The organism is Actinoplanes sp. NPDC019969, from assembly GCF_055562375.1.
In genome coordinates this window covers 1-115,343 of sequence record NZ_JBVHFK010000006.1, presented here as the reverse complement: position 1 = coordinate 115,343, position 115,343 = coordinate 1, and the positions used below count along the sequence as shown (strand labels likewise).

The window sequence follows — 115,343 nt, the reverse complement described above, 5'->3', positions numbered from 1 at the left end:
GTAGACCGGCTTGCCGTCACTGCCCGTGCCCAGCGGCTCGGTCGTGATGTCGATGTCCATCGAGCCGGCCAGGGCGTACGCCACGACCAGCGGCGGGGACGCCAGGTAGTTCATCTTGACGTCCGGGTTGATCCGGCCCTCGAAGTTCCGGTTGCCGGAGAGGACGCTGACCGCGGTCAGGTCCGCCTCGTTGATGGCGGCCGAGACCTCCTCGGGCAGCGGGCCCGAGTTGCCGATGCACGTGGTGCAGCCGTAGCCGACCAGGTTGAACCCGATCTTGTCGAGGTACGGGGTGAGACCGGCCCGGTCGTAGTAGTCCGAGACGACCTTCGAGCCCGGGGCCAGGGTGGTCTTGACCCACGGCTTGCGGGTCAGGCCCTTCTCCACGGCCTTCTTGGCGAGCAGCGCGGCGCCGATCATGACCTGCGGGTTCGAGGTGTTCGTGCAGGAGGTGATCGCGGCGATGACGACGGCGCCGTGGTCCAGCTCGTACTCCACGCCGTCCTCGCCCTTGACCCGGGTGGGCTTGGAGGTGCGGCCGTTGGCGTTCGCCGCGGCGCTGAAGATCTGCGGCTTGTCGGCCTCGTCCTCGATGCCGTTGGCGGGCGAGTCGCTGGCCGGGAAGGACTCCTCGCTGGCCTCGTCGGCGTGGCCGTGCGGGGCGGCGTAGTTCGGCAGAGCGCCGCGGAACGCCGACTTGGCCTCGCTGAGCAGCACCCGGTCCTGCGGGCGCTTCGGGCCGGCCAGCGACGGGACGATCGTCGACAGGTCCAGCTCGAGCTTCTCGCTGTAGTCCGGCTCGGCGTTCGGGTCCAGCCACAGGCCCTGACGCTTGGCGTACGCCTCGACGAGCGCCACCTGCTCCTCGGTGCGGCCGGTCAGCTTCAGGTAGTCGATGGTCTGCTCGTCGATCGGGAAGATCGCGACGGTCGAGCCGTACTCCGGCGACATGTTGCCGATGGTCGCCCGGTTCGCCAGCGGGACCGCGCTCACGCCGGGGCCGTAGAACTCGACGAACTTGCTGACCACACCGTGCTTGCGCAGCATCTCGGTGATGGTGAGCACCAGGTCGGTGGCGGTGGTGCCGGCCGGCGCCTCGCCGGACAGCTTGAAGCCGACGACCCGCGGGATCAGCATGGAGACCGGCTGGCCCAGCATCGCGGCCTCGGCCTCGATGCCGCCGACGCCCCAGCCCAGCACGCCCAGGCCGTTGACCATGGTGGTGTGCGAGTCGGTGCCGACGACGGTATCCGGGTACGCCTGGCCGTTGCGCTCCATGATCGTGCGAGCCAGGTACTCGATGTTGACCTGGTGCACGATGCCGGTGCCGGGCGGGACGACCTTGAACTCGTTGAACGCGGTCTGGCCCCAGCGCAGGAACTGGTAGCGCTCGCGGTTGCGCTGGTACTCCAGCTCGACGTTGCGCTGGAAGGCGTCCTCGCGGCCGAACAGGTCGGCGATGACCGAGTGGTCGATGACCAGCTCGGCCGGAGCGAGCGGGTTGACCTTGGTGGGGTCGCCGCCCAGGTCCTTGACGGCCTCACGCATCGTGGCCAGGTCGACCACGCAGGGAACACCGGTGAAGTCCTGCATCAGCACCCGTGCCGGGGTGAACTGGATCTCGACACTCGGGTCGGCGTTCTGATCCCAGCTGCCGAGCGCGTTGATGTGGTCGGCGGTGATGTTCGCGCCGTCCTCAGTGCGCAGCAGGTTCTCCAGGAGGATCTTCAAGGAGTAGGGCAGTCGATCGTGCCCCTTCACCTTGTCGATCGTGAAAATCTCGTAGCTCGCGTCACCGACGCGCAGCTCGCTCTTCGCACCAAAGGTGTCGAGGCTGGCCACCGTCATCTCCTTCACACCCAGCGACTGGAAGTCAAGTCTTTCGCACCGAAAGGGCGACCTCTTGGTTAGGTATGCCTAACTCTCGGTTGCGCGTCTCCGGTAAACCGTACGTCCGTCTTGCTAGCGGTTGCAAGGCGGGTCCCACGCGACGATCCTCCCAGCCTGTCGTCGGGACACCCGGAAAATGTCGTATCCCGCTGCGATGATGTGCCGGTGACGACGGTCGAGATCACCGCTTCCGCCCCTCCGGCCGCCCTCGCTGACGTGCGGTGGCTGATCGTTCACTACCAGCGCGCCGACGGTGACTACGCCGACTGGGTCCTGCACGCCTGGGGCGACCTCGCTCCCGGCGCCGACCTGGTCTATCCCGACGGCGTCCCGTTCGCCGGCGAGGACGCGTGGGGCCGTTTCGCCTGGGTGCGGGTCCGCGAGGACGCGCAGGAGATCGGCTTCCTGGTGCTCAACCGGCAGGGCGCCAAGGACGTCGCGGTGGACCGGTGGGTCGATCTGCGCAAGACCGGCGAGATCTGGGTGACCGCCGGTGACCGCCGGGTCTCCACCACGCCGCCCGAGCTTCCCGAGCCACCGGCAGACACCGTCGTGATCCATTACCGCCGCCCGGACGGTGACTACGGTGGGTGGGGCCTGCACTGCTGGGAGGGCGTCCCGGTCACGGAGAAGACCCGCTGGGGTTCGCCGCACATGCCCACCCGTTTCGATGCCTTCGGGGCGATTTTCGAGGTACGCGTCCGGCCCGACGCCGTGGGCCTGCGCTATGTGCTGCACCGGGGCGAGGAGAAGGATCTGCCCGACGATCAGCGGCTCGATCTCACCGTGTGCCGTGAGGTGTGGCTGACGGCGGGATCGTGGGCGCCGGTCCTGCCGGATCTCGGGACGCTCGGGCCGGAGCTGGACCCCGCTCGTGCTCATGCCGTCTTCGTCGACCGGGGGACGATCGCCCTGCCCGAGTGGTTCGCCGCCCGCGCCGTCACCTTCGCCCTGGTCGCCTCCGAGGCGGGTGGGCTCCGGCGGTCCGGCCGAGAGCTGACCGGCGAGGGCGCCGAGCTGCCGCTGGTGCCGCGGCCCGGTGGCCTGTTCCAGGCGCAGAGCCGCCGCTTCCCGCACCTGCGCGCCTACCGGGCGTTCGCCGTGCGCGAGCTCGGCGACGCGGCGCTGGACGATCTGCTGCGCGGGCAACTGCTCGTCGCCGGGCGCAGCCCCGAGGGCGAGCTGGTCGCGCTCACCGCCGTTCAGCTCGCCGGCGTCCTCGACGACCGGTATGCGGACGCCGCCGACGCCGAGCTCGGCCCGGTCGTCGACGACAAGGACAAACCCCGGCTGTCGGTCTGGGCGCCGACCGCCCGCACTGTCGAGCTGGAGTTCTTCCGTGAGCCCGGCGAGGAGCCGCGCATCCTCCCGATGGAACGCGACGACGTCACCGGCGTCTGGTCGATCACCGGCAAGCGCAAGTGGCTCAACAAGTGGTACCGCTATCGCGTCGAGGTCTGGCAGCCCGCCGCCCAGCGGGTGGTGACCACCAGCGTGACCGACCCGTATTCGGTGTCGCTCGCCACCGACTCCACACACAGCCAGCTCGTCGACCTGTCCGACCCGGCGCTGCGCCCACCCGGCTGGGACGCCCTCGCCAAACCGCCGGTGGTCGGCCAGGCCCGGATGCAGATCACCGAGGTGTCGGTCCGGGACTTCTCGATCGCCGACGCCACGGTGCCGCCGGAGGAGCGGGGCACCTTCCTGGCCTTCGCCCGGCACAGCTCGGACGGGATGCGCCACCTGCGCTCGCTGGCCGACGCCGGGCTCACCCACGTGCACCTGCTGCCGGTCAACGACTTCGCCACGGTGCCGGACCGGCGGGCCGACCAGTCGGTGCCGGCCTGCGACCTGACGGCGTTCCCACCCGACTCGCCGGAGCAGCAGCGCGCCGTGATGGCGGTCGCCGACACCGACGGGTTCAACTGGGGTTACGACCCGTGGCACTGGACGGCGCCGGACGGCAGCTACGCCACCGACCCGGCCGGCTCCGCTCGGATCCTCCAGCTGCGCACGGCGGTGGCGGGACTCAACGCGGCCGGGCTGCGGGTCGTCCTCGACGTGGTCTACAACCACACGATGGGCGACGGGCTCGACCGGTTCAGCGTCCTCGACCGGATCGTCCCCGGCTATTACCACCGGCTGCTGGAGGACGGCAGCACCGCCGAGTCCAGCTGCTGCCCGAACACCGCGACCGAGCACGTGATGATGGGCCGCCTGGTCGTCGACTCGCTGGTCACCTGGGCCCGGGAGTACAAGATCGACGGCTTCCGGTTCGACCTGATGGGCCACCACCCGCGGGCCAACATCCTGTCGGCGCGGATCGCCCTGGACCGGATCGACCCCGACATCGCGCTGTACGGGGAGGGGTGGAACTTCGGCGAGGTGGCGTACGACGCCCGGTTCGCCCAGGCCACCCAGGTCAACATGGCCGGCACCGGCGTCGGCACGTTCAACGACCGGTTCCGCGACGCGATCCGCGGCGGCGGGGCGTTCGGTGACGACCCCGGCACCCGGGGCTTCGCGACCGGGCTCGGCTCGGCCGTCCCGCTCTGGCTGCACGACCGGATCAAGGTGGGCCTCGCCGGCGGCCTGGCCAACTACCGGTTCGTCTGCCACGACGGGGTCGAGCGCAGCGGCGCCCAGGTCGACTACAACGGCTCGCCCAGCGGTTACGCGCACGCCCCCGGCGAGACGGTGAACTATGTGGACGCCCACGACAACGAGATCCTGTACGACGCGATGGCGTTCAAGCTGCCCCGCGACCTGTCCCAGCTGGACCGGGCCCGGATGCAGGTGCTCGCCCTGGCGCTGGTGGTGCTGAGCCAGGGCGCCGGGTTCGCGGCCCTCGGCACCGAGCGGCTGCGCTCCAAGTCGCTGGACCGCAACTCGTTCAACTCCGGCGACTGGTTCAACCAGATCCGCTGGGATCCCGCTCTCGGCAACGGGTTCGGGCTGGGCCTGCCTCCGGAGTCCGACAACGGCGACAAGTGGGATTACGCGCGGCCGCTGCTCGGCGACCCGTCGCTGGTCCCCTCGCCGGACGTGATCACGCTCACCGCCGAGCGCTACCGGGAACTGCTGCGGATCCGCCGCTCCTCGCCGGTCTTCGGGCTGCCGGACGCCGAGGAGGTGCAGCGGCGGGTGTCGTTCCCGCTCGGCGGCCCCGGCGAACAGCCCGGTGTGATCGTGATGGACCTGGACGGCACCGGCCTGGACCCGCGCTGGGCCCGGATCGTGGTCGTCTTCAACGTCACCGAGTCGGCGGCCCGGCCCGCGCTGCCGGACCCGGCCCGGCTGCGCCCGCACCCGGAGCTGACCGCCTCCGCCGACCCGCTGCTGCGCGCCGCCACGCCGGGGGAGGTGCCGGCCCGCACCGTCGCGGTCTTCGTCACCGACCTGACCTGACCGTCCCGGGGTGCCGGGTGGGCGTGGTTGCGCTACATTGCGCCGCGACGGTGAGTGTGGAGCGGAGGTCGTGGTGCGGCTAGAGCGTGCCCTGTGCGCGTTGATCCTGATCGGGCTGGCCGGTGGGTGCACGTCCGGCGGCAAGGGCCCGGCGGTGGTGGATCCGGCGCCGACGAGTGACGCGTCCGCGCCGGCCTGGACCGAGCCGGCGAACTACAGCTTCGTGCTGACCCGGGGCTGTGACGCGGCCGCGCCGCTCGGGCGGTACCAGGCGACCGTGACGAACGGCGCGGTGACCGGGGCGACCCGGATCGGCGGCGCGGCGGCGCCGTCGGCGTCCGCCGAGGTGGACCTCGGGCCGGTGACCGGCGACGAGGGCGAGGAGATCGACGTGCCCACGCTCGGCGAGCTGGTCGCGATGGCCGAGACCGCCCACGAGGACGGCGCCGAGGTGGCCACCGAGTTCGACCGCGGCGACGGCCACCCGGCCAAGGTCACCATCAACGTGACCGACGGCCCGGACGGCGCCGAGTGCTGGATCATCAGCGACTACAAGGCGTGACCTTCCAGTGTGTGTATTTCGGGCGCGCATAGCGGCCGAAATACACACACTGGATTGTCAGTCCGTGACCGCGGCGATGGCGGTGCGGATCAGATCGGCGACCTCCCGCGGGTGCGACAGCATCACCAGGTGGGAGGAGTCGATCTCGGTGGTGCGGATGCCGGCGCGCTGGTAACCGAAGCGCTCGACGTCCGGGTTGATGGTGTGGTCCCCCGTGGCGACCACACCCCAGGCGGGCTTGGTGCGCCACGCCGCGGCCGTCGCCGGCTCACCGAACGCGGCCGCCGCCAGCGGGCGCTGCGACACCGCCAGCACGCGGGCCAGGTCCGGGTCCACGTCGTGGGCGAAGATCGCCGGGAACTTCGCCACGTCGACGGAGACGTCGGTGCCCGGCTCGGTGGAGCCCTCCACCGGGTACGGCGTGTAGCAGAGCGCCGCGGCCAGGTCCGAGTCCGGGAACCGGCCCTGCAGCTCGCCCAGGCTCTCGCCCTCCTCGAGCGCGTACCCGGCCAGGTAGACCAGGGCCTTCACGTTGTCGGCGACACCGGCGACGGTGATCACCGCGCCGCCGTACGAGTGCCCGGCCAGCACGACCGGGCCGTCGATCGCGGCGAGCACCGACGACAGGTACGCGGCATCGCCGGAGAGCGACCGGTTCGGCACCGGCGGGACCAGCACCTCGATGCCGTCGTCGAGCAGGTTCGCGACGACCGGGGCGAAGCTGGACGCGTCCGCGAACGCCCCGTGCACGAGCACCACGGTCGGCTTGCTCACGGGTGCAGCACCGTACGGAGGAACTCGCCGCCCTGCGCGACGGCGGCCTTCGCGGCGTGGGTGTCCTTGAGGGCGTTGAGCAGCACGAAGTCGTGGATGATGCCCTGGTAGCGGACGGCGGTCACGTCGACGCCGGCGGCGCGCAGCTTGGCCGCGTACGCCTCGCCCTCGTCCCGCAGCACGTCCGCCTCGGCCACGATGACCAGCGCCTGCGGCAGCCCGGCCAGCTCCTCGACGGTGGCCCGCAGCGGCGACGCGGTGATCTGCGCCCGCTCCGCCTCGTCGGTGGTGTACTGGTCCCAGAACCACTGCATGCCGTCACGGCGCAGGAAGTAGCCCTCGGCGAACTGGTGGTACGAGTCGGTGTCGAAGTTCGCGTCGGTCACCGGGTAGAACAGCAACTGGCCGGCGATCGCCGGGCCGCCCCGCTGCTTGGCCAGGATGGTCAGGGCGGCGGTCATGTTGCCGCCGACCGAGTCACCGGCGACCGCGATCCGGGTCGCGTCCAGGCCGTGCTCGGCGCCGTGCGTGGCGACCCACTCCAGGGTGGCGTAGACCTGCTCGACGGCGACCGGGTAGCGGCTCTCCGGGGAGCGGTCGTACTCGACGAAGACGGTGGCGGCGTTCGCCCGTACCGTCAGCTCCCGCACCAGGCGGTCGTGGGTGTTCGCGTCACCGAAGACCCAGCCGGCGCCGTGCGTGTAGATCAGCACCGGCAGCGGGCCGGTCACCCCGGCCGGCCGCAGCACACGGATCCTGACCTCGCCGGTCGGGCCGCCCGCGAAGGTCAGGTCCTGGACGTCGGCGGCGGGCACCTCCACACCGGTGCCGTCCTGCACCGACTCGACAGCCTTGCGGCCTTCCTGCGGGCCCAGGTCGAACAGGTACGGCGGGTTCGCGGTCGCCTCGACGAAGGCCTGGGCGGCGGGCTCGAGCACGGGCTTGGGGTAGCTCATCGGATCCTCCTGAAGATCAAGTCGAGGATCAGGCAACCGGAACCCAGTGCACGATCAGTGCATCGGCGGTGCACTGATCGCGGTGACCTTCGCCAGGTACTCGTCGACCTCCGCGTCGCCCCAGATGGCCCGGTAGTCGGCGCCGTGCCGCGCGGCGAACTCGTGGAAGCGGGCGGCCGCCGCGGTGGCCCGGGCGTGGTCGCCGACCTTGTGGGCGGCCTCGGCGAACAGCGCGTACGTGTGGAACAGCGGAAACGCGTCGACCGGGGACAGGTTGTCCACCGCGATCTCGATGTACCGCAGGGCCGTGTGCGGGTCGTCGAGCAGCAGGTGGATCTCGGCGAGCTTGGCCGGCGCCTCACAGCGCAGGTCGGTGATCCCGTGGGTGAAGACGAACCGGAACGCCTCCTCGCCGACCGCGGCGGCCTCTTCCAGGTCGCCGTCGTTGTGCAGCTCGCCGGCGAGCGCGGCCAGCCCGTACGTGACGATGCACGGGTCCAGGGAACGCCGGGCGAAGTCCAGGGTGAGCCGTGCCCGGCGGAGCCGTTCCACCGGATCCGTGACGCACGAGATCAGGTTGCGCCACACGTGCGACTGGCCGCCCGCGTCGCCGATCCCCTCGTAGATCGCCAGCGCCCGCCGCAGTCGCCATTCGGCGAGATCCGGGTCGGCGGCCCGGACGCCGAGCGTGGACTCCCGCAGCATGCCCGCCTCCAGCAGCGGATCGCCGAGCGTGTGCGACGCGAGCAGTGCCCGCTCGGACTGCTCCTGCGAGTCGCTCGGCGATTCCACCCGGCTGCTGCGCTGCGCCCGCAGGTCCAGGATGATCTGGATGGCCTCCCGGTGCCAGCCGCGGGCCAGCGCCAGGTCGATGACGGCCCGTAGCGCCGCCTTCTCCCGGATGTACCACTCCAGCGATGCCGTGAAATCGGCCGGCTCCTCGACCAGGACGCCCGGCGTGACGGGCCCGAGGTCGTTGAGCGGTGGCCTGCCGAACACCAGGTAGCCGTGCCGGGCACTGCGCATGTAGTGCTCGACGAGCCGCCGTTCCGCCTCCCGGCGTTCCGGCTCGCCGAGCAGTTCACCGGCGTAGGCGTGCAACAAGTCGTGGATCGTGTACCGCAGACGCCCCGCCTCGGTGATCATGTTGGCCGCGCTGAGCTCGATCAGCAGCCCGCGGGCGGCCTCACCGGCTCCGGCGATGCTGGCCGCTGCCGCCGCCGAGATCTCCGGTCCGGGGTGTACGGCGAGGAGCCGGAACATCCGGGCCGCCTCCGGGCTCAGCGCCTGGTACGACCAGGACAGCGCCGACCGTACGTCGTCGGACGTCTCCCCGGTGGCGAGCGCGTCCAGTTTCCGCGAGGACGACTCCAGCTCGTCGACGACGTCCTTGAGTTTCATGTCCGGCCGGACCGCCGCGTACGCCGCCGCGATCGCCAGCGCCAGCGGCAGCCCGGCGCAGAACCGGACCAGCTCGGCGGCGGCCTCCGGCTCGGCGCTCAGCCGGGGCGCGCCGATCCGTTTGGCCAGCAGCTCCAGCGCCGCCGCGTCGCCGAGCCGGCCCACCTGGACCGGACGGGCCCCCTCCCGCGCGACCAGCCCGGTCAGCCGGTTGCGGCTGGTCACGATCACCAGGCAGCCGGACACGCCGGGCAGCAGCGGCCGGACCTGCTCGGAGTCGCGGGCGTTGTCCAGCAGCAGGATCATCCGGCGGTCGGCGAGCGCGGACCGCAGCCGGGCCGCACGGGTGTCGACGTCCGCCCCGGCCAGCGCGGCGAGCGTCACCCCGAGCGATTCCAGCAACACGTCGATGGCGTCCGACGGCTCGACCAGCCGGCCGCTCGGGTCGAAGCCCCGCAAATTGACGTAGAGCTGGCCGTCCGGGTAGCGCGGCGCGAGCCGGTGCGCCCAGTCCACCGCGAGGGCGGTCTTGCCGATCCCGCCCATGCCGCTGAGCACCACGATGCCGGTGTCGCCGGCGGGCAGCTCACCGCGGGTCACGAAGCCGGACACCCGGCGCGGCAGCTGCACCGGCCGGTGCGTGGCGGGCGGCTCCGGGTCGTCGTCGGCCAGCGCCTGCAGGTGCGCGGACCGCAGCTCGGCGCCCGGGTCGGCGCCCAGCTCGTCGGCGAGCAGGCGCCGCACCTCGTCGAAGAGGATCAGCGCCTCGGCCCGGCGGCCGGTGAGCGTCAGCAGCCGGACCATCCGGGCCTGCAACGGCTCGTGCAGCGGCGCGGACACGGCGATCCGATGCAGGTGCGGCACGCAGCGCAGGGCGGCGGGTTCGATCAGGGCCAGGTCGGCGGCCTCGACGGCGATCTGGATGCGTTCCTGCTGCAGCGCCACGAAGGCCGGATGGTCGAGCACCTCGGGATCCAGGCCGGCGAAGACCGGCTCATGGGCGCGTTCGAGGGCTTGGGCGTACGCCTGGGAAGCCTCCCGTGGCAGCCCGGCGGCGGACGCGGCCCGCGCCGAGCCCAGGAACGAGCGCACCGCCAGCAGATCGCAGGACCGCTCGTCGGCGACCAGGCGGTAACCCTGGCCGGCGGGCTGCACCCAGCGGCCCGGCGCCCGGCTGGCCAGCTGCGGCTCGAACAGCCGGCGCACCTGCCCCACCAGCCGGTGCAGCTGGTTGACGGCGCTGGGCGACGGCTCGTCGCCCCAGATCAGGTCGATCAGGGTGTCCACCCCGACCACGCCGCCGCGGGCCGCGAGCAGGGTGGCGAGGAGGGTCCGCAGCCGGGGCGCCCCGATGTCGACCTCGACGCCGGAGCGCCACATCCGCAGCCCGCCGTAGGACCGCAGCCGTACGGCGGGCTCGATGTCGTTCATGGCGGAGATCCTGCCCGAGGGTCAGCCGGGCAGGCGAGGACCGGCCGCACGCTGCGACGCGAGCCACTTTTCCACCTCGGCGGAGGACCGCGGGAGGCCCGCCGACAGGTTGCGGCAGCCGTCCGCGGTGACCAGCACGTCGTCCTCGATCCGGACGCCGACGCCGCGCAGCTCCTCCGGGACCAGCTCGTCCTCGGGCTGGAAGTAGAGCCCCGGCTCGACGGTGAGCACGTAGCCCTCCTTGAGCGGGCCCTCCCGGTACGCCTCGTTGCGCGCCGCCGAGCAGTCGTGCACGTCGATGCCGAGCATGTGCCCGAAGCCGTGCAGCGTCCACCGCCGGTAGATCGTGCTGTCGTCGCTCATCGCCTGGTCCACGCTGACCGGCAGCAGGCCCAGGTCGTGCAGGCCCTCGGCGAGCACCCGCATGCAGACCTTGTGCACGTCCTTGAACACGACGCCGGGCTTGATCGCGTCCATGCCGGCCTGCTGGGAGGCGTGCACGATGTCGTACACCTGGCGCTGCAGCGGGGTGAACGTGCCGTTGACCGGGACGGTCCGGGTGACGTCGGCGGTGTAGAGGTTGTGCCCCTCCACGCCCATGTCCATCAGCAGCAGCTCGCCCGGCTTGGTCACGCCGGTGTTGCGCACCCAGTGCAGGATCGTCGCGTGCGGGCCGGCCCCGACGATCGAGGTGTACCCCACGTCGTTGCCGTCGTGCCGGGCCCGCAGCCCGAACACGCCCTCCAGCAGCCGCTCCTTGACGCTGCGGTCGGCCGGCAGGACCCGGGCGACGTCCTCGAAGCCGAGGACCGTCGCGTCGATCGCGTCCTGCAGCTGCGCGATCTCCCACTCGTCCTTGACCAGTTTCAGCTCGGAGATCACCCGGGCCAGCTCGCGGTCGCGGGGCCTGGACCGGTCCGGCTCGTAGGCGAGGACGGCCCGGTCCACGTTCGGGTCGAAGCCGCGCAGCACCCGGGTGCGGCCCGGCGCCGAACCGGCCAGAGCGGTGCCGAGCTCGCCCAGCGAGGCGGTGGACAGGCCCAGCTCCGCCGACTTCTCGGCGAGGGTGTGGGTCCGCCCGATCCACAGCTCGCCGTTGCGGTCACGGAAGAACCGGTCGGTGTCCTTGGAGTTGCGCTGCCGGGTGTAGAGCACGGCGTCGTGGCCGGAGCCGCTCGGGTGCAGGACCAGCACGCTGTCCGGGTCGCGGTCGCCGGTCAGGTAGAAGAAGTCGCTGCCGGGGCGGAAGGTGTAGTCGGTGTCGTTGGCCCGCACCTTCTCCACGCCGCTCGGGATGATCAGCGTCTCGCCGGGGAAGGCCTCGGACAGCGCGGAGCGGCGCTTCGCGTAGTTCGGCACCTCGGGCAGGGCGGTGACAGCGAGGGGATCCTCCCGCCAGCCCTGGCGCATGAAGCTCAGGAACGCCTCGGGAAAGTCCGGGTCGTGCGACTCGGTCTTCGGCGCGGGCTGCGTCTTGCCGCTGTTCTCGGCCATCGTGGGTGCCTCCGTCGTTCTCGGTGCCCCCGACGTTACCGCCTGATCCACGGGGCCCGGCAGGGCCGGGCCCGGTGGATTCCGGTGGCTCAGCCGCGGCCGGGCCGGCTCTGGTACGTGGTGTGGATCCCGTCCCGGGTCAGGCAGGCCAGGCGGGCGCCCGCGGTGCCGGCCTGGCCCGGGGCGGTGTGCGTGTGCTCGGCGTGCAGCACCAGCGACCATGGCGGCCGGGACTCGTCGAACGGCCACTGCTGGACGCTGACGGCCTTGCCGGTGCCGAACTCGTTGGTGGTGAAGTCGAGCCAGATCTCGTTGCGCGGGTTGGCGAACGCCGGGTCCACCGACGGCTGGCCGGGCGCGGCGGCGGGGTCAACGCTGTGCTGGTAGTGCGGCCCGGCGTCGGCCGGATCCGGGCCGCACCTACTGGTGTGCAGGTGGGCGCCGTACGCGTGCCGGGGGTTGAGCCCGGTGGCGAGCAGGCTCACCCGTACCCCGGTCTCGGTGGGGTGGACGGTGAGCCGGGCTCGCGCGCCTGCCGGAACCACCGCCTGGTCGTAGCTGAGGAACGGGCCCGCGGTGTCGGGCGCCGGGCCGGGCGCGGGGGCCGCTCCGGTGAGCAACAGCGGCGCCGCCAGGGCTAGCAGTCTCACATTCATCGCCTAATTATCCCAAATTCACCCATATTGACGCGTGAACCGGGGGAGCGTGGCCCCCGGGTGCCGCCGGATGCTTGGGGCCGGGCGGCGCCGGATGAAAGGCTGGTGCGGTGAGCTATGCGATGGTGATGGGCGAGGCGCTGATCGACCTGCTCGAAGCGGACGACGAGGTGTACCGGCAGGCGATCGGCGGCGCGCCGCTGAACGTCGCCGTCGGCGTGGCACGTCTCGGCGGCGACGCCCGCTACGCCGGATCCCTCGGCGCGGACGTCCTCGGCGACCGGATCGCCGCCTTCCTCCGCGATGCGGGCGTCGGCGATCGCGGGGTACGCCGGGTGCCCGTCCCCACCACCCTCGCCGTCACCACCTTCGACGGCGCCGAACCGACCTTCACCTTCTACGGCGAGCCGCCGTCCTACGCCCTGCTCGGCCCCGCCGACCTGGACCCCGCCGAGGTGGCCGGCGCGTCGGTCCTCTACACCGGGTCCATCTGCCTGCTGCGGGAGCCGTTCGTCAGCGCCGCCCGGCAGGCCTGGGCGACCGCCGGGCCGCTGCGCGTCTTCGACCCGAACGTGCGGCCCACCCTGCTGCCCGACCGGGCCGCCGTGGACGCCCTGCGCGCGCTCACCGAAGAGTTCTTCGCCGGCGCCGACCTGGTGAAACTCAGTTCGGCCGACGCGATCACGCTCTACGGCGAGCACGATCCGGCGGCGGCCGCGGAGCACATCCGCGGGCTCGGGGCGGCGGCGGTCGTGGTGACGTGCGGGGCTCGGGGAGCGCACGTGGCCACCGCCTCCGGGGCCGTCACGGTTCCGGCCCCGGAGGTGAACGCGATCGACGCCACCGGGGCGGGGGACTCGGTGATGGCCGCCCTGATCAGCCGCCTGCTGGTTGACGGTCGTCCTGGTGATTTGTCCGGCTGGTCGTCATACGTTCGGTTCGCCCTGTCGGTGGCCGGCCTGGTCTGCGAACGCCAGGGCGGCGCCACCGCCATGCCCACCCCCGGCGATCTCGCGGCCCGCTGGCCTTCTCTCACCCCCTGATCCGGTACGGGGCCGGTCCTCACGTCCCGGGCCGGCTCTCCGAGCAGCCGGGTTTGAGTTTCGTTCTCGGCTGGTCCTCATGACTGTCTCGGGGCGCCTGAGACAGCCATGAGAGCCGGCTGGGTTCGGGGTTCGTTTTCGGGACGGCCGGGTGACGGGGTCAGTCGCCGAAGGCACGGGCGATGAAGGTCTGCCGGTCGACGAGCGCGCGCTCGATCCGCACCTCCGCGACCAGGGTCTCGCCGTCGTGCACCGCCACGTCGAAGAACAGCTTCCGCCCGTCCGTCTTGGTCAGGGTGGCCTGCGCGGCGACCCGCCGGCCGAGCGGCGTGGGCGCCCGGTGCTCGATCTGCGCGCGGACGCCGACGGTGGTCAGGCCGCCGGGGATCTGCCGGGCGGTGGTGAGGACGGTCGCCGCCTCGGCGAGCGCGAGCAGCCGGGGCGTGGCCAGCACCGGCACGTCGCCGGATCCGAGGGACTGGGCGGTGTCGGCGTCGGTGACCGTCAATTCGACCCGGGCGCCGAGGCCGGGCGCGAACTCCGGAAGCTCCATCGTCAAAGCTTAAGACCGTGCGGGCGGTAGCGCTCAGGGCTGCGACGGCCGCTGCCAGAACGTCTGGTCCCCCGGCGGGGCAGTGGGGGGAGCGACGGGCGGGGGTGGGGTGGCGGTGCGGGCCTGGCGGGCGCGGGCGGCGAGCTGGTCGGCGAGGGCGTACGCCTCGGCGAGATCCCGGTCCCGGGCCGCCCCGGCGCGCCCGCCTGCGGTGTCGGCGTAGACGGTGGCCAGCCCGAGTCGTCGCTGCAACGGCCCCTGGACGACGCGGACGCTCTGCACTCGCGCGTACGGCACCAGGGTCATCTCCCGGGTGACCCGCCCGGACCGGCTCACGAAGACCTCCGCGGCCAGCCCGGCGCCGTGGAACCGCAGGCCGATCGGGTGCAGCCAGCGGGCCCGGTGCGGCGGCGGCGAGGTGGCGAGGGCGGTCAGGTCGACGCCGGGCAGGGCCGCGGCGACCAGGGCGCGGGCGGCGGCCAGGTCGCCGACCGGCATCAGGCGGTCGGAGCTCTTGTCGTCGCCGGCCTCCGGGCGGGACAGGCCGGCCACGTCCAGGCTGAGGTGCAGCCACCGTTTGGCCCGCCACAGGAACGGCCAGGTGACCCGGACCGCCTGCACCCGGTGCGGCGGCACCACCTGGCTGCGGGTCTCGACCAGGCCGTAGTGCAGGACCAGGCGTTCGCCGCGGATCAGCCGGAAGTTCCAGTCGCGCAGGACCCGCCGGATCGGCTGGAGGATGACGCCGGCCATCGCGGTCACCGTGCTGGCGATGCCGAGGAACGTCCACGACCCCTCCATCACGAACTGGGTGATCACCCAGGCCACGCCGAACGGCAGGAAGAACGCCTGCGGGGTGAGCAGCTGGCTGACCAGCAGGTCGGCGTTGCGGACCCGGTAGAGCGGGGATGGCTCGGCCGCCGGCGACGCGGGCGACACGGCGGCGGTCGCGTCCGCCTGGCCGGAGAGGGAGAGCAGGCGTTCCCGCAGCGCGCCGGCGCTCTGCACGGTCAGGTAGGCGAGCGGCGCCTCGGTCTTGCCGCCGCCGACCACTTCCAGGCGCAGTTCGGCGAGGCCGGTGAGCTGGGCCAGCAGCGGCCGGCGCACCTCGACGGCCTGCAGCCGGTCGAGCGGGATGGCCCGGTTGCGCCGCCAGATCAGGCCCTCGGTGATCCTCAACTCGCGTCCCACCACGTGGTAACCGGTGTTCCACCAGCCGATCGCCGAGAAGATCACCACGGCCACCGCCAGGCCCATCACGATCAGCGCGAAGTCGGTCGCGCCGACCTGCCCGAGGGTCTGCCAGGACAGCGCCGCGACGATCACGGCGATGCTCTTCGCGCCTTTGAGCAGCGGGCTCAGCGGGTTCAGCCGTTGCCGCGGCTCGTCGCCGGGCTGTTCGGCTTGCGGTCTCCCGGCTTCGCTCAGACCCGTGGGGTGTACGGCTGACGCGCCGTCCGGTTCCGCCCAGGAGACGGCAGCCGGCGGCTCGGGCGGGGGATGGGACGGCCCGGCGCTGGTCATAGTCCCTCGGCCCGGTCCTCGCCGAGGGCGGTCAGCCGGTCCCGCAGCCGCGAGGCCTCCTCCGGCGGCAGCCCGGGCACCCGCGCCTCACTGGCCGCCGCCGCGGTGTGCAACTGCACCGTGGCCAGGCCGAACGCGCGCTCCAGCGGGCCGGCGGTGACGTCCACGTACTGCATGCGCGCGTACGGCACGATGGACAGGTGCCGGACCAGCAGGCCGTGCCGGACGAGCAGGTCGTTGTCGCGTTCGGCGTACCCCCAGGCGCGGACCGCGCGGGCCGCGACCACCGCCCGCCAGACCGCCAGGACCAGCACCGCGGCCATGCCGAGCAGCCACCAGACGCTGGACCCGGTGATGACCAGCCCGGCGATCAGGCCACCGAGCAGCACCACGGTCCAGATGGCGATCCTGATCAGGTGGACGATGAAGAGCCGGCCGGAGACCGGCCGCCACACGACCGTTTCCGGCCAGGGTTCGAGGGCATCGACGGCGGTGGGCACGGACGGCTCGGTCACACCTGAAGACTAGGAGACAACCGCACCCTCCGACGAGGCGAAGGGTGTGACCTCACGCAGGAATCCGCGCGCGTCGAGGAACGCGCCGAGAGTGGGGCGGTGGTCGTCGCAGGCCAGCCAGGTCTTCCGGCGGTCCGGGGTGTGGATCTTCGGGTTGTTCCAGTGCAGCTGCCAGGCGGCAGTGGCACGGCAGCCCTTGGCGGAGCACTGGGGAGCGATTTCCTCGACCATGCCCTGAACCCTACGCATCTGCGGGGCGGGGATGGGAGTTTGAGCGCCGGGCGGCCACGGGGGAAGCCGCCCGGCGACGAGCCAAATGCTACACGCTTCACATGGTCGCGTATGCACCCGGTGACCTGCCCGATCCGGCGGATCGCGCAGAAAGATCAACACAGTTGGCCGATGGTGTCCCGGGCTGCTAAGACATCCGGATCCGGCGATGCTGACGGCCGGATGACGACACGGCTACCTATGCTGCGCAGTCAGCGGAAGCGGGCGGCTCGAAGGAACCTCCCAGCCGCATGGTGGGGTGAGTCGTGTAAGTCTTGAACGTCGGCGGGTGACCGCCGGCGAGGATCTCAACTGGAGGACCGGTGGCGCAGCCGAGCACGCCCGAGACCGAGACCAGCGCGGACAGCGGTGCGCCGGTGCCGCCCGCGCAGGACGCGTCCCAGCTCGAGCGGGCGATGTTCGAGGTCAAGCGGGTCATCGTGGGCCAGGACCGGATGGTCGAGCGGATGTTCGTGGCGCTGCTGGCCCGCGGGCACTGCCTGCTCGAGGGAGTGCCCGGCGTGGCCAAGACGCTCGCCGTGGAGACCCTGGCCAAGGTGGTCGGCGGCACGTTCTCCCGGGTGCAGTTCACCCCTGACCTGGTGCCCGCCGACATCGTGGGCACCCGGATCTACCGGCAGTCCAGTGAGCAGTTCGACGTGGAGCTCGGCCCCGTCTTCGTGAACTTCCTGCTCGCCGACGAGATCAACCGGGCCCCGGCCAAGGTGCAGTCGGCGCTGCTCGAGGTGATGGCCGAGCACCAGGTGTCGATCGGCGGCAAGAGCTACGACGTGCCGGACCCGTTCCTGGTCATGGCCACCCAGAACCCGATCGAGCAGGAGGGCGTCTACCCGCTGCCCGAGGCCCAGCGGGACCGGTTCCTCATGAAGATCATCGTGGGGTACCCGACCGACACCGAGGAACGCGAGATCGTCTACCGGATGGGCGTCAGCGCGCCGGAGCCGAAGCAGATCTTCACCCCGGAGGACCTGCTCGCCCTGCAGCGCCGCGCCGACCAGGTGTTCGTGCACAACGCGCTGGTCGACTACACGGTCCGCCTGGTCCTGGCGACCCGCGCGCCGGCCCAGCACGGCATGCCCGACGTGGCCCAGCTGATCCAGTACGGCGCCAGCCCGCGCGCCTCCCTCGGCATCGTCCGCGCCACCCGCGCGCTGGCCCTGCTCCGCGGCCGGGACTACGCGCTGCCCCAGGACGTGCAGGACATCGCGCCGGACATCCTGCGGCACCGCCTGGTGCTCAGCTACGACGCGCTGGCCGACGACATCCCGGCCGACCACATCGTGGCCCGGATCATGCAGACCGTCCCGCCGCCCCAGGTGTCGTCCCGGCAGGGCTCGCCGAACGGGCAGCCCCCGGCCGGCCAGCCCCAGGCCGGCCAGCCGCAGCCCGGCCAGCCCTCGTTCGGGCAGCCCCAGCCGGGGCAGTTCGGCCAGCCCGCCCCGCCCGGCCCGCTGACCCCGGTCGCCGCCGGCCCGCCCGCCGCGCAGTACGTCGCCGGCCCGGCCGGGATCCAGCCGACCAGCGGCGTGCCCGGCTTCGACAACCGGCCTCCGCAGGACGGCCCGCCGCCGCAGGGCAACGGCGCCTGGCCGACTCCCTCATGACCTCCCCGGGCGTCTCGATGCCCCTGGCGCCGGAGGAGGCGGCGCGGGCCGAGGCGGTTCTCGCCAAGCTGCAGCTGCTGGTCACGAGGAAACTGGACGGCCTGCTCCAGGGCGACTACGCGGGTCTGCTGCCGGGGCCCGGCAGCGAGGCGGGCGAGTCCCGGGAGTACCGGCCGGGCGACGACGTGCGCCGGATGGACTGGCCGGTGACGGCCCGGACCACCATGCCGCACGTGCGCCGCACGGTCGCCGACCGGGAGCTGGAGACCTGGCTCGCGGTGGACCTGTCGGCCAGCCTCGATTTCGGCACCGCCAAATGGCTCAAACGGGACCTGGTGGTGGCGGCCGCGACAGCGATGGCCCATCTGACGGTCCGGGGCGGCAACCGGATCGGGGCCGTGGTGGGCACCGGCTCCGGCGTACCGCAGCAAGAAGGCAACCGCGGCTGGTGGCGCCGCAAGGCGGAGGCGAAAGCCGAGCCACCGCCGGCCGCCCCGGTGTTGCGCCTGCCGGCCCGGCCCGGCCGCAAGGAGGCGCAGGCGCTGCTGCGGGCGATCGCCGGGATGCGGATCCGGCCCGGCCGCACCGACCTGGGCGCCCTGATCGACATGCTGAACCGGCCACCGCGGCGGCGTGGCGTGGCCGTGGTGATCTCCGACTTCCTGTCGCCGGTGGAGGGCTGGGCCCGGCCGGTGAAGAAGCTCGCGGTCCGGCACGACGTGCTCGCGATCGAGGTCGTCGACCCGCGTGAGCTGGAGCTGCCGGACGTCGGCGTGCTGACTCTGGCCGACCCGGAGTCCGGGATGCTGCACGAGGTGCAGACGTCCGACGCCGGGCTGCGGCAGCGGTACGCCGCGGCGGCGGGGGAGCAGCGCGCCGCCATCGCCCGTGCGCTGCGCGCCGCCGGGGCCGCCCACCTGCGGCTGCGCACCGACACCGACTGGCTGCTCGACATGGTCCGCTTCGTGGCCGCTCAGCGCCACGCCCGTACCCGAGGGACCACACGATGATCCGTTTCCTGGAGCCGTGGTGGCTGCTGACGCTGCTGCCCGTCCTGGCCCTGGCCGGGCTGTACGTCTGGCGGCAGTTCCGCAAGCGGCAGTACGCGATGAGGTTCACCAACGTCGACCTGCTGCGCACGCTCGCGCCGAAGGGCCTGGGCTGGCGCCGGCACGTGTCGGCGGCCGCGTTCCTGCTGATGCTCGGCGCGCTGGCGGCGGCGACCGCCCGCCCGTCGATCGACAAGGAGGAGCCGCTGGAGCGGGCGACCGTGATGCTGGCCATCGACGTGTCGCTGTCCATGCAGGCCGAGGACGTCGAGCCGAGCCGGATCGAGGCGGCGCAGGAGGCCGCGAAGCAGTTCGTCAACGAGCTGCCGCCGAGCTACAACCTGGGCCTGGTGTCCTTCGCGCAGGCGGCGAACGTGCTGGTCCCGCCGTCGAAGGACCGGTCCGCGGTGGTCGCCGCGATCGACGGGCTGACGCTGGCCGAGGCGACCGCCACCGGTGAGGCGGTCTTCACGTCGCTGGACGCGATCCGGTCGGTGCCCGCGGACGGGGCCGACGGCGCCCCGCCGGCCCGGGTGGTGCTGCTCTCCGACGGGTACCGCACGTCCGGGCGCTCCATCGAGGACGCGGCGGTCGCGGCGGCGCAGGCCAACGTGCCGGTCTCCACGATCGCGTTCGGCACCGACACCGGTGTCGTCGACATCCGCGGCGACATGAAGCTGGTGCCGGTCGACCGGCTGTCGCTGCAGCAGCTGGCCGAGCAGACCGACGGCTACTTCTACGAGGCGGCCACGGTCGGCGAGCTGAAGAACGTCTACAAGGACATGGGCAGCTCGATCGGCCACCGGATCGAGTCCCGCGAGGTCACTCAGCTGTACGCGGTGGCGGGCCTGTTCCTGGGCCTGATCGGCGCCGCGATGAGTCTGCTGTGGACGTCCCGCCTGCCCTGACCCGGGCCGGCGGGACGCGCCGGGTGGATCAGGCGAACACGAAGTCGACCGAGCTGATCTTGTTGTTGGCCCACGCGTGGCTGTTACGGAACTGGGTTCCGACCTGGGAGGCGAGGCTGATGGTCCGGCCCGAGCAGTTGGCGTTCTCGTACAGCACCAGCACGCCGTCACCGAACGTGTTGTTGAACGCCATGCTCGCCTTGTCGTTGAAGCTGCCCAGGTTGCGGCAGGTCGCGACCTGGGCGGTGGTCTGGCGCCAGACCGTGCCGCCGAAGTTCGGCGCGGTGTCGGAGAGGCACACCGTGCCGTGGTACGGGTAGCAGTCGGAGTCGGCTGCCATGGCCGGGGTCGCCGCGAAGACGCCGGCGACCAGGCCGATGCCGATCGCCGAAAGGCCGGCGATCCGAGATCGGTTGTTCATGTATTTCCCCCGATCGATGGAATGATCCGTGCAGTCTGGCACGATGATCCGCATCAATCCAGGGGTGATCGTCGATGTCTCAGGGCGTGTTGTGAGCGAGCACGAAGAGCACTACGACCCAGGCCGAGAGCAGGGTGAAACCGAGAGGCGCGACAAGCTTCTTCATGATGGAAACCGTCTTTCCGCTGGTGACTGAGCTGAGGCATGGTCACTTCGCGGCCGGAACCACCGCACGCCGCAGAACCGGCCTGATGAGGGCCGGCGGCGTGCGGGTGGGGAGTCTGGTCAGCGGTCAGAGGCGCTGACGAGCGTCCCGGCCACGACTAGGAGGATCGCTATCTCGCACAGCGATCACCTCCGTCACGTCGTCGGGCCTGGACCGTGGCAGCCTACTCCTTAAGCGCCACTTAAGAAAATCGACGTGTCCCTGAACGGGGTGTAAGTCAGTGGGCCCGTCCCTCGGCGGTGGTACGCCGGGCCGATAGTCTCCCATTTCAGAGGGGCCCTCGTGACCCACGGTGAGCCCCTGATGACCTGTCGATTGGAGTGTGTTGTGGCTCGCACCGTTCTGGTGACCGGAGGAAACCGCGGCATCGGCCTGGCCATCGCCCAGGCGTTCGCCAAACAGGGCGACCGGGTGGCGGTCACGCACCGCGGGTCCGGCGCGCCGGAAGGGCTGCTCGGGGTGCAGTGCGACATCACCGACTCGGCCGGTGTCGACGCCGCGTTCACCTACGTGGAGAACGAGCTCGGCCCGGTGGAGGTGCTCGTCGCCAACGCCGGCATCACCGACGACACCCTGCTCATGCGGATGAGCGACGAGCAGTTCGAGCGGGTCATCGACACCAACTTGACCGGCGCGTTCCGCTGCGCCAAGCGGGCCAGCTCCAAGATGCTGCGCGCCCGCTGGGGCCGGATCGTCTTCATCTCCTCCGTCGTCGGCCTGTACGGCGGACCCGGGCAGGTGAACTACGCGGCGAGCAAGGCCGGCCTGGTCGGCATGGCCCGTAGCATCACGCGTGAGCTGGGCGGCCGCAACATCACCGCGAACGTGGTGGCGCCCGGATTCATCGAGACCGAGATGACCGCGGTCTTGCCCGACTCGCGCAAGGCCGAGATCATCAAGGCCGTCCCGGCCGGTCGTCTCGCCAGTGCAGACGAGGTGGCGGCAGCCGTGACGTTCCTGGCCAGCGACAGTGCGGCGTACATCTCGGGCGCCGTGCTGCCGGTCGATGGTGGTCTCGGTATGGGCCACTGAAGTCCCGAGAATTTTTTCAGGAGAGTATTTCGTGTCTGGACTGCTGGCCGGTAAACGGCTGCTCGTCACCGGTGTGATCACCGACGCCTCGATCGCCTTCTCGGTGGCGAAGCTCGCTCAGGAAGCCGGCGCCACGGTGGTGCTGACCGGCTTCGGCCGCCTCTCGCTGGTGGAGCGCATCGCCAAGCGGCTGCCCCAGCCGGCGCCCGTCATCGAACTGGACGTCACCAACCAGGAACACCTGGACGGCCTGCCCGCCAAGGTGCGGGAGCACGTCGACGGGCTGGACGGCGTGGTCCACTCGATCGGCTTCGCCCCGCAGAGCGCCCTCGGCGGCACCTTCCTGGAGACGCCGTGGGAGGACGTGTCGCAGGCGCTGCACGTGTCGACGTTCTCGTACAAGTCCCTCGCCGTGGCCTGCCTGCCGCTGATGGACGCCGGCGGCTCGATCGTCGGCCTGACCTTCGACGCGACCAAGGCCTACCCGCTGTACGACTGGATGGGCGTCGCCAAGGCCGGCCTCGAGTCGGCGTCCCGTTACCTCGCCATGTACCTGGGCAAGCACGGCATCCGCAGCAACATGGTCGCGGCCGGCCCGCTGCGCACCATGGCCGCCAAGTCGATCCCCGGGTTCAGCAACTTCGAGGACGCCTACTCCCAGCACGCGCCGCTCGGCTGGGACCTCAACGACCCGGAGCCGACCGCCCGCGCGGTCTGCGCCCTGCTGTCCGACTGGTTCCCCGCCACCACCGGTGAGATGGTGCACGTCGACGGGGGCTACCACGCGCGAGCCGCCTGACGCGGTGGCAGGATGGGCGGGTGGTTTACGACGCGTTCGTCCTGCTCTCCTTCGGCGGGCCCGAGAAGCCCGATGACGTGATGCCGTTCCTGCGCAACGTGGTGCGCGGGCGCGGTGTCCCGGACGAGCGCCTCGCCGAGGTGGCCGAGCACTACATGCACTTCGGCGGGGTCTCCCCGATCAACCAGCAGAACCGGGACCTGCTCGCCGCGATCGGCACCGAGTTCGCGGCGCACGGGATCGACCTGCCCACCTACTGGGGCAACCGGAACTGGCATCCGATGCTCGCCGACACCGTCGCGCGGATGCGCGACGATGGCGTCGAGCACGCGCTCGGGTTCGCGACCAGCGCGTACGGCGGGTACTCCTCCTGCAAGCAGTACTGGGAGGACATCGCCGCGGCCCGCGCGCACGTCGGCCCGCGCGCCCCGAGGATCGCCAAACTGCGGCAGTTCCACGACCACCCGGGCTTCGTGAGCCCGCACGTGGAAGCCGTACAGGCAGCTCTCACGACCCTCGACCCGGCCCGCCGGGAGACCACCCGCGTGGTCTTCACCGCCCACTCCATCCCGGTCAGCATGGCCAAGACGGCCGGCCCCACCGGCGGGCGCTACAACGCCCAGTTGGAGGAGACCGCCCGGCTCGTGCACGCCGCGGCCGCCGCCGACCTCGGCTACGACCTGGTGTGGCAGAGCCGCTCCGGCCCACCCCAGGTCCCCTGGCTGGAACCGGACATCAACGACCACCTCGCGCTGCTCGCCGAGAAGGGCGTGACCGATGTGGTGGTCAGCCCGATCGGTTTCGTCTCCGACCACCTCGAGGTCATCTGGGACCTCGACAACGAGGCCAAGGAGACGGCGGCCGGGCTCGGCCTGGGCTATGCCCGGGCGGTGACCCCCGGTGTTCACCCGTCGTTCGTCGCGATGGTCCGCGAGTTGGTCCAGGAGCGGACCGATGATCAGAATCGGGCGGCACTCGGTACGCTCCCGACCTGGGACGTCTGCCCCGCGGACTGCTGCCCCCCACCCGCGCGACGAAAGGCACCCTGATGAAGGAGCGCAAGGCGATCGAGAGCTGGCTCACCGACATGGATGGCGTGCTCGTCCACGAGGGAGAGCCGGTGCCGGGCGCCCCGGAGTTCGTCAACCGGATGAAGGAGAGCGGCAAACCGTTCCTCATCCTGACGAACAACTCCATCTACACCCCGCGTGACCTGCAGGCCCGCCTCTACCGGATGGGCTTCGACGTGGACGAGGGCTCGATCTGGACGGCGGCGCTGGCCACCGCCCAGTTCCTCGCCGACCAGCGGCCCGGCGGCACCGCGTACGTGATCGGCGAAGCCGGCCTGACCACTGCCATGCACGCCGCCGGATACATCCTCACCGAGTTCGAACCGGACTACGTGGTGCTCGGCGAGACCCGCACCTACAGCTTCGAGGCGATCACCAAGGCGATCCGGCTGATCAGCGCCGGATCCCGGTTCATCTGCACCAACCCGGACGCCACCGGGCCGTCCAACGAGGGTCTGCTCCCGGCCGCCGGCTCGGTCGCGGCGATGATCTCCAAGGCGACCGGCGTCAAGCCCTACTTCGTCGGCAAGCCGAACCCGATGATGATGCGGTCGGCGCTCAACGCGATCGGCGCGCACAGCGAGACCACCGCGATGATCGGCGACCGGATGGACACCGACGTGCTGTGCGGTCTGGAGGCGGGGCTGGAGACCATCCTGGTGCTGACCGGCATCAGCAGCCGGATGGAGAGCGAGACGTACCCGTACCGGCCGTCCCGCATCATCAACTCCGTCGCCGACCTGATCGACGAGATCTGAGCCGTGCCGTGGGAGGAGTCGTACCTCGGCCGGTTGCGGGCGCTCACCGGTGACGAACCGGTCCTGATGACGATCGGGGCCCGGGCCGTCCTCCGGGACCCCGGCGGCCGGGTGCTGCTGATCCAGCGCAACGACAACGGCCGCTGGGCGCTGCCCGCCGGGACCATGGAGTTGCGGCAGACGCTGCGCGACTGCGCGATCCGGGAGGTGTACGAGGAGACCGGCCTGACCGCCCACACGGTCACGCCGTTCGCCCTGTACTCCGGCGAGCACCTGCACACCAACGCGTTCGGGGCCACGTACCAGCACGTGTCCCTGGCCGTCCGGGTCGACTCCTGGTCCGGTGACCTGGTCCGGGTCACCGACGAGACCCTCGACGCCGCGTTCTACGACCTCGGCGCGCTGCCGGAGGACCTCTCCGGCTCGGTCCGGCCCACCCTGGCCGACCTGGCACGCTTCGAGTCCGGCGACCCGTTCCGGCTGGCATGACAGCGCCCGCGCTGGTCGTCGCCGCGGCCTGGGTGTGCGTCCGGGACCGCCGGGTGCTGACCGTCCGGGCCACCGGCTCGGACGCGTTCTACCTGCCCGGCGGCAAACCCGAACCCGGCGAGACACACGCCGAGGCCGCGGCCCGGGAGGTACGGGAGGAGGTGGGGCTGCACGTCGACCCGGCCGGCCTCGACCCGTTCGTCACCATCGACGCCCCGGCCCACAACCGGCCGCCGGGGACCCGGGTCCAGCTGGTCTGCTTCACCGGCCCCGCCGCCGGCGAGCCCGCAGCCGCCGCCGAGATCGCCGAACTGGCCTGGTTCACCTCGGCGGACCGGGCCCGCTGCGCCCCCGCCATCCAGCTCCTCCTCGACGAGCTGATCTCCCGGCGCCTGATCGACTGACGGTCAGCCGGCGTGGATCCGGTCCAGCCCGACGAGTTGCACCGTGGGGTCGGTGGCGGCCGCCGTACGAAGCTCCTCGGTGAAACCCGAGCCGCTGAACAGCAGCAGGCGGCAGATCGCCGTGTCGACGCCGCGCCGCGTGCCGAGCAGTTCCCGGATGTGAGCCAGCCGCCGCAGGTGCGGCACGCCGACGGTCTCACCCCACTTCGCCTCGCCGAACCCCAGCAGGACCTCCCGGTCGTGCCCGTCCCTTCCGAAGACCGCCACGTCGACCTCGTGCGTGGTCCGTGCCCCCGGATCGGCCACGGTCCCGCCACACTGGGTGTTCCCGTCGGCGATCGCGGCGAGTAGAGCGCGGGATCCCTCAGGTCGGCCTCTTCCGCGAGGATGTACCGCGCCTCGCGGAACAGAGGGCGGTTGGGGTTGAGCGCGGTTCTCACCACCCAGGCCTCGAAGTCGTCCGGGCCGTCCGGTGTGTCGCCACGGACGAACTCGTTGCGGTAAGCGGGTGTGCCACCGTCTCCAGCCCTGGCGAGGAACGGGAACTCGTCGATCACCACGGGCATCGGGCCGTTGCCGGTCACGTCATCGTGTGGCTGATGGCCTCGTCCCGGTAGGCGAAGCGCAGCGGTGTATGCAGGTGGAGAAATTCGCTGAGAGCGTTGCCGTACTGGCGGAGGGCATCGATTCGGTCGCGGTGGACATGAAGCCACCGGACGCGCTCACCAGTGCGTCGAGGAGGAAGGTCTTGCCCTGTCGGCGGCGGCCGGAGACCACGCCGAGGGTCGCGCCATCGACGGGCGACGTCGCGTAGCGGACGAGTTCGGCCCATTCGATGTCGCGGTCGAAGATCTGTGGTGGCTTGTCGGTAAGCAAGCGAAAAGTGTAAGTACGGTTACGGTGACTGTGGTTACCTCTTCGAGGTGAACCAGTGGGTGGCGACTGCCGTGTGGATGCTGAAGCCCAGCTCGGTCGGGCCGTAGAGGACCTCGCGGCTCAACGTCTCGTCGGTGGCGGGCGGTGGCGGCAGCTGGGCCGGGCTCGACAGGGCCGGGAGCAGCCCGAAGACCAGGATCGTGCCGTCCGGGGCGCTGACCGTGTCGTAAAGGCGTACCTCAGCGGGGTCGCCTTTGACCCCGGTCTCCTCGAACAGCTCGCGGACCGTCGCCGCCTGCCACGTCTCGCCCACGTCGATGAAACCGCCGGGCAGCGCCAGCCGCCCGTGTGCCGGGGCGATGCCGCGGCGGACCGCGAGCAGGCCGGAACCGACCGGCTGGACCGCGACGGCGACCGGGCTCGGGTTCAGGTAACTGGTCTGGCCGCACGCGCCGCACCGGCGGGGCCACGGCTGGCCCAGGGTGAACCGGGCGCCGCAGAAACTGCAGTGCGCGTACCGGTCGGGGGCGGTCACGGCTGCAGCGGCGCGTTGCAGGCGGCGACGAGCGCCTGGCGGCAGGCGGCGGTGAGCGGGCGCAGCGCCTCGTCGCGTTGCTGGGCCTCGTGGCCGTTGACGGCGCCGCCGGGCGCGTTCGACCCGGCGAGGGCGAGCACCTGGTCGAGGATGCTGGCGCGGGCGAACAGCCGCCGCGACCGCGGGTCGAAGCCGGGTGGCAGGGTCTCGGTGCTCTCCGGGCGGCGCAGCGCCTGCAGCGCCCCGGCCAGCTCCGGTTTCCACTGCGCCACGTCGAGCCGGGTGAGCCGGGCGGTGGCCTCGCCGAGCGCGGCGGTCAGCTCGGCCTCGGCCTCGGCGGCGCCCATCTGGAAGACCGGCCGGTGCTCCGGCGCGGGCAGCACCCGCCACAGCACCGTCTCGAACTCCACACCGGAGCCGGAGGTGTGCCGCCGGACCTCCGGCACCACGCCGAACCCCGGTGTCATCACCGCCTCGCCGGCCAGCAGTGCCGCGCCGGTCAGATCGCTGGGGCCGGGCAGCCCGCGTGGATCGCCGGGAACGGGGAGGACCAGCCGGATCTCGTCGGGGCGCAGTTTCGCGAAGATCGGCAGGCCCTGGCTGAGCGGGACGTCGGTCCAGGTGCCCGGGGCGTCGGCGACGAGGTGCTCCTCGCCCGCGGCGATCTCGTCGGCCAGGTCGTCGAACGGGACGAGCCCGGCGCGCCAGGCGCGCACCCAGGCCACGAACCGGGTCGACCGGCGCGCGGCGCGGACGGCCGCATCGGCTGCGGAATGCATGCGAGCAAGGGTACGTGCCGGTACGGAGAGTTGTCTCGGCTCGGAGCGTCACCATCGGTGTGTCCGTGATCGCGGGTTACCGTGCGATCCATGTATGGGGAGGATGTGATGGCGGGCAACTGGCGCCGCCGCAAGGTGATACCGGAGGTGGAGGCCGAGACCGATCTGGTCGTCGAGGACGCCGACTCCGGGTTCTGTGGCGCGGTGGTCGGGTTCGAGCTGGGCGCGGTGGTCCTGGAGGACCGGTTCGGCAAACGCCGCAACTTCCCGCTGGCCCCGGCCGCGTTCCTCCTCGACGGGCGGACGGTCACGCTGGTGCGGCCGATTCCCGCGCAGAAGAAGGCAGTGCGGCGGGTGACGGCCTCCGGGTCGATCGCCGTCGACAACGTGAAGGCGCAGGTCGCGAAGGCCAGCCGGATCTGGGTGGAGGGCATCCACGACGCCGCCCTGGTCGAGCGGATCTGGGGCGACGACCTGCGGATCGAGGGCATCGTGGTGGAGCCCTTGGACGGCATCGACGACCTCGCGGGCGCGGTTCGTGCGTTCGGGCCTGCACCGAGCAGGCGCCTCGGGGTGCTGGTGGACCATCTCGTCGCCGGGTCCAAGGAGAGCCGGATCGTCGCCGCCGTCAAGGACCCGAACGTGCTGGTCACCGGCCATCCCTACGTGGACGTCTGGCAGGCGGTCAAACCCGAGCGGGTGGGTCTGCGGGCCTGGCCGGTCATCCCGCCGGGCCGACCGTGGAAGGAGGGCGTCTGCGAGGCCGTCGGCGTCCGCGAACCGGCCGACATGTGGCGGCGCATCCTCGCCTCGGTCAGCTCCTACAAGGACGTCGAGACCCCTCTGATCAACTCGATGGAACGGCTGATCGATTTCGTCACCGACGGCGTGTGAAGTTCGGGCGCGATAGACGGCCGAACTTCACACGCTGTCGGGGGTGAGGGCGCGGCCGATCCGGGCGGCGGCCTCGGCGAGGCGGTCCGGGGAGTGCGCGGCATACCCGATCACCAGGCCCGGCGGCCCGGTGCGGCGGCGATGCCAGGACAGCGGATGCACCAGCACACCCTCCGCCGCCACCCGTGCGGCCAGCAGCACGTCGTCGTCGGCGCCGGGCAGCGTCACCAGCAGATGCAGCCCGGCAGCGACGCCGGCGACGCGGGCCTGCGGCAGATGCGCGCGCAATCCGGTCAGCAGGGCGTCACGGCGAGACCTCTGCCGGGTACGTACGGCGCGCAGATGCCGCTCGTAATCCCCGGACGCCAGCAGCTCCGCCAGCACGAGTTGCGGGATCACCGGGTTGCCCAGGTCGCTGGCGTGCTTGACGGCCAGCAGCTCGGCCTGCATCGGCCGGGGCGCGATCAGCCAGCCGATCCGCATGCCGGGGGCGAGCGATTTGGAGATGCTGCCGAGGTACGCCACCCGGTCCGGCGCCGAGCCCTGCAGCGCGGCGACCGGCGCCCGGTCGTACCGGTGTTCCGCGTCGTAGTCGTCCTCGATCACGAGCCGGTCCTGGTCCGTCCAGGCGAGCAGCTCACGGCGGCGGCCGGGGGAGAGCACCACCCCGGTCGGGAACTGGTGCGCCGGTGTGAGCACCGCCGCCCGCACCCCCGTCGCGGCCAATGCGCCGACCCGCATGCCGTGCTCGTCGACCGGCACCTCGACCGGCCGCATCCCCCAGTACGTCATCTGGTCGAGCGCGCCCCGCGACCCCGGGTCCTCCACCGCCATCGCGTCGACGCCCCGGGCCCGCAACACGTGCGCGAGCAGGGCGAGGCCTTGCGCGACGCCCGCGGTGACGACGACGTCGTCCGCTTCGCACCGGACCCCTCGGGTACGGGCCAGCCAGCCCACCAACTCGGACCGCAGCCGGGGTGTGCCGCCCGGGTCGCCATACCGCAGATCGGCGGCGGTGATCCGGTCCAGCACCGCGCGTTCGGCCCGCAGCCACGCCGTCCGCGGGAACGCCGACAGATCCGGGATGCCCGGTGACATGTCCAGGTCGACGCCGTCCGGAGTGGAGATCGGCAGCCGCAGCTCGTCGAGGGTCCGCCGCCGGTCCACGGCCGGCCGCCCACCGGCCGGCACCCCGCGCCCGGTGACGACGGTGCCCGAGCCGGTCCGCGCCCCGGCCAGCCCTTCGTCGACGAGCCGCTGGTACGCCTGCACCACCACGCCCCGGGAGACACCCAGCTCAGCGGCGAGCAGCCGGGTCGCCGGCAGCCGGTCGCCGGGTGCCAGCCGCCCCGCCGTGATCGCCGCCCGCAGCCCTTCCGCCAGCCACGCGGTCAGCCCCTTCGCCGGCGCGTCCTCGGCCCGCAACTGCAGGAAATCCGATCCGCCGATGGTCCGCTCCCCTCGAATTGGTCCTGTCTACCGCGTACTGATTGGTCCTCGAACCGGACCATACCGCGGGCGAGCATCAAAGGCATGAAAGCACTCCCCGCCCTCGCCGGCGCCGCCGGAATGGTCTTCGTCGGCGGCAGCGTCGCCGTCTCCGGGCACCTGGCCGACGCCCCGATGTTCACCGTGCAGGCCGTCCGGTACGCCATCGCCTGCCTCCTCCTGCTGGCCTGGGCCCGCTGGACCCGGTCGCCGGTACGCGCGCCCCGCGGCCGGGACTGGCTCTGGCTCACCGGCGTCACCGTGACCGGCCTGGTGATCTTCAACGTGGCGCTGGTCCAGGGCTCCCGGCACGCCGAACCCGCCGTCATCGGCGTCGCCGTCGCCTGCGTCCCGATCATCCTGGCCGCCGCCGGCCCCCTGCTGGAGGGCCGCCGCCCCACCGCCCGGGTCCTGGCCGCCGCGGTCGTGGTGACCCTCGGCGCCGCCCTGGTGCAGGGGCTCGGCCGTACCGACGCGACCGGGCTGTTCTGGGCCTTCGTCACGTTCGCCTGCGAGGCCGCGTTCACCCTGCTCGCCGTACCCGTGCTGGGCCGCCACGGCCCGCTCGGCGTGTCCGTGCACGCCACCTGGCTGGGCGCCGCGATGTTCGCCGTGATCGGCGTCGTCGCCGAGGGCCCCACCGCCGTGACCCGCCTGCACGCCGGAGACCTGCTCGCCGGCGCGTACCTGGCAGTCCTGGTCACCGCCGTCGCGTTCGTCCTCTGGTACACCTGCGTCGCCCGCATCGGCTCCGGCCGCGCCGGCCTCCTGACCGGCGTCGCCCCGATCGCCGCCGCGGCCGCCGGCGTCGCCCTCGGCGGCCCGTTCCCAGCCCCCGCGGTATGGCTCGGCATCGCCACCGTCACCACCGGCCTCGCCCTCGGCCTGACCTTCACCCGCACCCCTGCCCCCACGCCAACCCCGATCCTCGCCTGACAGCCGCCCCCGCCCGCCGGACACCCGAGTTCGCGAGCCGTCGCTCAGGCCGGTTCCGCGCTGTCGCAGCGCTGCCTGGGCGACGGCCGGCGCATTCGGCCGTCGTTCACGCCGGTCAAGGGTCGGCCGTGACCGGCGTGGGCGACGGCTGGCGTACTCGGCCGTCGTTGCGGCCGGTTGAGGGCGGGCCGTGACCGGCGTGGGCGACGGCTGGCGGACGTGACTGCGGGCTGGGGGACCGCCGGGCACGGTGGGGTGGGGGTGACCGGGACCACCGCATCAGCCCGCAAGGGGCGCTGCGGTCGTGAGCGGGCAGCACCTCGCCGGGGACGGGCACGGGACGGATCGATTGCGGTCGGGGAGGTGTGGCCCGTACCGGAGCAGGGTCTTGATCGTGATCTAGGCGAGGTGCCCGGGGTCGCGGCTGAAGACGAACGTCGCGATGTCGAGGTGGGTGGGGAGACCGTCGGGGGAGCGGAGGATGCGCAGGACCTCGCCCTCGTTGGGGCCGGAGAGGCCGCGCCACCGGTCCGGGGCCTCGCGGGCGAAGCGGGTCGGCCGGCCGGGACCGCTCATGATCAGGGTGTCGCCGTCGGGGGTGATCGCGTGTTCGCGGCCCATCCACCACCAGCGGCCGCAGATCTCGGCGGCCTCGCCCTCGGGAGCGGCGGGCGGGCGCCAGGGCGTGATCGGGTCCGGTTCGCTGTCCAGGGTCGCGGTCAGCGCGGACAGGCTGACCTGCTGGATCGTGGTGCCGTCGAGGCCATAGGCGTTGGCGAAGACGATGACCCCGAAACGGCTGCGGCGATGTACGGCGACATGGGCGAGATATCCGGGCATGGAACCGCCGTGGCCGACGTAGACGCGTTCGCCGACCCGGAACAGCTGCGGGCCCAGGCCGTGGCCGGCGGTCCAGGACTCCAGGTCGCTGATCACGACCGGCGCGCACATCTCGTCGACGGTCTCCCGGGACAGCACCGCGGGCGCCGGATCGGCCAGGAAACCGGCCCATTTCGCCATGTCGGTGACCGTGGACCAGAGCTGGCCGGCGGGCGCCATCGCGCCGGTGCCGGGCCGGGGCTCCTCGTGCAGGGCGCCGGTGAGGGCGTGCACGACGTACCCGCGGGCGTACGGCTCGACCGGCGCGAAGGTGGTGCGCTTCATGCCGAGCGGGTCGAGGACGCGTTTGCCGACGAGTTCCGCCCAGCCCATCCCGGTGACCTTCTCCACGACGGCGCCGAGCAGGCCGTACGCGAGGTTGGAGTACCGGTAGCGCCGGTACGGCGGCCCGGCCAGCTTCTCGTAGGTCAGCCCGGCCAGCAGCTGGTCCACGTCCCCGCCGGGGCTGCGTTCCCACCACGGGCCGTCCGGCTCGCGTTGCAGCCCGGACACGTGCCCGAGCAGCTGCCGCAGCGTCACCCCGCCGATCGGGGTGCCCGGCAGGTGCCGGTAGAGCAGGTCGTCGAGGGCGAAGAACCCCTCGTCACGCAGCTGCATGACCAGCGTCGCGGTGATCGTCTTGGTGATCGAGCCGAGCCGGTACTGCGTCTTCGGGTCCGGGCGCGGCTGCTCCCCGGCGGCCGCGAAGTGCAGCACCGCCCGGTCCCGGACGACGGCGAGGGCGAGCGACGGCACCCGGCCGTCGGCCTGTGCCCGGGCGGCGATCTCATCGATCCGGCGGACGGTCTCCGGAAGCAACGACACGATGGTCCCTCTCCTCGTACGGACTCATGGGTCTAACTGTTTCGAGCGGGTCCGGCTACTGCCAGTACGTGCGTGGCCGTGCCACGATCGAGGGGTGGAAGCCGTTCTCTGGATCGTCCTCGCCATCGCGCTGGCCATCGGTGAGGCCTTCACCGCGACGATTCTGGTCATCTTCTTCGCCGCGGGCGCCCTGGCCGCGGCGGGAGCCGCCGCGCTCGGCGCCGATCTACTGGTGCAGGTGATCGTCTTCGCCGTCGTCTCCGGCGTCTCGGTGGCGGCGGTCCGGCCGATCATCATGCGGCACGCCCGGTCGGCGCTCGAGACTGGGGAGACCGCGTTCGGCATCGAGGCGATCGAGAATTCCCGTGGCACGGTGGTTGACGCGGTGGACAGCGACCACGGCATGATCAAGATCGACGGGGAGTTGTGGCAGGCCCGGTCGTTCGACAGCAACGAGACCTTCGCACCCGGCGAGCACGTCCGCGTCGTCAAACTGCGCGGCGCGACCGTCCTGGTGTGGCACGACGATTCGCCCCACATCTAGGGAGTGGCGTCATGGAGTTCCTGATTCCCCTGCTCGGTCTAGTGATTCTGCTCTTCGCGGTGACGACGCTCGTGAAATCGGTCCGGATCGTCCCGCAACAGCGGATGGACGTGATCGAACGGCTCGGCAAGTACAAGCGCACCCTCTCGCCCGGTCTCAACCTGCTGGTGCCGTTCATCGACGCGGTCCGGACCAAGGTCGACATGCGCGAGCAGGTCGTCTCGTTCCCGCCGCAGCCGGTGATCACCTCGGACAACCTGGTCGTCTCGATCGACACGGTGCTCTACTTCAAGGTCGTCGACCCGGTGCGGGCGACGTACGAGATCTCGCACTTCCTGCAGGCCATCGAGCAGCTCACCGTCACCACGCTGCGCAACGTGATCGGCTCGCTGGACCTGGAGCGGGCGTTGACCAGCCGCGATCAGATCAACAAGCACCTGTCGAGCGTGCTCGACGAGACCACCGGCCGCTGGGGCATCAAGGTCACCCGGGTGGAGATCAAGGCCATCGAGCCGCCGCCCAGCATCCGCGACTCGATGGAGAAGCAGATGCGCGCCGAGCGGGAGCGCCGCGCCACCATTCTCAACGCCGAGGGCCACAAGCAGGCCGCGATCCTCACCGCCGAGGGTGAGAAGCAGTCCCAGGTGCTCCGCGCCGACGGTGACCGGCAGGCCCGGATCCTGCAGGCCGAGGGCCAGGCCAAGGCGATCCGCACCGTCTTCGACGCGATCCACCAGGCCAACCCGTCGCAGAAGGTGCTCGCCTACCAATATCTGCAGTCGCTGCCGCAGATCGCCAACGGCACCGCCAACAAGGTGTGGATCCTGCCGACCGAGCTGACCAAGGCCCTGGAGGGGCTCGGCGGCGCGCTCGGCGGCCTCGGCAACATGGTCGGTGACCAGCCGCGCAGCGGTCTCGACGCGGAGGCGGTCGAGCGTGAGGCGGCGGCCGCGGCCGAGGCGGCGGCCGCCGAGGCGCAGCGGGCCGACGACGAGGTGCGGCAGGCCGAGTCGGAGGTGAGCGGTCAGCCGGGCCTTCCCGCCCCGGACGTGATCCCGCCGGCCGCCGCCCTCGGCGGAGCCGACTACGACGGGTCGGCGCACGTGGAGAAACGCTGATTTTGTGAGATCGGCCGCATCGTCGTGTGACTTTTTGGCATGCTTCGCAGCAGGATTCCCGACCGGTGCCCCCGGCCGCTCGGCTTGTTGCCCCTGCTACTGAGGCGGAGCCATGAGCATCAGCCCTCGTCAGACGGCGAGCGGCCGACCCTTGCGGGTCGCACCCGCGTGGGTCGGCGCCCCGACCCCCGTCGAACCCGACGGACACCTGTTACCGGTGCGCGACGCGATCTGGATCTGGTCGGTCCGCCGATACGCGCGGCTGGCGCTGTGGGCGCTGCCGGCCGCGGCGATGCTCTACGGCTGGCTGACCCTCGGCGTGCAGGGCCCGCCCGGCCCGCTCGCCGTCGGGCTGCTCGCCGGATGGCTCGCCACCATCGCCCTGATCGCCCTGGCCGGGTTGCTGGCCGGCTCCCGGACCCGGGTGTGCGCCCTGGCCGGGCTGCTCGTCACGCTGGCCGGCGCCACCATGCTGGTGCCGCTGGCCGCCCTGCCCGAGGACGCGGTGGTGGCGAGCGCCCCGATGGCCGCCGGGCACGTCCCCGACCTGCTCACCGCCGCCGTGGCGATCGCCGCGGCCGGGTTGCTGCTGCTGGGCTGGGCGGTGTTCCGGTCGAAGCTGGTCAACCCGGCCGACGGGGTGCTGCTGATGCTCGCCGCGGTGGCGATGGGCGCCGGCACCACGATGTCCCAGCCGGTGCCCACCGTCGGGGCGCTACTGCTGCTGGCCGCCGGGATGGGGCTGGCCTGGACCGGCGGGCGCCTGGTCCCCCTGCACTAACTCGTAGAAGGCGATCGCCGCAGCCGTCGCCACGTTCAGCGAGTCGACGTCGTTGTACATCGGGATCACCACCCGGGCGTCTGCGGCCTCCAACGCGGTCCGGGTCAGCCCTGGGCCCTCCGCGCCGAGCAGCAGGGCGGGCCGCTTGCGCTGCTCCTCGCTGAGGCTTCGCAACGCGACCGCGCCCTCGCCCGGGGTGAGCGCGAGCAGGGCGAACCCGGCGTCCCGGATGGCCTGGAGCGTGCCGGGCCAGTCGTCGGACTTGGCGTACGGGATGGCGAACACCTCGCCCATGCTGACCCGTACGGCCCGGCGGTAGAGGGGGTCCGCGCAGTTCGGCGACAGTATGACGGCGTCGATGCCGAGGGCCGCCGCGCTCCGGAACAGCGCCCCGAGGTTGGTGTGCGTGTTGAGCCCTTCCAGCACCGCGAGCGTCCGCGCCTGTGCCAATATCTCCGACATATCGGGAAGCTCCCGGCGGTGGAACGATGCCAGGATGCCCCGGTGCACGTGGAACCCGGTGATCGTCTCCAGGACCGCGGGCGGCGCGCAGTACAGCGGCGCGTCCCCGGGCAGCCCGGTCAGCTGCTCGACCCGCTTCTCGTCGACCAGCGCCGACCTCATCCGGTACCCCGCGCGCAGCGCCCGCTGGATGACCAGCTCCCCTTCGGCGATGAACAGGCCGTTCGGCGGCTCCCACCGGGTCCGCAGTTCGACGTCGGTGAGGGCGCGGTAGTCGCCGATCCGCGGATCGTCCGGGTCGGTGATGGTCAGAGCTGGCACACCGGCATTCTGCCGTGTCCCGGTTTCCGCCGTCCCGCCGAGCCGCCGCGGGTAGGGTCGAGGCTGTCGAGACCGCCGGGGGTGTCAGTGTCGTCTGGTTCGGGACCGGGATCTGACCCGCATCTGCTCAGCCTGCTGCGTGCCATCCGGTTGCGCCAGAACGCGCCCGATGCCGCCGCCGCGGGCGAGGCCGACACCGCTGCCGCCCTCTCCGAGCTGGCCGGCAAGAAGAAGGAGGAGCCGTCTCCTCCGGCTCCGCCCGCCACCGACCCGGTGACGCCACCGTATTTCTCCGGGCGGCGCATCTCCGACCAGGAGCGGGTCGCCGCCGAGAACGCGCGCTCCGCCGCCCAGGAGTCCTCGGTCTGGCGCGGTGACCCCGGCGCCACCCTGGGCCGCGCCGGCCTGCAACCACGGGCCGCCGCCCGCCATCCGGTGCCCCCGGTCGGCGGGATCAACCCGTCCGGCCCGACCACCCCGGTGCCGAACGTGCCCCCGGTCTCCGCGATCCGCCCACCCGCCCCGCCCGGCACCGACCTCCCGCCCCCCGCCGTGTCGGGGAACTTCGTGCGGGGCGGCGGTTCCGCCCGGCGCGGCGGTCTCGGCGGCGACGGCATGGACCCGGCCGACGACGCCGCGCTGCTCGCCACCCAGCGCCTGCTCAGCACCAGCATCACGTTCGCCGGCGGCGTCGACGACGTCGCCGAGCGGCTGTGGCAGGCGCTGCGCCAGGCCCAGCCCGAACTGCTCGTCTCCCTGCCCGGCACCCCACCGACCCAGCGCCGGCACCTGGCCGCCGCGCTCACCTGGCTGGTCCACCACATGGCGGACCCGCCGGCCCTGGTCAGCGGCTGCGGCAGGCTCGGCGCCGTCCTCGCCGTCTGCGGCGTCCAGTGGAAACAGCTGCAACTCGTCGGCGCCGCGCTGGCCGAGTCGCTGCGGGCCGGGATGTCCCCGGGCAACTGGCGGCAGGACTTCGACCACGCCTGGCGGTGGACCTGGCAGCACACCTACGAGTGGATCGTGCACGGCGGGACGCTCGCCGCGTACCAGCCGACCGTCTGGGACGCCGAGGTCATCGCCCACGAACGCCGCCGCAACGACCTCGCGGTCCTGCGGATCCGCCCGTTCCTGCCGATGCCGTTCCGTCCTGGGCAGTTCGCCCGCTTCGAGGTCCCCGGCGTGCCCGGCGTCTGGCGGCCGTACTCGCTGGCCGGCGCCCCGCACCGCGACTCCGTGATCGAGCTGCACGTCCGCGCCAAGAGCGAGAACGGTGTCAGTGGCGCCCTGGTCCACCGGTTCCGCCGCGGCGACCGCCTCCGGCTCACCGGCGCCGAGGGCGAGATGGGCCTGCCCGAGACCCCCGGCCGCGGCATCCTGATGATCGCCGGCGACACCGGCGTGGCCCCGATGAAAGCGATGCTCGCCGAACTCGCCGCCACCGAGGACACCCGGCCCGCCGTGCTGTTCTGGGGCGTCCGCGACCTGGACGAGCTCTACGACATCGACGACCTCACCGACCTCACCGGCCGGATCCCGCGCGCCACCGTGGTCCCGGTGATCGCCGAGGGGGACTCCGGGCCGTACCTGTCCGGCCTGGTCACCGATGCCGTCGCCGCCTACGGCGAATGGTCACGGCACGAGGTCTACCTGGCCGGCCCGCCGCTGATGCTGGCGAACACCAGCGCCTCACTGATCCGCCTGGGCGTCAAACCCGCCCAGATCCACCACGATCCCCCGGAGTAGCCGCGGTCCGGTCGCGGTGATCCCGACCGGCTTCTGGATGCTCCGAAAGGGCTGTCCCGTGGCTGCCGCGCGAGGCAGGCGGAGGTGCTGCCGCCGGGCCGAGTGCGATGGTCACCGCTACCCCGGCGAGGTTCGCGAGCCGTAGGGCAGGCCGGTTTTGCGGGGGTGTTGGGGTGTCTGGGGTACGGCTGGGGCCGTGCGCGACGTCCACCCCGGGGCGGGCGCGGGCGTGGCGCACGGCAGGCCTCAGCGGGTGGCGCGGAGGACCGCGTCGATGAGGTCGGCGTTCTCGGGCGCGGCGCCGCCGGGGAAGCCGAAACGGCGGCGGGTGTAGGCGTACGCGATACCGCGCGACGGGTCGGCGAGCGCGTGGTGCCCGCCGCTCCGCTGTGGCCGAAGGCGGACTCGCTCAGGCCGGGATAGCGCGGGTGTTGCGCCTCGAAGCCGAGACCGAAGTGGCTGTCCTCGCCGGTGACCCGGTCAGTGCCGGGTGACGAGACGGCGGCGAACTCGTCGATGGTGGCCCGGTCGAGCAGGGGACCGGTGCCGTCGGCGCCCCCGAGTGCGGCGGCGTACATCCGGGCCAGGCCGCGGGCGCTCGCCACCCCACCGGCGGAGGCCTGACCTTGGGCCCGCACCGACGGGGTGTTGATCCACGCGACGAGGTCGGTGGGCGGGTCGGCGTTGAGGTTGAAGGCGATCCCGATGAGGCTGAGCGGCGGAATGTCCGGTTTCTGGGGCGCCGGCAGCACCGGCAGGTACCGGTCGGCGGGAACGGGGTCGCCGAGGAAGACGTCGACGCCGTACGGGGTCCGGATCAGTGAGCGGAACAACTCCTGGACGGTCTGCCCGGTGGCGCGTTCGGCGACCGCGCCGAGCAGGGCGCCGATCACGAAGGCGTGGTAGCCGTAGGCGCGGCCGGGCGCCCAGTACGGCTCCTGGCGTACCAGCCGTTCGGCGATGATCCGGTCGTCGGCGAGTTCGGCGTTTCGGAAGCCGCCGTCGACGCCGATCAGGCCGCTGCGGTGGGCGAGCAGGTCCCGCAGGGTCAGGTCGTCCCGGCCCTGCCCGGCGAACTCCGGCCACCAGGCGGTGACCCGGCGGTCCAGGTCGAGCACCCGCTCCTGGACGAGGCGGGCGATGACCAGGTGCGCGGCGCCCTTGGTGGCGGAGAAGACGCCGGTGAGGGTGTCCGGGCCGGCGGCCTGAGCCGTCCAGAGGTCGACGACGAGCCGCCCGTTCACGTGCACGGCCAGTTGCGCGGCCGGGTCCTCGGTGACGACTGTGGCGAACACGTCGCGGACCTCGGCGTACGCGTCATCGGTGGTGCCGTTCACGGTGTCCATGACCGAGGAAACTATAGTCACCTCAATTGATAGTCAATAAAGGTGACTATCAACAACTGTTACCATCTCGCGAATGCGGCGCAGTGAACGCAAACAGCGGGAGCCGGACCTCGGCGTGCTCGCCAGCCGGCTGCTCTTCGGGGTGCAGCACGAGCTGTTCGCCACCCTGGCCGGGCAGGGGCATGCCGGGCTGCGCCCGCAGCACGGCGCGGTGCTCGCGCACCTGGACGTGGAGGGCAGCCGGGCGACCGACCTGGCCCGGCACTCCGGCCAGCACAAACAGGTCGTCGGCAAGCTGATCGACGAGCTGGAGCAGCTCGGTTACGTGGAGCGCCGGCCGGATCCCACCGACCGGCGCGCGAAACTGATCGTCCCGACCGCGCGGGGTCTCGACCAGATGGAACGTTCCGACGCCATCGTGGCGGGCATCGAGGAGCGCGCGGCCGCCGCGGTGGGCGTGGAGGCGTACGCGGCCTTCAAAGATCTTCTGCAGCGGGTGAGCACTCACCAGCGCGGCGTGTGAGGTTCGGGCGCGTATCGCGCCCGAACTCGACACACCGGAAGGGGCTCAGGCGACCGCCTCGTCGAGGAGCTTGCGATAGGTGGCGGGGATGTGGTGCGGGCCGCCCGGGGTGAAGACGTTGGAGTGCGAGGCGTCGGCCCACGCCGCATCCGGGACGGCGGCGCGCAGCGCGACCAGCACCGGCGCGTCGTCGGTCAGCAGCGAGAGCGCGACCAGGCACTCCTCGGCCTCCCCGACGCACTCGAACGGCTTGTGCGCGTCGACGCCGAGCAGCTCCAGGAAGCCGGGCGTCTGGGCCGGGTCGGCGAACAGGTCGTGGCCGAAGATGTGCGCCAGCCGCTCCCGGGACATGTGCGGGGCCATCGCCAGGAAGACGAAGCGGCACTTCGGACAGTCACCGCACCACCGTGCCGTCGGGTCGTGCAGCTTGAACGCTTTGTTACAGCTGGTGACGACGTCATCGTACGCGGTGTGACCGGCGAAGAGCTGGGCGATGTGCAGCTCGGACAGCGGGCGGAGCAGGGAGAAGTACGGGTCGGTCAGCCCGGTGTACGCCGCGACCGCCGTCCGCAGCAGCCCCTCCGCCTCGACCCCCTTGGACCACTGGTGGTTGACCTCGTGACCGTTCCAGATCAGGTTCGGGTCGGAGGCGGACCGCTCGTTGGACATCACCACCGGGCCCAGGCCGTGCCAGACCGCGGTGGCCACGGCGATCAGCGAGTTGATCGCCGTCACCGGGATGTGCCCGTTCAGGGCGCCGGCCTTGTTCAGCTCGAACAGCCGCGGGTCGAGCTTGCGGCGGGCCGCCAGGGCGGGCAGGCCGGAGGCGGCGTTCACGTTCTCGATCACCGGGTTCGGGTTGACCGAGAACGGCACCGGGTCGAGACCGGCGGCACGCAGGATCTCCAGGGTGACGATCGAGTCCTTGCCGCCGCCGACGGCGGAGAGCGGCCGGCCGGTGGCCGCCTCGATCGGCGTGGCGGCGGGGACCGTGCCGGGCGCCTCGACGGTCAGCTCCAGCACGTGCGGCAGCTGGTTGCGGTACGCGTACTCCGCCATGCCCTTGGTGTAGACGGCGGTGAAGAAGTCGGTGACCTGCGGCGGGACGGGTTTCGGCGCGACCACCCGGGCCGGCGCGCCGACCTTGAAATAGCTCACCCCGGCCACCACGTGCAGCAGGTCGAGCACCCGGTGGAAAGCCTCCGGGACATCCCTGCCGTCCGGCGCCGGGAACGTGATCGTCTCGGTGAAGCGCAGCGGCTCCGGACCGTCGAGCAGGTAGTCGAACGTCGCCACCCCCGTCGCCGGATCGAAGGCGTACGAAGGGAAGCGCATGACGTCGAACTGCACCCGGGAACTCCTGTCATCTGGCCGACGGGCAATATTAGTTCGTCCGGCGGAACAGCGCCGGGGACGGGACTCACCGGAGGAGACGACGTGCGCCTGGCAGATCTGCGTGGCCGCTCGGTGGCGGTCTGGGGGACCGGCCGGGAGGGCCGGGCCGCGGTGACCGCGATCGCCCGGCACGAGCCGTCCCGGCTGATCGCCGTCGACGACAGCGCCAATTACCTGTCCGTCGACTGGACCGGCGAGCTGGCGGAGCTCGCGCCGCTGGCCGGGGGGGAACACGCCTTCGCGGCCCTGGCCAGCGCGGACGTGGTGGTGCGGTCGCCGGGGGTGCCGTCCACCCACCCGTACATGATCCAGCTCCGCGAGCGCGGGATCACCGTGACCGGCGGCAGCGCGCTGTGGATGGCCGACAACGCCGCCCGGACCGTCGGGGTGACCGGCAGCAAGGGCAAGAGCACCACGTCCAGCCTGATCAGTCACCTGCTGGCGGCGGTCGGGAAGCCGAACGCGTACGGCGGGAACATCGGGGTGCCGCTGCTCGACATGCCCGAGGCCGAGCTTTACGTGCTCGAGCTGTCCAGTTACCAGTGCGCCGACCTGACCGATTCGCCCCGGGTGGCGGTCGTCACGTCGCTGTTCCCCGAGCACCTCGACGCGCACGGTGGCGAGCGTGAATATTATCGGGACAAACTAAATCTTCTGGCGTACGGGCCCGAGCTGATCGTGGTCAACGGCACCGACAAACGGCTGCGCGACGAGATCCGCGGCGTCACCGACGCGAACCGTTTCCCGCCCGTCCCGGCAGCCGCGGAGGACTCCCGGTTCCGGGTCGAGGACGGCCTGGTGTGGTGCAGTGACGAGGCCCTGTTCAGCCGGGACGCGCTCGCGCTGAAGGGCCGGCACAACGAGGGCAACCTGTGCGTCGCGCTGGCCGTGCTGGACGGCATGGGCGTCGACGTGCCGGGGGAGCGGGCGGCTCTGGAGGCGGCGGTCCGGTCGTTCCGGGGGCTGCCGCACCGGCTCGCCGAGATCGAGGACCCGTCCGGCCTGACGTTCGTCGACGACACCCTGTCGACCAGCCCGTACGCGGCCATGCACGCCATCGAGGCCTACGAGAACCGGCCACTCACCGTGTTGGTCGGCGGCAGTGATCGCGGGCTCGACTACTCACCGTTACGAGAGTTCCTCGCCGCCCGCGAACTCACCGTGATCGGACTGCCGGACAGCGGGCCCCGGATCCTGGAGGCCCTCGCCCGGCTGCCGCGGGTCCGCACCGAACCGGCCGAGGACCTGGTCGACGCGGTCCGCCTGGCCCGCGAGATCACGCCGGCCGGCGGGGTGGTGCTGTTGTCGCCGGCCGCCCCGAGTTACGGCCGTTTCCGCAACTTCGAGCACCGCTCCGAGGTCTTCGCCCAGGCCGTCCACGACACCGCCCCCTGACCGCGCAGCGGACCGGGGTGACCTCAGTCCGGGATCAGCGGGCCGGTTCGGGTCTCCATCAGGTCGCGGCTCACGTCGCCTGATTTCACGGTCAGCGTCAGCGTGGTCGTCGTCGACACGACGACCGCGGAGCTGACCATGCCCGGGGGAGCGGGTACGGCTTTGCCGGTTCCCCCGCGCGGCGGGACTGTCCCGGCGGCGGCGGGGGGCGGCGTGGTGGGGCAGGGGTGGCCCGGGGTCGGTGGGGCGGTGGTGCCGGAGATGCCCGCGTCGGGGCCGGTGAGACGGATCGCGCGGATCTCGCCCTTCGGGCCGTGGTCGATCGTCCGGGTCAGGAACTCGGTGGCGAACTGGCGGGCGTGCACGCTCCGCACCGGCGGGGTGCCGGACGGGCCGCAGACGACCGCGTAGACGTCCTGGATCAGCGTGCCCTTGGTGAACTTCAGGTCCGCCGCCCGGGCCCGCAGCGTCGGCTCGTCCCACCCGAGGCTCTGCCGGAGGTCCACGGCGTCCACCGAGCCGGTGCCGTCGGCGAAGTCGAACCGGACCGCGGCGTGTGCGGGAGCGGCTGTCGAAGCGGCCGTGAGGGCCGTGATCAGGACGGAAGTGATGACCGGGCGCATGCCTTTTCTCCTGGATTGCGGTGCAATCATCCTGATGTTTCCACGGCACTCCGAAAATGCTCAGCAAAGGGAAGAATTCCGGCCATAAGGATGACGCATCCGGTCGCCGCCGGGGGTGGCCGCGCGCTCGCGGATCCGGATGTGGCGTGCATGGGTGGTCGCCGGCGGCGTGCGAGCCCGTACCGGAAATTATTTTGATCTTGTTTCTCGAGTAACGGCTACATTTCGCCGCGTGACGGAGATTGCCTGATCGGCCTACCTCGCGTAGCCCTGGCGGTCGAGTCGAGGTCACCCGAACGGACCCGGTGGAAATCGGTCTTAAGCCGGACATGTGATGGCGGTCACGTCGTAACGGCTATTTAGGGATCGATGACAGTCATCCGGCCGCCCGAAACCGGCCCGCGGCGGTAACGATCTGAAAACTTCCTTCACAGCCTTGACAGGAAGGGGCCCTTAGTAAGAACTTTTACCGCGACAGTAAACAGTCCTTCCTGAAAGGGTGTCCGATGGCTGAGCCGGAGATGGACGGCGCCGCGTCGACCGCGGTGACCACCTCCCTGGTTCGCGACCAGGCTGCCCGTAACGGGAGCGATCAGGCCGCGATCGGGGGTGAGCGAATCGCTGACGGCGTCCTCGCTCACGTGCGGTCCCTTCTGCCGGATTTCACCGGGGCGCTGCAGCGGGTGGCCGAGCAGGTGCTCGCCGACCCCGCCGCGGCCTCCCGGGCCACCATCGTCGAACTCGCCGAGCGCAGCGGAACCTCGCCGGCGACGATCACCCGGTTCTGCCGGGCGGTCGGGTTCGACGGGTACGCGGACCTTCGCCTCGGCATCGCGGCGGAGACCGGCCGGGCCCGCTCGGCCGGCTGGACCGTGGACATCGGCCGCGAGATCCAGCCGAGCGACCCCCTCGAGCGGGTCCTCGGGCAGATCATGGCGTCCGACACCCGGGCCATGCACGACACCGCCACGCTGCTCGACCTGGGCGAGGTGGAGCGGGCCGCGGTGGCGATCGCCGCCGCGTCGCGAGTGAACATCTTCGGCGCCAGCGGAAGCGCGCTGGTCGGCGAGGAGATGCAGTTCAGTCTGCACCGCATCGGCATCCCGGTGTGGGCCTGGACCGACGTGCACAACGGTCTGGCCAGCGCCGCCCTGTCGAGGCCCGGCGACGTCGCGCTCAGCATCTCGCATAGTGGCGAGACCGGCGAGACGATCGAGCTGCTCGCGGAGGCGAGCAGCCGGGGCGCCACCACCATCGCGCTCACCAGCTTCCCCCGTTCCCCGCTGGCCGAGTTGGCGGACATCGTCCTGCTCACCGCTACCCAGGCGACGACCTTCCGGCCGGACGCGCTCAGCGCACGGCACCCGCAGCTGGTCGTGCTCGACCTGCTGTACGTCGCCGTCGCACAACGCACCCACGAACGTTCGCACGCCGCGTTCCAGCGCACCGCCCAGGCGGTCCACGGGCACAAGGCCGCGAAAGACAGCTGAACCCCTTTCTCAAAGATTGAAAATCCCTCGGGAGGAACTGTGAAGCGCAAGATTGCGATCGCGGCGGCGCTCGCCGCCTCGCTGCTCGGCACCGCCGCGTGCGGCTCCAGCGGTGACAACAGCGGTGGCACCGTCTCGGCCGACGGCAAGGTCGACGGCAAGGGCAAGACCATCAAGGTCTGGCTGATGGTCGACGCCCAGAGCGGCTGGAAGAGCGTCGTCGACGACGCCAGCAAGCGGTTCACCGACGCCACCGGCGCCAACGTGACCGTCGAGTACCAGCAGTGGGCGAACGTGCTCACCAAGCTGGACGCGTCGCTGGCCGGCTCGGACGTCCCGGACGTGGTCGAGCTCGGCAACACCCAGTTCCCGAAGTACGTCGACGCGGAGGCGTTCGCCGAGGTCAAGAAGGACACCTTCGAGAACTCCGCGACCTGGCTGCCGGGCCTCTCCGGCGCTTGCGAGAAGGACGGCAAGACCTTCTGCGTGCCGTACTACGCCGGCGCCCGCGTGCTGATCTACCGCACCGACCTGTTCAAGGCGGCCGGCGTCGAGGCCCCGAAGACCTACGAGGACTTCGTCGCGGGCGCCGAGAAGGTGCAGGCCGCGAACAAGGACCCGAAGTTCGGCGCCGTCTACATGCCGGGCCGCTACTGGTACGCCGCGATGTCCTGGGTCAAGGCCAACGGTGGCGACATCGCCAAGAAGGAGGGCGACAAGTGGGCCGGCCAGCTCTCCACGCCGGCCTCGCAGGAGGGCCTGAACAAGTGGATCGACCTGGTCAAGAAGTACTCGAAGGCTGACGTCACCAAGGATGAGGCGGACCAGTACCTGGTGTTCAGCCAGGGTAAGGCCGGCATGTTCTACGGCAGCGGCTGGGAGCAGGGATCGGCCGAGCAGGTCCGCAAGGACCCGAACGACGCCAACTCCCCGCTGGTCGACACCCCGGTCAAGGGCAAGCTGGCCGCCGCGCCGATGCCGGGCATCCCGTCGCTGCTCGGTGGCTCCAACGTCGGTGTGCCGCTGAAGAGCCAGAACCAGGAGCTCGCCGCGCAGTGGATCAAGTACTTCACCGACAGCACCTCGATGAAGGGCCTGATCAAGGCGAACGCGCTGCCGAACGCCACCGCGATGCTCGACCAGGCCGTCACCGACAACCCGGCGCTGAAGGTCGGCGCCGAGGCCGCCAAGAACAGCTGGGCGGTGCCGAACTCCGGCAAGTGGGCCGACGTGGAGAAGGCCAACGTGCTGCAGAACATGCTGTCGGACATCCTGACCGGCAAGAAGTCGGTCGCGGACGCCTCCGCCGCCGCTGACGAGCAGATCGCCAAGATCCTCAACGGCTGATCCGGGTCCTGCCCGCCCGCCTCGACGCCGAGGCGGGCGGGTGGGCCTCTCGAGGAGAGGAAGAACAGATGTACGCCGTGGAGACTCCGCCGGCTCCCGTACAGGAGAGCCCGCGCCCGCCGGCCACCCGGAGGCGACGGCGCGGAACCGGCAAGGGCCTGCCCTGGCTGCTGGCCGGCCCGGCGCTGGCGCTGCTGGCCGCGCTGCTGGCCTACCCGATGGGCCGGATGATCGTGCTCTCCTTCCAGGAGTACGGGCTCAAGCAGCTCTGGACCGGCGCCACGGCGCCGTTCGCCGGCCTGGACAACTACCTGGATGTGCTGACCGACTCGGCGTTCTGGGCGGTCGTGCGGCGTACGATCCTCTTCACCGCCGTCTCGGTGCTGCTCACCGTGCTGATCGGCCTGGGCGTCGCGCTGCTGATGCGCCGGGTCAGCAAGACGGTCCGGCTCATGATGATCGTCGCGATGATGTTCGTCTGGGCGCTGCCGGCGCTGGTGCAGGCGCAGGTGTTCAAGATGATGACGGACTCCGATGTCGGCGTCCTCAACTACCTGATCGACAAGCTGCCGGGCGTCGACTTCCAGAACCACTCCTGGTTCTTCACCCCCACCCAGGGCTGGATCGTGATCACCTCCTGCGTGGTCTGGGCGGGTGTCCCGTTCCTGGCGATCACCCTGAACGCCGGCCTCACCCAGGTGCCGAAGGAGTTGCTGGAGGCGGCGACCGTGGACGGCGCCAACGCCTGGCAGTCGTTCAAGGCGATCATCGTGCCGATCCTCAAGCCGCTGCTGGTGATCGTGACGACCCTGTCGGTGATCTGGAACTTCGGGCTGTTCACCCAGAACTGGGTGATGCGCGACGGTAAACCGGAGCCGGAGTTCCAGACGCTCGCCACGTACTCGTACGTCCAGGCGTTCGCGCAGAACAAGTACGGCCTCGGCTCGGCGATCTCGGTGATCACCGTGCTTCTGCTGCTGGGCGCGATGGCGGTCTACATCCGCCAGATGTTCAAGATCGGAGAGGTGGACTGATGGCCGCCGACCAGGGCACTCTCAGCGTCGGGCGCAGCCCGATCGGCACCTTCTTCGCCAACTTCGGCGGCGTGGTCTTCTCCATCGTGATGTTCTTCCCGGTCTACTGGGTGCTCGTCACGTCGTTCAAGCCGCAGACCGAGTGGTCCAGCTTCACCCCGACCTTCATCCCGGAAGCCCCCACTCTGGACAACTTCACCTCCGCGTTCAACGCGCCGAACTTCAAGGCGTCGCTGGTCAACGGGATCGTCGTGACCGCCGTGGCGGTGCTGTTCTCGCTGATCATCGGCTTCCTGGCGGCGCTCGCGGTGGCCCGGTTCCGGTTCTACGGCAGGCGGGCGATCATCCTGGTGGTCCTGGCGGTGCAGTTGGTACCGTTCGTCGCCCTGCTGATCCCGATCTTCCTGATGCTGCAGAGCGCGGAACTGACCGGTGACAGCATCATCGGCGTGACGCTGGTCTACGTGGTGCTGCTGCTGCCGTACACGGTGTGGACGCTGCGCGGCTTCATCGCCGGCATCCCCCGGGAGCTCGACGAGGCCGCGATGATCGACGGCTGCACCCGGGCCCAGGTGTTCTGGCGGGTCATTCTGCCGCTCACCGGGCCGGGCCTGGTCGCCACCTCGGTCTACGGCTTCATCCAGGCCTGGAACGAGTTCATCATCATCAACACGCTCAACGATCCCGAGCACCAGAACCTGATGGCCTGGCTGATGCAGAACCAGACGAGCCGGGGCACCTACTGGGGTCCGCTGATGGCGGGCGCGATCATCACCTCCATCCCTGTCGTGATCTTCTTCCTCGCCGTCCAGCGCAACATCGCCTCCGGTCTCACCGCCGGCGCGGTCAAGGGCTGACGTTCACAACCCGAAAGGACATCGATGTCTGAGATAACGAAATCCGAGCTCGACCGCCGTACCGTGCTGCGTCGTGCCGCCGCGGTCGGCCTGGCGGCGACCCCGGCGGCCGGCCTGCTCGGCGCCTGCGTCGGCGGTGGCGCCGAGGAGCCCACCACCCAGGCGACCGGCACCAAGTCGGCGGACAACCCGCTCGGCATCGACCCGAAGCTGCCGGTCGAGATCGTCATCTTCGACGGCGGTCTGGGCACCAAGTACGCCACCGACGTCGACACCCCGATGTACAAGAAGAAGTGGCCGGAGTCCGAGGTCAAGTACTCGGCGACGCAGGAGATCGCGACCACGGTCCAGCCGCGGCTCAACGCCGGCGACGCCCCCGACATGATCAACAACTCGGGCGCGAAGATGATGGACTTCGGCGCGATCGTCGCCGCGGGCCAGGCCCAGGACCTCACCGAGCTGTACGCCGCCCCGTCCTTCGACGTCGCCGGCAAGACCGTGGCCGAGACCCTGGTCCCCGGCACGCTGGAGTGGGGCAGCTACAACGGCAAGCCGTACGCGGTGAACTACTCGTACACCGTCTTCGGCATGTGGTACAACGCCGAGCTGTTCAAGAAGAACAACTGGGCGATCCCGGCCACCTGGGCCGACTTCACCGCCCTGTGCGACAAGATCAAGGCCGCGGGCATCGTCCCGTTCGGCTACGCCGGCGCGAACGCGGCGTACTACATGGTCCGGGCCCTGCTCACCAGCGCCGGCAAGATCGGCACCGAGCAGGTCCTGAAGGACATCGACAACCTGAAGGCCGGCGCGTGGACCGCCCCGGCCGTCCTGGAGGCCGCGAAGGCCTGGGGCGAGATCGGCAACAAGTACCTGGACAAGTCGTTCCTCGGCCTCAAGCACACCGAGGTCCAGCTGCGCCAGAACCAGGACAAGGTCGCCTTCTACCCGTGCGGCTCCTGGCTGGAGAACGAGCAGTCCAAGGACACCCCGCCGGGCTTCAAGTACGCGGTGGCGCCGTACCCGAGCGTCACCTCGTCCGACCAGCTTCCGGCGGCCGCCCTGAACGCCGCGGCCGGCGAGATCTACTTCGCCTCGTCCAAGGGCAAGAACCCCCGTGGCGGCATGGAGTACCTGCGGGTCATGCTGTCGAAGGCGGCCGCGACCGAGTTCACCAAGCTCACCAAGTCGCTGACCGTGGTGACCGGCGCCGCCGACGGCGTCGAGCTGTCCCCCGGCCTGACCAGCGCCAACGAGGCGCTCGGCAAGGCCGGCAAGGACGTCTTCATGGGTTACCTGTTCGACACCTGGTACAAGAAGCTCAACGACGAGTCGCTGAGCGCGGTCAACGACCTGATGTTCAAGGGCGGCGACGCGCAGAAGTTCTGCGACCGGATGGAGGCGGCCTCCCAGGCGGTGGCCAAGGACTCCGCGGTCCAGAAGCAGACCCGTAGCTAGTAGAGGACGAAGGTAGAGCGCCATGCGGCACGGTAAGTATCCCTTCATCATCGGCTTCCTCGCCGTGCCCGTGGCGCTCTACGCCATCTTCGTGGTGGCGGCGTACATCCAGACCTTCCAGCTGGCGTTCACCAGCTGGTCCGGTTTCGGCCCGATCAAGTACGTCGGGTTCGACAACTTCGCCAAGCTCGTCGACGACCCGCTGTTCACCAAGTCCCTGCTGCACAACGGCTACCTGCTGATCCTGCTGCCGATCGTGACGATCGCGCTGGCCCTGGTCTTCGCGTTCCTGCTGAACGTCGGCGGCGGCTCCAAGGGCGGCATGACCCGCGGTGTGTGGGGCTCCAAGTTCTACCGGGTGATCTTCTTCTTCCCGCAGCTGATGGCCCTCGCCATCGTCGCGGTGATCTTCGGCCGGGTGTTCGCCTCGGACAAGAGCGGCATGCTCAACGGTCTCTTCCCGGACTCGTGGTCGCCGTGGCTGTTCCTGGCCGACGAGCGCTGGGCGCTGACCTGCATCCTCGCCGTCCTGGTCTGGCAGGCCGTCGGCTTCTACGTGGTGCTGTTCTCGGCCGGGATGGGCTCGATCGAACACGAGGTGTACGAGGCCGCCGCGCTGGACGGCGCCACCCGCGTCACCCTCTTCTTCCGGATCACCGTGCCGCTGCTCTGGAACACCATCCAGACCGGCTGGATCTACCTCGGGATCGCCGCGTTCGACGCGTTCGCCCTGGTCAACATCATGACCGTGGACCGCGGCGGGCCGGACGGCGCGACCTCGGTGCTGGCCATGATGATCTACCGCAACACCTTCGAGTACTCCCAGGTCGGCTATGCCTCCGCCCTCGGCGTGGTGCTGTTCTTCCTGACCCTGACCTTCGCCGCGCTGACCCTGCGCGTCACCCGCCGCGAAGCCGTCTGAGAGGCCCGCACATGACGACTCTGACCGCGGCCCCCTCCTCGACGGCCGCCGCGAAGAAATCGGACACCCACCGCGAGGTCCGCGCCTTCAACGGCCTCGCCCACGTCGCCCTGATCTTCTGGGCGCTGGTCACCGCCGGCCCGCTGATCTGGGTGGTGCTGGCCTCGTTCAAGAGCAACACCGAGATCTTCCTGGGCGAGCCGTTCGCGCTGCCGGCCACCTTCTCGCTGGAGACCTACATCTCCGCGTGGAACCAGGCGCACATCGGCCAGTACTTCCTGAACAGCGTGTTCGTGGTGCTCGTGGCCACCGCGGGGACCATGCTGTTCGGGGCGATGGCCGCGTACGTGCTGGCCCGGTACACGTTCTTCGGCAACCGGGTCATCTACTACCTGTTCGTGTCCGGGCTGGCGTTCCCGACGTTCATGGCGCTGGCGCCGCTGTTCCACATCCTCAAGAACATGGGGCTGCTGAACTCGTACGTCGGCCTGATCCTGGTCTACATCGCCTACTCGCTGCCGTTCACGGTGTTCTTCCTGGCCGCCTTCTTCAAGACGCTGCCGCACGAGATCGACGAGGCCGCGACCATGGACGGCGCCTCGCACACCCGCAAGTTCTTCCAGATCATGATGCCGATGGCGAAGTCCGGCCTGGTCAGCATCACGATCTTCAACATCGTCGGGCAGTGGAACCAGTACCTCCTGCCGCTGGTGATCATGCAGGGGCAGGGCGCGGAGGAGAAGTGGGTGCTCACCCAGGGCATCGCCAACATCTCCACCCAGGCGGGTTATCACGCGGAGTGGTCGACGCTGTTCGCCGCCCTGACCCTGAGCATCATCCCGATGATCATCGTCTATGCGATCTTCCAGCGTCAGATCCAGGCGGGCCTCACGGCGGGGGCAGTGAAGTAGGACGGCATCGGCGAGCGTAGCGAGTTGATGCCGGACCCGCTGTTGCTCTTGATCGTGGCCCATAAGTAAGTGTCATACCCCCGGGTGACAATGACCTGGTGCTGATCGCTGTGGTGCCGGATCCGGACGGTCGTGGTGGCCGTCTGGCCCGGCACGCCGGCGATCAGTGGCACGTCGCCGACCTGGCCGCCGAGATCACCGAGCGGGAGGCGGCCGAGCAGCCCCGCTGGCTCTGGGCCGCCACCGCCGACGTCTATCCGGCACTGCTGCGCGCCGGGGTCCGGGTCGCCCGCTGTCACGATCTGGAGCTGACCGAGGCGCTGCTGCTGGGTCACGCCGGTCACTGGGGCGCGCCGCGCGGGCTCGCCGCCGCCCTCGCCCGGCTTCGCGGGCTTCCGGTTCCCGCGGACCGGCTCCGGCCGGAGGCCGAGCCGCCGGGCTTCGCGCAGGCGGCCCTCTTCGACGCGGTCCCCGCTCAGCAGGCCGAGATCAAAGACCTCCTTGCGGTGTACGAGGACCAGACCCGCCGCCTCCACGAGACCGGCCGTCCCGGCCGTTTCCGGATGCTCGTCGCCGCCGAGTCGGCCGGCGCCCTGATCGCCGCCGAGATGGGCCACACCGGCCTGCCCTGGCGCGCCGACATCCACGACGAGCTGCTGCGCGAGCTGCTCGGAGCGCCGCAGCCGGTCGGCCCGCCCCGCCGCCTGGCCGAGCTGACCGCCGCGATCAACGCCGCGTTCGGCACCCGTGACCTGCACCCCGACTCGCCCGCCGAGGTGGTCCGCGCGTTCCACCGGGCGGGCGTCGACGTGCCGAACACCCGCCGCTGGGTGCTGCGCGGGGTGGATCATCCGGCCGTCGCCCCGTTGCTGGAGTTCAAGGAGCTCTACCGGATCTGGACGGCGCACGGCTGGTCGTGGTGCGACGCGTGGGTGCGTGACGGCCGGTTCCGCCCGGAGTACGTGCCCGGTGGCGTGGTCTCCGGCCGCTGGGCGACCCGGGGCGGCGGCGCCCTGCAGGTGCCCAAGGTGGTCCGCCGCGCCGTGATCGCCGATCCGGGCTGGCGGTTCGTGGTCGCCGACGCCGGCCAGCTGGAGCCGCGGGTGCTGGCCGCGGTCTCCGGTGACGCCAGGCTGGCCCGGGCCGCCGCCGCGGGTGACCTCTACGCCGCCCTGGCCGCCGACGCGTTCGACGGCGACCGGGCCAAGGCCAAGCTGGCCCTGCTCGGCGCGATGTACGGGCAGACCGGCGGCGACGCGGTCCCGGCCCTGGCGGTGCTGCGCCGGCACTACCCGACCGCTTTTGAATACGTGGAGGCAGCCGCCCGGACCGGCGAGGCCGGTGGCCTGGTCCGGTCCTGGCTGGGCCGCACCTGCCCACCCGCGTCCGGCGCGGGACAGGCCGACGGTCTGGAGCCGCCGGAGGAGGTGGCGCCGCCACCCGGCCGGGCGCGGGGACGGTTCACCCGTAACTTCGTCATCCAGGCGACCGCCGCCGAATGGGCTCTTGTGTTGCTCGCCACACTCCGGACCGCGCTGCGCGGCACCGCCGCCGAACTGGTGCTGTTCGTGCACGACGAGGTGGTGGTGCACTGCCCCGCCGACCAGGCCGAGGACGTGGCCGCGGCGGTCCGGGAGAGCGGGCTGGCCGCGGGCCGCCTGCTGTTCGGCGCGACCACGGTCCGTTTCCCTCTGGACGTCTCAGTGGTTGGTGCCTACGCGGACGCGAAGTGAAAGAGTCGGTATCGTGGGTTCTCCGGCCGAGAGGCGCTGCAGCGGGCCCTCCCGTCACGCTCGGCCGGTGAACCACCCGAAACAAGGGCGCCTCCGACTCATCTCGGAGGTGTTGCGTTGACTGGAACGGTTTCTGAACTGCGCGGACTGCTCGCCGAGCGGATCCTGGTGCTCGACGGAGCCTGGGGCACCATGCTGCAGGGCGCGAAACTCGCCCCGGAGGACTACCGCAGCGACCTGATCCCGGCGGACCACCCGAAAGACGTCACCGGCGACCCGGACCTGCTGATCCTGACCCGCCCCGACGTGATCCTCGACGTCCACCGGCAATACCTGGCGGCCGGCGCCGACATCACCACCACCAACACGTTCACGGCGACCAGCATCGCCCAGGCCGACTACGGCCTGGAGCACCTGGTGCGGGAGATGAACGTGCAGGGCGCCCGGCTCGCCCGGCAGGCGGTGAACGAGGCCGTCGAACGGGACGGCCGCCCGCGGTTCGTGGCCGGGTCGGTGGGCCCGCTCAACGTGACGCTCTCGATCTCGCCGAAGGTCGACGACCCGGCCTACCGCGCGGTCACGTTCGACCAGGTCAAGGCGGCCTATGTGGAGCAGCTCTCGGCGCTGGCCGAGGGCGGCGTCGACCTCTTCCTGATCGAGACGATCTTCGACACGCTGAACGCGAAGGCAGCGATCGCGGCGGCCCGCGAGGTGGCGCCGGAGATCCCGCTGTGGATCTCACTGTTCCTCGACATCTCCGGCCGTACCCTCTCCGGACAGACCGTGGAGGCGTTCTGGCGCACCATCGAGCGGGCGCAGCCGCTGGTCGTCGGGGTGAACTGCTCGCTCGGCGCCGCTGAGATGCGGCCGCACGTCGCCGACCTGGCCCGGGTCGCTGACGTCTTCGTCGCCTCGCACCCGAACGCCGGCCTGCCGAACGCGTTCGGCGGCTACGACCAGCAGCCCGCCGAGACCGGTGAGCTGCTCGCCGGATTCGCCACGGACGGCCTGGTCAACATCGTCGGCGGCTGCTGCGGCACCACCCCGGCGCACATCGCGGCGATCGCCTCCTCGGTGGCCGGCGCCACCCCGCGGGTCATCGACCCGCTCGCGCCGACCACCCGGTTCAGCGGTCTGGAGCCGTTCGCGATCGGCCCGGACACCGGGTTCGTGATGATCGGCGAGCGGACCAACGTCACCGGCTCGGCCAAGTTCCGCCGGCTCATCGAGGCCGACGACTACCAGGCCGCCGTCGACGTGGCCCTGGAGCAGGTGCGCGGCGGCGCCAACCTGCTCGACGTGAACATGGACGCCGACCTGCTCGACAGCGAGCGGGCCATGGTCACCTTCCTGAACCTGATCGCGACCGAGCCCGAGGTGGCCCGGATCCCGATCATGGTCGACAGCTCGAAGTTCTCGGTGCTCGAGGCCGGCCTCAAGTGCGTGCAGGGCAAGGGCGTCGTCAACTCGATCAGCCTCAAGGAGGGTGAGGGTCCCTTCCTCGACCAGGCCCGCCGGATCCGCGACTTCGGCGCCGGCGTGGTGGTGATGGCCTTCGACGAGCAGGGCCAGGCCGACACCACCGAGCGCAAGGTCGAGATCTGCGCCCGCGCCTACGACCTGCTGGTCGGGGACGGGTTCGACCCGACCGACATCATCTTCGACCCGAACGTGCTCGCGGTCGCGACCGGCATCGCCGAGCACAACGGGTACGCGAAGAACTTCATCGAGGCGCTCCCGCTGATCAAGGAGAGGTGCCCCGGAGCCCGTACGTCCGGCGGCATCTCGAACCTGTCCTTCGCCTTCCGCGGCAACGACATCGTGCGGGAGGCGATGCACTCGGCGTTCCTGTTCCACGCCGTCAAGGCGGGGCTGGACATGGGCATCGTCAACGCCGGCCAGCTCGCCGTCTACCAGGACATCCCCGCCGACCTGCTGGAACTCGTCGAGGACGTGATCTTCGACCGCCGCCCGGACGCCACCGACCGGCTGGTCACGTTCGCCTCGACGGTCACCGGCTCCGCCGCCAAGCGCGAGGTCGACCTGTCCTGGCGCGAGGCTCCCGTCGAGGAACGGCTCAGCCACGCCCTCGTGCACGGCATCGTCGACTTCATCGAGGCCGACACCGAGGAGGCCCGGCTCAAGCTGCCCCGGCCGCTCGATGTCATCGAAGGCCCCCTGATGAACGGCATGGGCATCGTCGGTGACCTGTTCGGCTCCGGCAAGATGTTCCTGCCGCAGGTGGTCAAGAGCGCCCGCGTGATGAAACGGTCCGTCGCCTACCTGCTGCCGTTCATGGAGGACGAGAAGGAGGAAGGCGCCCGCGGCCAGGGCAAGGTCGTCCTCGCCACGGTCAAGGGCGACGTCCACGACATCGGCAAGAACATCGTCGGCGTGGTCCTCGGCTGCAACAACTACGACGTGATCGACCTCGGCGTGATGGTCCCGGCCGCCAAGATCCTGGACACCGCGGTGGCCGAGGGCGCCGACGTGATCGGCCTGTCCGGCCTGATCACGCCGTCGCTGGACGAGATGGTCGCGGTCGGCGCCGAGATGCAGCGGCGCGGCCTCAAGATGCCGCTGCTGATCGGCGGGGCGACCACGTCCAAGCAGCACACGGCGGTGCGGATCGCTCCGGCGTACGAGGCGCCGACCGTACACGTGCTCGATGCCTCCCGGGTCGTCGGCGTCGTCTCCGACCTGCTCGACCCGGCCCGCGCGCAGAAACTCGACGAGGCCAACCGCACCGAGCAGGAACGCCTGCGGGTCCAGCACGAGCAGCGCCACTCCCAGCCGCTGCTCACCCTCGCCCAGGCCCGCGCCAACCAGGAGAAGATCGACTTCGAGGACCTGCCCACCCCGAAGTTCACCGGGGTACGCGAGGTCGCGCCCACCATCGCCGAACTGCGCACCCTGATCGACTGGCAGTTCCTGTTCCTGGCCTGGGAACTCAAGGGCAAGTACCCGGCGATCCTGCAACAGCCGGTCGCCAAGGAACTGTTCGACGACGCCAACACGCTGCTCGACCAGATCATCGCCGAGGGCTCGTTCCAGGCCCGCGGCCTCTACGGGTTCTGGCCCGCGCACGCCGACGGCGACGACATCAAACTGGCGAACGGGGCGTCGTTCCCGATGCTGCGCCAGCAGACCGAGAAGCCGGCCGGCCGTGCCAACCGCTGCCTCGCCGACTACATCGCCCCCGCCGGGGACCACCTGGGCGGGTTCGCGGTCGCCATCCACGGCGCCGAGAAACTGGCGGCTCGTTACGAGGCCGAACACGACGACTACCGGGCCATCATGGTCAAGGCCCTGGCCGACCGGCTGGCCGAGGCGTTCGCCGAATACCTGCACCTCAAGGCCCGCCGCGACTGGTTCGAGCCGGACGCCCAGCCGGTCATCGAGGACCTGCACGCCGAACGGTTCCGGGGCATCCGGCCGGCCCTCGGCTACCCCGCCTGCCCGGACCACAGCGAGAAGAAGGACCTCTTCGAGCTGCTCGGCACCTCCGCGATCGGGGTGGGCCTGACCGAGTCGTTCGCGATGACCCCCGCCGCCGCCGTCAGCGGCCTGATCTTCGCCCACCCCGACGCGAAGTATTTCACCGTCGGCCGCCTCGGCAAGGACCAGATCGAGGACTACGCGGCCCGCCGTGGCGTTCCGGTGGGCGAGGTCGAGCGCTGGCTGCGCCCCAACCTCGCCTACTCCATCGACTGACGACCTTCGCGCTCCACCGTCACCGTCCGCCGTCTGCTCCACCGCCACCACCCACCGCCCACCGGCGCGTTCCATCAGCGCCTGCCGCCCACCGACTCCGCCCGTCTACCGCCACCACCTCCGTCGGCCTCGCGCTGACGAGGTGGTGGCGGTGTGTGAGAGTAGGCCGGTGATGGAGCCGGGTGAGGCGTTGCGGCGCCTCCATGAGCACGCCGAACACCTTGCCGTCGATCGGGACACCGTCGCTCTCGTCGTCGGCACGGTGACCGCTGCCGCCGCCGACGTCCTGCCGGGTGTGCTGCGGCAGCGGCTGGCCGAGTTCGTCAGCCGGGGCGACGCGGACGGCCGCGACCTGACCGCCCTCCTGCTCGCCGACGTGGCCGGAACGGTCGTTCTGCCCGATCTGGTCGCGGCGGCCGAGATCGATCTGGGTGACCAGTACCTGCTGAACGAGACCATCGACGACCTGATCGGAGCCGATCCCGGCACGGCCCGGCGGCTGCTCACCGACATGATCAGCAACGAGGCGTCCGGGGAGCGCGCCGCCGCACTGCGCCTGATCCGGCCGGTTGCCGAGCCGGACGACGTCTCGCTGCTCGGCGGGGTCGCCTCCGACCCGGATCCGGGGATCCGGGTGCTGGCGCTCGAGGCCCTCGCGGACCTTCCGGACGCCTTCACCCTGCTGGTCAGCGGTTTGCAGGACCAGGATCCGGCGGTACGGGCCGCCACGATCACCCTGCTCACCCACCAGGGCGACCGCGCGGCCGTCGCACCGCTCAGCCCTTTGGTCACCGATCCCGAGCCGGGGATCCGGCGGCGGCTGGCGTACGCCCTGGGCCGCCTCGGCCGTGGCGAGAATGACGACGACGGCCCGGCGCAGGCGACGTTGCGGATGATGCTGCGCGACGACGACCCGGCGGTCCGTGACCGGGCCCAGGCAGCGCTCGGTGAGATCGGCGGCGAGCAGGCAGCCCGTGTCCTGCTGACGGAGGCCGCCTCGGAGGACCCGCGGCGGCGCGCCCAGGCCGCGAAAGCCCTGGCCAAGCTGGTCGACCAGAACCCGCGGGCGGAGGCGCGGATCCGGTCGCTGGCCGAGGACCCGGACCCGGGTGTGCGGGCTGCCGTCCTGAGCGGGCTGGCTACCGCCGGTGACATCACCGGGCGGTGGGAGTCGCTGGTCGCCGCCCGGGCCGTCGATGCCGACGTGACGGTCCGGCATCGGGTGGCGGGGACGGCGGTACATCTCGTCCCGTACCCCGACAAGGTCCTGACCCTGCTCCTCGCCGACCCGAGCGGCTTCGTCCGTGAGGCCGCGGCCCTCGCGTTGAGCCGGCGACAGCACTGAGCCCACCTTTTCCGGATTTATCTCCGTGAACCGCAATATAAGAGAGAACCCGATCGGCGGAGAAGCGGAGATGGATCCCGGAGGCTTTGTGATCGGCTGGAGACGCTGTCCAGCCGGCTCTCGGAGGCAGCGAAAGCAGCAGGCTGACGCGAATGCTCATCCCCGCAGCCGCCGGGCCGCCCACCGCGCAGCCGCCCGTTCCGCAGCAACCTGCCGATGGGCGGCGGTGCGGCGGGATCGACGGATGGAGATCGTGGGCCGCTGTTCACGATCTCCGGGCGCATGAGGATTGGAACGGGTTCCATCGGGCAAGCCCGAAGTATGCGAGCACTGACCTGGCAGGGCACCGGAAAGGTGTCCGTGGAGAACGTTCCCGACCCGAAGATCGAAGAGCCGACGGACGCCATCATCCGGGTCACGTCGACCGCGATCTGCGGTTCCGACCTGCATCTGTACGACGTCCTGGGGATGTACCTCGACAAGGGCGACGTCCTCGGCCACGAGCCGATGGGCATCGTCGAGGAGGTCGGCCCCGAGGTGACCCACATCCGGCCGGGCGACCGGGTGGTGATCCCGTTCAACATCTCCTGCGGGCACTGCTGGATGTGCTCCCGCGGCTTCTTCGCCCAGTGCGAGACCACGCAGGTCCGTGACCAGGGCAAGGGCGCCGCCCTGTTCGGGTACACCAAGCTGTACGGCCAGGTCCCCGGCGGCCAGGCCGAGTACCTCCGGGTGCCGCAGGCCCACTTCGGCCCGATCAAGGTGCCGGACGGCCACCCCGACGAGCGTTACCTGTTCCTGTCCGACGTGCTGACCACCTCCTGGCAGGCCGCGAAGTACGCCGATGTCGAACCCGGTGACACCATCCTGGTCACCGGCCTGGGGCCGATCGGGCAGATGTCCGCCCGGATCGCCCGGCACCTCGGCGCCGAGCGGGTCATCGCGGTGGACAGTGTCCCGGAGCGTCTCGCCATGGCCGAGCGCAACGGCATCGAGACCATCGACATGAACAAGGTCGACGACATCGGTGACGCGGTCCGGCAGCTCACCGGCGGCCGTGGCGCCGACGGCGTGATCGAGGCCGTCGGCATGGAGGCGCACGGTTCGCCGTTCCAGTCGGCGGCGATGAAGGCCGCGGGCGCCCTGCCCGATCCGATCGCCCGCAAGGCCACCGAGGCCCTCGGCGTGGACCGGATGGCCGCTCTGCGCACCGCGTTCGACGCGGTCCGCCGGGCCGGCACCATCTCGATCATCGGCGTGTACGGCGGCAACGCCGACCCGTTCCCGATGATGGACCTGTTCGACAAGGGTGTGACCATGCGGATGGGCCAGGCGCACGTCAAGCGCTGGGTCGACGACCTGATGCCGCTGCTCACCGGCGTCGACGACCCGCTGGGCGTGGACGACCTGGTCACCCACCGGCTGCCGCTGTCGGAGGCGCCGCAGGCCTACGACACCTTCAAGAAGAAGGAGGACGGCTGTATCAAGGTCGTCCTGAAGCCGTAGACCCGGTCGCTACTTACTGGCCCAGATGTCGAGGTTGAACCGCTCCAGCACGCCCGGGACGAACAACCCGGCGATGGACAGCAGCGAGATCACGGTGAACGCGGTCCGCAGGATGACGACCTCGACCTTGCCGCCGACCTTGACGGCCATGCTGTTCGGGATCCCGACCATCATCCACATGCGGCGCTTGATCGGGATCGGCCAGAGGATCGGCACCCCGTTCTTGGTGATCATGTCGCCGAGGATGTGCACGAAACAACCGACGCCGACCGCCAGGCCCAGCAACGGATAACCTCTGTCGCTGGGCAGGTTGGCGGCGGTGAACCAGGCGATCACGCCCGACGCCAGGGTGACGATCACCCAGCCGGCCCGCTCCGCCCACTCGTCGAAGAGTCCGCGCAGCGCCAGGCCGCTCATGAAGAAGACGATCCCGATCACCGCCCAATAGCCGTAGCTGTCGGCCAGGGCGGTCGTGCCCCAGCCGATCAGGGCGCAGAACGGCAGGGTGTGCGTGAAGGTGCGGTGCCCGTTGTTGCGCCGCGGGTCCCGGCTCAGCTTCGTCGCGGTGTAGACGCCGAGCGAGAACTTCTCCACGACCTCGGCCACGAACAGCGACGCCACCCCGAAGGTGCGGGCCACCGTCGCCCCACCCTGGTTGCGGGTCACCTTGCCGGAGAGATCCAGGTCGGGCACGAGTGCGCCACCCGCGCAGATCGCCGTGCCGACCGCGACCTCCAACGGTGACTGGCTCACGTTGGCGAACTGATCGAGCGCCCAACTGCCGGCCAGCCAGGCGGCCGCGCCGGAAAGCGCGTGCGACGGACCCATCATCTGCGTTGTCCCTCCCCGAACAAAACTCGGCCACTGTGGCAGAGGGAACGAGGAAGATCAACGACTGTCCGAGCGTGTCGCGCGTGGGGTCGGCCACCCGACAGCGGGCCATCAGTGCCGGACCCAGTGCCCGAACGAGTACTCCGGGTGCCAGCGGCCGTAACGGGCATGCTTGAACAGGCCGATCACCAGGAAGATCAGGGGGATCATCGGCCAGAAGAAGTCCGCGCCGGACAGCATCCACAGGCCGGTGAGGACACCGGCGGCGATCAGGATGAAGCTGGCGTGCCGGCGCAGTGACCGGCGTGTCGCGGCGCGGGCGCCCGGGGAGCGGGCCAGCGCCTGCCGGCCCCCGTCCGGGAGATCCGCGGTCAGCGGCCGGAGCTCGTCACGGAACCGGGCGGCGTACGCGGCGGCGAGGCGCTCCTCGCCCTCGGTCAGGTCGAGGCGGCCCTCGGCCATCGCGGCGCGCAGGATCTCGGCGATCTGCTCACGCTCGACGTCCGAGCTGCGTACCCGTGTCGTGGTCGATCCGTGGGGCTGCATGGTCGGTCTCCTTCTGGAAGGGCTCGTCGTCCTGCCCTCCAGAGTCCGCGTTCCGGAGGCCGGCGGCGTCGGACCAGGGATGCATCTGTGCGGCGCAGATCGGACCGTGGTCCGAGCCCGCGCGTACGACCCTGGGCGTAGAGCCGCCCCTGTCGTAAGACCCTGGTCGTAGCAGCGCCCGGGACCGTGGTCCGATGTCCGCGGCCGATGGTTGACGTAGGTTCGGCGCATGAGACCTCCGCCTGTTCCGGACGTGCGGCATCAGGGCCGCGCGCCATGGCGGCGCCTTCTCCAGGAGGCCCGCGCGCCGTGGCGGCCGCAGGCGCTCGAGCCGGGCGGATGCGACCAGCCGGAGCCGGCCCTGCCGCCGGTCCGCAGGCGCGACCGGCCCCCGTGGCAGAGCCGGCGACGGCACGCCGACTGGCCGCCCGGCGCGGCGATGGCGGCGTCGATCTTCCACCTCGCCGGGACCGGTGGCCTCGCTGAGGAAGGCCACGTCCACCTCGCGCCCGGACCGCTCTATTTCGCGTTGCTGCTGGCCGGTCCCCTCGCGCTGGTGTGGCGGCGGCGATTCCCGATCGGGGTCCTTGCGGTCTCCGCGGCCGCTTCCATCGCGTTCGCGACCTTCGCCGAGCCCTACTGGATGTACGCGGTGGCCCCCGCGATCGCCCTGTTCAACATCGCCAAGCTCGGCCGCGCGACCGCCGCCGCGATCGCCGCGGCCCTCGCCTGGGCCGGATACCTGCTGGTCACCGTGGTCCTGGCCGACCCGCTCGGCCTGCCCGGCGACGTGCCACCCGACGTGCGGGAAGCGGCGATCGCCGCCGCCGGGCTCGCCGGGTCGGTCCTCCTCGGATCGGCGTCGCGGGTCCGCGCGGCGCAGATGGCCGCCCTGGCGCACGCCCACGAGCAGCGGGAACGCGCCCGCGAGGAACAGCAGCGCCGCCAGACCTCGGAGGAGAGGCTGCGGATCGCGCGGGAGTTGCACGATGTGCTCGGACACCACCTGTCGCTGATCAATGTCCAGGCGGGCGTGGGGCTGCACCTCATGGACGATCGGCCGGAGCAGGCCCGCGAGGCGCTCAGCGCGATCAAGACAGCGAGCGCGGAGGCGTTGCGCGAGGTGCGGTCGGTGCTGGGCTTCCTGCGTACGAAGGGGGAGGAGGCGCCGCGGCAACCGGCGCCGGGCCTGAGCCGGCTCGCCGACCTGACCGCCGGCGCGGGTTTCCCCCTGCGCACCTGGATCAGCGGCACGCCCCGGGTGCTGCCGGCCGAGGTGGACCGGGCCGCCTACCGCATCGTGCAGGAGGCGCTCACCAACATCCGCCGGCACGCCGGTCCGGATCCCCGGGCGCTGATCGAGATCGACTACGACACTGCCCAGCTCCGTCTGACGATCACCAACACCACCCACGCGCCCGCCCGCACCGATCACCCGGGCGGCGGCCTGACCGGGATGCGGGCCCGCGCCGAGAGCCTGGGAGGCTGGGTCCATGCCCGAGCCGACGAGACGGACGGCTTCCAGATCCACGCCGCCCTGGCCGCCGAACCGCTGCCCGGCGCCGTCCCCGACCCCGCGGAGCCACTGCCTGTGATGAACGGACCCCTGCCTTCTCCCTTCGCGAACATCCAGCGCCCCGCGGAGCGCGTCACCCATGACCCGGCGGGCGTGCGATTCCCCACCCCATCGTCACCACCGGAGTGGTGGGGCCGGCTCCACGGAATCGCCGGTGAAGCGGGTCTGCCGGCGAAGGTGTGGGAACACGGCGAACGACGCGAGATCCCGGCCGACGCCGGCGAGACAGTGCTCCGGATCGTCCGGGAGGCGCTCGCCAACGCCCGGCGGCATGCCGGTCCGGACGCCACCGCCGTGGTCGACGCCTCCTACTGGGACGACTCCGTGCACGTGGCGGTCGTCAACTCCGGGAACGTTCCGGCGCACTGGCCACCCGCCGCCTCCACGAGCGGCGGCATCGCGGGCATGCGGGCGTCGGCCGAGGCCCTCGGCGGGCATCTTCTCGCCGGCCCGGGTCCCTACGGCGGTTTCGCGGTCTCCGTGGTGCTGCCGACGGGGCCGCAGCCGGGCCGCGTCCCGCCGTACGGTCCGCCCTCGTTCGCCACGCCCCCTGCCGAGTGGCCGGTCTCGCCGATCAGGCCGTTCAACGACTCGCCGTTCATCGCGCAGCCGGGCGTGTGGCCGGACAACGCGCGGACCGACTCACCGTTCGGGCCGCCCTCGGCATGGCCGCGCTTCTGCTACCCCCACTTCCTCAACCTCGTCCCACCACTCCAGTCCGACCCGCCACCGCCACCGCCGGTGCATCCCGCCCTGCTCGGAAGCGGTGTCCAGGCTCCACCCCCGCCCACCGGCGTTCCCTCCGCGCCTCCACCGGGCGGCGCGGCGACTCCGCAGCCCGGCGGTCTGCCGCACCCGCAGCAGGCCGGACCTTCCCGGCCGTCCGTGGCGCCGCCGCGACGGGACGACGGCGATCGGGGCGAGGGGTGGCCCGGCGACGGAGGGCCGAAACCGTGGGACGGCCCGGGGCTGGAGCAGAGCCGGTGATCTCCGTGGTGCTCGCCGACGATCAGGCCCTGGTGCGGGCCGGGTTCCGGGCGCTGCTCGACGCCGAGCCGGGCATCGCGGTGGTGGGCGAGGCGGCGGACGGTCTCCGGGCGGTCGAGGTGGTGGCGGCGCAGCGGCCGGACGTCGTGCTGATGGACATCCGGATGCCCGGCGTCGACGGCCTCGAAGCCACCCGGCGCATCGCCGCCGACCCGGCGCTGGCCGGCACCCGAGTGGTGATCCTGACGACGTTCGAGCTGGACGAGTACGTGTTCGAGGCCCTGCGCGCCGGCGCCTCCGGTTTCCTCGTCAAGGACACCGAGCCGGTGGACCTGCTCCGGGGGATACGCGCGGTGGCAGCCGGCGACGCCCTGCTGTCACCGAGCGTGACCCGGAGGGTGATCGGCTCGTTCGTGTGCCCACCCGCCGGGGACCGGACGCCCGAGCCACCCCGGGAACTCGGCCAGCTCACCGACCGGGAGCGTGAGGTGCTGGTCCTGGTCGCCGAGGGTCTCTCCAACGACGAGATCGCCGCCCGCCTGGTGATCAGCCCGGCCACCGCCAAGACCCACGTGAGCCGCACGATGATCAAGCTGGCTGCCCGGGACCGGGCCCAGCTCGTCGTCTACGCCTACGAGGCCGGGCTGATCCGCCCCGGCTGGCTGGCCTGATCAGCGGAAGCGGACACGGTCCGTCTCGTACGCCCACATGGCGATCTCCACCCGGTTCCGGGCTCCGAGTTTCGCCATCAGGCTGGCGATGTGCGTCTTCACCGTGCTGAGACTGATGTGGAACTCGGCGCCGATCTCGGTGTTGGTGCGGCCCCGGGCGACCGCCCCCAGCACCTCTTCCTCCCGGTCGGTCAGCGGGTCGACCGGCTGGCGTGCCGGAGCCGCGGGTCCCGCCCCGGCGAACGCCTTCAGCAGCCGGGTGGTGACGTTCGGGGCGATCAGCGCGTCACCGGCCGCGGCGGCGTGCACCGCCTGGACGAGCAGCGCCGATCCGGCATCCTTGAGCAGGAAACCGCGGGCGCCGGCCCGCAGCGCGGCGTAGACATACTCGTCCAGGTCGAACGTGGTGATCACCACCACCGCGAGGGGATCGGCGACGGCCGGGCCGGCGAGCCTGCGGGTGGCTTCGATGCCGTCGACACCGGGCATCCGGATGTCGAAGAGGCACACGTCCGGGCGTAGCCGCCGGGCCAGCTCGACCGCCCGCAGACCGTCCCCGGCCTGCCCGACGACCTCGATGTCCGGTTCGGCGTTGAGGATCATCGTCAGCCCGGTCCGGACGATCTCCTGATCGTCGGCGACGACCACCCGGACGCTCATGCGGCACCGGTGGGCAGGGTGGCGGTCACGGTCCAGCCCCGTCCCGCGCTCGGGCCGGCCTCGCAGGCGCCGCCGAGCAGGATCGCCCGTTCCCGCATGCCGACCAGCCCGTAGCCGCCTGATCCGGGGGAGCCGCCCTCGCCGTCGTCGGTGACCCGCAGCCGGACCGTGCCGTCGGAGGCGGTGACCCGGACGAGGATGCGGGTGGCGTTCCGGGCGTGCCGGCGCGCGTTGGTCACCGACTCCTGGGCAAGCCGGTAGACGGCGGTGGCAACAGCCGCCGGAACACCGTCGATGTCGCCGGTCAGCTCGACCTCCACCGGCGGGCTCTCCGGCGTGGAGCCGGTGGCGAGAGCCTCTGCCGACGGTTTCTCCGGCGTGGGGCCGGTGGCGAGAGCATCTGCCGACGGTTTCTCCGGCGTGGGGCCGGTGGCGGAGGCGTCCGCCGGCGGTGGCGGGCCGGCGAGCCCGGCGACATCCGCCAGGGACGGGCTCGGCGCCAGCTCGGCCGGCCCCGTACCCCGCAAGGTCTTGACCATCGCCCGCATCTCGCCGAGCGCACGGGCCGCCTCGCCCTCGATGACGCGCAGCGCGTCGACCGCGCCGTCCGGATCGGTCCGGGACACGGCGATGCCCGCCTGCGCCCGGATCGCCATCGCCGACACGTGATGCGCCACGGTGTCGTGCAGGTCCCGGGCCAGCCGCTCCCGTTCGAGAAGTTTCGCCTGGTCCAGCTCCCGCGCCCGGAGCCGGGACCGGTAGCGGGCCGCCGCCGCGACGGCCGCCACCGCGAACATCACCACGAAGCCGGCGATGATGTCGGTGGGACCGATCGACCAGCTCAGCCCGAACGCCCCGGCGAGCCCCGACAGACCGATCTTGGCGAGGACCAGCGCCGCGCCGGCCAGAATCTCCCGGCCGGAACCCCACCGGACCAGCGCGTACGCCAGCAGCAGCAGGAAAGCGCCGGAGACCAGCTCCGGCTGGCGGCCGGTGAACAACGGCGCCACGAAGGCCGTCCCGAAGACGACCGTCACCACGAGCAGCGGGCGTTGCCGGCGCCACAGCAGGGCCGGAACCACGGCCAGGGTCACGACGAGGGTGACGGCGCGGTCCGGAATGCCGGGTCTGAGCAGTCCTTCGGTGAGCACCGCCAGCAGGGCCACGCCGGCCAGCGCCCAGTCCCGCGGGCCCCGCTCCGGGGGATCCGGTGGGCGGGGCTCGGCGATCAGCGACCGGAGGGGTTCAAGCACGACCCGATCGTACGCAGCGCCGCCGCTCCCCGGATTGGCCTGAAGTACGGGAGCCGTCCCGCACTTTCGGCCGGTACGGTCCGGGCTCGCGCTCCGATGAGACCCGACCCTGCCGACGGCCACGATCGACGTCATGAAGTCCTCATCGAACTGGCTGATCCCGGCAGGCCTCCTGGTGCTCACTCTGGTCCCGTCGGTCGCCGGTGGGCTCCGGCTCTCCGAGATGGCCGGTGGCGCCGTGACGCTGCCCGACGGCGACCGTGTCACGCAGGCGCCGGTCGCCCTGGTGGCGCACATCGTCACCGTCACCGTCTTCGGGATCCTCGGCGCCTTCCAGTTCGCGCCGGGCGTACGCCGCCGTCACCGCCGCTGGCACCGCGTCGCCGGGCGGATCGTCTTCGGCGCCGGGCTGGTCGCCGCGGTCAGCGGCCTGTGGCTGACCGTCATGCTGCCGCCGGCCGCGGTCGACAGCGTGGTGCTCCTGGGCGTCCGGGTCGTGGTGGTCGCGTGGATGCTGCTCTCGCTGATCCTCGGGTTCGCCGCCGTGCTGCGCCGTGACTTCACCGGCCACCGGGCGTGGATGATCCGTGGCTACGCGATCGGCATGGGCGCCGGCACACAGTTCTTCACGCAGGCCGCGTGGCTTCTGGCGGTCGGCCCGGTCACGGTGGCGGGCCGCACCGGCACGATGACCGCCGCCTGGGCGATCAACGTGCTGGTCGCAGAGTGGATCATCCGCCGGTCGGCGCGCACGCCGTCGCCGCGTCTGGTACGGACGCGGTGAACGGGGACTACCAGCCGGGGATCATCTCGTCGCCGGGCTGGGCGAACCAGGCGGCGCCCTCCTCGGCGAGCGAGGTGCGGATGCGGTGGCGGGCGTACGGGGTGAGCTCCGGCAGTTCGTCCAGCGCGAACCAGCCGACCGCCAGCGACTCGCTGTCGTTGACGTGGGCCTCGCCGCCGGCCGCCCGGCACCGGAACCAGGTGTTGAGCATCTGGCACTCGTCGCCGTTCGGGTAGGTGACGTCGTGCAGAGCCACACCGGCCAGCCGCTCGATCTCCACCTTGATCGAAGTCTCCTCCTCGACCTCACGGACCAGGGCGTCGGCCGGTTGCTCGCCGGGGTCCATGATCCCGGCGATCAGCGTCCACTGGGCGGTGTCGCTGCGCTGGTGCAGCAGGATCTCGCCCCGATCGTTGAAGATCACCGCGGTCACCGACGGAAACATGATCAATCCGGAGCCGACCTTGGCCCGCAGGCCCCGCACATATTCGGAAGCTGGCACGCCGCCGACCCTAAGCGACGTGCTCCCACCCCCGCGCCGCCGACGTTGCCTTTTCCCTCCCACGCCGCGGACCGGTCACGACCCGGCTGGTCCTCACGGCTGTCTCCGGTGGCTTGGGACAGCCGTGAGAACCAGCCGCACAAGATCCACCGGACAGGCACCGCGGTGGTTGCGGCGGGCGAGCCGTCGTTGAGGCAGGTTTTGGGTGGCCGTTAGGGAGTCTGGGGTACGGCTGGCGGTGGTTGCGGTCGGTGGGCCGTCGTTGAGGCCTGTCTCCGGCGGGCGTTAGACGGCTTGGGGTACGGCTGGCGGTGGTCGCGGTGGGTCGGCCGTCGTTGGGGCCTGTTTTGGGAGGGTGTCAAGGCGGCTGGGGGTGAGCGGGCGTCGCCGGGGGCCGGGAGGCGCCGGCGGGGCTGGGGAGATGGCTGGGTCAGGCGGCCTGGGGGGATGTGGTGGCCGGGTCGGCGAGGATGGAGCGGTTGCGGCCGGCCGCCTTGGCGGCGTAGAGGGCCTGGTCGGCGGACCGCAACAGGGACTCCGGGCCGGGGGTGCCGTCGGCGGCGGCGCCGATGGAGACGGTCACGGACAGGAGGTCGCCGCCGATGTCGACGGGGAGGCCGGCGATCTCGGAGCGGAGCCGTTCGGCGAGTGCGTGCAGTTCGGTGCGGCTGGTCTGCGGGGCGAGCAGGATGAACTCCTCGCCGCCGTAGCGGGCGACGACGGCGCCGGCCCGGGTGGCGGTGGCGAGGCGGCGGGCCACCTCGACCAGGACACGGTCGCCGGCGGGGTGGCCGTAGGTGTCGTTGACCTGTTTGAAATGGTCGACGTCGATCATGAGGAGGCCGACGTCCTGGCCGGTGCGGGCGGCGCGGCGGCATTCCAGGTCGAGGGCCTCGGTGAAGTGCCGCCGGGTGTGCAGACCGGTCAGCGAGTCGGTGACGGCGGCCCGCCGCTGGGCCGCGACGAGACCGGCCATCCGGGCCATCACCAGCAGGAACATGATGGCGCAGGTGCCGCTGATCAGCGGGATGTTGAGCGGCCAGCCGAGCAGCCAGACGAGGACCTGGACGCCGGGCGCCATCAGGACGGCGACGGTGAGGACCCCGAGGCGTACCGGTGACGAGTCCGGCACGGCGGTGCTGCTGCGCTGGTCGAAATGCCGGATGCCGGGGTGCAGCGCGGCGAGGCCGAGCAGCGCGAGCGAGGTCATCCAGGCGGCGTCGAGGTACGTCTCGGACACCCCGCCGCCGTCCATGATGCCCTGCACCAGGTAGACGGTGTCCACGCCGAGCATCGTGACGAGGCTGCCGAGAAGCAGGTACAGGACCGGGCCGCGGGTGCCGGTGCCCATCGCGAGGCGGACCGCGAGGATCAGGAGCATCAGATCCAGGACGGGGTACGCCGTCTGCGTGAGCTTGGCGCCCAACGGCAGTTCGGAGTCGCCGGTCAGCGGCTGCAGCACGAAGACCCACGTGATCAGGCCGGCGCTGACCGCCACGACGAGCGCGTCGATCATGCTGGGCAGGTCCCACCCGGGGCTGCGGCGGCGGATGAACAGCAGTACCGCGGCGGCGATGAGCAGGTAGTAGGTGAAGTAGAGCAGGTCCGCCGGGGTGGGTTCGAGGTACTCGCCGGAGAGGTATTCGTCGACCACCGAGGCGGTGTCCGCGGCGGCGTAGAACACCTGGGCCGCCACCAGCAGGATCCAGCCGGCCAGGTGCGGGGGCCGGTGCCGGAGCGCGCCGAGCAGGATCACGGCCGGGGTGGCGAAGGCGACGATCATGTACGGCGCCACCGTGACCAGATATGTGTTGCCGGCGGCGTCGAGGGCCACCCGCAGCACGATGCAGATCGCCAGCACGCTCAGCCAGGCGATTCCGGTCCACCGATCTTGTCGCACCCCCCGAGCATCCCGGTGCCGGGTTGCCGTACGGGTGCGAATCCGGGGCTGCCAGGTTCCGAACGTTCAGAGCCGCCGGGCGCGGAGGTGTTCGGCGACGGACCAGGCCTGGAAGGGACAGCCGGTGGCACGGTGCGGGGCGTCCCCGTCGGCGGTCTCGGAGATCGAGCCGAGGCCGTGTTCGGACAGGTGGGCCTCGATGTCGTCGAGGACGTCCCGGGTGTCGACGCCGGCCCGGTGACAGGCTGTCGCCCACGGGCCGGTGAGCCACGGCCAGACGGTCCCGGTGTGGTAGGCCCGGTCCCGTTCGGCGGGGCCGCCCCGGTGCCGCCCGGCGTACCCCTGTTCCCCCGGCGCCAGGCTCCGCGGCCCGAGCGGGGTGAGCAGGGCCGCGCCGAGGCGCCGTAGCGCCGCCGGGTCCGGTGTCGCCGGCGCGTGCGGCAGCGACCAGGCCAGCAGCTGGTTGGGCCGCAGCACCGGATCGGCACCGGAGCCGTCGACGACGTCGTGGAGCAGCCCGCCGGGCGCCGGGAAGCGCCGGGCGAAACCGTCCCGGGCCTGGGCGAGGGCGTGTTCGGCGGGGCCGGGCGGGATCCCGGTCCGCGCGGACATCTCCAGGATCGTCGCCAGCCCGTTGATCCACAGCGCGTTCACCTCGACCGCTTTCCCGGCCCGCGCGGTCACCGGGGTCCCCTCCACCCGGGCATCCATCCAGGTCAATGCGAGGCCGGGAATGGGACGACAAGGGCGCGGGGAGGAGGCGGTGACGCCGGCGAGGAGGAGGCCGTCGGACGGGTCGGCGCGGATGCCGTAGCGGGTGCCGGACAGGTGGTGGGTGACGACGTCCCGCAGGGCCGGCAGCAGCGCCGCCGCCAGGTCGTCGTCGCCGGTACCGGCCACGTGCCGGCCGGCCGCGTGCAGGAACCACAGCGTGCCGTCGACGGTGTTGTACTCCACGCCGCCGGTGTCCGCGGTGTTGGCGAGCATCCCCTCGGACAGCCGGGCCGCGTACCCCAGAAGCAGTTCCCGCCCCTCCTCGGCCCGGTTCGTGGCGAGGAACAGCCCCTCGTACGAGATCATCGTGTCCCGCGACCACGCCCCGAACCACGGGTACCCGGCGACCACGTCCGGCCCGCCGGCGGTGGAGACCACGAACGCGTCGGCCGCGAGGGCCAGGGCGGCCTGCGTCTCGTCGGCGGGCGCGGCGGCCGCGACGACGTCCCGGTTCCGGGCCCGGGCGGCGGCCACGGACAGCCCGGCCGGGGGCGGCGCCGAGCCGAGATCGCCCGCCCAGGCCGACACCTCGGCGGTGTCCCCGGGCCGGTCGAGGGTGGCATGGAAGCTTCCCGCGTACCAGAGGTCCTCCGTCGACGTGAGCCCTCGCTCGTCCTCCGTGCGGTGCCGGACCTGCCGGAACCACTCGCCGCCCGGTGCGAAGCCCGGGCCGCTGATCCGGTAGGCGCCCTCCACCTCGCACCCGCCGGCGGTCGCCGTGACGGCAGGCGGCGGGCCGGCCGCGGTCCGTTCGCCGTGGGCGTCCCGCCAGGTGCAGAGGGCCTCCAGCCGGAGTTCGACCGGACCGCCGGAGATAAGCCGGTGCACGACGGCGACGGCGGGCCTGCCGTGCACTGTCGCGATCTCCCGTTCGATCACGACGTCGCCGAGCCGCCACCGCCATCGCGGGATCCCGTCGATCAGCGTGAACCCGGCGAGCAGCCGGTGCCCGGCGGGGGCGATCGCGCCGTCGGCCCACTCGTGCACGCCGAGCCGGACGATCGCGCCGGAGGGGAGCGTGACCACCGGATCGAGGGACGCCAGTCCCAATGATCGGGATGCCGGGGTGTGATCCGCGACAACCAGCAGTCCGTGGTACCTGCGGGTTCGTAATCCGCTGACGGTTCCCATGGCATAACCGCCCCGACCGTCGGGTAGGAGCCATTCCCGTGCGGCGCCCTCGGTGAGGCGGGCGCAGACCTGTGGGCCGAACGCGATCGGCCGGACCGTGGACATCAGGAACCCCCCGAACCGGCATCGCTTGACACATTGGCGTGACAACCTCAGTGTGATCGACTCCGGGCTGAATCGCGGGTAGTGGGGGATTTCGGGTTGTGGGGGTGAGAACGGACGTGTCGTCGGAACGCGCGCGCCTGGCCGAGGCCGACTCTCGCGAGCAGCCGTGGCGGGCGTGGGGCCCGTACCTGGCCGAACGCGCCTGGGGCACGGTCCGGGAGGACTACAGCGAGCACGGCACGGCCTGGGACTACTTCCCGCACGACCACGCCCGCTCCCGGGCGTACCGCTGGAACGAGGACGGCATGGCCGGCCTCTGCGACGACCGGCAGAACTTCGCCTTCGCCCTGGCGCTCTGGAACGGGAAGGACCCGATCCTGAAGGAGCGGATGTTCGGGCTCGGCGGCGACGGCGGCAACCACGGCGAGGACGCCAAGGAGTACTGGTGGTACCAGGACTCCACGCCCACCCACTCGTGGATGCGCTGGCGGTACCACTATCCGCAGGCCGAGTTCCCGTACGACCAGCTGGTCCGGGTCAACGGGCAGCGCTCCCGCAACGAGGGCGAGTACGAGCTGGTCGACACCGGCATCTTCGACCAGGACCGGTTCTGGGCGGTGACCGTCGACTATGCCAAGGCCGGCCCGCACGACGTCTGCATCGCGATCACCGTCAGCAACCGCGGCCCGGATCCGGCGATCCTGCACGTGCTGCCGACGCTCTGGTTCCGTAACACCTGGTCGTGGGGTTATCCGGGGCGGCACACCCCGGTGCTCACCGGCACCCCGGGCAAGCTCGCCGGCGAGCACCGGTCGCTGGGCCACATCACCCTGGAGGGGCAGGGCGCGCCGGTCGCGCTGATGTGCGACAACGAGACGAACGCGCAGCGCCTGTGGGGTCTGCCGGGCCGCAGCCCGTACCCGAAGGACGGCATCAACGACCACCTGATCCACCACGCGCCGACGGTGAACCCGGCCGGGACCGGCACCAAGGGCGCGCTGCACTACCGGCTGTGGATGGGGGCGGGCGAGACCCGTACCCTCCGGTTGCGGTTGACCCGCAGCGAGGCCCCGCTGCCGCCCGCCGACCTGGGGGACGGCTGGGCCGCGGTGATGCGGGACCGGCTGGCCGAGGCCGACGAGTTCTTCGGCGAGGTGCTGCCGGAGGCGGCGAGCGACGAGGAGAAGTCGGTCGCCCGGCAGGCCATCGCCGGGCTGATGTGGGGCAAGCAGTTCTACCACTTCGACGTGAAGCAGTGGCTGGTCGGCGACCCGGGGAACGCGCCACCGCCGCCGGGACGGCGCTTCGGCCGCAACAACGGCTGGTGGCACATGAACAGCTTCGACGTCATCAGCATGCCCGACCCGTGGGAGTACCCCTGGTACGCCGCGTGGGACCTGGCGTTCCACTGTGTCAGCATCGCGCGGGTCGACCCGGGGTTCGCCAAGTCGCAGCTCCTGCTGCTGCTCCGGGAGTGGTACATGCACCCCAACGGGCAGATCCCGGCGTACGAGTGGTCGTTCTCCGACGTGAACCCGCCGGTGCACGCCTGGGCGGCGCTGCAGGTGTTCCACATCGACGGCGGCCGGGACTTCGACTTCCTGTCCCGGGTGATGCACAAGCTGCTGCTGAACTTCACCTGGTGGGTGAACCGCAAGGACGTCGGCGGCAACAACGTGTTCGAGGGCGGCTTTCTCGGGCTGGACAACGTCGGCCCGTTCGACAGGTCGGCGGCGCTGCCGGTGGCCGGGGTGCTGGAGCAGTCCGACGGCACCGGCTGGATGGCCATGTACGCGCTCAACCTGCTCGACATGGCGATCATCCTGGCCCTGCACGACGCCGCCTACGAGGACATGGCCACCAAGTTCTTCGAGCACTTCACGTACATCGCGGAGGCGGCGTACCGGCAGGGGCTGTGGGACGAGGAGGACAGCTTCTTCTACGACGTGCTGCGGCTGCCGGACGGGCACAAGGTGCCGCTGAAGGTGCGGTCCATCGTCGGCCTGCTGCCCCTGGCCGCGACCACCCGGCTCACCTCGCAGACCCTCGCCCGGCTGCCGGAGATCAACGCCCGGGTCCGCTGGATGCTGCACCACCAGGGCGACTTCGGCGACATGATCAGCCCGCGGCGCCTGGGCGGCGCCGACCGCCGCCAGCAGCGCCTGCTCAGCATGGTCGGCCAGGACCAGTTGCTGCGGATCCTGGCCCGGCTGCTCGACCCCGAGGAGTTCCTGTCCGAGTACGGGCTCCGCACCCTCTCCCGGGCCCACCTGGAGAAGCCGTTCACCGTGTCGCTCGGCGGCTCCGACTTCACTGTCGGTTACGAGCCGGCCGAGAGCACCAGCGGCCTGTTCGGCGGCAACTCCAACTGGCGCGGCCCGATCTGGATGCCGGTCAACTATCTGCTGATCCAGGCGCTGCGGGAGTTCGCCGAGTTCTACGGCGAGGACCTGAAGGCGGAATATCCCACCGGGTCGCAGTGCAAGGCCGGTCTGGGGGAGATCGCCGACGACCTGTCCCGGCGTCTGATCAGCATGTTCGTGCCGGATGCCGGAGGGCGGCGGCCGATCTATGGTGCGACCCGGCTCTTTCACGAGCACCCGGACTGGAAGGATCTGGTGGCGTTCCCGGAGTACTTCCACGGGGACAACGGGGCCGGGCTGGGCGCCTGGCATCAGACCGGATGGTCCGCGCTCGTGCTGGATCTCATTTTCAATCTGCACGGCCGTCACGGAAAGTGAGCGAATACCCCAACGGAGTGTGATCGACGTCTGTCGCTAAAGTCCCTGGTTTGTGCCCGGTCCACCCCCGGCCGGGCCCGAAACGGGGAGGGCAACGTGAACAGGCGAACCATGCTGCGAGGCGGCGCGTCCTTGATGCTGGCGGCGACGCTCGCGCTGGCCGGATGCGGTTCCAGCGACAACGGCGGCGGCGGTGGGCTGCTCGGCGGCGGCAAGAAGGACGCCCCGGCCGCGCTGACCGACGCCGCGAAGAAGATGCAGGACACGTCGTACAAGATGTCGATGGACATGGGCGCTTTCGGCACCATGACCGGTGTCAGCGACGGCAAGAAGAAGGTCCACGAGTTCGTCATGGACATGAACGCGCAGGGTCAGAAGTTGACCACGACGATGCGGGTCATCGACGGCGTGACCTACACGAAGACCAAGATGGGCGGGGCGACCACCCTGCCCGGCTACGACGGCAAGACCTGGCGCAAGACCGAGGCGGGCGCCGCCGGCGGTTTCGGCAGCTTCGACGCCTCGCAGATGACCAAGAGCCTGGAGTCGTCGGTCGACGCCAAGTGGGAGGGCGACGACACCATCAAGGGCAGCATCGACATGTCGAAGTCGGCCGAGGCGCTGGGGGTCGGCGGCCAGGCGGCGGCCCAGTTCGCCGGCAAGTCGGTGCCGTTCACGGCCAAGCTCGACGGTGAGGGCCGGCTGGTCAAGTACCAGCTCGACCTGGCGTCGCTGGGCTCGACCGACGGCGTCTCGAAGTACGACATCACGTACTCCGACTACGGCACCCCGGTCGACGTGCAGGTGCCGCCGGCCTCGGAGATCACCAAGTAGCAGCACGGGACGCGCCGCGTGCCCGGTTCCCGTGTGGGGCCGGGCACGACGCGTTCCACGGGTCAGTGGGCGTGGGAGACGATCTCCTCGGCCACGTGGCGCAGCTGGTGCTGGTCGGGGTGGAACCCGGCGGCGATGTCAGGGTGCAGACCGGCCTTGGCCTGCTCCAGGAGCATGCTGGTGATCTGGTCGACGCTCTCGCCGGCGTACCGCTGCCTGATCTTGACAGTTGCGGCCTGGAGGGCGGAGCTGAGCTGGTCCTCCAACGGGCCGCGCAGCTTCTCCTCCACCGGGTTGAGCGAGTGCGGGTCGAGTGTCACGTGCGGCTCGGCCAAGGTTTCCCTCCGGAGGTCATCGGTGCCAGCCCGATACCCGTACCTCCGCCGACGGTAAACCCCCCGGGGTCTGTCGTGCCCGGGTTTCACCTCGAAGAAGTAGTACCCCGGGTAAGTGCCCCGCGGGCTGTACCGTGGGAGCCCGGAACCACTCGGCCGCCCCCGGACGATCATCGATACCGCCCTGTGACGGGAGTGATTCATGGAATCAGCCGAGCTGACCACACCACGGGGGAGCGCCTACGCGGAGCTCTCCCGGATGATCAAGAGAGCCGGTCTGCTCGACCGGCGCCCCCGGTGGTACGCGGTGCACGCCGGCCTGCTCGGCGCCGCCTGCGTGGCGAGCGTCGTGACGCTGGTGCTGATCGGCGACTCGTGGTGGGCGCTCGCCGTGGCGGTCGTGTTCGCGGTGCTCTCCACCCAACTCGGCTTCCTCGGCCACGACGCCGGGCACCGGCAGATCCTCGCCTCCGGCCGGGCGAACCGGACCGTCGGCACGCTGCTGGCCAACTTCGGGGTCGCCTTCAGCTACGAGTGGTGGGTCGACAAGCACAACCGGCACCACGCGCACCCCAACGACGAGGAGAAGGACCCCGACGTCGGCGTCGCCGGCCCGCTCGCCTTCACCGCCGGGCAGGTGCGGGCGGCCGGCCCGGTCGCTCGGTTCTTCCACCGCATCCAGGCCTGGCTGTTCTTCCCGGCGCTGCTGCTGGAGGCGCTCAACCTGCGGTATTCCAGCGTGCGGTTCCTGCTGGCCGAACGCAGCCGGCGCGGTTACCAGGAGCTGTTCGGCATCACGGCGCATCTGGCCGCGTACGCCGCACTGGTCTTCGGAGTGTTGCCGCCGGTCAAGGCGGTGGTCTTCATCCTGGTGCACCAGGGGCTGTTCGGGATCTATCTGGGCTGCGCGTTCGCGCCGAACCACAAGGGCATGCCCGCGCTGAGCCCGGCCCAGGCGGCGGACTTCCTGCTCCGGCAGGTGCTCACCTCCCGCAACGTGCGCGGGCACTGGGCCACCGACGTGCTGCTCGGCGGGCTGAACTACCAGATCGAGCACCACCTGTTCCCGTCGATGCCGCGGCCGAGCCTGCGGCGGGCCCAGCCGATCGTCGAGCAGTACTGCCGTGATCGCGGCATCTCCTACCTGGAGACGGGGCTCGTCGCGTCGTACGCGCAGGCGCTGCGCCACCTCGACGAGGTCGGTCACACCGTCTAGCAGCGTGTTGAGTTCGGGCGCGCATAGCGGCCGAACTCGACACGCTCGCGGAACGGGGTCGGTGGTCCAAGGAGAGGCTCTCGATCTCCCTGGACCACCGACACTGTCTCGCTACCCGCTAATCGCGGGACTAATCACGCCGGACAGCAACGGCGGAAGAAGCTCGCGGAGAATGTCGACGCCGTCGCGGCTCAGCACCGACTCCGGGTGGAACTGGACGCCGGCGAAACGGTCGCCGCGCAGCCCGTGCACGGTGTCGTCGGCCGGGTCCACGGCCAGCTCGACCGGGCCGTACGGGCTGGTCACGGCGGTGACCGGGGAGACCGCCGAGAAACTGGAGTAGAAACCGACCCGGCGCACCGTGCCGAACAGGTCGATCTCCTTGGCCAGCCCCTGGTACGGCGCGTCCCGCCGGGCCAGCTCCAGCCCCAGCCGTGCGGCCAGGATCTGCTGGCCGAGGCAGACGGCGAACAGTGGCCGCCGGGCATCGAGCAGCGACGTCGCCAGCCGGTGCAGCGTGGCCATCTTCTGGTCCGACAGGTCGGCCGGGTCGCCGGGGCCGGGGCCCAGCACCACCAGGTCGGCCTCCGGGAACGAGGCGCTGTCCCACGGGCGGGTGGTGACGGTGAGGCCGAGCGCCTTGAGCTGGTGGGCCAGCATCGCGGTGAACGTGTCCTCGGCGTCGACGATCAGGACCTCGCGGCCGGCCAGGGCGGGGACGGTCAGCGCGCCCGGCTCGCGGGAGTCGATCCAGAACCGGGCCAGCTCGTCGTTGCGGGCGGCCAGCATGGCCTGGATCTCGGGGGTGAGGGCGGTTCCCCGTACCGCGGCGGGCCTGGCCGGAACCGCACCCAGCGCGGACAGCACCCCGGCCGCCTTCGTGTGGGTCTCGGCCACCTCGCCCGCCGCCGTGGAGTGCCGCACCAGCGTCGCGCCGACCGGGACCCGCAGCGTGCCGTCCGGGCTGATCTCCGCGGTGCGGATCAGGATCGGCGCGTCCAGGGTCTGCCGGCCCTCGTCGTCGTGGTCGAGCAGGGCGAGCACCCCGGCGTAGTAGCGGCGGCCACGGCGCTCGTGCCGGGCGATCACCCGGCAGGCGTTCTCGATCGGGCTGCCGGTCACCGTCGGCGCGAACATGGTCTCCCGCAGCACCTCCCGGACGTCCAGGGAACCCCGCCCGGCCAGCAGATACTCGGTGTGGGTGAGGTGCGCCATCTCCTTGAGGTACGGCCCGGCGACCTGCCCGCCGTGCTCGGCCACCGTGGCCATCATCTTGAGTTCCTCGTCGAGGACCATGTACAGCTCCTCGATCTCCTTCTCGTCGCGCAGGAAGTCGGCGAGATCCCCGGAGCCGTTGCGGAACGTGCCGCTGATCGGGTTCATCATGGTGATCCCGTCCTGGACGCTGACGTGCCGTTCCGGTGTCGCCCCGACCAGGATGCGGTTGCCGGTGTCGACCAGGAACGTCCAGTAGGTGCCCTGCTCCCCGGCGAGCAGCCGGCCGAACGCGGCCCGCGCCGCCTCGAGGGGGTCGCCCTCCACCGACGCCTGATAGACCCGGTGGATCACGAAGTTGGCGCCCGCCCCGTGGCCGATCTCGTCGCGGAGCACCTCCTCGACGATGCTGCCGTACTCGTCGTCGGACAGGTCGAAACCGCCGTCGCGCAGGGTCAGCGGTCTCGGGGGGAAAGCGGTCAGGGGTTCCCGGGAGATCGACCGGACCAGCAGGCATTCGAGCGGGGCGCCGTCGTCCACGCACTCGAAACCACGTTCGGTGATCTGCCGGTACGGGATCACGGCGAGCACCGGGGCGCCGGGCCGCAGCGGGATGTCAGCGAGCGTGGGGACGGTGATCACGTCTCCGGTCAGCACCTCGACGTGGTCGGCGCCGTCGCGGTGCAGCAGGGCGAATGGCATGGAAGGCTCCTCGGTGACGAGGGCCGCCGCGCCGAGACCGGCCGGAAACGCGGAACGGCCGCCTCGGGAGAGGCGGCCGCGGTGGTCATGCGCGGGTGGGGCCGCCGGTCAGGCGGGCCACCACATGGTCGAGTGCGTGCGCATGCCGACGAGCCTACGGTGATCCGGTGCTCCGGGCCAACCGGAGTCTCATAGTGCGAACGCGGACCGGACCGCGTTGCGGGCCCAGATCATCCGGCCGAGCGCGCAGTCCGGGTGCTCGCCGAACTCCTGGGCGACCAGCTCGGCGCACCCGGTCGCGCCGAGGCGCTCGACCATCGAGGTGACCGCGGTGCGGATCAGCTCCGCCGTCGGCTGCTCGGAGCGCTGCACGTCGGAGGCGAAGAGGGCTTCGCTGCGTACGTCGTCCATCAAGGCGTTCATCGGATCCTCCCGGCCCTTGTCGTTGCGCGGTGGGTGTCTGGCATCCAGAACACCCGCCGCCTGCTGCAACCAGGGCTCAGCCGGGTTGCGGACGGGTTGCGGACCACTTTCCCGAGAGGCACCCGCATACCGCCTATAACGGGATATGGTCCGAACACCTAGTGCAACGGATCGGGGGAAGCCGCGTGACGACCGTCCTGGTGGCCGACGACGACGCCGACATCCGCGACCTGGTGGCCTTCAAGCTGGAGCAGGCCGGGCTGGAAGTGCTGGCGGTCGGCGACGGTCAGACCGCGGTCGAGACGGCGCGGACACGCCTGCCCCGGCTCGCGGTGCTGGACGTGTCGATGCCGGGGCTCTCGGGTATCGACGTGTGCCGGGCGCTGCGATCCGACCCCGCCACCGCCGGGATGCTGATCATCATGCTCACCGCGCGGGTGCAGGAGCAGGACGTCGAGGGTGGGTTCAGCGCGGGGGCCGACGACTACGTGACGAAGCCGTTCAGCCCCCGCGAGCTGGTCTCCCGGATCCAGGCCCTGCTGACCCGCGCCAGCGCCTAGCCGCGTCTTCCAGCGTGTTGAGTTCGGGCGCGAATAGCGGCCCAGCTCAACACACACGGTCTGCCGTTTTCAGCGTGTTGAGTGGGGGCGCGGATAGCGGCTCAACTCAACACGCTAATTGGCGGCCTCGACCAGCTTGTCCAGGTCGGCGGCGTTCAGCGGGCTGCCCGGGAAGGTCGCCATCCGGCTCAGCGGCAGACTCCCCAGCATCATCAGCATCTCCGGGTTCGCGGTCATCGCCGACATGATCCCCTCCGCCTCACCGGCCCCCGCCGCGAACGCCGCCCCCAGCACCTCGGCCCCGCGCGGGTCGGCGAACCACTCCCCGACGCTGGACTCGGCGGTCAGCGGCACCCGGGCCGGGTCGCCGGCCACGTGCACGGTCACCGTGGCCCGGATGTCCCGGGACGAGGAGCCGACCTCGAGGACGTACTCGCCGCCCTCGACGATCCACTGACCGAGCCGGGTGTCCCAGTACGCGAGATCCTCCCGCTCGATCGTCAGCCGCGCCTCCACCGTCTCGCCCACGCCCACCGGCACGCTGGCGAACGCCTTCAGCTCCCGCGGCGCGCGGCGCACCCGCGAACCGGGCAGGCTCACGTACACCTGGACCACCTCCCGGCCGTCCCGGCCGCCGGTGTTGGTGACCGGCACCCGTACCTCGACACCGCCCTCGGCAGCCGCGGCGCGGGCCGCCCCGTACCCGAACGTGGTGTAGGACAGGCCGAACCCGAACGGGTACGCCACGTCCTGGCCGCGCGCGTCGAAACCGCGGTAGCCGACGTGCAGGCCCTCGCCGTACCGGACATGGCCGTGCTCGCCGGGGAAGTCCAGGTACGACGGGTGGTCGGCGAGCTTCACCGGGATCGTCTCGGCCAGCCGCCCGGACGGGTTGACCCGGCCGAACAGCACGTCGGCGATCGCGCTGCCGCCGGCCTGCCCGAGCAGCCAGCCCTCGACCAGCGCCGGAACCTTCTCGTCCCACGGCTTCGTCGCGATCACCGCGCCGTTGGAGAGCACCACGATCGTGTTCGGGTTGGCGGCGGCGACCCGCTCGATCAGCGCGAGCTGCGCCGCGGGCAGGTCGATCGACTCGCGGTCGGCGCCCTCGGTCTCGTGCAGGCTGCCCACGAAGACGATCGCGACATCTTTCTGGGCGGCGACCGCGACGGCTTCCGCCAGCAGATTCTCCTCGGGCTCGGCGCCCGCATAACCGGGCGCAAAGCGGACATCCGCTGCAAGGGCGGCGATTTCGGTGAGCGCGTCGTCCAGCTTCGTCGGCGTGATCTGCGAGCTGCCGCCGCCCTGGTAGCGGGGGGTACGGGCGAACTCGCCGATCACCGCGACGCTGCGGCCGCCGTCCAGGGGCAGCAGGCCGCCGTCGTTCTTGAGCAGAACGATCGCCCTCTGGGCGATCTCCCGGGCGAGCGCGTGGTGCGCTTCGGCGTCATAGGTCCCGGCCGGCCGCTCCCCGGCTTTCCGGACCATCTCCTGTACGCGTTCCGCGCTCGTGCGCAGCGTCCCCGCGGCGAGCCGCCCCTCCGCCACGGCCTCCACCAGGGCCCGGTCGCCCGCCGCGTCCGGCCCCGGCATGGTCAGGTCGAGGCCGGCCTCGACCGCCTTCACCCGGTCCACGACCGCGCCCCAGTCCGAGACGACCAGGCCCGCGAAGCCCCACTCGCCGCGGAGCACCTCGGTGAGCAGCCAGTGGTGCTCGCTGGCGTACACCCCGTTGATCTTGTTGTAGGCGCACATCACCGTCCACGGCTGCGCCCGGGTGACCACTTTGTGGAACGCGCGCAGGTACATCTCGCGGAGCGTGCGCTCGTCGACGTCGGCGCTGATCCGCATCCGGTCGGTCTCCTGGCTGTTCACCGCGAAGTGCTTGAGCGACGCCCCGACACCCTTGCTCTGCAGGCCGCGCACCCACGCGGTGGCCAGCAGGCCGGTGAGCAGCGGGTCCTCGGAGAAGTACTCGAAGTTGCGCCCGCCGAGCGGGCTGCGCTTGAGGTTGACGCCCGGGCCGAGCAGCACCGCGACGTCCTGCGCGCGGCACTCGTCGCCGAGCGCCTCACCCATCCGGCGCAGCAGGTCCTCATCCCAGGTCGAGGCGCCGGCCACGGCAGGCGGGAAGCACGTCGCCGGCACGCCGGCCAGCAGGTCGCCCTCGCCGGCCTGCAGGCGAACCCCGTGCGGCCCGTCGGTCACGGTGACCGGCGGGATGTCCGCGGACTCGACGCCCTCGGTGTGCCAGAAGTCCTTGCCGCTGGTGATCGCCGCCTGTTCCGAGGCGCTGAGTGCCATGGGTGCCCGCCCTTACTGAGTACCTACTAGGTATTAACTGCTCCGTAACATAGCCAGGTCAGAGCGGGTCCGGCAAGAGGGTGCTGGTAGGAAAGAGCTGTGCAGACCTCCCCTCCGTTCCGCCGCGACCGCGCTCGGTTACCGGCTGCCGAACGCCGCCGGCAGATCCTCGAGATGACCACCAAACTGATCGCCGAACGCGGCTTCTGGGGCCTGTCGATGCAGGACGTCGCGGACGGGTGCGGCCTCACCGTCCCCGGCATGCTGCACCACGTCGGCTCCAAGGACAGCCTGCTCGTCGCCGTCCTGGAATACCGCGACGAACAGGACGCCAGATCCCTCGCCTCGATGCTGGGCCGGCCGGTGCACCAGCTGTGGACCGACGGGCCGAGCCTGCCGGAGGTCTGCGCCGCCCTGGTCCGGCGCAACGCCGAACAACCCGAGATCGTGCGCCTGTTCGCCGTCCTGGAAGCGGAGTCCCTCGCCCCCGGGCATCCCGCCCACGACTACTTCAAGGCCCGCCAGCAGCGCACCCTCGACGAGCTCAGCTCCCTGGCCGCCGGCGCCGTCGCCAACCCGCGCGAACTCGCCGCCCAGGTGATGGCCATGATGGACGGCCTGCAGATCCAATGGCTGCGCGACCCGGAGACGTACGACCTGGTCCGCTCCTGGGAAGCCGCCGCCACCCGCCTCTTCCCGACCTGATCTCTTCCGCCATGATCCGTATCCTCGGGATCCTCGTCGAAGGGAAGCGGAACATGGGCCACCGGCTGCGGACCACCTGGCACGACGACGAACTCGACAGCGACCCGGACGGTCTCTACCAGCTCCTCGACGGCCTGATCCCCGGCGCCAACCCGGTGGCCCTCCTGATCCCGGCCGTCGAGGACGGCTCGTTCGTCGAGGTGACCGCCGGCCGGGACGGCCCGTTCCAGATCCGGTTCGCCCCGCCGGACGTCGCACCGCGGACCGTCACCGGCGCCGACATCCTGGCAGCCCACCGAGCCCTTCTGCGGTTCGTGCTGGCCGATCCCGAGTGGACCGCCGCCGCCGAGGCCGCCGAAGGGACGGCGCCCGGTCCTGCTGCGGCCTCGATCGACTACCGTGAGACCGGCCTCACCATCGCCACCGCGATGCTCGACGCGGCGAAACGCCGCCGCCGGCAGGGTCTGCCGCCGGTCGTGGCGCCGGTGATCCGGTGGGGCGCGCACGAGGTCCTCACCGGCGACGTCTGGTCCGAGATCCCGGAGTCCGGCGAGCTGGTGATCCGGGTGTCCGCCGTCGATCCGGCCCGCGACAACGGCATCGCCGTCTCCGCGATGGGCGGCACCCTGCGCCTCGGCGGCGAGCCGCCCGCCACCGAGCTGATCCTGTGGCCGTCCGCCGGCGCGCGTGAGTTCACCATCGGGTTCACCACCCCGCGGCGAACCCTCGGCATCTGCAACGTCTACACCCTTCCGGGGCCGGCCGGTCCGCGCGTCGAACGCTGGCAGCAGAACGCCGGAATGCTTCGAACGTTGCGTTCCGGTTCCGAGCGCGCGTACGACTGCAATCACGCCTTGGCCAGCCCGCCCGCCTTCACCGACCTGTCCTTCTCCGCCTCTCTGACCGGCTGATTCGCGTTCCCCGGGCGGGGTCGTTTCCGATCTTGTGGATGTGGCGTCGGAGTGAGCTGCACAAGATCGACAGCGTGTCCGAAGTTGTGCGCCTCACTCCGGAAATCCGGCCTCCCGACTCCAAGATCGCGAGTCTTTCCGATCTTGGGTCGGAGAGGCTGGCGCGCACTGCCCAAGATCGCGGGCGGCGGGTTGCGAAGGTTCACTGCCCAAGATCGCGGGCGGCGGGTTGCGAAGGTCCACTGCCGAGGGTCGCGGGTGGCGGCCGGTTGCGGTGGTGCACTGCTGAAGGTCGCGGGTGGCGGCGGGTTGCGGTGGCGGCGCACTCATCACGGGCATGGGTTGCGGTGGTGCAGTGATGGAGGGCGTGGGTTGCGGTGGTGGGGGTGGTCTGCTGCTCAAGGTCGCGGGCGGTGGCCGGTTGAGGTGGTCTGTTGCTCGAGATCGCGGATGCCCCGCCGCGGGGTTGTGGTTGTGGGCGTCGCTGGCTGGAAAGAACGTTCGTTCTAAGAATGACGCGCACACGAATCGGGCCGAACGTCGATCTTGTGCGCGTTGCTCCGGTGCCGGCTCCCCAAGATCTGAGGGCAGCGGTCGCCCGCGAGCGGCATGGCCCGCACCGGCCGGAGGCGTGACTGGCCGGTGCGGCGCCGGCCGGGTCAGGCTTTGGGGTCGAGGGCGCCGAGCCACGCACGGACCTGGGCGCACTCGTCCTCGGTGAGGGCGATGGCCGCCGCGTCCGCGCGGTTCAGGACGTTGTCGGCGAAAGCGGCGGCGATCTCGTCGGCGTCCGGTGGCGGCTGGCGGTACAGGGGCGCGCCCCCGAACGCCGTGCCGCGGGTGACGAAGGCGATGGCGGAGCGGCTCACGTCGACGCCCTCCTCGGCCAGCTTGTCGCGGGCCCACCGGGTCGCCTCGGTGAGGTTGAAGTGGTGGGAGGCGGCGTACTCGGCGAGGGCGCGGTACACCGGCGGCCACATCTCGCGCGGCAGGCGTGGGAGGCCGAGTGGGGCGCTCAGGCGCATCACCGGTTCCGGGGCGGGGCCGGTGGTGCCGGGCGCTTCCGGGGGACCGTGGCGGCTGTCGTCCCAGACGAAATGGTTCGAGAATTTGGCGTACGGGAGACGCAGGCTCTCCAGGGCCCGGACGAAGCCGCCGAAACCGAACCAGTTCGACTCGTCGACGCCGCTGCCGAGCTGGCGGCGCAGGTCGTGCGCGAGGGACGCCAGGTTGAGCGGGCCCGGGGCGGCCGTGTAGCGCCAGGTGACCAGGTCACGGAACTGGTCGTAGGAGGCCTCGGCGGCCGGCTCGCCGGGCGGGGTGACGACCGGGTCCTCCTCGCCCTCGACCGGTTCGCCCTGGACCAGTTCGAGCAGCTCCTGGCTGACGATCAGACGGTCGGCGACCGAGGTGAACGCGAGCGCGGCGTCGGCGGGGGAGACGATCGTGGTGCGGCGGTCGGCTCTGCGGAGGCGTACCAGAAGAGGGGTCATGTCCGAGTCGCCGGAGGCGATGACGAACTCGTCGTAGGTGACCTGGTCGGCGAGCGCGTCGACCGCGTCGAGGACCATCCGGATGTCGGCGGCGTTCTTGGTGTGGGTCAGCCGCGGGCAGTCGATCACCTCGAACCCGGCGTTGACGAACGACGGCCGGAACCGGGAGTAGTAGAGCCGCTGCTGGCCGCCCGCCGGATCCGGGTGCGGCACCCAGCCGCCCGGGTTCATGTAGCACCGCAGGATCAGCCACCGCCGGGGGCCGTCGACGGTCAGCGACGTGGTGAGCCGGGACAACCAGGCGCCCGGCTCCTCGGCGAACTGGATCGCGACATCCGGGTCCTGCCTGATGAGGGCACTGAACACGTTGTCGAAGTCCAGGAACAGTGCGGCGCGTACACGAGCCATGACCGAAACCTACCGTGCGTCGCACAGCGCGGGTGTCAGGCACACGCTGTTTGCCGTTTCACTGCTGGTGGTATCAGCGACGAATCGGAGCCCCTCGGTGCAGCTCGGCCAGGTCCTGGACGTGATGGAGACGCTGCTCACGGCGGCGGCGCATCCGGAGATCGAGGCGGTGGAACGCTTCGGCACGGACGCCGCGCCGGGTGGGCCGTCGCCGGCGGGAGTGCGGGTGCGGTACGTCGACGGCGCTCTCGCGTACCTCTGGGGTGGGGTCTGGACCGGCGAGACGGACCTCCCGACGCCCGAGAGCCTGCCGCCACCCGCCGGCCGCCGCCCGGATCGGCTCGCGGTCCTGGCCGTGTGGCTGCTCGATGCCGCCCGCCCGGCGGCGCTGACGTCCTGGCAGCTCGTCGCGCTGCCGGACCTGGGGCCGACCGCCGAGCGCGGCAAGGCGCCCCGCGGCATCCGGATCGTCGGCGCCGACGGCACGTCGCTGCTGCTGCGGGTGACGGCGGCGGGTGGGCCCGACCGCGCCCCCGAGCAGGAGCCGTTCCCGGAATGGCGGGTGCCGGAAGGACTCGGCGCAGGCCTCAGCGCAGGCTGAAAACCGGGCCGCGCGGGGTGAACGGCAGGCGTGCGCCGCGCGGCATCAGGAAGGCGTGCTCGCGGCGGATCCGCAGCACATCGCATGCCCCGTCGGTGATCACCAGGATCGGGCCGCCCGACGGGAAGTCCGGCGCGCGTTCCAGGAGGTCGACGGCGGGCTGCAGGACGGTGCCGCCGCGGCCGCGCACCCGGACCCGCCCGGCGATCTGGTCGACCGGCAGATAGCCGGCGTCGTAGGCGGCGGCGTCGCAGAACACCACCCGCGCGGCCGGCACGTTCCGGGCGGTGGCGTACGACGCGATCGCGCCCAGCGCCTTGCCCATCACGCTCGCGCTCATCGAACCGGACGTGTCCACGACGACGCCGAACGTGCCGCGCGGCACCGCCTCCCGCGGAAGGTGGCGGCCGGGCCGCGGGATGTCCGGGGTGGCGGCCTGCCTGCGGGAGGGGCGGGCGTACGACCGGACCGGCTCCGTCATCGGCACGTGCTCGTCGAACCACCGCGCGAGCCGCACGTCCCACGGCAGCGGTGGCTGCTCCAGCACCCGGATCTCGGCGACCAGCCCGGACGGCAGATCGCCCCGGCCGCTGCTCTGGTGGTACGCGAACCCGGTCAGCAGCGCCCGCCGGCAGTACTCGTCCAGGTCCACGCCACCGGCGCGCCGGCCGGCCCACGGCAGCGGCTCGCCGAGCATGTCGCCGGCGCCCTGACCGCGCAGGGTGGCCAGTTTCCGCATCCGGCGCAGGTCACCGGCGATCCGGTCGTACACCTGCTCGGCCGAGCAGCCGGCGAACTCCGGATCGTGGAGAACGCCGTCCGGCAGCACGCCCACCCCCATCTCCACCAGCCAGCCGTTGATCACAAAATCACAGGCGACGTTCCAGAGGTACGGGTCCCGCGCCCCGCCCCGGTCGGCGTGCCGCAGCGCGACGTGCAGCAGCTCGTGCGCCAGCACGAACCGCCACTCGTCGGTGCTCAGCGACCGCCACGGGTTCACGTAGATCTCGCCGGCCTCGGCCGACACCGCCGCGATCGACACACCCCACGCGCGGGCCAGCGGGCCGTCGGCGACCAGGGTGAACCCGGCCGCGATACCGCCGAGCAGCGGGTACGACCCGATGAACCAGCCCATCGCCAGGTCCCACGGCGGGCGTTCCGGCCGGGACCCGACGCTCGTCCGCGCGCCGCCGGCCACCTCGACCCCGGCGACCGCGGCCGCGGACAGACCCTGGGCGAACCGGTCCGGCCACCGCGGTTCACGGCCGGCCTCGAAGCGGATCGGCCGGACATCCAGATCGGACATGCCGGTGAACTCCGGCGGCACGCCCTCGCGCCGCCAACGTGCGGCCAGGGTGGCCTCGTCGGCGCCGGGCAGGACCTCCGGCAGCGGGTCCGGCTCGCGGCCCAGCTTGACCGCGCGCTGGAAACGGGACACCGCGACACAGGCCGCCGCACGGAACGCCGCATCGGGATCCGGCTCGTCGAAGTGCCCGAACCCCAGATGGAGCAGGCAGTGCGCGAGCACCCAGCGCCACTCCTCCTTGTCCAGCCGGCGGGACCGGCCGACCACGATCCGGCCGGCGGCGGTGACCCGGGCCAGGCCGGGACGGCCGTCCATCTCGGCGGTCGCGTGCGGCCGGGTCCAGTCGTGGCCGGCCATCGGCTCGAACAGCGGATGCCCGGCCAGAGCGGACCAGGCGTTCTCGAACGCCAGGGTGTTCGGGTCGGTCTCCAGGACGCGGGCCATCTCAGGCCCGGGCCGCGACCAGGCGCGGCAGGTCACGGCTCACCTCGACGAGGAACCAGGCGGGCAGCACCGGGCTGCCGTCGGTGTCCGGGGCGATCACCAGGCGGCCGCACTCCAGGGAGATCTCGGCCAGCTCGACGAGCATCGCCTTGGCACGGTGGGCGAACTGGCGCAGCCCGGCCGAGGCGTGGCTCTTGCCGGCCGGCAGGTCCTTGACCAGCCGGGCGCGGAACGCCTCGGCCAGGAAGTAGAGCAGGTCACGGTCGCCGGGGGCGGACGGCCAGCCGGCGTCGCCACGGACGATCGCGTCGAGCCCGTACCGATGCCGCACGATCTTGACGTACCCGCCGAAGGCGGTCGCGTGGGCCGGGCCGAGCGTGCCCGCGGCGAGCAGGCCGAGCGTCTCCTCGTCGAGGCCGTCACCGTAGGAGTGCAGCGCGTCGGAGAGCATGTGCCAGCTGCGCGGGGTGGAGAACGCCTCCTCGACCTTCGGCGGCTCGGACCACAGGTGATCCGGGCGCTCGGTGAGGTAACCGATCACCCAGCGGTGGATGCCGGCGCCCTCCGCCCACTCCCGCCAGTCCGCCCAGGACGCCCGCAGATGCACGTGGATCAAACGGTTGACCAGCGCGGACGCCATCGGCCGGGCGAGCGCGTTGTCGCTGGACCGGTTGCCGGCGCCGATCACGATGGACCCGGCGGGCAACTCGTACGCCCCGATCCGGCGGTCCAGGATCAGCGAGTAGAACGCCTTCTGCACGTCCGGGCTCGACGAGTTCAGTTCGTCGAGGAAGAGACAGTACGGCTCGTCGCGCGCGATCGACTCCGGTGGCGCGAACCGGCTCCTGCCGTCCCGCAGCTCCGGCACCCCGATCAGGTCCTCGGCGGCGAGCTGGGTGCCGACCAGGGTCACGCACTCCAGCCCGAGCGATGCCGCGAAGTCACGGACCAGCGAGCTCTTGCCGATGCCGGGCGCACCCCACAGGAACACCGGCCGCACGACCGCCACGTGGAGCAGCAGGTCGGGCAGCCGGGCCGGGGTCACCGTGATCGCGGAGTGCACGCCGGACAGTGTGGCTCGTCATCCGCCGGCGGGCATCCGGATTACATCGAGGCGCCCATGCCGTTGGTGGTCCGCAGGTAGATCGTGCCGGGCAGGGCACCCTGGGCGGCCCGGGCGCCCTCGGCCACCGCCGCGTCGACCGAACGCAGATCCGCCTCGGTGAAGTCGTCGAGCTGCCAGCTGTTGCCGTTCGCCTTCCCGGCCGGGGCGAGCCCCACCTCGCCGCGGGTGTTGCCGAGCGCCACATTGGAACGCAGCACGGCCGGGGCGGTGGTCATCGCGAAACCGAGGCCGGTGTTCCGGTACGCGGTGTTGTTGCCCAGTTCGATCGCGCCGGTGTTGTCCTCGTCGACGAAACCGTGCCCGTCGTTGCCCCAGGCCGCGTTGTGCCGGACGGCGTGCGGCGCGTTCACCGCCGGGTCGCCGCCGCCGAGCGCGAAACCGTTCGCGCCGTTGCGGTACGCCCAGTTGTACTGCACCGTGACCCGGCTGCGGAACGAACCCAGGTCGATGCCGTCCAGGCTGTTGCCGAAGGCCCGGTTGCCGCGCAGCAGGTTGCCGTCGCCGGCGCCGAACTGCACCGACAGGCCGGAGCCCCGGTTGTCGTGGAAGTCGCTGTTCAGCACCTGGTTGCCGGACGTGCCGTCGTCGCGCAGCATCAGCCCGACACCCGCGTTGCCGTGCACGGACAGCCGCTCGAAGACGTCGTTCGTGCAGGACAGGCAGGTCCAGGTGGCGTTGCGGGCACCGGTGACGGTCAGGTCGCGGACGGTCCAGAAGGATCCCCGCTGGGTGATCGCCCACTGGTCGGCGGGGATGCCGGAGGCGTCGATCACGGCGCGCTCGGTCCCGTACGAGCTGAGCGTGATCCGCTGCGCGGCGGTCCCGCTCGTACTGATCGAAATCGGACTGGTCGGGCGGTGGGTCCCCCCGCGCAGCGCGATCGTCTGCCCCGGCTTCACCACCGAGAGAGCTTTCGCGATCGAGGCGTACGGCCGGGCCAGGGTCCCGTCCCCGTCGTCCGAGCCGCCCGGCGCCACCACGATGTCCGCCCTGCCCGGCCCGGTGACCGGCCGGGTCGTCGGCGTGGCCGTGGGGCTCGCGCTCGCCGTCGCCGGCGGCTGCTGCTGCGCCGGCGGCGTCGTGGCGGTCGCGATGACCGGCGGCGCGACCGCCACCGGCTGCTCCCGGTCACCGGGGGCGTAGTTGACCGCGTAGGTGAGCCCGCCACCCACCGCGACCGTCGCCGTCACCGCCGCCACCATCGTCTTGTGCTGCAGCAACGACTGCGCGTGGGCGACCAGCGAGGTGCCGCCGAGCACGGCGGGCGCGGCGCCGGCCTGGATCGCCGACTGGATCCCGGCCCACAGCGCGACCGGCACCGGCAGCGCCGCGACGCCGAGCAGCAGCCGCTCCGGCGAGATGGTCCCGGCCTGGTGCAGGCGACACTTCGGGCAGTCCCGGACGTGCCGGGCCAGCCGCTTGCGCCACACCGAGTCGGCGGCGCCGTCCCAGAACCGGATCGTGCTCGCCAGCTCCGGGCACATCGGCTTGGCCCGCAGCGCCCGCACCACCCCGCGGGACAGCTCCAGCTGCGCCTTCATCCGCTGCACCTTGACCGCGGCGTGCTTCGCGCTGACGTCCAGGGCCTCGGCCAGCTCGGCCCGGGTCAGATCGCCGCGGGCCTCCTGCCACCACAGCCCGAGCAGCTCCCGGTCGGCGTCCTCCATCCAGCGGGTCGCCTCGGCCAGCTCCCGGCGCTGCTCGGCGACGACCAGCTCGGCGGTGGCCCGCTCGGCGAAGTCGCCGCCCGGGTCCGGCACGTCCACCGGCTCCGGGTGGTGCCGCATCACTGTCATCTTGCGGCTGCGCAGGTGCATCTGGACCCGGCGGTACGCGATGGCGACCAACCATGATCGGAAACGGTCGGGTTCGCGTACCGAGCCGAGTTTGTTGATCGCCTGGAGCATGGTGTCCTGCACCAGGTCGTCGACATCCGGATGGCCGTTCAGCGCCCGCCCGATGATGTTGTAGATCAGCGAGAGGTGCCCGGAGATCAACTGGTCCCGTGCGCGCACGTCCCCGCGCTGGGCGTCCCGAACCAGGTCCGGCACGTTACGCGCGGTAGCGGTCTGGCTGTCCGTCACGGTCCCGTTCTCCTCGTCGACGTGGGCACCCCGTCGATCTCCCGTTGCCTGCCTCATCCAGGGGTTGTGCCCACTAGCTGCGAAAATGTCCGTCTACTCGTGATCGGCCCGTATCGTGGCACAGCTTTCGGAGAACTGTAAAGCGCGGCCTCCGCGCTCTTTCCCAAGTTTTTGTTATCGCTCCCAGGGCGCGTGCATCTACTCTCCGCCACCTTCCCCGAGAGGATTCCCATGCCCGAGAAGATCTTGCATCCGGCCGCCCTCGGTTGCCGGGACCCGCTCGGCTGAGAGCTCCGGTCCCGCCGGCCTCCCCTTCCACCGGGGCCGGCGGGACCGGTTCCCGTCGTGCGGTTTTCTGTCGTACCCGGGGCATAGGCTGCGGGTCGTGAGGAGGGAAGCGAGCATTCTGCACGTCGATCTCGACGCGATGTTCGCCGCTGTCGAGCAGCGCGACAAGCCGTCGCTGCGCGGCAAACCGGTGATCGTCGGCGGGGTCGCCGGTCGTGGCGTGGTCGCCACGGCGTCGTACGAGGCGCGGGCCTTCGGGGCCCACTCGGCGATGCCGATGGCCCAGGCCCGCCGCCGCTGCCCGCCGAACACGGCGTACCTGTCACCCCGGTTCCAGGCCTACCAGCGCACCAGCGCGGTCGTCATGGAGCTGCTGGCCGGCGTGTCACCGCTGGTCGAGCAGGTGTCCATCGACGAGGCGTACGTCGATCTCGCCGCCACCGGCCGGGACCTCAGCGTCGCCGCGGTCACCGACCTGGCGTACGAGTTGAAGGCCCGGATCGCCGTGGCCACCGGCGGCGTCACCGGCTCGATCGGCGCCGCCTCCAGCAAACTCCTCGCCAAGATCGGTTCCGACCTGCACAAACCCGACGGCCTCACGGTCGTCCCGCCCGGCCAGGAGCTCGCCGTCCTGCACCCGCTGCCGGTCCGCCGGCTCGGCGGGGTCGGCCCCGCCACCGAGCAGCGCCTGCACCGCTCCGGCATCCGCACCGTCGGCGACCTGGCCGCCGTCGACCTCGACGACCTGGTCGACTGGTTCGGCACCGCCCACGGCCAGGGCCTCCACCGGCTGGCCCGGGCCGAGGACAACCGCACCGTCGTCAGCGAACGCGAGGCCAAATCGGTGTCCGCCGAGGAGACCTTCGACGTCGACCTCACCGACCCCGTCCGCCTCAACCGGGAACTCGACCTGCTCTCCGCCCGCGTCGCCGGCCGCCTGCGCAAATCCGGCCTCTCCGGCCGCACCGTCAACATCAAGGTCCGCCACCCCGACTTCACCACGGTGACCCGCGCCGTGACCCGCGACCAGCCCACCGACGACGGCCAGCTGGTCGCCCGCCTGGCCCGCCGCCTCCTCGCCGAGGTCAACACGTCCGGCGGGGTGCGCCTGCTCGGCGTCGGCGTGTCGACGCTGTACGACTTCGCCCAGGACGACCTCTTCTCCACCCTCGGCGAGGACCCACCCGACTTCTCACCTCCCCCTTCCCGGAAAACCTCGTACGAGCCGGTCGACGCCGGCTTCTCCGACGGCGCGGCTTCGGTGGCGTCGGCGCTCTCCACCCCGGCGCCACCCACTCCCGGCGGCTCTGGTCCCGGTCCGGCCGGCGCGCCAGCATCGGCTCCTCCCTCCGCCGAACCTCCTGCCACCACCACCGCCGATCCGGCCCACGCCGCTGCCTCACCGGCGGCCGTAGCTGCCGGTTCCTCTTCCGTCCCGCTTTCCATTCCGCCGCCCGCCGCCTTGCCGTCCGGTTCGCCGCCCGCCGCCTTGCCGTCCGGTTCGCCGGCCGCCGCCTCGCCGTCCGGGTCGCCGGCCGCCGGTTCGGTGTCCGGTTCGCCAGCCGCTGTCCGGCCGTCCGCCTCGCTGGCTGCCGTCTCGCTTTCCGATTCGCCGGTCGCCGCCTTGCTGTTCGGTTCACCGGATGCCGCCTCGCCGTCGTCGCCCCCTCCTTCGTCGAGCCAGCCGTCGGAGGCATGGGATCCCGGCGTCCCGAAGCCGGGTGTGCCGGCTGGCGTCCCGGACCGAGCAGTGCCGGCCGTCGTCCCGGAGCCGGGCGCGCCGGTGGACGTCCCGGTTTGGCGGCCGGGGCAGGACGTGCTGCATGACGAGCACGGCCCGGGCTGGGTCCAGGGAAGCGGCGTCGGCCGCGTCACGGTCCGCTTCGAGGGACCGCTCACCCCACGCGGCCCGATACGGACTTTCCTGGTCAGCGATCCACACCTGCACCCCACCGACCCACCCGACTGGAGGCCGGCCCCCTCCAACGAGCCGTCGCCATGACCATGCGTTCCGCCCGAAGCTGTCGGACCAGCGGTAGATCTTGTGCGGCTGGCTCTCCTGGCTGTCTCGACGGCTGGTTGTCAGTGCTGTCTCGACGGCTTCGAGGCAGCACTGGCGACCAGCTGGACACCGGCATCTGCTGGAGGAGTTCCTGCGGGTGGCGCCGCGGGAGGCCCGGCGCCCGGCAGCCACGCCGCTGACCGGCCGGGAGCTGGAGGTGCTCGCTCTGCTGGCCCGGGGTCGCAGCAACGCCGAGATCGCCGCCGATCTCACCGTCAGCGAGCACACGGTGAAGACGCACGTCGCAGCATCCTGGCCAAGCTGGGGCTGCGGGACCGGGTCCAGGCCGTCGTCCACGCCTACGAGGAGGGCATCGTCACGCCTAGACGGGCGCCTAGCGCGAAAGGACCAGGCGACGGACCGCTCTTCGCGGCGATGTGAGGGCGCACCGCGCCAGGTCCGCTGGCGGGACTGCTGGCGATCGTGCTCGGGCTGCTCTGCCCGACCGGGCCGGACGGCAGGCGGCCGGGTCCGGCGCGGGCCGGGATCCTCGTCGGCGCGGCCGGTTTCCTGCTGTTCGCCACGTTCTGCATCGTCTATTCGGCGTCCTCGGGTACCCGCTTCCGCGGATCGAGCGGTACCACCCCGAACTGGGGTAGCCGCTTGCCGTGAGGGGCGCAAGCCGGTCGGCGTGGTTGTGCTGATGGTGCATTTCCGCGGGTGAAGGGCGCGCGGGCCGCCGTGGCACGGTACGACGGTCCTGGGAGGACTTTCGATGACCGCTGTGACCCCTCGTCCCGTACAGCCCCGGCAGTGGCCCGTGCGGCGTCAGGTCAGAGGTTCCTGGCTGGCCCGGACGCTGCGCACCACGGACGCGAAGCAGATCGGGATCATGTATCTGGCGACCGCGTTCGCGTGGTTCGTGCTGGGTGGCCTGATGGCGCTGGTGATGCGGGCCGAGCTGGGCCGGCCGGGCATGCAGCTGCTGTCGCCGGAGCAGTACAACCAGTTGTTCACCATGCACGGCACGATCATGCTGCTGTTCTTCGCGACGCCGATCGTGTTCGCGTTCGCCAACTTCGTGGTGCCGATCCAGATCGGGGCGCCGGACGTGGCGTTCCCGCGGCTCAACGCGTTCGCGTACTGGCTGTACTTCTTCGGTGGCCTGATCGCGTTCGGCGGGTTCCTGGTGCCGGGTGGGGCGGCGGACTTCGGCTGGACCGCGTACACGCCGCTGAGCACCTGGCAGCACTCGCCGGGTTACGGCGGGAACATGTGGATCGTCGGTCTCGCGATCTCCGGTGTCGGCACGATCCTCGGCGCGGTCAACATGATCACCACGATCCTGTGCCTGCGGGCGCCCGGGATGACCATGTTCCGGATGCCGATCATGACGTGGAACATCCTGCTCACCAGTGTGCTGGTGGTGCTGGTCTTCCCGTTCCTGGCGGCGGCGCTGTTCGCCCTGGCGGCCGACCGGGTGCTCGGCGCGCAGGTGTTCAACACCGAGACCGGCGGGCCGATGCTGTGGCAGCACCTGTTCTGGTTCTTCGGCCATCCCGAGGTCTACATCATCGCGCTGCCGTTCTTCGGGATCATCACCGAGGTCGTCCCGGTGTTCAGCCGCAAGCCGGTCTTCGGCTACAAGACCCTGGTCGCCGCGACGGTCCTGATCACCATGCTGTCGATGAGCGTGTGGGCGCACCACATGTTCGCCACCGGCCAGGTGCTGCTGCCGTTCTTCAGCCTGCTCAGCTATCTGATCGCGATCCCGACCGGGATGAAGTTCTTCGTCTGGATCGGGACCATGTGGCGCGGGCAGCTGACGTTCGAGTCGCCGATGCTGTTCGCTGTCGGGTTCATGGTGACGTTCCTGCTCGGCGGGCTGACCGGGGTGCTGCTGGCCTCGCCGCCGGTGGACTTCCACGTGACCGACAGCTATTTCGTGGTGGCGCACTTCCACTACGTGCTGTTCGGGACGATCGTGTTCGCGGTGTTCTCCGGCATCTACTTCTGGTTCCCGAAGATGTTCGGGCGGATGCTCGACGAACGCCTCGCCAAGGTGCACTTCTGGCTGACGTTCATCGGATTCCACGCGACGTTCCTGGTGCAGCACTGGGTCGGCAACGAGGGCATGCCCCGGCGGTACGCGGACTACCTGCCGGGCGACGGGTTCACCGTGCTGAACATGATCTCGACGGTGGGCGCGTTCGTGCTGGGGGCGGCGACGCTACCGTTCCTCTACAACGTGTGGAAGTCGTACCGGGCGGGGCAGCCGGTGACCGAGGACGACCCGTGGGGGCACGGGAACTCCCTGGAGTGGGCGACGTCCAGTCCGCCGCCGCTGCGCAATTTCGACAAGATGCCGCGGGTGCGGTCCGAGCGCCCCGCCTTCGACCTGAAGTTCCCGCAGCTCGCGGCCGGTGGGCAGTCCGAGGCGGGACCGCCGGAGGGTGGGGCGCGGCCGCTCACCGAGGAATCCACCGGCGGCGCCAGCTATCCGGAGGACCGTACCGATCGTTGAGGTATGCGGCCAACGAGCGATCTGTCGGATTTGGAACGAAAGTCGATAGATGCTCATCGCGCGAACTGCCGGGCGGCACCGTAGCTCCCCCACTGCACACAACGATGAGAGATCGGACAACTCCCCCGCCCGGAAGGGACCTCATGCCGATCGCATCGCCGCGCCACGGCCTCATCCTCGGAATCGTGGCCGCGCTCGCCGTCCCGGCCACGCCCACCAGCGCGGCCGCGGTTGCCGACCGGGACTGCGCCGGTGACTTCACGGCCCACTCCCAGGCCGACCTCGCCAAGATCACGGTGCTCGACCCGGGACCGCTCGCCCGGGGCCTGCCGGCGCTCGCCGACGTCCGGCTCGCCTCGGCGAAGGGCGTCGCGGACAGCAGGAGCCGCCCGTTCCGGACCGTCGCCAGCGGGCAGCACGCCGACGCCAGGATCCTCGGGCTGCCCGCGGGCGGGGCCGGCGCCCGGCACGCGGCGCCCGGCCGGGGCGCACCGTCCGGGATGGACCTCGTCACGTTCCAGGCCGCCGGCCTCGCCACCGCCCGTCTCGGGAAGTCGACCGCCCACGCCACCTGGGACGACGCGTACCGGTGCGGCAAGACCGGCCCGCTGACCCGAGCGGCGACCATGCTCGGCGGGCTGTCCGTGCTGGACGGCAGCGGTCCCGCCCCGGCGATGCTCGCGGGCGCCCGCCGGACCAGCCTGCTCCGGATCGGCCCGGCCGGCTCGGCACAGAGCGCCACCGACCTGGTGCGGTTGCCGGACCGGAGCGTCGGCGTACGATCCGCGGCAGGCATCGCCGTCGGAGACCTCAGCCTCTTCGCCGGCACCCCGCAGGAGATCTCCGTCAAGGTGATCACCCAGCCGACGCTGGAGGTCGTGGCGGGAGGAGACCGGGCGACGTCGAAGGTCACCTACCAGCCGGCGGTGCTGCGGGTGACGACGGCCGGCAAACCCGTGCAGGTGCTCAAGGACTCCGGCGCCACCGTCTCGCTCGGCCTGCTCGGCGGCGTCGAACAGGGCAGCCCGGCGGCACTCGAGGTGCGGGTGTCGCTCGGCGAGGTCCGGCAGTCGTACCGGGGCCGGCAGCTCCGGGCGGAGGCGGCGACGGTGCGTGTCGAGGTGAAGGCCGGGATGGCGCACCTGCTCGACGTGGCCCTCGGCCATCTGTCGGTGGCGGCGTGCGCCCCGGTCACGGCCCCGCCCTCGGTCTCGTCCGGGCAGCCCCGCCCGCGCCAGGGCAAGCCGGTCCCGTCCCCGGTCGGGCACCGTGACATGGTCCCGGCCGTACGGGTCCCGGCGCCCGCACCGTCGGCGCCGGTCTCACCGGCCCCCACCTATGTCGATCAGCCCGCTGTCGCCGCCCCCTCGGATGGTGGCGATCTCGCCCTGACCGGCTCCGACGTGACCGTCTTCGGCTTCGCCGGGGCCGGCCTGGTGATGGCCGGCCTGATCTCCCTGGTCCTGACCCGGCGCCGCCCGACCCGCAAATAACCGGCTGGTCGTGGGTGCTGTCTCGTGTGGCCGGAGACTGCACCCACGACCAGCCAGTGGCAACTCGCGTCGCCCGCACCCGGGGACGATCGTCAGGGAACGCCTGCCGCAGCCGCCGCGAGGCACGGAACCTTGCGTGGCCGGTACCGGAGAAGCTCTTAAAGGGTTGTCAGGTAGTCGGTGAGCGTGCGGCGGGGGATCCAGCCCTGGGCGCGGGCGCGGGCGGTGTCGAGGACGACGGTGCCGGTGAGCTGCTCCACGGCGTACCGCGAAAGGACCGGCGGACGGCCCGTCAGCCGCGAGGCCGCCGTCACCACCGCGGCGGCCGCGCGGACCAGCGGAATCGGCACATGCGTGACCGGCACGCCGCAGACCGCCGCGACCACCTCGTCCCGCCGGTAGACGTCGGCGTCCGCGATGTTGTACGCGCCCGGCGGCCACCGCAGCGCCGCCAGACAGGCGTCCGCGAGGTTCTCCACCGCGGTCAGGCTCAGCGGGACGTCCGGCCCGGGCAGCAGCGCCCGGCCGCCGCGCACCACCCGCCGCAGCCGGGGCAGCAGATGCGGATCGCCCGGCCCGTAGACGGCACGCGGCCGCAGCACCACCGCCCCCGCTTCGAGGGCGAGCCGTTCCCCTGCCGCCTTGGTCCTGCCGTAGGCGGTCAGCCCGCCGAGCGGATGGTCCTCGGTAATCCTTTTCGGACTTGACGGGGCATAGACGCTCGCACTGCTCACCCATACCACCGGGCGGTCGCCGGCGGCTTCCAGCAGGCGGGCGGTGCCGTCCACGTTCACCGCACGGAAGGCGGCCTCCGGCGCACGCCCGGGCGGCGGGTCACCGACGGCGGCGGCGAGATGCAGGACGGCGTCGGTTCCGGTCAGGTCGGGTGGGGTACGGGTGGCGTCCCAGAACCGGTGCTCCCCGGTCGGTCCCGGTCGCCGCCCGAGGCAGACGACCTCCATCCCGGCGCCGGCGGTGGCCCGTGCCACCGCGCTCCCGCAGAACCCACTGCCCCCGGTCACGGCTATCCGCATCGGCTGCCTGTCCCACCCGGTGTCCCGTTCGCCATGATCAGGGTCTTCCAGCCGGGGAGGGCGCTGTGCCGGTCGGGCCGGGCGGAACGGACGACCGGGCGGTAGCGGGCCAGCGCCGTCAAGGCGTCGGTGAGCTGGAGACGGGCCAGACGGGCGCCGGGACACGCGTGCGGGCCGGTGCCGAAGACGAGCTGGGCGGTCCGGGGCGCGACCGGGTCGGCCGGGTCCGGATCCCGGCGGTGGGCGCCGACGGCGTGCCGGGCGATCAGAATCAGTCGGTCACCCGCCCGTACCGGATGCCCGTCGACTCTCCCCGCCGCCGCGGCGACGCGGGGGAGCAGCGGTGTCGGGGCGGTGACCCGGAGCAGCTCATCGGCCAGCGCGCCCGGATCGGTGCCGGCGAAATCCCACAGGCCGGCATCGGCGCACCAGGCAGCGGCCCGCGGCAGCCCGGCGACCGTCGTGTTGATCGCGGCGACCGCCAGCATCGCCGCCAGCCCGTCCCCGCCGTCGTTACTGTCCGACAGCAGGTGGTTCAGGCGCTCCGCGGCGCGGCGAGCGGCCCGGCGGCGCCCGGGGAACGGCAGGCCGGGCAGATGTTCCCGGGCTCCGGCGGCAGCGGCGGCACGGGCCGCTGACGCGAGTTCGCGCGGATCGACGGACACGCCGAGGAGCGCGGCGGCGGTCGCCCCGGACAGTTCCGCCGCCACGTCCACCAGGTCGATCGGACGGCCGTCAGCGAGCGGGGCAAGCCGCCGCTTCAGAACCTCCGTCCACACCGGACGCAACCGCCGCACCCCGCCGGCTCCCAGCGAATCCGCGAGCTGCCGGCGCGTACCCCGATGGTCGTCGCCCTCCTGATCGAAGAGCAGTCCGCCACCCGCGAGCCGCCCGGCCGCGGCGCCGGTGGTGCCCTCCGCCGTCCGGTCCAGGGGGATCCGGGTCAGCGCGTCGACGTACGCCTCCCGCGAATGCGCGATCACCGTGCCGCCGATCCGGACCGCGGAACGATGCCGCGTCGCCGCCAGCAACGCGAACAGCACCGGATGACTGCGCAGGTAGACCCGCCGGTCCCGGCGCCGCGCCACCCCATCCCGCTTCGTCACCGCAAGACTGTCGCACACCGGCGGATTCAGCGGACGTGGACCTGCGGGGACGCCGGTGGACGCCACCGGCGGTCCCAGTACCAGAGCAGCGTCCGCCGGGCGCCCCACGCCCGCAACCGGCGCAGGCTGGCCTCGACCACGACATCCTCGGCACGCACGATCCGCGACGTGACCCGGCGGGCACGGTTCAGCATCGTCACGTCCTCGGAACCGTCCTCCAGGGCTTCCCGGGCGGTGCCGCCACAACGCTGGTAGAGATCGGCGGTCAGCGCCACGTTGTGCCCGTGGACCAGCACGAACGGGCTGCGGAACTCCGGCCGGCGATGCGCCCGCCGGTACCTCCCGTAGAGCGCCGCCAGCCGCACCACCCGCGGGAAGACGTTCCGCTCCGCCCACGACGGCTGTTCGTCACGGCGCGGCACACTGCGGCCGCAGACCATGTCGACCCCGCTTGCGAGGTACGCCCGAAGCGTCGCCACCCACTCGGGCGCCGGCAGGCAGTCCGCGTCGGTCCGGGCCAGCACCGTCGCCCCGGCCGCGATCGCATGCCGGAACCCGGTGTCCGCCGCCGTTCCCGCCCCGGGTTCCGCCTCGCTGATCACCTCGACCGGAAACGGGGCCGTGGCGGCGAAGCGGCGCACCACGCCCGCGGTGTCGTCAGTGGACGCGTTGTCCACCACGACCAGCCGGAAGTCCCGATCCGTCTGCCCGGCCAGCGCCGCGAGGGCCGCCCCGATCGATTCCGCTTCGTTGTACGCCGGCACCACCACCGCAAGCCCCACCCCACCACTCTCCCCGATCGTCAGTGCCGTCTCACCGCGGTGTCCCCGGTCGCCACCCCTCGGCTGGTTCTCAGGGCTGTCTCAACGTGGTGGAGACAGCCCTGAGAACAGCCGCACAGAAGGAGGTCAACGGGGGGTTCGTTGGTGGGGGATTCGGGCGGCCAGTGCGGCGGCGGCGAGGCGGTCGGGTTTGCGGGAGCGGCCGGACAGCGGGACCGGGGCGAACATCACCCGGTCCGGGCGGGCCGAGCCCATCCGGTGCAGCGGTTCCCGCAGAGCCGCGGAGACCGCGGCCCGGTCGGCGCCCGGGGCGGTCTCGATCAGGGCGACCACCTGTTCGTCGCCGTCGCCGGCGGGCACGCCGACCAGCACGGCGAGGGCGACGCCGGGCACGTGCAGGGTGGGCTCGTACAGGCCGGGATAGATGTTCTCGGCGTTGCGCAGGATCATGTCCTTGCACCGGCCGGCGAGGACGACCCGGCGCCCGGAGAGGGTGGCCATGTCGCCGGTGGCGACCCATTCGTGCGGGTCGGAGCCGAGGTACCGATCGCAGACACCGGAACCGGCGAGCAGCAACTGGCCCTGGTCGTCGAGGGTGGCGCGGACCCCGGGGAGCAGTTCGCCGGCCAGGTCGCCGGCACCGGTGAACGCCGACTTGTCGCGGGACTCGACGGCGGCGGCGGGGAACACCTCGGTGAGCGCGTACACCCCCCAGGCCTCGTCGGCGCCGGCGGCCCGCACCCGGTCGAGCAGGTGCGCCGAGACCGGCGCGGAACCACTGTAGACCCGGCCGGTGAACGGGACATCCGCGTCGAGAGCGGCCCTGATCTGCGGCGGGGTCAGATAGGTGGCCTGCGGGCGGAGCCCGGTGACCTGGCGGGCGAGCGTACGGGGCCGCCGGGCGGGCGTGGCGACCGGCGCCCCGGCGGCCAGCGACGGGACCATGACGAAGAAGGTGCCACCCAGGACGGGTACGCCGGGACGCGGCTGGACCAGGCCGGCGACCGCCCGGAGGCCGGCGTCGAGACCGGCGCGGGTGTGGACGACGGCCCGGGGGCTGCTGGTGGTTCCGGAGGTGAAGATGACGACCGCGTCGCCGTCACCGTCGAAGGCGGGTGGCGCCGGCCCGTCCGGGAGCCGCAGGGCGGGCGCGTTGCCGGGCAGCCGGACCCCGACGGTCGCCGTGGGCGACATCGCGGAGAAGTCGGGCAGGGCCAGGCCGGCGTGGCGGGCCAGGGGCGCGGCCCACCCGGCCACGGCCTGTGCCGCGGCGTCGGCGACGATCAGCGCGGGACGGGCCACGGAGAGCCGGGCGGTGAGCACGTCGGGACCGGCGGTCGGATCGAGCAGCGCGACCCGGACGCCGAGCCGGTAGGCGGCGAGGACCATGGCCAGCGCTCTCGGCCCGGGACGGATCGCCAGGCCGAGGGTGTCGCGGGGGCGCAGGCCGTGGGCGTGCAGGGCGGTCGCGTACCGGTTGCGGAGGCCGGCCAGTTCCCCACGGGTCACGGTGTGCCGCCCACGGATCAGGGCGGGCCGGTCGTCGCCGGGGCGCAGGCCGGTGTTCAGCGCGTTCAGCAACGGCGCTCCTCAGCGAGGGTCGGGGGAGAGGTGGTCGCTGCCGCGGTCCAGGTACCAGCGGGCAGTCCGCAGCACCCCGTACGCGCGCAGCCGCCGGGTCGAGTTCTCCACCACCATCGACCGGCTGCGGGCGATCTTTGAGGTGGTACGGCGTACCCGGTTGAGAAACAGCCGATCGGTCGGTGACGGCCGCCGTGGCATCCCGCCGCAGGCCTCGTACAGCTCAGCGGTGATCGCCATGTTGTTGCCGGCGTGCATCCGGTAGGGCGCCAGATTCCCGCTGCCCCGGTGCGCCGGCCGCAGCCGCCCGAACGTCGCCGCCAGCCCGACCAGCACCGCGAACACCGCCCGCCCGGCCGGCCCGTGCTCGTCGCGCCGGGCGGTGATCCGGCCGCACACCATGCCCGCGCCGCCGTCGAGCGCGGCCCGGGCCGCCGCCACCCAGCCGGGCCGGGGGATGCAGTCCGCGTCGGTACGGGCGATCTTCGTCGCCCCCGCCGCGATGGCGTGCCGGAACCCGGTGTCGACGGCGCAGCCCACCCCCTTCTCCGGTTCGACGAGCACGTGCACCGGGAACGGCGCGCACGCCACGAACGCCCGTACCGCCTCGACCGTGCTGTCGGTCGATCCGTTGTCGACCACGAGCAGGGTGAACTCGGTGTCGGTCTGGGCGCCGAGCGCGTACAGGGTGGCGCTGATCCGGGCCGCCTCGTTGTACGCCGGCACCACGACCCACAGGTCCGTCACGACCGCTCCCACACCATCGTCATGATGCTGACCCCACCGCCGAGGCCCATGAACAGCACCCGGTCCCCCACCGACAAATCCGGAAATATGCGGGCGAGCTGGACGCCGAGCGTGGCGCTCGCCATGTTCCCCAGCGACGTGACAGTGATCTCGAGCCGGTCCCGTGGCACCCCGGTCACCTCGAGGAACCGTTCCAGGTACGGCAGCGTCACCTGATGCACCAGGATGCGCCGGTACGCCGTGAGGGGCAGCCCGGTGCGTGCCTGCACCCGGTCCAGGATGCTCGCCCCGACCTTCTCGAACACGCCGCGCAGCAGATGCCCGTCCCCGGTGAAATAGGTGTGCTCGTCCCCGCGCGGATGCCGCGACCCGCCGCCCGGGATCCCGCCGACCGCCCAGTGCGACGAGTGCGTCTCGGTGTCGATGTCCAGGATGCCGCCCCGCGTCACCGGCTCGACCACCACCGCCGCCCCCGCGTCCCCGAACGTGTACCCGGCGAACGCCCGCCGGGCCTCCGCCATGTCCGCCACGGTGGGCCGCATGACCCGGCTCGGCGTCTCCCCGGTGACGACCAGCGCCCGCCGCGCCCGCCCGGCCAGGATCATCGACCGGGCCAGGTCGATGCCGTTGACGAAGCTGTTGCAGGCGTTCGTGACGTCGAGCGCGTGGGCCCGGCTGCCGAGCGCGTGTTGCAGGATGTGTGCGGTCGCCGGTTCCACCATGTCCCGGCTCGCCGAGGCGAACAGCAGCAGGTCGACGTCGAGCGGGTCGAGGTCGGCGGAGGCGAGAGCGGCGCGGGCGGCGTGCAGGCCGAGCGTGGAGGCGTACTCGTCGTCCGCCGCGATCCGCCGCCGTTCGATGCCGGTCAGCCGGGCCAGCAGGCCGCGCGGCAGGCGGCCGATGCGGTTCTGCAGTTCCGTCGTGGTGACCTCGTTCTCCGGCAGGTAAGAGCCCACCCCGGTGATACCGACCCGCACATTCCCCCCATTGACGCATCCGGGTTCCTCAGCATGACGGTCCAGTGTCCGATAGGACGACCGTGCCGGAACAGCTTTTCCTGCTGGGGAACCTGGGCACCATGATCACTTACCTGGCGATCACGGTGGCCATCGCGGTGCCGGTCGCCCGGGCGGGCCAGCTGCGCAGCAACCGGCTGGCCGTCGCCACCGCACTGATCTTCCTGACCTCGGCGGTCGGGCACGGCCTGCACGCCTGGCTCGCGTTCGCCAATCTGGACCGGGCCGAACACTCCGTCGAGATGGTCTGGGTGTGGGCGCTGGCCTGGTGGAACGTGGTCACCGGAGCGGCCGGGATGTACTACTGGATCATCCGGCGGCGGGCGCTCCTCGACACCGGCGCGATCTACGCCGACCCGGGGCGGCAGAAGCTGCTCGACGAGGCCGACGTGCAGCGGGCCACCCTGGAGGCGGTGGTCGAGCACACCGACGACGCGATCATCGGGGTCACCCTGGACGGCACGATCACGGCGTGGAACGGCGGGGCCGAGCGGCTCTTCGGGTACACCGCCGCGGAGATCATCGGATCGTCGGCGTCGGTGCTGGCCGACGAGGCGGGCGCCGCCGAGCAGCGGGAGGTGATCCGGCGGATCCGTGCGGGGGAGCGCGGGGTCGCGTACGAGAGCAGGCGTTTCTGCAAGGACGGGCACCCGGTGGAGACGTCGCTGAGCGTGGCCGCGATCCGGGACCGGAGCGGGCGGCCCACCGGGGTGTCCGTGGTGGCGCGGGACATCACCGCGGTCAAGGAGGCGGCGGAGCGGCAGCGGGCCGTCGAGGAACGCACCCATCAGGCGCAGCGGATGGAGAGCCTCGGCAAACTGGCCGGCGGGGTGGCGCACGACTTCAACAACATCCTGGCGATCATCGCGAACTACACCGACTTCGCCCTGGAGGAGGCGGCCGGCAACGACGCGCTGACCGGCGACCTCACGCACGTGCGCACCGCCGCCGACCGGGCCGTCCACCTGACCCGGCAGCTGCTGACGTTCACCCGCGGCGACACCATCCAGCCGCAGGACGTCGACCTGAACGCGAGCCTCGCCGAGGTCGGCGGCATGCTCGGCCGTACCATCGGCGAGCACATCACCCTGATCACGGTCCCGTCCGCGGAACCGGTCGTGGTGCACGCCGACCCCGGCCAGATCCAGCAGGTGCTGCTCAACCTGGCGATCAACGCCCGGGACGCGATGCCGGACGGCGGCACCCTGGTCCTCGAAGCCGACCTGGCCGTTCTTTCCGGCGGCGAACTCGACATGCAGCCGCCGCTGCCCGCCGGAACCTATGCCCGTCTGCTGGTCAGCGACACCGGCGAGGGCATGACCGGGGAGGTGGCCGCGCGCATCTTTGAACCCTTCTACACCACGAAACCGCGCGGTCAGGGCACCGGCCTGGGACTGTCCACGGTGTACGGCATCGTCGCCGAGGCCGGCGGCAGCCTCAACGTGTACTCCGAGCCGGGCGTCGGCACCACGTTCCGCGTCTACCTGCCCCTGGTCGTCACTCCCGGCGCGGCGACGGTCACCGGCCCGCGCATCGAGGCGCCACCGGCAGGCGACGGCCGTACCGTCCTGGTCGTCGAGGACGAGCCCGCCCTGGCCCGCGTCGTCACCCGCATCCTGGCCGGCGCCGGTTACACCGTGCTCACCGCCACCGGCGGACCGCAGGCGCTGGAGCTGTTCCGCCGGCACGGCTGCGACGCCCTGCTCACCGACGTGATCATGCCGGAGATGTCCGGCCGCCGCCTCGCCGACCTGATCCACGAGGTCGTCCCGGCCCTGCCGGTGCTCTACATGTCCGGTTACAGCAACGGCCTGCTCGGTACCACCCACGTCCTGGACGGCGACATCGCCCTGATCGAGAAACCCTTCACCGCCGGCGATCTGCTCCGCCGCCTCGCCGAGGTGATCAAACCCTTCAGTGGTACGGGCCAGCCCGTCCCCGCCGAACACGAGACCGTCCCGTGACACTCCCCGGCGACGCGGGCGGCTCACCGGACCGCAGCGCCCCGCACGGGCGAGGCGTGTGGTTGCGGCTGGTTCTGACGGCTGTCTCGGCGACGCCGAGACAGCCGTGACAACCAGCCGGGGGGTCAGCGGGGACCGAACGAGGCGAGGACGACGGTGAAACGGGACAGCTCGGCCGGCCAGGCCTCGCGGGTGGCCCGCCACTCCAGGACGTACGCCCGGCTGCCCGCCCGGATCACCCGCCGCAGGCCGTGCATGGCGGTGCCGTCGGCGTCGTCGAACGTGTACTCCCAGACGGCGGACGACGGCTCCGGCAGGACCTGGATGCGCAGCCGCCGGTAGGAGTCGAGGCCGGCCGCCTTCTCGGCGGCGGTCAGGGTGGCGAGCAGGTCGGACGGTGGCTTGGCGAGCGGGGTGATGCCGAGCACCGCCCGGCCCTTCCGGCCGGTGAAGGTCAGCGCTCCGGCGGCCGGCCTGCCCCGCTGCCAGCCGGACGGGACGGCGACACGGTAGCCGCCGGGGTCCGCCCACCAGGTGTAACCGGCGGGCGGCGGCACGGCAGACGGAACGACCGCGGGGGCCGCGGCGGAGACGGTGGGGGCCGTGCTCGTACCGGAGCGGGTCCGGCCCTCGGCGGTGGCGGCGACGGCGGTGAGGGTGGCGGTGACCGCGATCGCCGCGGCGATCACCGGGATCCGGCGGCGGCGCGCCGACCGGGGTCGGCGCCGCCCGGTCTCGACGATGCCGCGCAGGAGTCGTTCCACCTCGGCGGCGGAGAGCCGGTCGGCGGGATCGCGGCGCAGCAGCCCGGTCAGCACCGGGGCGAGCGGGCCGGCCTGGCGGGGCGGTGCGGGCCGCGGGTCGGCGAGCGCGTTGATCAGCTCGGTGGTGGTGGCGCGCTGGATCGGCGGCCTGCCCTCGACGGCGTGGTAGAGGGTGGCGCCGAGCGACCACAGGTCGGACCGCCGGTCGGAGACCCGGTCGTAGATCCGCTCCGGCGCGATGTATTTCGGGGAGCCGAGAACGATCCCCAGGTCGGCGAGCGCTTTCACACCGGCCGGGGTGACGGCGGGACCGAAGTCGGTGAGCACGGCCCGGCCGTCGGCGCCGATCAGCACGTTGCCGGGTTTCACGTCGAGGTGCAGCACGCCCCTGCCGGCGGCGGCCTCCAGCCCGGACAGCACGGCCAGGCCGATCGCGGCGGCGCGGGCCGGGGTGAGCGGGCCGGACTCCTCGATCACCTGGTGCAGGGTGCGGGACGGCAGATATTCCATCACCAGCCACGGGCCGTCCCAGGAGGGCATCACGTCGAGGGTGTGGATGACGTGCGGGTGGCGGACCGCCGCGGCGGCCCGCGCCTCCGGCAGCGCCCACTGGCGGATCGCCTGGTGCTGGTCGGGTGGCAGGCCGCGCGGAACGGCGCAGTGCTTGAGGACGACCAGGTGCGGGCGGCTCTCGCGGGGACCGGCGCCGGACGGGCCGTAGGTGGCGCCGACCCGGTGCACCGTCTCGTCGGCGGCGAGCCAGATGCGGCTCATGCTGCCGGAGGCGAGCGGGCGGACCAGACGATATCGCCCGGCGACGACCTCTCCCACCGCTGCCATGCCGTCACCTCTGGTTCAAAGGTTGTTCACGCAGGTCAGATGCACAATCGACGGTACCCGGGCGATGCCACCCAAGGACCGTTGAGGTGACTCTCGGGAGTCACCCGATTATCCACTGTGACCAGTGGCTTCGGCTGTCGGAGAGTTGCCACGCCGTACGGGTGAATTCCGTTTACGCGCCTTCCGGGTGTTGCGGCGAAGCGGGACATCCGGCACCGGACGCCGCTACCGAGGGCGTTGTTCGGCGGCGAGCAACGCGGCGCCGAAGCGCTCGGTGACATGCTCCAGCCATCCCGGCTCCTCGTGGACGAGGTCCGCACCCTGCGCCTCCCGTAATCCGCGCAGGAGATCGCGAAGGCGGTTCTCCGGTGTGCGTTTGGTGGGCTTGATGCGCCGGTCCGAGGTCGTCCAGCGGCGTACCGCGGTGTCGATGTGGACCGAGGGGTCGCATGGCTGCCAGTGCTCCGCGACCGGAACGTCGCGGAGCACCGCGGCCAACGCTGCTGCCTGGTCCTCCCGGGATCGCCGAACGCTCATCGGGAGATGATGCCGCGGCCGGATCGCCCGCCGCACCCGGTTTGCTCGCGGACGGCGGCGGCTGGTTCTCAGGGCTGTCTCGCGGCCCGCGAGGCGGCCCTGAGAACCAGCCGGGGGCTCAGTCGGTCAGGTGAAGGGTGGGGTGGTCCAGGGCGGTGAAGAGGCGGGTGGCGGCGGCGGCGACGGCGGCGCGGACGGCGGCGGGGGCGTCGCCGCGGGTGATGCCGTGCCGGATCTCGGTGTGCAGGGCGCGGTCGGCGGCGGTCAGCAGGGCCGCGGTCAGGCGGGCCGTGGTGGGGTCGGCCGACGAGGCGAGGGCGGTGGTCAGGGCGGATTCGGTGAGTTCGTGCAGGAGGCGGGTGCGGGCCTGCAGGGCGGGGCTGTCGTCGACGAGGCGCCAGAAGCGGACGGCGTCCGGGTGCAGGCCGAGTGTGGGGTCGTCGCGGTCGAGGCGGTCGAGGAAGGCGCGGTGCACGGCGGCGGCCGGTGACTCGCCGGGACGCCGGTCGCGGACGGCCCGGCTGAGGCGCTGGACGACCTCGTCCTGCCGGTCGAAGAGCAGGTCCTCCTTGGTGGGGAAGTAGTTGAAGGCGGTGTTCACCGAGACGTTCGCGGCACGGGCCACCTCCGCGACCGTGACCCGGTCGAAGCCTTTCTCGAGGAACAGCTCCAAGGCCGCGTCGGCGATCGCGGTGCGTGTCGCCTGCTTCTTCTCGTCGCGTAGACCCACGACGGAATACTAGCGCGGCTCCAAACTTGGTGTGACACCAAAATTATCGTACGGTCGGAGCATGCCTCTCACCTTCGGTGTCTATCCGGGTGGCCTCGCCGCCACCGCCGACGGCAACATCACCCCGGGCCCGGCGGAGGATCCGGACCGGATCACCGCGGCCCTCGACGACCTGCACGGCACATCGCCGTTCCTGGTCCGGGGTTACCTGCACTACAGCGACGCCTCGCCGGGCATGCCGCAGGCGCCACCGGAGCCCGCCCGGTACGCGACCGGTTCCCGCCGGCTGGATCTGGTGCTGTGTTTCCGTGAGCCGGGTGACGACCTCACCGGCTGGCTCGGCTTCATCCGCGAGCAGATCAGGGCACACGGCGACCGGCTCGCCACGATCCAGATCACCGAGGAGCCGGAGAACGCCGGCCCCGGTGGCGACGGTGCGTTCCCGGCGGTGCGCCGTGCCCTGATCGAGGGCGTCCGCGCGGCGAAAGAAGAGATCGCCCGGCTCGGTCTGGACACGCTGGCCGGGTGCAACTCCACGCTGCGGTTCGACCCCGGGCAGGCGCACTGGAGCAGCCTCACGGAGATCGGTGACGTCGTGGACTTCGCGGGGCTGGACTTCTTCCCGGACGTGTTCGCGCCGATTCCCGCGGAGCAGCTGGCCGGGACGGTCGCCGGGGTCCTGCGGCTGTTCCGGGAGGGCAGCATGGCGGCGGCCGGGATCCCACCCTCGGTGCCGATGCATGTCACCGAGCACGGCTGGCCGACCGGTCCGGGACGGTCGTGGGCCCGGCAGACGGAGGTCCTGGAAACCGTGGTGCGGACCGTGGCCGCCGCTGCCGATGAGCTGAACATCGGCGTCTACGAGCACTTCGCGCTACGGGACGCCGACAGCGCGGTAGACGACCCGATGTTCCAGTTCGGACTCGTCACCTCCGGCTACCAGCCGAAACCGGCGTACCACGTCTACCGGAATCTGATCCGTGAGCGGGGAGCCGCTTGCTGAGGTGACGAGTCCGGGACCGGGGACCGTCAGACCGGGACCAGGATCCATTGGAGGCCGCCACGGCGAAGTCGCGGTCCGGGGTGATCACGAACTGTTTCGGGTTGCCGCCGGCCAGGACTCCTCGCGGGCGAGTTCCGGCCGGCTGAGCACCGCGACCGTGCTCGGGATCGCCACCAGCGCGGCGACGACGGTGGCGATCACCGCGGGCTGCGGCCACCACGGCCTCGGCGGTCCGGGCGAAGCCGGCTACGGCTCGCGCTTTCACGCCGATAAATCATTGCGGTGCCGGGGCCTCGGTCTGAAACGCCAGTGACGCTCCTGATTCCGAGTTGTTTCCGGGGCGGGCAGAAAAGAAATGGATCACCGGCGCCCCGGTGATCCATTTCGGAAATGTCAGCGAATCGGTACGTCCAGGTAGGATCCGCCGCCGATGGTGATGGAATCGCCGGATTCGTTCTCGTCGTAGTAGAGCGGGTCGACGGTGTCCACCACCAGCGTCAGCGAGTGCCCGGCCGGCAGGTCGTAGGCGGTCGCCGGCAGCCTCAGGTCGATCGTGCGGGCGCCACCGGCGCCGCCCAGCCAGGACGCCGGGGCGTGCGTGATCAGCTTGGCGTTGCCGATCGCGTCCAGGTCGTAGAGGTAGGCGACCACGGTGCCGGTCGCGGCGGTGCCGGAGAGCTCCAGATGCAGCTTCGGTACGCCGCGGACGCGCTGCGCCGACGAGGGCCGCTCGGCCGCCCAGACGCCGGCCTTCCCGCGGTCCACGAACGGCAGCCAGATCTTCGGCTGCGCGCCGGTGATCGCGGCGGCCCCGTTGGTGATCAGCACGACCCCGCCGTTGGCGACGGTGTCCGCGCCGGCCGGCAGCTTCTTGGTCCAGCCGGAGCTGACCGCGCCGCCGAGCAGGCCGGTGCCGTCCAGGGCGCGGATCCGGCCGAGACCGTACCGGGTGGTCGAGGAGGACTGCGCCGCCCAGGTCGGGTAGGACTCGGCGGCGGCGTTCAGCGGCTTGAGGTAGACCGGGTTCGGCGCCGTCGTGCCGGTGGCCAGGTGGGTGTCGAGGAACGCGTACAGGCTGGTCCACACGTCGTTGGGCAGCCCCAGCACGCCGGTCAGCTCGGCGATCGCGTGGTCGCCGGGGCGCAGCTCGAGGCGCTTCGGGGTGGTCAGTTTGCCGTAGAAGTCGACGAGCTGGTTCGGCGGGAAGAACGTGTCGCCCCAGCCGTTGGCGATCAGCACCGCCGGGTTGTTCGCGTTGATCTTGTCGAGGTACGTGGCCGCCGAGCGGACCTTCGCCCAGGCCATCACCTCCGGCACGTCCCGGTTGGCGTTGAAGTCGGCCATCTTGTCGGTGAGTTCCGCGCTCGGCTTGCCGACCAACTGCGCGGCCAGCTCGAGGAGGCCGGCGGACTGGCGGTGCCGGGTGGAGTCGGCGTACAGCGAGGCCACCAGGTCGGTCCAGCCGCTGAGCACCCCGGCCACCCGGATCCGGCTGTCGTGGGCCGCGCCGAGCAGGCTGATGCCGGCCCCGTATGAGATCCCGGCCGCCCCGATCCGTCCCGGGTCCGCCGCCGTGTTCGCGATCGTCCAGTCGACCACCTCGGACAGGTCCGCCATGTCCTTCGGCCCGGCCGTGTCGATCTGGCCGCCGGACAGCCACCAGCCGCGCGGGGTGTAGGAGACGACGACGTACCCGCGCCCGGCCAGGGTCTTCGCCTGCGCCAGGTACTCCAGGTCGTTGAGGCCCCAGCTGGACGGCAGGATCACGGCCGGATGCCGGCCGCTCGCCGCCGGGGCGATGACGTTGGCCTTGAGGACGACGCCGCTGTCGCCGGTGATGTCGACGGCCTTGAACCCGGTCGTGGCCGTCGCGGCCTGTGCCGGTGACGTGGTCGTGATCGTGGTCGCCGCCAGGGTGACGGCGGCGGCCAGGGTGAGCAAACGGCGAAACGCCATCAACACTCCTCGATGGAGGTGGAGCGAACGTGGCGGCAGCGTAGGAATCGGTTCCGAGAATTTGAAGATGGTGACATTCTCGTTACCAGCAAGTAACGTGACTCGTCGGTAGCAAGGGGGGATGCAGTGCTCTACGGAACCCCGACAGCGCGTCGCCGGGACGCCCAGCGCAACCGCGCGGCCCTCCTCGAGGCCGCCGCCGAGGTCCTCGCCGAGGACGAGCAGATCCCCCTGATGCCCGAGATCGCCCGCCGGGCCGGCGTCAGCCAGGCCACCCTCTACCGCCACTTCCCGGACCGGCACGCCCTCACCGTCGCCGTGCTCACCTACCAGCTGGAGATCCTGGAGGCCCGGGTGGTGACCCATGCCGGGCACCCGGCCGGTTTCCGGGCCCTGCTGCGCGAGGTGCTGCACTCCCAGATCGAGCTGCGCGGCCTGGTCAAGCTGGTCCGCCGCTTCGACGCCGGGCTGCAGGAGCGGTACCGCCGGCGCGTGATCGCCGCCTTCGCCACGCCGCTGCGCCGCGCCAGGGAACTCGGCCACGTCCGCGCCGACCTCGTACCGGAAGATCTGTCCCTGCTGTTCACCATGGTCCAGGGCGTCGCCGAGGCCACCGGCGACGTGCATGCCGCCCGGGCCGCCGCCGACCGTTCGGTCGCTCTGGTCCTGGACGGCGTCTTCCTTCCCGAGTGACCTGGGTCACCTCAAGTCCCGGCCGGGCCTGCCGATTCCCCGGATGATGCAGGACAGGCGGCGGGACGGTGGTGAGCACGTGCAGGGATCGATCGACGCGCCCGAACACGCGGAGCTGGAGCGTCTCCGGCAGGTGATCTCCACCGGGCCGACCGGTTTCGTCTCCATCGACGAGGCCGGGATGGTCCTGGTCTGGAACGACTCGGCGGCCCGGCTGCTCGGCTGGACCGCCGCCGAGATCATCGGCCGGCCGCTGGCCGAGATGCTGATCCCGGCCGAACTGCGCGAGCGCCACAACGCCGGGATGGCCCGCTACCTGGCCACCGGCGAGCCGAAGGTGGTCGGCCGCCCGGTCGTCCTGCCGGCCCTGCACCGCGACGGCCACCAGGTCGAGGTGGAACTGACCATCTGGCCGTCCTGGGTCGGCGGCGAACGGCAGTTCTACGCCTTCCTCCGGGACACCTCCGAGCAGCGGGCCGCCGCCGAGCAGACCGCCCGGCAGACCCGGGTGCTGCTCTCCACCATCGAGGCCCAGCGGGCCGTCACCGCCGCCGCCCGGGACCGCGACAAGGCCCTGCACGTGGTCGCCGAGCAGGCGATGGCCGCGTTCCCGGCCGCGACCGGCGCGGTCGTCGAGCTGATCGCCGGCAACCAGCTCACCTACTTCTCCGGCGCCGGCATCCTCGGCGAGCACACCGGGCTGCGCCTGGCCCAGGCCGGCTCGCTCAGCGGCGTGGCGATCGAGGGCCGTTCGGTGGTGCGCTGCACCGACACCGAGACCGACGTACGGGTCAACGCCGAGGCGTGCCGGCGGATCGGGCTGCGGTCCATGTGCATCGCCCCGCTGTACAGCGGCGACCGGCTGATCGGCGTGGTCAAGGTCGCCAGCAGCGTGCCGGAGGCGTTCGACGCCGTCGACGCCCACCACCTGGAGCTGCTCGCCGCCAGCCTGGCCTCCACCCTGATGTACGTCGACGACTACGCCCGCAACACCACCCTGCTCGCCGAGCGGACCAGCGCCCTGGAAGCCCTGGAGGCCAGCGAGAACCGGTTCCGCCTGACCTTCGAGAACTCGCCGCTCGGGCTCACCCTGGCCAGCGTCGACCCCGGGTCGTTCGGTAAGTACCTGCAGGCCAACCCGGCGATGACGGCGATCACCGGGTACCGCACCGCGGAACTGCTGACGATGTCGTTCCGCGACCTGTACCACCCCGACGACGTGGCGGCCACCCAGGCGGCGTGGCAGGAGCTGATCGCGACCGGCCAGGACGCGCTGCGCGCGGAGCGCCGCCTGATCCACAAGGACGGGCACACCATCTGGGTGAGCGTCCGGGTCGCGGCCGTGCGGGACGGGGGCGGCGCCGCGTCGTACGTCGTCGTGCAGGTGGAGGACGTCACCGCGCAACGCGCCGCCGACGCCCGCATGCACCAGCAGGCCGCCCTGCTCAAGCTGATCCCGGCCGCGGTGATCGTGCGCCGCCTCGACGGCACCGTCCTGTGGTGGAACAACGGCGCCCAGCGACTGTACGGCTGGACCGCCGAGGCCGCCCGCGGCCGCTGCACGCACCGGCTGTTCAGCACCGTCGTCGAGGGCGGCTCGATCGACGGCCAGCGCGCCACCCTGGAACGGGACGGCCACTGGGACGGCCAGCTGCAGCACCTCACCTCGATCGGCCGGACCGTCACCGTGCTCAGCCGGCAGGTCGTCTACCGGCCCGCGTACAGCTCGTCCCCCGGCGACGTCGAGGTCCTGGAGATCAACACCGACGTGACCGCGGCCCGTGCCGCCGAACAGGCGCTGGTCCTGAACGAGCAGCGGTTCCGGGCCCAGTTCACGCACTCCGCCGTGGGCCAGGTGATCCGCGGCCTGGACGGCTCGCTGATCGAGGTGAACCAGGCGTTCGCCGCCATGCTCGGCCGCCGCCCCGAGGACCTGATCGGGCGGGTCGCCGACCGCGAGCTGATGCACCCCGACGACCTGATCGTGGGGCACACCGAGGTCGCCACGCTGTTCGCCGGCGACGCCACCTCCTACACCCAGGTGCTGCGGCTGCTGCACGCCGACGGGCACTGGATCGACGCCGAGGCCACCGTCTCGCTCGTCCGGGACAGCCAGGACCGGCCGAAACACCTGATCATCGTGGCCACCGACATCTCCGTACGGCGCACCGCCGAACGGGCCCGCGACCAGGCCGCCGCCGACCTGGCCGAGCGCAACACCGCCCTGGAGACCGCCAATCAGCTCAAACTCGACATCATCGGGATGCTCGGGCACGAGATCAGCAACCCGCTGTCGGCCATCCTCGGATACGCCGACCTGCTCGCCGACGACCTGGGCGAGGAGTCGTCGGGGTCGTACGCCGTCTCGGTGATCAGCCGCCAGGCGCAGCGCCTCGACGACGTGGTCCGCGAGGTCCTCGCCATGGTCAGCATCGACGCCGGCAACATCAACGCGGTCCGCGGCGAGGTGCCGCTGCACGCCGCGATCCGGCAGGTGCTGGACGGCACCGGCAACGCCCACGTGCCGGTGACCGGCCCGGACGTCGCGGTGCTGTTCAACCCGCAGCACCTACAGCAGGTCCTGGTCAACCTGCTCAGCAACGCGACCAAGTACGCCGGCGGGGCGACCGACCTGCGGATCGAGCCGGCCGGCGGACTCGTCCGGCTACGGGTCGAGGACCGCGGGCCCGGCGTGCCGGAGGAGTTCCGGCCGCAGCTGTTCGACCGGCTCACCCGGGCCGAACGCGACGCCGGGGCGGTCCGCGGCACCGGGCTCGGCCTCTACATCGTGCGCAGCCTGGCCCGCGCCAACCACGGCGAGGTACGGCACGAGCCGCACCCGTCCGGCAGCGGCTCGGTCTTCGTGATCGAGGCCGAGACCGCCTAGAACACGACCGTCCAGCCCTCCCGCCGGCCCTGGTCGGCGGTGTAGGCCACGCCGTCCACCTTCCGCCCCTGGGCGTCCTGGAGCGTGATCGTGCCACCGCCGTTGCCGAGCGCCGGTGGCTCGATCCGCACCTGCGTCACCGCACCGGCCGGCAGCCGCCCGCCCAGCGCCTGTCCGTTCAGCGCCCAGCCGGTCAGGTCGACCTCGCCCGGGGTGGTGTTGAGCAGCGTCACCGTCTCCGGCTCGGGGGCCGGGCCCACCGGGTTGACCAGCGCCGCGAGGATCCGTACCAGAAGATCGGTGTTGATCGGGGCCTCCGGCAGCCGGTGACCGGTGATGTCGTCGGTGTGCCAGGCCTGCGACTGGAACGCCAGGAAGATCGCCACCCACTCGTCGCCGGCCGGGAAGTGCAGCAGCAGGGCCCCGTCCTGGAACACCCCGTCGTCGCCGGCGAACCTGCCGTTGTTGCCCTGGTTCATGTGGATATCGTGGACGCCGTTGCCGGGCCGGAACCCGAAGATCTTGTCCGGTTTCGTCTCCGGGCCCCACGCCTCGCCGAACACGTACGCCCGCGCGTCGAGATCCCCGAGCGCCCGCCGCACATAGTGATCCAGGAAATCGCCGAGATCGTTCTCCGGGCCCGGCGCGGCGGTCGGCACCGGGCGCATCAGGGTCCGGTCGAACAGATTTCCGCGGATGAAATCGAGCGCCGCGCCACCCGGCCGGCTCTCGATCTCGGTGAAACCGTCCGGAATCGCCCGCAGGCGTTCCAGAATCGGGTGCCGGAAGTCGTCGACGCCCAGGTAGAGCAGGTCCGGCGGGCTCTGCTGGGAGCGTACGTTGACGGCCGCGCGGTAATCGGTCCCGCCCGCGCGCAAATGGATCTGATAATGCGGTGTGCCGGAGGTCTCGATGCGGCGGTCGATGACGGCGGCACGCAATACCCCGTATCTCTTCAGCGGCATGAAACGGATTCGACACCCGCTTCGGAAAGTGTGTCAACGACAACTACCGGACAGGACGACGGCGCCCGGACCGGCCGTAACGGGGATCTTGCGCCGCATGGTTCGGGTGCTCGCTGGGAATGCTCTCAGCGATCCCCGGTAACCTGGGACCTTCGTCCCTTCGTGAAGGAGTTGATGTCCGCCGTGGGCGGATACGGCTGGCAAGTCGTCCTGGTCGTGGTCCTGGTGCTGCTGAACGCGGCGTTCTCGGGCAGCGAGATGG

Annotated in this window: 97 protein-coding genes and 1 pseudogene (1 of these 98 running past the window's edge); 51 read left to right on the top strand and 47 right to left on the bottom strand. The window is 71.6% G+C overall.

The window, feature by feature from the left end:
• A protein-coding gene (gene acnA, locus ACZ3II_RS19230; protein WP_465519383.1) for an aconitate hydratase AcnA crosses the window boundary here: on the bottom strand, positions 1 to 1,848 show its 5' portion. Its footprint begins 930 nt before the window's first position; the window shows 1,848 of its 2,778 coding nt (coding positions 1-1,848); it begins with the start codon at positions 1,846 to 1,848; its stop codon lies beyond the left edge, outside the window.
• A gap of 207 nt (positions 1,849 to 2,055) precedes the next feature.
• Between acnA and pulA the strand changes: the two genes are divergently transcribed.
• Together pulA and ACZ3II_RS19220 are read left to right on the top strand one after the other, a co-directional pair.
• Positions 2,056 to 5,298, top strand: a complete 3,243-nt coding sequence (gene pulA / locus ACZ3II_RS19225; RefSeq protein WP_465519026.1) for a pullulanase-type alpha-1,6-glucosidase — start codon at positions 2,056 to 2,058, stop codon at positions 5,296 to 5,298.
• Positions 5,299 to 5,371: 73 nt separating this feature from the next.
• On the top strand, positions 5,372 to 5,860 hold the full coding sequence (locus ACZ3II_RS19220; RefSeq protein ID WP_465519025.1) for a hypothetical protein: 489 nt from the start codon (positions 5,372 to 5,374) through the stop codon (positions 5,858 to 5,860).
• A 57-nt stretch (positions 5,861 to 5,917) separates the two neighbouring features.
• On the opposite strand, the gene ACZ3II_RS19215 is transcribed toward ACZ3II_RS19220, so the two are convergent.
• The 5 genes from ACZ3II_RS19215 to ACZ3II_RS19195 form a co-directional block, all read right to left on the bottom strand.
• The gene (locus ACZ3II_RS19215) at positions 5,918 to 6,634 is read right to left on the bottom strand and encodes an alpha/beta fold hydrolase (protein WP_465519024.1); all 717 of its coding nucleotides are present in this window, start codon (positions 6,632 to 6,634) and stop codon (positions 5,918 to 5,920) included.
• Entirely contained in the window at positions 6,631 to 7,590 is a 960-nt protein-coding gene (locus ACZ3II_RS19210) for an alpha/beta hydrolase (protein WP_465519023.1), read from the bottom strand. Before ACZ3II_RS19210 ends, ACZ3II_RS19215 begins: the two co-directional genes overlap by 4 nt.
• Before the next feature lie 54 nt (positions 7,591 to 7,644).
• Positions 7,645 to 10,422 (bottom strand): AfsR/SARP family transcriptional regulator, encoded by a 2,778-nt coding sequence (locus tag ACZ3II_RS19205; RefSeq protein WP_465519022.1) that lies wholly within the window; start codon positions 10,420 to 10,422, stop codon positions 7,645 to 7,647.
• A gap of 21 nt (positions 10,423 to 10,443) precedes the next feature.
• Positions 10,444 to 11,916, bottom strand: a complete 1,473-nt coding sequence (locus ACZ3II_RS19200; RefSeq protein WP_465519021.1) for an aminopeptidase P family protein — start codon at positions 11,914 to 11,916, stop codon at positions 10,444 to 10,446.
• A gap of 89 nt (positions 11,917 to 12,005) precedes the next feature.
• Positions 12,006 to 12,572 (bottom strand): superoxide dismutase, encoded by a 567-nt coding sequence (locus ACZ3II_RS19195; protein ID WP_465519020.1) that lies wholly within the window; start codon positions 12,570 to 12,572, stop codon positions 12,006 to 12,008.
• A 110-nt stretch (positions 12,573 to 12,682) separates the two neighbouring features.
• Here ACZ3II_RS19195 and ACZ3II_RS19190 point away from each other — a divergent pair, with 110 nt between their 5' ends.
• Positions 12,683 to 13,615, top strand: a complete 933-nt coding sequence (locus tag ACZ3II_RS19190; protein ID WP_465519019.1) for a carbohydrate kinase family protein — start codon at positions 12,683 to 12,685, stop codon at positions 13,613 to 13,615.
• Between the two features lie 160 nt (positions 13,616 to 13,775).
• Here ACZ3II_RS19190 and ACZ3II_RS19185 read toward each other — a convergent pair whose 3' ends face one another.
• The 4 genes from ACZ3II_RS19185 to ACZ3II_RS19170 are packed head-to-tail and all read right to left on the bottom strand — an operon-like array spanning position 13,776 to position 16,438.
• Positions 13,776 to 14,168, bottom strand: a complete 393-nt coding sequence (locus ACZ3II_RS19185) for a thioesterase family protein (protein WP_465519018.1) — start codon at positions 14,166 to 14,168, stop codon at positions 13,776 to 13,778.
• A gap of 33 nt (positions 14,169 to 14,201) precedes the next feature.
• Entirely contained in the window at positions 14,202 to 15,692 is a 1,491-nt protein-coding gene (locus tag ACZ3II_RS19180) for a PH domain-containing protein (RefSeq protein WP_465519017.1), read from the bottom strand.
• Positions 15,689 to 16,207: a PH domain-containing protein gene (locus tag ACZ3II_RS19175; protein WP_465519016.1), complete on the bottom strand. Its 519-nt coding sequence runs from the start codon at positions 16,205 to 16,207 to the stop codon at positions 15,689 to 15,691. The genes ACZ3II_RS19180 and ACZ3II_RS19175 overlap by 4 nt, the downstream gene beginning before the upstream one ends.
• Positions 16,208 to 16,216: 9 nt before the next feature.
• Entirely contained in the window at positions 16,217 to 16,438 is a 222-nt protein-coding gene (locus tag ACZ3II_RS19170; protein WP_465519015.1) for a hypothetical protein, read from the bottom strand.
• Positions 16,439 to 16,800: 362 nt separating this feature from the next.
• On the opposite strand from ACZ3II_RS19170, the gene ACZ3II_RS19165 reads away from it, so the two are divergent.
• Genes ACZ3II_RS19165 through ACZ3II_RS19155 form a run of 3 tightly spaced genes read left to right on the top strand, consistent with a single transcriptional unit; the run spans position 16,801 to position 20,059 of the window.
• The gene (locus ACZ3II_RS19165; RefSeq protein WP_465519014.1) at positions 16,801 to 18,102 is read left to right on the top strand and encodes an AAA family ATPase; all 1,302 of its coding nucleotides are present in this window, start codon (positions 16,801 to 16,803) and stop codon (positions 18,100 to 18,102) included.
• A complete protein-coding gene (locus ACZ3II_RS19160; protein WP_465519013.1) occupies positions 18,099 to 19,112 on the top strand; it encodes a DUF58 domain-containing protein in 1,014 nt (337 codons plus the stop codon). Before ACZ3II_RS19165 ends, ACZ3II_RS19160 begins: the two co-directional genes overlap by 4 nt.
• A complete protein-coding gene (locus ACZ3II_RS19155; RefSeq protein ID WP_465519012.1) occupies positions 19,109 to 20,059 on the top strand; it encodes a VWA domain-containing protein in 951 nt (316 codons plus the stop codon). The genes ACZ3II_RS19160 and ACZ3II_RS19155 overlap by 4 nt, the downstream gene beginning before the upstream one ends.
• 28 nt (positions 20,060 to 20,087) lie before the next feature.
• Here ACZ3II_RS19155 and ACZ3II_RS19150 read toward each other — a convergent pair whose 3' ends face one another.
• Positions 20,088 to 20,480 (bottom strand): hypothetical protein, encoded by a 393-nt coding sequence (locus ACZ3II_RS19150; protein ID WP_465519011.1) that lies wholly within the window; start codon positions 20,478 to 20,480, stop codon positions 20,088 to 20,090.
• A gap of 43 nt (positions 20,481 to 20,523) precedes the next feature.
• Between ACZ3II_RS19150 and ACZ3II_RS19145 the strand changes: the two genes are divergently transcribed.
• The 7 genes from ACZ3II_RS19145 (at position 20,524) to ACZ3II_RS19115 (ending at position 25,258) form a co-directional block, all read left to right on the top strand.
• Positions 20,524 to 20,676: a hypothetical protein gene (locus ACZ3II_RS19145; protein ID WP_465519010.1), complete on the top strand. Its 153-nt coding sequence runs from the start codon at positions 20,524 to 20,526 to the stop codon at positions 20,674 to 20,676.
• A 357-nt stretch (positions 20,677 to 21,033) separates the two neighbouring features.
• Positions 21,034 to 21,738 carry a 3-oxoacyl-ACP reductase FabG gene (fabG, locus tag ACZ3II_RS19140; protein ID WP_465519009.1) on the top strand — a complete coding sequence of 235 codons (705 nt, stop codon included), beginning with the start codon at positions 21,034 to 21,036 and terminating at the stop codon, positions 21,736 to 21,738.
• A 31-nt stretch (positions 21,739 to 21,769) separates the two neighbouring features.
• Complete coding sequence (gene fabI, locus ACZ3II_RS19135; RefSeq protein WP_043521566.1) at positions 21,770 to 22,537, top strand: enoyl-ACP reductase FabI; 768 nt, start codon at positions 21,770 to 21,772, stop codon at positions 22,535 to 22,537.
• A 20-nt stretch (positions 22,538 to 22,557) separates the two neighbouring features.
• A complete protein-coding gene (locus ACZ3II_RS19130) occupies positions 22,558 to 23,586 on the top strand; it encodes a ferrochelatase (RefSeq protein ID WP_465519008.1) in 1,029 nt (342 codons plus the stop codon).
• Positions 23,529 to 24,365 (top strand): HAD-IIA family hydrolase, encoded by an 837-nt coding sequence (locus tag ACZ3II_RS19125; protein WP_465519382.1) that lies wholly within the window; start codon positions 23,529 to 23,531, stop codon positions 24,363 to 24,365. The genes ACZ3II_RS19130 and ACZ3II_RS19125 overlap by 58 nt, the downstream gene beginning before the upstream one ends.
• Positions 24,366 to 24,431: 66 nt before the next feature.
• Positions 24,432 to 24,854 (top strand): NUDIX domain-containing protein, encoded by a 423-nt coding sequence (locus ACZ3II_RS19120; RefSeq protein ID WP_465519381.1) that lies wholly within the window; start codon positions 24,432 to 24,434, stop codon positions 24,852 to 24,854.
• Entirely contained in the window at positions 24,851 to 25,258 is a 408-nt protein-coding gene (locus ACZ3II_RS19115) for an NUDIX hydrolase (protein WP_465519007.1), read from the top strand. Before ACZ3II_RS19120 ends, ACZ3II_RS19115 begins: the two co-directional genes overlap by 4 nt.
• 3 nt (positions 25,259 to 25,261) lie before the next feature.
• On the opposite strand, the gene ACZ3II_RS19110 is transcribed toward ACZ3II_RS19115, so the two are convergent.
• From ACZ3II_RS19110 to ACZ3II_RS19095, 4 genes are all read right to left on the bottom strand, one after another.
• Entirely contained in the window at positions 25,262 to 25,564 is a 303-nt protein-coding gene (locus ACZ3II_RS19110; protein WP_465519006.1) for a hypothetical protein, read from the bottom strand.
• Positions 25,565 to 25,843: 279 nt separating this feature from the next.
• On the bottom strand, positions 25,844 to 26,134 hold the full coding sequence (locus tag ACZ3II_RS19105; RefSeq protein ID WP_465519005.1) for a hypothetical protein: 291 nt from the start codon (positions 26,132 to 26,134) through the stop codon (positions 25,844 to 25,846).
• 34 nt (positions 26,135 to 26,168) lie between these two features.
• Positions 26,169 to 26,669, bottom strand: a complete 501-nt coding sequence (locus ACZ3II_RS19100; RefSeq protein WP_465519004.1) for an NUDIX domain-containing protein — start codon at positions 26,667 to 26,669, stop codon at positions 26,169 to 26,171.
• A complete protein-coding gene (locus ACZ3II_RS19095; RefSeq protein ID WP_465519003.1) occupies positions 26,666 to 27,448 on the bottom strand; it encodes a hypothetical protein in 783 nt (260 codons plus the stop codon). Before ACZ3II_RS19095 ends, ACZ3II_RS19100 begins: the two co-directional genes overlap by 4 nt.
• A gap of 90 nt (positions 27,449 to 27,538) precedes the next feature.
• Between ACZ3II_RS19095 and ACZ3II_RS19090 the strand changes: the two genes are divergently transcribed.
• Positions 27,539 to 28,342 carry a DUF3097 domain-containing protein gene (locus ACZ3II_RS19090; RefSeq protein WP_465519002.1) on the top strand — a complete coding sequence of 268 codons (804 nt, stop codon included), beginning with the start codon at positions 27,539 to 27,541 and terminating at the stop codon, positions 28,340 to 28,342.
• A gap of 27 nt (positions 28,343 to 28,369) precedes the next feature.
• Here the strand turns inward: ACZ3II_RS19090 and pdxR are convergent, their stop codons facing one another.
• A complete protein-coding gene (gene pdxR, locus ACZ3II_RS19085; RefSeq protein ID WP_465519001.1) occupies positions 28,370 to 29,767 on the bottom strand; it encodes a MocR-like pyridoxine biosynthesis transcription factor PdxR in 1,398 nt (465 codons plus the stop codon).
• A 108-nt stretch (positions 29,768 to 29,875) separates the two neighbouring features.
• Between pdxR and ACZ3II_RS19080 the strand changes: the two genes are divergently transcribed.
• The gene (locus ACZ3II_RS19080) at positions 29,876 to 30,766 is read left to right on the top strand and encodes a DMT family transporter (RefSeq protein ID WP_465519000.1); all 891 of its coding nucleotides are present in this window, start codon (positions 29,876 to 29,878) and stop codon (positions 30,764 to 30,766) included.
• Positions 30,767 to 31,165: 399 nt separating this feature from the next.
• Here the strand turns inward: ACZ3II_RS19080 and ACZ3II_RS19075 are convergent, their stop codons facing one another.
• A complete protein-coding gene (locus ACZ3II_RS19075; protein WP_465518999.1) occupies positions 31,166 to 32,470 on the bottom strand; it encodes a serine hydrolase domain-containing protein in 1,305 nt (434 codons plus the stop codon).
• Between the two features lie 94 nt (positions 32,471 to 32,564).
• Between ACZ3II_RS19075 and ACZ3II_RS19070 the strand changes: the two genes are divergently transcribed.
• The 3 genes from ACZ3II_RS19070 to ACZ3II_RS19060 all read left to right on the top strand — a co-directional run bounded on the left by ACZ3II_RS19070 (position 32,565) and on the right by ACZ3II_RS19060 (position 34,913).
• Complete coding sequence (locus ACZ3II_RS19070; protein ID WP_465518998.1) at positions 32,565 to 33,014, top strand: NfeD family protein; 450 nt, start codon at positions 32,565 to 32,567, stop codon at positions 33,012 to 33,014.
• A gap of 11 nt (positions 33,015 to 33,025) precedes the next feature.
• Positions 33,026 to 34,132, top strand: a complete 1,107-nt coding sequence (locus ACZ3II_RS19065) for an SPFH domain-containing protein (RefSeq protein ID WP_465518997.1) — start codon at positions 33,026 to 33,028, stop codon at positions 34,130 to 34,132.
• A gap of 217 nt (positions 34,133 to 34,349) precedes the next feature.
• The gene (locus ACZ3II_RS19060; RefSeq protein ID WP_465518996.1) at positions 34,350 to 34,913 is read left to right on the top strand and encodes a hypothetical protein; all 564 of its coding nucleotides are present in this window, start codon (positions 34,350 to 34,352) and stop codon (positions 34,911 to 34,913) included.
• Here ACZ3II_RS19060 and ACZ3II_RS19055 read toward each other — a convergent pair.
• Positions 34,848 to 35,696 carry a TrmH family RNA methyltransferase gene (locus tag ACZ3II_RS19055; RefSeq protein ID WP_465518995.1) on the bottom strand — a complete coding sequence of 283 codons (849 nt, stop codon included), beginning with the start codon at positions 35,694 to 35,696 and terminating at the stop codon, positions 34,848 to 34,850. The genes ACZ3II_RS19060 and ACZ3II_RS19055 overlap by 66 nt on opposite strands.
• Positions 35,697 to 35,783: 87 nt before the next feature.
• On the opposite strand from ACZ3II_RS19055, the gene ACZ3II_RS19050 reads away from it, so the two are divergent.
• Complete coding sequence (locus tag ACZ3II_RS19050; protein WP_465518994.1) at positions 35,784 to 37,442, top strand: FAD-binding oxidoreductase; 1,659 nt, start codon at positions 35,784 to 35,786, stop codon at positions 37,440 to 37,442.
• Here ACZ3II_RS19050 and ACZ3II_RS19045 read toward each other — a convergent pair.
• Complete coding sequence (locus tag ACZ3II_RS19045; protein ID WP_465518993.1) at positions 37,343 to 38,788, bottom strand: serine hydrolase domain-containing protein; 1,446 nt, start codon at positions 38,786 to 38,788, stop codon at positions 37,343 to 37,345. The two genes, ACZ3II_RS19050 and ACZ3II_RS19045, sit on opposite strands and share 100 nt — an antisense overlap.
• Before the next feature lie 73 nt (positions 38,789 to 38,861).
• Here ACZ3II_RS19045 and ACZ3II_RS19040 point away from each other — a divergent pair, with 73 nt between their 5' ends.
• Positions 38,862 to 39,311, top strand: a complete 450-nt coding sequence (locus ACZ3II_RS19040) for a MarR family winged helix-turn-helix transcriptional regulator (protein WP_465518992.1) — start codon at positions 38,862 to 38,864, stop codon at positions 39,309 to 39,311.
• Between the two features lie 45 nt (positions 39,312 to 39,356).
• Here the strand turns inward: ACZ3II_RS19040 and ACZ3II_RS19035 are convergent, their stop codons facing one another.
• Positions 39,357 to 40,661, bottom strand: coding sequence for a MurL-like N-terminal domain-containing (locus ACZ3II_RS19035; RefSeq protein ID WP_465518991.1), 1,305 nt, complete (start codon positions 40,659 to 40,661; stop codon positions 39,357 to 39,359).
• 87 nt (positions 40,662 to 40,748) lie between these two features.
• On the opposite strand from ACZ3II_RS19035, the gene murD reads away from it, so the two are divergent.
• Positions 40,749 to 42,101, top strand: a complete 1,353-nt coding sequence (gene murD, locus ACZ3II_RS19030) for a UDP-N-acetylmuramoyl-L-alanine--D-glutamate ligase (RefSeq protein WP_465518990.1) — start codon at positions 40,749 to 40,751, stop codon at positions 42,099 to 42,101.
• A gap of 23 nt (positions 42,102 to 42,124) precedes the next feature.
• On the opposite strand, the gene ACZ3II_RS19025 is transcribed toward murD, so the two are convergent.
• Entirely contained in the window at positions 42,125 to 42,724 is a 600-nt protein-coding gene (locus ACZ3II_RS19025) for a hypothetical protein (RefSeq protein WP_465518989.1), read from the bottom strand.
• A gap of 506 nt (positions 42,725 to 43,230) precedes the next feature.
• On the opposite strand from ACZ3II_RS19025, the gene ACZ3II_RS19020 reads away from it, so the two are divergent.
• The 11 genes from ACZ3II_RS19020 (at position 43,231) to ACZ3II_RS18970 (ending at position 59,041) form a co-directional block, all read left to right on the top strand.
• Complete coding sequence (locus ACZ3II_RS19020) at positions 43,231 to 44,214, top strand: MurR/RpiR family transcriptional regulator (RefSeq protein WP_465518988.1); 984 nt, start codon at positions 43,231 to 43,233, stop codon at positions 44,212 to 44,214.
• 39 nt (positions 44,215 to 44,253) lie between these two features.
• Positions 44,254 to 45,561, top strand: a complete 1,308-nt coding sequence (locus tag ACZ3II_RS19015) for an extracellular solute-binding protein (RefSeq protein ID WP_465518987.1) — start codon at positions 44,254 to 44,256, stop codon at positions 45,559 to 45,561.
• Positions 45,562 to 45,629: 68 nt separating this feature from the next.
• The gene (locus ACZ3II_RS19010; protein WP_465518986.1) at positions 45,630 to 46,595 is read left to right on the top strand and encodes a carbohydrate ABC transporter permease; all 966 of its coding nucleotides are present in this window, start codon (positions 45,630 to 45,632) and stop codon (positions 46,593 to 46,595) included.
• Positions 46,595 to 47,452, top strand: coding sequence for a carbohydrate ABC transporter permease (locus ACZ3II_RS19005; protein WP_465518985.1), 858 nt, complete (start codon positions 46,595 to 46,597; stop codon positions 47,450 to 47,452). Before ACZ3II_RS19010 ends, ACZ3II_RS19005 begins: the two co-directional genes overlap by 1 nt.
• 24 nt (positions 47,453 to 47,476) lie before the next feature.
• On the top strand, positions 47,477 to 48,910 hold the full coding sequence (ngcE, locus tag ACZ3II_RS19000; protein ID WP_465518984.1) for an N-acetylglucosamine/diacetylchitobiose ABC transporter substrate-binding protein: 1,434 nt from the start codon (positions 47,477 to 47,479) through the stop codon (positions 48,908 to 48,910).
• 22 nt (positions 48,911 to 48,932) lie between these two features.
• The gene (locus ACZ3II_RS18995) at positions 48,933 to 49,832 is read left to right on the top strand and encodes a carbohydrate ABC transporter permease (RefSeq protein ID WP_465518983.1); all 900 of its coding nucleotides are present in this window, start codon (positions 48,933 to 48,935) and stop codon (positions 49,830 to 49,832) included.
• Between the two features lie 11 nt (positions 49,833 to 49,843).
• On the top strand, positions 49,844 to 50,743 hold the full coding sequence (locus ACZ3II_RS18990) for a carbohydrate ABC transporter permease (RefSeq protein ID WP_465518982.1): 900 nt from the start codon (positions 49,844 to 49,846) through the stop codon (positions 50,741 to 50,743).
• A gap of 98 nt (positions 50,744 to 50,841) precedes the next feature.
• Positions 50,842 to 52,476, top strand: a complete 1,635-nt coding sequence (locus tag ACZ3II_RS18985; protein WP_465518981.1) for a bifunctional 3'-5' exonuclease/DNA polymerase — start codon at positions 50,842 to 50,844, stop codon at positions 52,474 to 52,476.
• Positions 52,477 to 52,593: 117 nt separating this feature from the next.
• Complete coding sequence (gene metH / locus ACZ3II_RS18980) at positions 52,594 to 56,190, top strand: methionine synthase (RefSeq protein WP_465518980.1); 3,597 nt, start codon at positions 52,594 to 52,596, stop codon at positions 56,188 to 56,190.
• A gap of 151 nt (positions 56,191 to 56,341) precedes the next feature.
• Positions 56,342 to 57,535, top strand: a complete 1,194-nt coding sequence (locus ACZ3II_RS18975; protein ID WP_465518979.1) for a HEAT repeat domain-containing protein — start codon at positions 56,342 to 56,344, stop codon at positions 57,533 to 57,535.
• 321 nt (positions 57,536 to 57,856) lie between these two features.
• Positions 57,857 to 59,041 (top strand): zinc-dependent alcohol dehydrogenase, encoded by a 1,185-nt coding sequence (locus tag ACZ3II_RS18970; RefSeq protein ID WP_465518978.1) that lies wholly within the window; start codon positions 57,857 to 57,859, stop codon positions 59,039 to 59,041.
• A gap of 9 nt (positions 59,042 to 59,050) precedes the next feature.
• Here the strand turns inward: ACZ3II_RS18970 and ACZ3II_RS18965 are convergent, their stop codons facing one another.
• Positions 59,051 to 59,872, bottom strand: a complete 822-nt coding sequence (locus ACZ3II_RS18965; protein ID WP_465518977.1) for a metal-dependent hydrolase — start codon at positions 59,870 to 59,872, stop codon at positions 59,051 to 59,053.
• 111 nt (positions 59,873 to 59,983) lie between these two features.
• Positions 59,984 to 60,418: a DUF1707 SHOCT-like domain-containing protein gene (locus ACZ3II_RS18960; RefSeq protein ID WP_465518976.1), complete on the bottom strand. Its 435-nt coding sequence runs from the start codon at positions 60,416 to 60,418 to the stop codon at positions 59,984 to 59,986.
• Between the two features lie 229 nt (positions 60,419 to 60,647).
• On the opposite strand from ACZ3II_RS18960, the gene ACZ3II_RS18955 reads away from it, so the two are divergent.
• On the top strand, positions 60,648 to 62,981 hold the full coding sequence (locus tag ACZ3II_RS18955; RefSeq protein WP_465518975.1) for an ATP-binding protein: 2,334 nt from the start codon (positions 60,648 to 60,650) through the stop codon (positions 62,979 to 62,981).
• The gene (locus ACZ3II_RS18950) at positions 62,978 to 63,652 is read left to right on the top strand and encodes a response regulator (protein ID WP_465518974.1); all 675 of its coding nucleotides are present in this window, start codon (positions 62,978 to 62,980) and stop codon (positions 63,650 to 63,652) included. The genes ACZ3II_RS18955 and ACZ3II_RS18950 overlap by 4 nt, the downstream gene beginning before the upstream one ends.
• Here ACZ3II_RS18950 and ACZ3II_RS18945 read toward each other — a convergent pair whose 3' ends face one another.
• Both ACZ3II_RS18945 and ACZ3II_RS18940 read right to left on the bottom strand, forming a co-directional pair.
• The gene (locus tag ACZ3II_RS18945) at positions 63,653 to 64,312 is read right to left on the bottom strand and encodes a response regulator transcription factor (protein ID WP_465518973.1); all 660 of its coding nucleotides are present in this window, start codon (positions 64,310 to 64,312) and stop codon (positions 63,653 to 63,655) included. It lies immediately after the preceding gene.
• Entirely contained in the window at positions 64,309 to 65,565 is a 1,257-nt protein-coding gene (locus tag ACZ3II_RS18940; protein ID WP_465518972.1) for a sensor histidine kinase, read from the bottom strand. Before ACZ3II_RS18940 ends, ACZ3II_RS18945 begins: the two co-directional genes overlap by 4 nt.
• A gap of 133 nt (positions 65,566 to 65,698) precedes the next feature.
• Between ACZ3II_RS18940 and ACZ3II_RS18935 the strand changes: the two genes are divergently transcribed.
• Positions 65,699 to 66,349 carry a DUF2306 domain-containing protein gene (locus ACZ3II_RS18935; protein ID WP_465518971.1) on the top strand — a complete coding sequence of 217 codons (651 nt, stop codon included), beginning with the start codon at positions 65,699 to 65,701 and terminating at the stop codon, positions 66,347 to 66,349.
• A 7-nt stretch (positions 66,350 to 66,356) separates the two neighbouring features.
• On the opposite strand, the gene ACZ3II_RS18930 is transcribed toward ACZ3II_RS18935, so the two are convergent.
• The 3 genes from ACZ3II_RS18930 to ACZ3II_RS18920 form a co-directional block, all read right to left on the bottom strand.
• The gene (locus ACZ3II_RS18930; protein WP_465518970.1) at positions 66,357 to 66,851 is read right to left on the bottom strand and encodes an NUDIX hydrolase; all 495 of its coding nucleotides are present in this window, start codon (positions 66,849 to 66,851) and stop codon (positions 66,357 to 66,359) included.
• Between the two features lie 430 nt (positions 66,852 to 67,281).
• Positions 67,282 to 68,751, bottom strand: coding sequence for a GGDEF domain-containing protein (locus tag ACZ3II_RS18925; RefSeq protein ID WP_465518969.1), 1,470 nt, complete (start codon positions 68,749 to 68,751; stop codon positions 67,282 to 67,284).
• Between the two features lie 66 nt (positions 68,752 to 68,817).
• Positions 68,818 to 70,761 carry an amylo-alpha-1,6-glucosidase gene (locus ACZ3II_RS18920; RefSeq protein WP_465518968.1) on the bottom strand — a complete coding sequence of 648 codons (1,944 nt, stop codon included), beginning with the start codon at positions 70,759 to 70,761 and terminating at the stop codon, positions 68,818 to 68,820.
• Positions 70,762 to 70,865: 104 nt separating this feature from the next.
• Here ACZ3II_RS18920 and ACZ3II_RS18915 point away from each other — a divergent pair, with 104 nt between their 5' ends.
• Positions 70,866 to 73,502, top strand: coding sequence for an MGH1-like glycoside hydrolase domain-containing protein (locus ACZ3II_RS18915; protein ID WP_465518967.1), 2,637 nt, complete (start codon positions 70,866 to 70,868; stop codon positions 73,500 to 73,502).
• Between the two features lie 96 nt (positions 73,503 to 73,598).
• Positions 73,599 to 74,336: a hypothetical protein gene (locus tag ACZ3II_RS18910; protein WP_465518966.1), complete on the top strand. Its 738-nt coding sequence runs from the start codon at positions 73,599 to 73,601 to the stop codon at positions 74,334 to 74,336.
• 62 nt (positions 74,337 to 74,398) lie between these two features.
• On the opposite strand, the gene ACZ3II_RS18905 is transcribed toward ACZ3II_RS18910, so the two are convergent.
• Complete coding sequence (locus tag ACZ3II_RS18905; protein WP_465518965.1) at positions 74,399 to 74,671, bottom strand: hypothetical protein; 273 nt, start codon at positions 74,669 to 74,671, stop codon at positions 74,399 to 74,401.
• A 202-nt stretch (positions 74,672 to 74,873) separates the two neighbouring features.
• Here ACZ3II_RS18905 and ACZ3II_RS18900 point away from each other — a divergent pair, with 202 nt between their 5' ends.
• Entirely contained in the window at positions 74,874 to 75,887 is a 1,014-nt protein-coding gene (locus ACZ3II_RS18900) for a fatty acid desaturase family protein (protein WP_465518964.1), read from the top strand.
• Between the two features lie 111 nt (positions 75,888 to 75,998).
• On the opposite strand, the gene ACZ3II_RS18895 is transcribed toward ACZ3II_RS18900, so the two are convergent.
• Together ACZ3II_RS18895 and ACZ3II_RS18890 are read right to left on the bottom strand one after the other, a co-directional pair.
• Entirely contained in the window at positions 75,999 to 77,804 is a 1,806-nt protein-coding gene (locus tag ACZ3II_RS18895) for an anthranilate synthase family protein (protein WP_465518963.1), read from the bottom strand.
• Between the two features lie 189 nt (positions 77,805 to 77,993).
• A complete protein-coding gene (locus ACZ3II_RS18890) occupies positions 77,994 to 78,227 on the bottom strand; it encodes a hypothetical protein (RefSeq protein WP_465518962.1) in 234 nt (77 codons plus the stop codon).
• A 185-nt stretch (positions 78,228 to 78,412) separates the two neighbouring features.
• Between ACZ3II_RS18890 and ACZ3II_RS18885 the strand changes: the two genes are divergently transcribed.
• The gene (locus tag ACZ3II_RS18885; protein WP_465518961.1) at positions 78,413 to 78,787 is read left to right on the top strand and encodes a response regulator; all 375 of its coding nucleotides are present in this window, start codon (positions 78,413 to 78,415) and stop codon (positions 78,785 to 78,787) included.
• 114 nt (positions 78,788 to 78,901) lie between these two features.
• On the opposite strand, the gene ACZ3II_RS18880 is transcribed toward ACZ3II_RS18885, so the two are convergent.
• Entirely contained in the window at positions 78,902 to 81,091 is a 2,190-nt protein-coding gene (locus ACZ3II_RS18880; RefSeq protein ID WP_465518960.1) for a glycoside hydrolase family 3 C-terminal domain-containing protein, read from the bottom strand.
• A 174-nt stretch (positions 81,092 to 81,265) separates the two neighbouring features.
• Between ACZ3II_RS18880 and ACZ3II_RS18875 the strand changes: the two genes are divergently transcribed.
• Both ACZ3II_RS18875 and ACZ3II_RS18870 read left to right on the top strand, forming a co-directional pair.
• Positions 81,266 to 81,796: a TetR/AcrR family transcriptional regulator gene (locus ACZ3II_RS18875; RefSeq protein WP_465518959.1), complete on the top strand. Its 531-nt coding sequence runs from the start codon at positions 81,266 to 81,268 to the stop codon at positions 81,794 to 81,796.
• Positions 81,797 to 81,807: 11 nt separating this feature from the next.
• Positions 81,808 to 82,707 carry a hypothetical protein gene (locus ACZ3II_RS18870; RefSeq protein WP_465518958.1) on the top strand — a complete coding sequence of 300 codons (900 nt, stop codon included), beginning with the start codon at positions 81,808 to 81,810 and terminating at the stop codon, positions 82,705 to 82,707.
• Positions 82,708 to 83,366: 659 nt separating this feature from the next.
• Here the strand turns inward: ACZ3II_RS18870 and ACZ3II_RS18865 are convergent.
• Entirely contained in the window at positions 83,367 to 84,608 is a 1,242-nt protein-coding gene (locus tag ACZ3II_RS18865; protein WP_465518957.1) for an NYN domain-containing protein, read from the bottom strand.
• 97 nt (positions 84,609 to 84,705) lie between these two features.
• Here ACZ3II_RS18865 and ACZ3II_RS18860 point away from each other — a divergent pair, with 97 nt between their 5' ends.
• On the top strand, positions 84,706 to 85,209 hold the full coding sequence (locus ACZ3II_RS18860) for a hypothetical protein (protein WP_465518956.1): 504 nt from the start codon (positions 84,706 to 84,708) through the stop codon (positions 85,207 to 85,209).
• Here the strand turns inward: ACZ3II_RS18860 and ACZ3II_RS18855 are convergent.
• The 3 genes from ACZ3II_RS18855 to ACZ3II_RS18845 are packed head-to-tail and all read right to left on the bottom strand — an operon-like array spanning position 85,196 to position 90,169.
• Entirely contained in the window at positions 85,196 to 86,995 is a 1,800-nt protein-coding gene (locus tag ACZ3II_RS18855; RefSeq protein ID WP_465518955.1) for a vWA domain-containing protein, read from the bottom strand. The two genes, ACZ3II_RS18860 and ACZ3II_RS18855, sit on opposite strands and share 14 nt — an antisense overlap.
• Complete coding sequence (locus tag ACZ3II_RS18850) at positions 86,961 to 88,004, bottom strand: ATP-binding protein (protein WP_465519380.1); 1,044 nt, start codon at positions 88,002 to 88,004, stop codon at positions 86,961 to 86,963. The genes ACZ3II_RS18855 and ACZ3II_RS18850 overlap by 35 nt, the downstream gene beginning before the upstream one ends.
• A gap of 59 nt (positions 88,005 to 88,063) precedes the next feature.
• Positions 88,064 to 90,169 carry a sigma-70 family RNA polymerase sigma factor gene (locus tag ACZ3II_RS18845; RefSeq protein WP_465518954.1) on the bottom strand — a complete coding sequence of 702 codons (2,106 nt, stop codon included), beginning with the start codon at positions 90,167 to 90,169 and terminating at the stop codon, positions 88,064 to 88,066.
• Positions 90,170 to 90,554: 385 nt separating this feature from the next.
• Between ACZ3II_RS18845 and ACZ3II_RS18840 the strand changes: the two genes are divergently transcribed.
• From ACZ3II_RS18840 to ACZ3II_RS18820, 5 genes and pseudogenes are all read left to right on the top strand, one after another.
• Positions 90,555 to 92,459: a DNA polymerase IV gene (locus ACZ3II_RS18840; protein ID WP_465518953.1), complete on the top strand. Its 1,905-nt coding sequence runs from the start codon at positions 90,555 to 90,557 to the stop codon at positions 92,457 to 92,459.
• 187 nt (positions 92,460 to 92,646) lie between these two features.
• Positions 92,647 to 92,900 (top strand): annotated as a pseudogene (locus ACZ3II_RS18835) (response regulator transcription factor); the annotation flags it as partial.
• A gap of 42 nt (positions 92,901 to 92,942) precedes the next feature.
• Positions 92,943 to 93,131, top strand: coding sequence for a hypothetical protein (locus tag ACZ3II_RS18830; protein WP_465518952.1), 189 nt, complete (start codon positions 92,943 to 92,945; stop codon positions 93,129 to 93,131).
• 103 nt (positions 93,132 to 93,234) lie between these two features.
• Positions 93,235 to 94,983 (top strand): aa3-type cytochrome oxidase subunit I, encoded by a 1,749-nt coding sequence (ctaD, locus tag ACZ3II_RS18825; protein WP_465518951.1) that lies wholly within the window; start codon positions 93,235 to 93,237, stop codon positions 94,981 to 94,983.
• Positions 94,984 to 95,126: 143 nt separating this feature from the next.
• Positions 95,127 to 96,476 carry a hypothetical protein gene (locus ACZ3II_RS18820; protein WP_465518950.1) on the top strand — a complete coding sequence of 450 codons (1,350 nt, stop codon included), beginning with the start codon at positions 95,127 to 95,129 and terminating at the stop codon, positions 96,474 to 96,476.
• A 158-nt stretch (positions 96,477 to 96,634) separates the two neighbouring features.
• Here ACZ3II_RS18820 and ACZ3II_RS18815 read toward each other — a convergent pair whose 3' ends face one another.
• From ACZ3II_RS18815 to ACZ3II_RS18790, 6 genes are all read right to left on the bottom strand, one after another.
• A complete protein-coding gene (locus tag ACZ3II_RS18815) occupies positions 96,635 to 97,498 on the bottom strand; it encodes an NAD-dependent epimerase/dehydratase family protein (RefSeq protein WP_465518949.1) in 864 nt (287 codons plus the stop codon).
• A gap of 2 nt (positions 97,499 to 97,500) precedes the next feature.
• Complete coding sequence (locus ACZ3II_RS18810) at positions 97,501 to 98,616, bottom strand: cytochrome P450 (RefSeq protein WP_465518948.1); 1,116 nt, start codon at positions 98,614 to 98,616, stop codon at positions 97,501 to 97,503.
• A 26-nt stretch (positions 98,617 to 98,642) separates the two neighbouring features.
• Positions 98,643 to 99,398 (bottom strand): glycosyltransferase family 2 protein, encoded by a 756-nt coding sequence (locus tag ACZ3II_RS18805; RefSeq protein ID WP_465518947.1) that lies wholly within the window; start codon positions 99,396 to 99,398, stop codon positions 98,643 to 98,645.
• Between the two features lie 126 nt (positions 99,399 to 99,524).
• Complete coding sequence (locus ACZ3II_RS18800; RefSeq protein WP_465518946.1) at positions 99,525 to 100,979, bottom strand: class I adenylate-forming enzyme family protein; 1,455 nt, start codon at positions 100,977 to 100,979, stop codon at positions 99,525 to 99,527.
• A gap of 9 nt (positions 100,980 to 100,988) precedes the next feature.
• Complete coding sequence (locus ACZ3II_RS18795; RefSeq protein ID WP_465518945.1) at positions 100,989 to 101,726, bottom strand: glycosyltransferase family 2 protein; 738 nt, start codon at positions 101,724 to 101,726, stop codon at positions 100,989 to 100,991.
• Entirely contained in the window at positions 101,723 to 102,703 is a 981-nt protein-coding gene (locus ACZ3II_RS18790) for a 3-oxoacyl-ACP synthase III family protein (protein WP_465518944.1), read from the bottom strand. Before ACZ3II_RS18790 ends, ACZ3II_RS18795 begins: the two co-directional genes overlap by 4 nt.
• A gap of 101 nt (positions 102,704 to 102,804) precedes the next feature.
• Here ACZ3II_RS18790 and ACZ3II_RS18785 point away from each other — a divergent pair, with 101 nt between their 5' ends.
• Entirely contained in the window at positions 102,805 to 104,706 is a 1,902-nt protein-coding gene (locus ACZ3II_RS18785) for a PAS domain S-box protein (protein ID WP_465518943.1), read from the top strand.
• Positions 104,707 to 104,831: 125 nt separating this feature from the next.
• Here the strand turns inward: ACZ3II_RS18785 and ACZ3II_RS18780 are convergent, their stop codons facing one another.
• From ACZ3II_RS18780 to ACZ3II_RS18770, 3 genes are all read right to left on the bottom strand, one after another.
• Positions 104,832 to 106,310: a serine/threonine-protein kinase gene (locus ACZ3II_RS18780; RefSeq protein WP_465518942.1), complete on the bottom strand. Its 1,479-nt coding sequence runs from the start codon at positions 106,308 to 106,310 to the stop codon at positions 104,832 to 104,834.
• A gap of 225 nt (positions 106,311 to 106,535) precedes the next feature.
• Positions 106,536 to 106,847: a hypothetical protein gene (locus ACZ3II_RS18775; protein ID WP_465518941.1), complete on the bottom strand. Its 312-nt coding sequence runs from the start codon at positions 106,845 to 106,847 to the stop codon at positions 106,536 to 106,538.
• Positions 106,848 to 106,965: 118 nt separating this feature from the next.
• On the bottom strand, positions 106,966 to 107,577 hold the full coding sequence (locus ACZ3II_RS18770) for a TetR/AcrR family transcriptional regulator (RefSeq protein ID WP_465518940.1): 612 nt from the start codon (positions 107,575 to 107,577) through the stop codon (positions 106,966 to 106,968).
• Between the two features lie 61 nt (positions 107,578 to 107,638).
• On the opposite strand from ACZ3II_RS18770, the gene ACZ3II_RS18765 reads away from it, so the two are divergent.
• A complete protein-coding gene (locus tag ACZ3II_RS18765; protein ID WP_465518939.1) occupies positions 107,639 to 108,580 on the top strand; it encodes a hypothetical protein in 942 nt (313 codons plus the stop codon).
• Between the two features lie 393 nt (positions 108,581 to 108,973).
• Here ACZ3II_RS18765 and ACZ3II_RS18760 read toward each other — a convergent pair whose 3' ends face one another.
• Positions 108,974 to 110,536 (bottom strand): CocE/NonD family hydrolase, encoded by a 1,563-nt coding sequence (locus tag ACZ3II_RS18760; protein WP_465518938.1) that lies wholly within the window; start codon positions 110,534 to 110,536, stop codon positions 108,974 to 108,976.
• 126 nt (positions 110,537 to 110,662) lie between these two features.
• Here ACZ3II_RS18760 and ACZ3II_RS18755 point away from each other — a divergent pair, with 126 nt between their 5' ends.
• Complete coding sequence (locus ACZ3II_RS18755; RefSeq protein WP_465518937.1) at positions 110,663 to 111,229, top strand: TetR/AcrR family transcriptional regulator; 567 nt, start codon at positions 110,663 to 110,665, stop codon at positions 111,227 to 111,229.
• Positions 111,230 to 111,308: 79 nt separating this feature from the next.
• The gene (locus ACZ3II_RS18750) at positions 111,309 to 114,116 is read left to right on the top strand and encodes a PAS domain S-box protein (protein ID WP_465518936.1); all 2,808 of its coding nucleotides are present in this window, start codon (positions 111,309 to 111,311) and stop codon (positions 114,114 to 114,116) included.
• On the opposite strand, the gene ACZ3II_RS18745 is transcribed toward ACZ3II_RS18750, so the two are convergent.
• Positions 114,113 to 115,081 carry a DUF2278 family protein gene (locus tag ACZ3II_RS18745; protein WP_465518935.1) on the bottom strand — a complete coding sequence of 323 codons (969 nt, stop codon included), beginning with the start codon at positions 115,079 to 115,081 and terminating at the stop codon, positions 114,113 to 114,115. The two genes, ACZ3II_RS18750 and ACZ3II_RS18745, sit on opposite strands and share 4 nt — an antisense overlap.
• Between the last annotated feature and the right edge of the window lie 262 nt (positions 115,082 to 115,343).

Excerpts from the sequence above, each read along its gene's own strand:
- ACZ3II_RS18970 (WP_465518978.1), top strand. The coding sequence starts at position 57,857 with ATGCGAGCACTGACCTGGCAGGGCACCGGAAAGGTGTCCGTGGAGAAC.
- ACZ3II_RS18960 (WP_465518976.1), bottom strand. The coding sequence starts at position 60,418 with ATGCAGCCCCACGGATCGACCACGACACGGGTACGCAGCTCGGACGTC.
- ACZ3II_RS19205 (WP_465519022.1), bottom strand. The coding sequence starts at position 10,422 with ATGAACGACATCGAGCCCGCCGTACGGCTGCGGTCCTACGGCGGGCTG.
- ACZ3II_RS18900 (WP_465518964.1), top strand. The coding sequence starts at position 74,874 with ATGGAATCAGCCGAGCTGACCACACCACGGGGGAGCGCCTACGCGGAG.
- ACZ3II_RS19185 (WP_465519018.1), bottom strand. The coding sequence starts at position 14,168 with ATGGAGCTTCCGGAGTTCGCGCCCGGCCTCGGCGCCCGGGTCGAATTG.
- ACZ3II_RS19210 (WP_465519023.1), bottom strand. The coding sequence starts at position 7,590 with ATGAGCTACCCCAAGCCCGTGCTCGAGCCCGCCGCCCAGGCCTTCGTC.
- ACZ3II_RS19080 (WP_465519000.1), top strand. The coding sequence starts at position 29,876 with ATGAAAGCACTCCCCGCCCTCGCCGGCGCCGCCGGAATGGTCTTCGTC.
- ACZ3II_RS18785 (WP_465518943.1), top strand. The coding sequence starts at position 102,805 with ATGATCACTTACCTGGCGATCACGGTGGCCATCGCGGTGCCGGTCGCC.
- ngcE (WP_465518984.1), top strand. The coding sequence starts at position 47,477 with ATGTCTGAGATAACGAAATCCGAGCTCGACCGCCGTACCGTGCTGCGT.
- ACZ3II_RS19095 (WP_465519003.1), bottom strand. The coding sequence starts at position 27,448 with ATGCATTCCGCAGCCGATGCGGCCGTCCGCGCCGCGCGCCGGTCGACC.
- ACZ3II_RS18945 (WP_465518973.1), bottom strand. The coding sequence starts at position 64,312 with ATGAGCGTCCGGGTGGTCGTCGCCGACGATCAGGAGATCGTCCGGACC.
- ACZ3II_RS19180 (WP_465519017.1), bottom strand. The coding sequence starts at position 15,692 with ATGACCAGCGCCGGGCCGTCCCATCCCCCGCCCGAGCCGCCGGCTGCC.
- ACZ3II_RS19045 (WP_465518993.1), bottom strand. The coding sequence starts at position 38,788 with ATGGACACCGTGAACGGCACCACCGATGACGCGTACGCCGAGGTCCGC.
- ACZ3II_RS19010 (WP_465518986.1), top strand. The coding sequence starts at position 45,630 with ATGTACGCCGTGGAGACTCCGCCGGCTCCCGTACAGGAGAGCCCGCGC.
- ACZ3II_RS18935 (WP_465518971.1), top strand. The coding sequence starts at position 65,699 with ATGAAGTCCTCATCGAACTGGCTGATCCCGGCAGGCCTCCTGGTGCTC.
- ACZ3II_RS18865 (WP_465518957.1), bottom strand. The coding sequence starts at position 84,608 with ATGGCTCGTGTACGCGCCGCACTGTTCCTGGACTTCGACAACGTGTTC.
- ACZ3II_RS19040 (WP_465518992.1), top strand. The coding sequence starts at position 38,862 with ATGCGGCGCAGTGAACGCAAACAGCGGGAGCCGGACCTCGGCGTGCTC.
- ACZ3II_RS18965 (WP_465518977.1), bottom strand. The coding sequence starts at position 59,872 with ATGATGGGTCCGTCGCACGCGCTTTCCGGCGCGGCCGCCTGGCTGGCC.
- ACZ3II_RS18880 (WP_465518960.1), bottom strand. The coding sequence starts at position 81,091 with ATGGCACTCAGCGCCTCGGAACAGGCGGCGATCACCAGCGGCAAGGAC.
- ACZ3II_RS19170 (WP_465519015.1), bottom strand. The coding sequence starts at position 16,438 with ATGGTCGAGGAAATCGCTCCCCAGTGCTCCGCCAAGGGCTGCCGTGCC.
- ACZ3II_RS18780 (WP_465518942.1), bottom strand. The coding sequence starts at position 106,310 with ATGGCAGCGGTGGGAGAGGTCGTCGCCGGGCGATATCGTCTGGTCCGC.
- ACZ3II_RS19145 (WP_465519010.1), top strand. The coding sequence starts at position 20,524 with ATGATCCGCATCAATCCAGGGGTGATCGTCGATGTCTCAGGGCGTGTT.
- ACZ3II_RS19200 (WP_465519021.1), bottom strand. The coding sequence starts at position 11,916 with ATGGCCGAGAACAGCGGCAAGACGCAGCCCGCGCCGAAGACCGAGTCG.
- ACZ3II_RS19195 (WP_465519020.1), bottom strand. The coding sequence starts at position 12,572 with ATGAATGTGAGACTGCTAGCCCTGGCGGCGCCGCTGTTGCTCACCGGA.
- ACZ3II_RS19065 (WP_465518997.1), top strand. The coding sequence starts at position 33,026 with ATGGAGTTCCTGATTCCCCTGCTCGGTCTAGTGATTCTGCTCTTCGCG.
- ctaD (WP_465518951.1), top strand. The coding sequence starts at position 93,235 with ATGACCGCTGTGACCCCTCGTCCCGTACAGCCCCGGCAGTGGCCCGTG.
- ACZ3II_RS18920 (WP_465518968.1), bottom strand. The coding sequence starts at position 70,761 with ATGTCCACGGTCCGGCCGATCGCGTTCGGCCCACAGGTCTGCGCCCGC.
- ACZ3II_RS19115 (WP_465519007.1), top strand. The coding sequence starts at position 24,851 with ATGACAGCGCCCGCGCTGGTCGTCGCCGCGGCCTGGGTGTGCGTCCGG.
- ACZ3II_RS18995 (WP_465518983.1), top strand. The coding sequence starts at position 48,933 with ATGCGGCACGGTAAGTATCCCTTCATCATCGGCTTCCTCGCCGTGCCC.
- ACZ3II_RS19005 (WP_465518985.1), top strand. The coding sequence starts at position 46,595 with ATGGCCGCCGACCAGGGCACTCTCAGCGTCGGGCGCAGCCCGATCGGC.
- ACZ3II_RS18760 (WP_465518938.1), bottom strand. The coding sequence starts at position 110,536 with ATGGCGTTTCGCCGTTTGCTCACCCTGGCCGCCGCCGTCACCCTGGCG.
- ACZ3II_RS19090 (WP_465519002.1), top strand. The coding sequence starts at position 27,539 with ATGTATGGGGAGGATGTGATGGCGGGCAACTGGCGCCGCCGCAAGGTG.
- ACZ3II_RS19120 (WP_465519381.1), top strand. The coding sequence starts at position 24,432 with ATGACGATCGGGGCCCGGGCCGTCCTCCGGGACCCCGGCGGCCGGGTG.
- ACZ3II_RS18895 (WP_465518963.1), bottom strand. The coding sequence starts at position 77,804 with ATGCCATTCGCCCTGCTGCACCGCGACGGCGCCGACCACGTCGAGGTG.
- ACZ3II_RS18775 (WP_465518941.1), bottom strand. The coding sequence starts at position 106,847 with ATGAGCGTTCGGCGATCCCGGGAGGACCAGGCAGCAGCGTTGGCCGCG.
- ACZ3II_RS18875 (WP_465518959.1), top strand. The coding sequence starts at position 81,266 with ATGACCACCAAACTGATCGCCGAACGCGGCTTCTGGGGCCTGTCGATG.
- ACZ3II_RS18890 (WP_465518962.1), bottom strand. The coding sequence starts at position 78,227 with ATGAACGCCTTGATGGACGACGTACGCAGCGAAGCCCTCTTCGCCTCC.
- ACZ3II_RS18955 (WP_465518975.1), top strand. The coding sequence starts at position 60,648 with ATGAGACCTCCGCCTGTTCCGGACGTGCGGCATCAGGGCCGCGCGCCA.
- ACZ3II_RS19155 (WP_465519012.1), top strand. The coding sequence starts at position 19,109 with ATGATCCGTTTCCTGGAGCCGTGGTGGCTGCTGACGCTGCTGCCCGTC.
- ACZ3II_RS18990 (WP_465518982.1), top strand. The coding sequence starts at position 49,844 with ATGACGACTCTGACCGCGGCCCCCTCCTCGACGGCCGCCGCGAAGAAA.
- ACZ3II_RS18745 (WP_465518935.1), bottom strand. The coding sequence starts at position 115,081 with ATGCCGCTGAAGAGATACGGGGTATTGCGTGCCGCCGTCATCGACCGC.
- ACZ3II_RS19020 (WP_465518988.1), top strand. The coding sequence starts at position 43,231 with ATGGCTGAGCCGGAGATGGACGGCGCCGCGTCGACCGCGGTGACCACC.
- ACZ3II_RS18870 (WP_465518958.1), top strand. The coding sequence starts at position 81,808 with ATGATCCGTATCCTCGGGATCCTCGTCGAAGGGAAGCGGAACATGGGC.
- ACZ3II_RS19160 (WP_465519013.1), top strand. The coding sequence starts at position 18,099 with ATGACCTCCCCGGGCGTCTCGATGCCCCTGGCGCCGGAGGAGGCGGCG.
- ACZ3II_RS18765 (WP_465518939.1), top strand. The coding sequence starts at position 107,639 with ATGCCTCTCACCTTCGGTGTCTATCCGGGTGGCCTCGCCGCCACCGCC.
- ACZ3II_RS19025 (WP_465518989.1), bottom strand. The coding sequence starts at position 42,724 with ATGCGCCCGGTCATCACTTCCGTCCTGATCACGGCCCTCACGGCCGCT.
- ACZ3II_RS19150 (WP_465519011.1), bottom strand. The coding sequence starts at position 20,480 with ATGAACAACCGATCTCGGATCGCCGGCCTTTCGGCGATCGGCATCGGC.
- ACZ3II_RS18820 (WP_465518950.1), top strand. The coding sequence starts at position 95,127 with ATGCCGATCGCATCGCCGCGCCACGGCCTCATCCTCGGAATCGTGGCC.